Origin of the sequence: Propionispira arboris, from assembly GCF_900109225.1 — a bacterium.
In the GTDB taxonomy this organism is placed as follows: Bacteria; Bacillota; Negativicutes; order Selenomonadales; family Selenomonadaceae; genus Propionispira; species Propionispira arboris.
The window spans coordinates 1-89,242 of sequence record NZ_FNZK01000021.1 but is presented as its reverse complement, the minus strand read 5'-3'; the positions used below and the strand labels follow the sequence as shown (position 1 = coordinate 89,242).

General features: G+C 37.1%; 77 protein-coding genes and 1 rRNA gene. 75 read left to right on the top strand and 3 right to left on the bottom strand.

The features are described from left to right. Positions 1-92: ribosomal RNA gene (rrf, locus tag BMY14_RS17420) — 5S ribosomal RNA — on the top strand; the annotation flags it as partial. A 106-nt stretch (positions 93-198) separates the two neighbouring features. Here the strand turns inward: rrf and BMY14_RS17415 are convergent. Beyond that, positions 199-1,344 carry an HD-GYP domain-containing protein gene (locus BMY14_RS17415; RefSeq protein ID WP_177177652.1) on the bottom strand — a complete coding sequence of 382 codons (1,146 nt, stop codon included), beginning with the start codon at positions 1,342-1,344 and terminating at the stop codon, positions 199-201. A gap of 214 nt (positions 1,345-1,558) precedes the next feature. On the opposite strand from BMY14_RS17415, the gene BMY14_RS17410 reads away from it, so the two are divergent. The 51 genes from BMY14_RS17410 to BMY14_RS17160 all read left to right on the top strand — a co-directional run bounded on the left by BMY14_RS17410 (position 1,559) and on the right by BMY14_RS17160 (position 59,694). Continuing rightward, a complete protein-coding gene (locus BMY14_RS17410; protein WP_091834660.1) occupies positions 1,559-2,926 on the top strand; it encodes an LCP family protein in 1,368 nt (455 codons plus the stop codon). A gap of 140 nt (positions 2,927-3,066) precedes the next feature. Next, positions 3,067-5,034 (top strand): ABC-F family ATP-binding cassette domain-containing protein, encoded by a 1,968-nt coding sequence (locus BMY14_RS17405; RefSeq protein WP_091834658.1) that lies wholly within the window; start codon positions 3,067-3,069, stop codon positions 5,032-5,034. Between the two features lie 248 nt (positions 5,035-5,282). Continuing rightward, complete coding sequence (recD2, locus tag BMY14_RS17400) at positions 5,283-7,445, top strand: SF1B family DNA helicase RecD2 (RefSeq protein WP_091834675.1); 2,163 nt, start codon at positions 5,283-5,285, stop codon at positions 7,443-7,445. 23 nt (positions 7,446-7,468) lie between these two features. Beyond that, a complete protein-coding gene (locus tag BMY14_RS17395; protein WP_091834655.1) occupies positions 7,469-8,125 on the top strand; it encodes a ComF family protein in 657 nt (218 codons plus the stop codon). Positions 8,126-8,252: 127 nt separating this feature from the next. After that, positions 8,253-8,660, top strand: coding sequence for a hypothetical protein (locus BMY14_RS17390; RefSeq protein ID WP_019555459.1), 408 nt, complete (start codon positions 8,253-8,255; stop codon positions 8,658-8,660). Between the two features lie 190 nt (positions 8,661-8,850). Further along, a complete protein-coding gene (gene flgM / locus BMY14_RS17385; RefSeq protein ID WP_245741465.1) occupies positions 8,851-9,135 on the top strand; it encodes a flagellar biosynthesis anti-sigma factor FlgM in 285 nt (94 codons plus the stop codon). A 27-nt stretch (positions 9,136-9,162) separates the two neighbouring features. Then, on the top strand, positions 9,163-9,645 hold the full coding sequence (locus BMY14_RS17380) for a flagellar protein FlgN (protein ID WP_091834649.1): 483 nt from the start codon (positions 9,163-9,165) through the stop codon (positions 9,643-9,645). Between the two features lie 17 nt (positions 9,646-9,662). Next, positions 9,663-10,118, top strand: coding sequence for a flagellar export chaperone FlgN (gene flgN, locus BMY14_RS17375; RefSeq protein WP_091834645.1), 456 nt, complete (start codon positions 9,663-9,665; stop codon positions 10,116-10,118). Between the two features lie 21 nt (positions 10,119-10,139). Next, entirely contained in the window at positions 10,140-11,654 is a 1,515-nt protein-coding gene (gene flgK / locus BMY14_RS17370) for a flagellar hook-associated protein FlgK (protein ID WP_091834642.1), read from the top strand. 9 nt (positions 11,655-11,663) lie between these two features. After that, positions 11,664-12,938, top strand: coding sequence for a flagellar hook-associated protein FlgL (flgL, locus tag BMY14_RS17365; protein ID WP_091834639.1), 1,275 nt, complete (start codon positions 11,664-11,666; stop codon positions 12,936-12,938). Positions 12,939-12,997: 59 nt separating this feature from the next. Continuing rightward, the gene (locus BMY14_RS17360) at positions 12,998-13,561 is read left to right on the top strand and encodes a DUF6470 family protein (protein WP_091834636.1); all 564 of its coding nucleotides are present in this window, start codon (positions 12,998-13,000) and stop codon (positions 13,559-13,561) included. 97 nt (positions 13,562-13,658) lie between these two features. Beyond that, complete coding sequence (gene fliW, locus BMY14_RS17355) at positions 13,659-14,111, top strand: flagellar assembly protein FliW (RefSeq protein WP_342741775.1); 453 nt, start codon at positions 13,659-13,661, stop codon at positions 14,109-14,111. A gap of 2 nt (positions 14,112-14,113) precedes the next feature. Then, entirely contained in the window at positions 14,114-14,341 is a 228-nt protein-coding gene (gene csrA, locus BMY14_RS17350; RefSeq protein ID WP_091834630.1) for a carbon storage regulator CsrA, read from the top strand. Positions 14,342-14,421: 80 nt separating this feature from the next. Beyond that, positions 14,422-14,898 (top strand): flagellar protein FlaG, encoded by a 477-nt coding sequence (locus BMY14_RS17345; protein ID WP_177177650.1) that lies wholly within the window; start codon positions 14,422-14,424, stop codon positions 14,896-14,898. Positions 14,899-14,910: 12 nt separating this feature from the next. Then, positions 14,911-16,557, top strand: a complete 1,647-nt coding sequence (gene fliD, locus BMY14_RS17340; protein WP_091834625.1) for a flagellar filament capping protein FliD — start codon at positions 14,911-14,913, stop codon at positions 16,555-16,557. Between the two features lie 24 nt (positions 16,558-16,581). Continuing rightward, positions 16,582-16,998 (top strand): flagellar export chaperone FliS, encoded by a 417-nt coding sequence (gene fliS, locus BMY14_RS17335; RefSeq protein ID WP_091834622.1) that lies wholly within the window; start codon positions 16,582-16,584, stop codon positions 16,996-16,998. Beyond that, the gene (locus tag BMY14_RS17330; protein WP_019555471.1) at positions 16,985-17,332 is read left to right on the top strand and encodes a hypothetical protein; all 348 of its coding nucleotides are present in this window, start codon (positions 16,985-16,987) and stop codon (positions 17,330-17,332) included. The genes fliS and BMY14_RS17330 overlap by 14 nt, the downstream gene beginning before the upstream one ends. Before the next feature lie 178 nt (positions 17,333-17,510). Continuing rightward, on the top strand, positions 17,511-18,854 hold the full coding sequence (locus BMY14_RS17325) for a flagellin N-terminal helical domain-containing protein (protein ID WP_091834619.1): 1,344 nt from the start codon (positions 17,511-17,513) through the stop codon (positions 18,852-18,854). Between the two features lie 149 nt (positions 18,855-19,003). After that, positions 19,004-20,854, top strand: a complete 1,851-nt coding sequence (locus tag BMY14_RS17320) for a glycosyltransferase (RefSeq protein ID WP_091834616.1) — start codon at positions 19,004-19,006, stop codon at positions 20,852-20,854. After that, a complete protein-coding gene (locus BMY14_RS17315) occupies positions 20,851-22,683 on the top strand; it encodes a glycosyltransferase (protein WP_091834613.1) in 1,833 nt (610 codons plus the stop codon). Before BMY14_RS17320 ends, BMY14_RS17315 begins: the two co-directional genes overlap by 4 nt. 276 nt (positions 22,684-22,959) lie before the next feature. Continuing rightward, the gene (locus tag BMY14_RS17310) at positions 22,960-25,407 is read left to right on the top strand and encodes a CDP-glycerol glycerophosphotransferase family protein (protein ID WP_091834611.1); all 2,448 of its coding nucleotides are present in this window, start codon (positions 22,960-22,962) and stop codon (positions 25,405-25,407) included. A 23-nt stretch (positions 25,408-25,430) separates the two neighbouring features. Continuing rightward, positions 25,431-26,417, top strand: a complete 987-nt coding sequence (pseB, locus tag BMY14_RS17305) for a UDP-N-acetylglucosamine 4,6-dehydratase (inverting) (RefSeq protein WP_091834608.1) — start codon at positions 25,431-25,433, stop codon at positions 26,415-26,417. Then, positions 26,417-27,571: a UDP-4-amino-4,6-dideoxy-N-acetyl-beta-L-altrosamine transaminase gene (gene pseC, locus BMY14_RS17300; RefSeq protein ID WP_091834605.1), complete on the top strand. Its 1,155-nt coding sequence runs from the start codon at positions 26,417-26,419 to the stop codon at positions 27,569-27,571. Before pseB ends, pseC begins: the two co-directional genes overlap by 1 nt. Continuing rightward, positions 27,564-28,460, top strand: a complete 897-nt coding sequence (locus tag BMY14_RS17295; RefSeq protein WP_091834602.1) for an aldo/keto reductase — start codon at positions 27,564-27,566, stop codon at positions 28,458-28,460. The genes pseC and BMY14_RS17295 overlap by 8 nt, the downstream gene beginning before the upstream one ends. Before the next feature lie 59 nt (positions 28,461-28,519). Then, entirely contained in the window at positions 28,520-29,323 is an 804-nt protein-coding gene (locus BMY14_RS17290; RefSeq protein WP_091834599.1) for a cytidylyltransferase domain-containing protein, read from the top strand. Next, on the top strand, positions 29,292-30,587 hold the full coding sequence (locus tag BMY14_RS17285; protein ID WP_091834596.1) for an aminotransferase class III-fold pyridoxal phosphate-dependent enzyme: 1,296 nt from the start codon (positions 29,292-29,294) through the stop codon (positions 30,585-30,587). Before BMY14_RS17290 ends, BMY14_RS17285 begins: the two co-directional genes overlap by 32 nt. Positions 30,588-30,591: 4 nt before the next feature. Then, positions 30,592-31,656, top strand: coding sequence for a UDP-2,4-diacetamido-2,4,6-trideoxy-beta-L-altropyranose hydrolase (pseG, locus tag BMY14_RS17280; RefSeq protein ID WP_091834593.1), 1,065 nt, complete (start codon positions 30,592-30,594; stop codon positions 31,654-31,656). Between the two features lie 40 nt (positions 31,657-31,696). Beyond that, a complete protein-coding gene (locus BMY14_RS17275; protein ID WP_177177649.1) occupies positions 31,697-32,347 on the top strand; it encodes a formyltransferase family protein in 651 nt (216 codons plus the stop codon). Positions 32,348-32,359: 12 nt separating this feature from the next. Continuing rightward, entirely contained in the window at positions 32,360-33,046 is a 687-nt protein-coding gene (locus BMY14_RS17270; RefSeq protein WP_091834590.1) for a formyl transferase, read from the top strand. Then, positions 33,039-33,728: a PIG-L deacetylase family protein gene (locus tag BMY14_RS17265; protein WP_091834588.1), complete on the top strand. Its 690-nt coding sequence runs from the start codon at positions 33,039-33,041 to the stop codon at positions 33,726-33,728. Before BMY14_RS17270 ends, BMY14_RS17265 begins: the two co-directional genes overlap by 8 nt. A gap of 11 nt (positions 33,729-33,739) precedes the next feature. Next, positions 33,740-34,768 carry a pseudaminic acid synthase gene (gene pseI / locus BMY14_RS17260; RefSeq protein WP_091834585.1) on the top strand — a complete coding sequence of 343 codons (1,029 nt, stop codon included), beginning with the start codon at positions 33,740-33,742 and terminating at the stop codon, positions 34,766-34,768. A gap of 27 nt (positions 34,769-34,795) precedes the next feature. Continuing rightward, on the top strand, positions 34,796-36,187 hold the full coding sequence (locus tag BMY14_RS17255) for a B12-binding domain-containing radical SAM protein (RefSeq protein ID WP_091834582.1): 1,392 nt from the start codon (positions 34,796-34,798) through the stop codon (positions 36,185-36,187). A 1-nt stretch (position 36,188) separates the two neighbouring features. Further along, positions 36,189-38,084, top strand: coding sequence for an LIC12162 family transferase (locus BMY14_RS17250; protein ID WP_091834579.1), 1,896 nt, complete (start codon positions 36,189-36,191; stop codon positions 38,082-38,084). Positions 38,085-38,192: 108 nt separating this feature from the next. After that, a complete protein-coding gene (locus BMY14_RS17245; protein WP_091834576.1) occupies positions 38,193-39,062 on the top strand; it encodes a class I SAM-dependent methyltransferase in 870 nt (289 codons plus the stop codon). Between the two features lie 215 nt (positions 39,063-39,277). After that, positions 39,278-40,516 carry an FkbM family methyltransferase gene (locus BMY14_RS17240; RefSeq protein WP_091834573.1) on the top strand — a complete coding sequence of 413 codons (1,239 nt, stop codon included), beginning with the start codon at positions 39,278-39,280 and terminating at the stop codon, positions 40,514-40,516. 37 nt (positions 40,517-40,553) lie between these two features. Next, positions 40,554-41,489 carry an NAD-dependent epimerase/dehydratase family protein gene (locus BMY14_RS17235; protein ID WP_091834570.1) on the top strand — a complete coding sequence of 312 codons (936 nt, stop codon included), beginning with the start codon at positions 40,554-40,556 and terminating at the stop codon, positions 41,487-41,489. A 38-nt stretch (positions 41,490-41,527) separates the two neighbouring features. After that, a complete protein-coding gene (locus tag BMY14_RS17230; RefSeq protein ID WP_091834567.1) occupies positions 41,528-42,787 on the top strand; it encodes a glycosyltransferase family 8 protein in 1,260 nt (419 codons plus the stop codon). Beyond that, positions 42,772-44,418 carry a glycosyltransferase family 2 protein gene (locus BMY14_RS17225; protein WP_091834564.1) on the top strand — a complete coding sequence of 549 codons (1,647 nt, stop codon included), beginning with the start codon at positions 42,772-42,774 and terminating at the stop codon, positions 44,416-44,418. The genes BMY14_RS17230 and BMY14_RS17225 overlap by 16 nt, the downstream gene beginning before the upstream one ends. Positions 44,419-44,454: 36 nt before the next feature. Then, on the top strand, positions 44,455-45,225 hold the full coding sequence (gene rfbF / locus BMY14_RS17220; protein WP_091834561.1) for a glucose-1-phosphate cytidylyltransferase: 771 nt from the start codon (positions 44,455-44,457) through the stop codon (positions 45,223-45,225). Positions 45,226-45,231: 6 nt separating this feature from the next. Continuing rightward, positions 45,232-46,311 (top strand): CDP-glucose 4,6-dehydratase, encoded by a 1,080-nt coding sequence (gene rfbG / locus BMY14_RS17215; protein ID WP_091834558.1) that lies wholly within the window; start codon positions 45,232-45,234, stop codon positions 46,309-46,311. Beyond that, positions 46,286-46,897, top strand: a complete 612-nt coding sequence (gene rfbC / locus BMY14_RS17210; protein WP_218144928.1) for a dTDP-4-dehydrorhamnose 3,5-epimerase — start codon at positions 46,286-46,288, stop codon at positions 46,895-46,897. Before rfbG ends, rfbC begins: the two co-directional genes overlap by 26 nt. Positions 46,898-46,940: 43 nt before the next feature. Continuing rightward, positions 46,941-47,852, top strand: a complete 912-nt coding sequence (locus tag BMY14_RS17205) for an NAD-dependent epimerase/dehydratase family protein (protein WP_177177648.1) — start codon at positions 46,941-46,943, stop codon at positions 47,850-47,852. Between the two features lie 208 nt (positions 47,853-48,060). Then, positions 48,061-49,239: a glycosyltransferase family 2 protein gene (locus BMY14_RS17200; protein ID WP_177177647.1), complete on the top strand. Its 1,179-nt coding sequence runs from the start codon at positions 48,061-48,063 to the stop codon at positions 49,237-49,239. Between the two features lie 21 nt (positions 49,240-49,260). Next, a complete protein-coding gene (locus tag BMY14_RS17195; protein ID WP_091834549.1) occupies positions 49,261-50,334 on the top strand; it encodes a hypothetical protein in 1,074 nt (357 codons plus the stop codon). Between the two features lie 5 nt (positions 50,335-50,339). Further along, on the top strand, positions 50,340-52,379 hold the full coding sequence (locus tag BMY14_RS17190) for a rhamnan synthesis F family protein (protein ID WP_091834546.1): 2,040 nt from the start codon (positions 50,340-50,342) through the stop codon (positions 52,377-52,379). A gap of 12 nt (positions 52,380-52,391) precedes the next feature. Next, on the top strand, positions 52,392-54,503 hold the full coding sequence (locus BMY14_RS17185; RefSeq protein ID WP_091834542.1) for a hypothetical protein: 2,112 nt from the start codon (positions 52,392-52,394) through the stop codon (positions 54,501-54,503). Positions 54,504-54,598: 95 nt separating this feature from the next. Beyond that, on the top strand, positions 54,599-55,303 hold the full coding sequence (locus tag BMY14_RS17180; RefSeq protein ID WP_177177645.1) for an IspD/TarI family cytidylyltransferase: 705 nt from the start codon (positions 54,599-54,601) through the stop codon (positions 55,301-55,303). Continuing rightward, positions 55,300-56,334: a galactitol-1-phosphate 5-dehydrogenase gene (locus BMY14_RS17175; protein WP_091834536.1), complete on the top strand. Its 1,035-nt coding sequence runs from the start codon at positions 55,300-55,302 to the stop codon at positions 56,332-56,334. The genes BMY14_RS17180 and BMY14_RS17175 overlap by 4 nt, the downstream gene beginning before the upstream one ends. Before the next feature lie 22 nt (positions 56,335-56,356). Further along, positions 56,357-57,010, top strand: coding sequence for a ribulose-phosphate 3-epimerase (locus BMY14_RS17170; protein ID WP_091834533.1), 654 nt, complete (start codon positions 56,357-56,359; stop codon positions 57,008-57,010). A 108-nt stretch (positions 57,011-57,118) separates the two neighbouring features. After that, positions 57,119-57,991: a tetratricopeptide repeat protein gene (locus tag BMY14_RS17165; protein WP_091834531.1), complete on the top strand. Its 873-nt coding sequence runs from the start codon at positions 57,119-57,121 to the stop codon at positions 57,989-57,991. A gap of 26 nt (positions 57,992-58,017) precedes the next feature. Continuing rightward, on the top strand, positions 58,018-59,694 hold the full coding sequence (locus BMY14_RS17160; RefSeq protein WP_091834528.1) for an O-linked N-acetylglucosamine transferase, SPINDLY family protein: 1,677 nt from the start codon (positions 58,018-58,020) through the stop codon (positions 59,692-59,694). Between the two features lie 70 nt (positions 59,695-59,764). Here the strand turns inward: BMY14_RS17160 and BMY14_RS17155 are convergent, their stop codons facing one another. Continuing rightward, positions 59,765-60,175: a hypothetical protein gene (locus BMY14_RS17155; protein WP_091834525.1), complete on the bottom strand. Its 411-nt coding sequence runs from the start codon at positions 60,173-60,175 to the stop codon at positions 59,765-59,767. Between the two features lie 150 nt (positions 60,176-60,325). Here BMY14_RS17155 and BMY14_RS17150 point away from each other — a divergent pair, with 150 nt between their 5' ends. The 19 genes from BMY14_RS17150 to uvrA all read left to right on the top strand — a co-directional run bounded on the left by BMY14_RS17150 (position 60,326) and on the right by uvrA (position 82,976). Next, positions 60,326-61,417 (top strand): O-linked N-acetylglucosamine transferase, SPINDLY family protein, encoded by a 1,092-nt coding sequence (locus BMY14_RS17150; RefSeq protein ID WP_177177644.1) that lies wholly within the window; start codon positions 60,326-60,328, stop codon positions 61,415-61,417. Between the two features lie 21 nt (positions 61,418-61,438). After that, the gene (locus tag BMY14_RS17145; protein WP_091834521.1) at positions 61,439-61,639 is read left to right on the top strand and encodes a YjfB family protein; all 201 of its coding nucleotides are present in this window, start codon (positions 61,439-61,441) and stop codon (positions 61,637-61,639) included. A 318-nt stretch (positions 61,640-61,957) separates the two neighbouring features. Beyond that, positions 61,958-62,248 (top strand): zinc-ribbon domain containing protein, encoded by a 291-nt coding sequence (locus tag BMY14_RS17140; RefSeq protein WP_091834518.1) that lies wholly within the window; start codon positions 61,958-61,960, stop codon positions 62,246-62,248. An 89-nt stretch (positions 62,249-62,337) separates the two neighbouring features. After that, positions 62,338-63,114 carry a basic amino acid ABC transporter substrate-binding protein gene (locus BMY14_RS17135; RefSeq protein ID WP_091834515.1) on the top strand — a complete coding sequence of 259 codons (777 nt, stop codon included), beginning with the start codon at positions 62,338-62,340 and terminating at the stop codon, positions 63,112-63,114. Between the two features lie 153 nt (positions 63,115-63,267). Continuing rightward, positions 63,268-63,933, top strand: a complete 666-nt coding sequence (locus BMY14_RS17130; protein ID WP_019552538.1) for an amino acid ABC transporter permease — start codon at positions 63,268-63,270, stop codon at positions 63,931-63,933. Continuing rightward, entirely contained in the window at positions 63,920-64,639 is a 720-nt protein-coding gene (locus BMY14_RS17125) for an amino acid ABC transporter ATP-binding protein (protein ID WP_091834512.1), read from the top strand. Before BMY14_RS17130 ends, BMY14_RS17125 begins: the two co-directional genes overlap by 14 nt. Positions 64,640-64,820: 181 nt before the next feature. Beyond that, positions 64,821-65,021, top strand: a complete 201-nt coding sequence (locus tag BMY14_RS17120; protein ID WP_019552536.1) for a cold shock domain-containing protein — start codon at positions 64,821-64,823, stop codon at positions 65,019-65,021. 260 nt (positions 65,022-65,281) lie between these two features. Next, a complete protein-coding gene (gene hpf, locus BMY14_RS17115; RefSeq protein WP_019552535.1) occupies positions 65,282-65,824 on the top strand; it encodes a ribosome hibernation-promoting factor, HPF/YfiA family in 543 nt (180 codons plus the stop codon). Between the two features lie 225 nt (positions 65,825-66,049). Beyond that, complete coding sequence (gene secA / locus BMY14_RS17110; protein ID WP_091834509.1) at positions 66,050-68,575, top strand: preprotein translocase subunit SecA; 2,526 nt, start codon at positions 66,050-66,052, stop codon at positions 68,573-68,575. 74 nt (positions 68,576-68,649) lie between these two features. Continuing rightward, a protein-coding gene (prfB, locus tag BMY14_RS17105; RefSeq protein WP_177177653.1) for a peptide chain release factor 2 occupies positions 68,650-69,724 on the top strand; the annotation gives its coding sequence in 2 pieces (ribosomal slippage) (positions 68,650-68,685 and positions 68,687-69,724; 1,074 coding nt in all). A 92-nt stretch (positions 69,725-69,816) separates the two neighbouring features. Continuing rightward, positions 69,817-70,527, top strand: coding sequence for an LmeA family phospholipid-binding protein (locus BMY14_RS17100; RefSeq protein ID WP_177177643.1), 711 nt, complete (start codon positions 69,817-69,819; stop codon positions 70,525-70,527). Positions 70,528-70,587: 60 nt separating this feature from the next. Then, entirely contained in the window at positions 70,588-72,642 is a 2,055-nt protein-coding gene (locus BMY14_RS17095; RefSeq protein WP_091834503.1) for a DUF5693 family protein, read from the top strand. Beyond that, entirely contained in the window at positions 72,635-73,765 is a 1,131-nt protein-coding gene (csaB, locus tag BMY14_RS17090) for a polysaccharide pyruvyl transferase CsaB (protein ID WP_091834500.1), read from the top strand. Before BMY14_RS17095 ends, csaB begins: the two co-directional genes overlap by 8 nt. A gap of 178 nt (positions 73,766-73,943) precedes the next feature. After that, positions 73,944-74,630: a cell division ATP-binding protein FtsE gene (gene ftsE / locus BMY14_RS17085; RefSeq protein WP_091834498.1), complete on the top strand. Its 687-nt coding sequence runs from the start codon at positions 73,944-73,946 to the stop codon at positions 74,628-74,630. Next, positions 74,620-75,507: a permease-like cell division protein FtsX gene (ftsX, locus tag BMY14_RS17080; RefSeq protein WP_091834496.1), complete on the top strand. Its 888-nt coding sequence runs from the start codon at positions 74,620-74,622 to the stop codon at positions 75,505-75,507. The genes ftsE and ftsX overlap by 11 nt, the downstream gene beginning before the upstream one ends. A gap of 12 nt (positions 75,508-75,519) precedes the next feature. Then, positions 75,520-76,644, top strand: coding sequence for a murein hydrolase activator EnvC family protein (locus tag BMY14_RS17075; RefSeq protein ID WP_177177642.1), 1,125 nt, complete (start codon positions 75,520-75,522; stop codon positions 76,642-76,644). Positions 76,645-76,680: 36 nt separating this feature from the next. Continuing rightward, positions 76,681-77,826 (top strand): S41 family peptidase, encoded by a 1,146-nt coding sequence (locus BMY14_RS17070; protein ID WP_091834493.1) that lies wholly within the window; start codon positions 76,681-76,683, stop codon positions 77,824-77,826. A 237-nt stretch (positions 77,827-78,063) separates the two neighbouring features. Next, on the top strand, positions 78,064-80,130 hold the full coding sequence (uvrB, locus tag BMY14_RS17065; RefSeq protein ID WP_091834490.1) for an excinuclease ABC subunit UvrB: 2,067 nt from the start codon (positions 78,064-78,066) through the stop codon (positions 80,128-80,130). Between the two features lie 14 nt (positions 80,131-80,144). Continuing rightward, on the top strand, positions 80,145-82,976 hold the full coding sequence (uvrA, locus tag BMY14_RS17060; RefSeq protein ID WP_091834487.1) for an excinuclease ABC subunit UvrA: 2,832 nt from the start codon (positions 80,145-80,147) through the stop codon (positions 82,974-82,976). Positions 82,977-83,019: 43 nt separating this feature from the next. On the opposite strand, the gene BMY14_RS17055 is transcribed toward uvrA, so the two are convergent. Next, positions 83,020-84,426, bottom strand: a complete 1,407-nt coding sequence (locus tag BMY14_RS17055) for an acetyl-CoA carboxylase biotin carboxylase subunit (RefSeq protein WP_091834486.1) — start codon at positions 84,424-84,426, stop codon at positions 83,020-83,022. Between the two features lie 358 nt (positions 84,427-84,784). Here BMY14_RS17055 and uvrC point away from each other — a divergent pair, with 358 nt between their 5' ends. The 4 genes from uvrC (at position 84,785) to mdh (ending at position 89,092) form a co-directional block, all read left to right on the top strand. Beyond that, the gene (uvrC, locus tag BMY14_RS17050; RefSeq protein WP_091834483.1) at positions 84,785-86,593 is read left to right on the top strand and encodes an excinuclease ABC subunit UvrC; all 1,809 of its coding nucleotides are present in this window, start codon (positions 84,785-84,787) and stop codon (positions 86,591-86,593) included. Positions 86,594-86,633: 40 nt separating this feature from the next. Next, a complete protein-coding gene (locus tag BMY14_RS17045; protein ID WP_091834481.1) occupies positions 86,634-87,500 on the top strand; it encodes a PHP domain-containing protein in 867 nt (288 codons plus the stop codon). Between the two features lie 147 nt (positions 87,501-87,647). After that, a complete protein-coding gene (gene rd / locus BMY14_RS17040; RefSeq protein ID WP_019552520.1) occupies positions 87,648-87,809 on the top strand; it encodes a rubredoxin in 162 nt (53 codons plus the stop codon). 347 nt (positions 87,810-88,156) lie between these two features. Beyond that, the gene (gene mdh / locus BMY14_RS17035; protein WP_019552519.1) at positions 88,157-89,092 is read left to right on the top strand and encodes a malate dehydrogenase; all 936 of its coding nucleotides are present in this window, start codon (positions 88,157-88,159) and stop codon (positions 89,090-89,092) included. The last annotated feature ends 150 nt before the right edge of the window (positions 89,093-89,242 follow it).

Sequence of the window (89,242 nt, the reverse complement as noted above, 5' to 3'; positions counted from 1 at the left end):
CACCTGTTCCCATACCGAACACAGTAGTTAAGCACTTGAACGTCGAAAGTACTTGGGTGGAAACGCCCTGGGAGGATAGAAAACTGCCAGTTAAACAAAAAGCACTCATGTATATGGGTGCTTTTTTCGTATGGAAAAAACGTTTTCCCTTGAAATGTAAAAAAACCCCCTTTTTAATAAGGGAGGTTTCTAAAAAGGTTAGCTTTGCTTTTTGCCATACTTCGACAGGTACGACTCAGGATCAATTCCTGTAAGTTCAATAATTGCAGCTAGTTGAGCTGCATCAAGTACTGACTCAATCATGTTTTCAGGAAAATCTTTAAGGTCAATTGTTTTAGGGTTAGCAAAACCAACGCGTTCATCATTCGCAAAAATATCAATGCGTGGTTTCCTGGTCCAGCCAGATTCAACTTTTTTTACAATTGCATAACCAAATTTGGTCTTTAATACGGTTCCAACCGGATAGATTGCAACATTATTAAAAAATGTAGTCAATAAAGTTAAGTCAAACTGACCATTCGAACATTTTGTCATAATTTGATAAGCGACATCCGGGCGATAGGCCTTTTTATAAGGCCTATTGCTGGTAAGCGCATCGTATACATCGGCAATAGCTGTAATACGGGCAAATTTATGTATTTTTTCTTGTCCTATTTTATGTGGATAACCAGAGCCATCATATCGTTCATGATGCTGTGCGGCAATGTACATTGGAATTGTTGAATAATGTTTTGCTTTGCGTAAAATAGCAGCGCCATCACTTGGATGCTGGCGAATAATATTATATTCATCATCGGTAAGCGGCAACGGGTCGTTTAAAATTTCCAGCGGCGTTTTTGTTTTTCCAATATCATGTAATAAAGCACCTAAAGTCAATTCAACCAGTTCTTGTTTGGTTATTTTACAAAGTGCACCAAGCATAGATGCCAATACTGCAACATTTACCGAATGTGAAAATGTATAATCATCATGGATTCGGATGTCATTGATTTGTGCAAGGTTGGAATGTTTGGCAATAATATCAAAAATAATGGATTCAGTGGTGAGTTTTAAAGAAGATACATTTAGATTATCTGTCAATTTACATTGTTTAAAGACATCAAAAACATTGCGAATCGCTTTAATTCGTGTTTTTTCCTGAATGATGTCTTCAGGGGGGAATATATTTAAAAGTGGATTCAAAGCGGTGACAATTACAGATTGAACATCCAGATCTTGTAATTTTTGAATATAGGCAGCCGTGAGACGTGTACCGCGTGTTAAAAGGAAACTACCATTCCCATGATATATACCCTGACCCGTAATCATACCAGGACGTAAATTTTTTGTTAACAATTTTATCATATACAACACCATAAACATTTTAATATAATTTCATTATAATGAATTTTTATTAAAAAGAAAAGATATTTTTCATAGAAATTCATTATAATGAAATATCAATCAATATACCTATATTGAAAAGTATGATGATTTTTGTTATACTATTGAATAGTCCCTGTGAATGTAGGGACTTTGTTTTTGTCAAAATATGAATTTATTAAAGGGGGACGTTTACTTGCAGGAAACGCGTAAGAAGCGTAGGACGAGACGCAGCAGTAAGCGTGTACTTGCTATATTACTTGTTTTGCTTTTAGCAGCCGGTATTGTAGGAGCATCGTATTATTGGTTTGATTCGAATATTCTTAAAAACAAAGCACAAACAGCAGAAGGCATGATGGTTGCCGAAGATAAGGTTACAATTATGATCATGGGAGTAGACCGCCGTGCTGATGATGTGGGCAGGTCGGATACGCTCATGGTGGCTACGGTTGATCCAAATAAAAAGAAAGCAGCAATTTTATCGATTCCTCGTGATACCCGGGTAAAAATCGAGGGAAACGGGTATGATAAAATCAATCATGCCTACGCGTTTGGTGGACATAAGCTCACGCAAAAAACAGTTGAAAATTTTCTCGGAGTGCCAATGGACTACTATATAGTCATTGATATTCAGGCTTTTGAACGAGTAATCGACGCGATTGGCGGGATTGATATTGATGTTGAGAAACGGATGTATTATGAAGATCCCTGGGATGATGATGGCGGACTGGTCATTGATCTGAAGCCGGGACAGCAGCATATGGATGGTAAGACCGCGATTCAATATGTAAGATATCGTGATTCAGAAGGGGATATTGGACGTATTACTCGTCAACAGCATTTTATGAAAGCTGTTTTGGATAAAATCATCTCACCGTCGATTATTACAAAATTGCCAGCTATTATTAAGGAAGTAAGTTCAGCCTTGGAAACGGATATGTCGGCGAGCAAGATGATTAGTCTGGTGAATATATTAAAAGATGCCCGCGATAATGGACTGAATACAGAAATGGTTCCTGGCAAACCAGCTTATATTCAGGATATAAGTTATTGGATTCCAGATATTCAAAAACTTCGGCAAACCTTAGCGGAACTGCTGGATGTGAAAATGGATGCCAAAGTGGAAAAATCTATGAACACAACAGTGCAGGAATATGAAGCTTCGATTCCGAAGAATATGAAAGTCGTTGACGATGCTGAGGCTGTTAAAAAAGCACGTGAAGCTGAGCTGAAAATAGAAAAAGCAGCGACTGACAAAGCAGATGCTGCTAAAAAGAAAAAAGAAGAAGTTCCTGAACCGAAAAAGACAGCGAAACTCAGTGTCAGGGTCATTAATTCAAGCGGCATTAACGGTGCTGGCGCAGAAGTAGCCGGTATTTTACGGCGTCAGGGACTGGATGTCACGGATGTATCGACCGGTAGTTCGTCGTCACAAAAGAATACAACGATTACAGCTGGCGCGGGCGACGTAGATAAATTTTCCGGGCTGCCATTCGTTTATACCATCAATTCTGGTGGCGATACGGGTCAGGCTACAGTCGTAATCGGTAAAGATTACAAATAATTATAATAAAAATAGTTTAAAAGCTGAGCTGAGATTTAAAAGCTCAGCTTTTTTATGCTGTGTGCTCTAGATGGATGACGGTGCGGTGTTTTTTGTGATAAAATAAAGAAGCTTATGGTAATATAGTTTGGAGTGATCGTATGGGGATTTTAAAGGTTAATGATTTAAGCAAATCATTTGGTATAGAAGAGTTATTTCATGGCGTTAGCTTCGAGGTGACACGTGGTGACAAAGTTGGCTTTGTCGGAGCAAATGGTGCCGGAAAAAGTACATTGATGCGCTGCCTGATGGGACTTGATGAATATGATGGAGGTCACATCCAGTTTGATACAGCCGATACGGTCGGTTATTTAGAACAGGAAACATCTTTTGGTGACTGGCCTCTTTATGAAGAACTGCGGCAATCTTTCAGCGACATACTGCATTTGGCAGAAGAAAAGGCAAAACTGGAATCTAAAATTGAGCAGGCCGCAGATGATGCAGTCATGGAATCGCTCATGGAAGAGTATAGCAAAATCGTTGATCAGTTTGAACGTCTGGACGGATATGATTATGAAAGCCGTATCCGTCGGATAGCCTATGGACTGGGTTTTACCGACGAAGATTTTAAAAAAAATGTTGGACATTTTTCTGGTGGGCAAAAAACCCGTATTTGCTTAGCCAAAGCGCTGCTTAGAGAGCCGGACTTCTTATTTTTGGACGAACCGACAAATCATCTGGATATTGAAATGATTGAGTGGCTCGAAGATTTTCTGAAGTCGTATAAGGGCGGTGTTTTGCTTATATCGCATGATCGTTTTTTTTTGGATCGGGTAGCAACACGCATTATTGAACTTGAAAATAAAACGGTGATTGATTATACGGGGAATTACACACGTTTTACGCGGGTTAAGGAAGACCGCCGTGCCGCATTGGAATCGGCGTATGAAAAGCAACAAGTCCATATAAAAAATACAGAAGAGTACATCCGTAAATATAAAGCAGGTATCAAATCGAAACAGGCACGCGGCCGGGAAAAACAATTAAATCGGTTAGAGCGAATTTTGCTTCCGCCTAACAGTATCGGCTTTAATTATTTTTCATTTAATCCACCGGCGGAATGTGCGCAGCGGGTTGCGGAACTTGAAGAAGTATCAATGACTTTTGGTCAACAAGACATCTTTAAGAAATTGTCCTTATTAATTAGAAATGGTGATGGTGTGGCGCTGGTGGGACCCAATGGTGCTGGAAAGACAACATTGCTGCGTCTTTTGATTGGTGAGCTGGAATCGCCTACAGGCCGGGTTAAAATTGGCAGCCGGGTTAAAATTGGTTATTATTCACAGCAGCATGAAGGGCTCAATGAGGCCAATCGCTTGATTGATGAGCTCCTTTTTGAATATGGAATTACGGAAGAACAAGCCCGTCGTTATTTGGGGTCGTTTCTCTTTTATGGAGATGATGTATATAAGATCATCGGATCTCTCAGCGGTGGTGAGAAATCCAGACTGGCCTTTTTGAAACTCATGCTGACGGGGGCCAATTTTCTTATTTTAGATGAACCAACCAATCATTTGGACATTCCGGCGAAAGAGGCCGTTGAAGAAGCTCTCATGGCGTTTCCAGGAACTTTTATTACGGTATCGCATGATCGATATTTTCTGGATAAAGTAACAAACTGCACCTGCGAATTGTCAGCTGGCATTTTGACGGAATATAATGGAAATTATAGTTATTATCATGAAAAGAAACTATTTGCGGCAAAAGAAGCGAGTGAAATTGCAGCTGAACTCGCAGCAGAAAATGCGGCACGTCAAGCCCGGGCGAAAAAAACAATGAAAGCTGAGGAAGTCAGCTCAAGTGCAGCTTTTGCAAAAAATAATAAAGCGGCCAAAAATAATCGACCGCAGGTTATGAGTACGGATAAACGCAATGACCTTATACAACGTTGCGAGGCAGAAATTGCGATGCTTGAAATGGAACTAAAAGGGCTTGATTATCAAATGAATGATGCAGCTGTACAAGCAGATCCGTTAAAAAGTCAGGAAATAGCCAATGCATATACAAAAAAAGAAGCAGAACTAACCATGAAGTATGATGTATGGTCTGGACTTACGAGCGAAGAATAAATGCAGTAAAGAAATTACATTAGCCTGTTAGTCTGCCAGAAATGGGATATAGGGCATCATTTGCTTCCTTCGTAACGCCACGGAGCCCTATACCCTATTCCTGACGATTGCCCTATAGAATCAAGTTATATATAATTTGCGATTTTTGCAGGAATTTTCTTTTTTTCGCGGAATATAAAACAAAATAGAACACAGGTACGAATAGAGTCAAGGTATGAGCGGAGGACGTTTTGGTGGAAGAAAAGGTTTTGGAAGAAATTGAGGGCATTGTAGAAAACATTATATTTGCCAGTAGTGATGGCAATTTTACTGTGTTTAAGCTGCGCCCTGGTAAGGATCGGGGACTTATTAACGTTACAGCGAATGCTCCGGCACCTCTGGTTGGTGAACAGCTGGCGATGAAAGGCATGTGGATTATTCACCCCAAATTTGGGGATCAGTTTAAAGTACAGGCCATGTCACATGTTGCACCGACCAGTCTGGCCGGGATTGAACGTTTTCTTGGCTCCGGGGTAATCAAAGGAGTTGGTCCAGCCATGGCTAAACTTCTTGTAGCTGAATTTGGTTTGGATACGCTGGAAATTATCGAATACCATTCAAAAAGATTATTGGAAATAAATGGAATTGGGAAAAAGAAAGCCGCGCAAATCCATGATTCATATAGTGAGCAATCGGAGCTGCGTGAACTTATGTTGTTTTTAGAAACACATGGAGTGTCCGGTGCCTATGCAGCTAAGATATTTGCCAAATACGGATCGTTTTCCATTGAAACGATTGAAAACGATCCATATCGGCTGGCTCGTGAGGTTGATGGTATAGGTTTTCGTACAGCGGATCAAATTGCCGCCACCGTAGGTATCGAAAAATCATCTACAGATCGTATTGCCGCAGGTATTGATTTTGCGCTGTTGCAAATTGCAAACTCAGGGCATTGCTGCGTGCCGGAAGAGATTATCATTGCCCAGACAGCAAAACTTATTTTGGTTACACATGAAGAAGTAGCCGATACCTTAAAACAGCTTTTAGCGATGAATCGATTGTCAACGGAGACGATGATGGGGACAACGCTCATCTATCCTCATTATCTTTATTGTGCGGAGAAAAAAGTAGCAGAACGTCTTTTGTATTTACAAGAAAAAACCGAAACGTTTGCTGCCGTTGATGCACTACAGGAAGTTGCAGACTGGGAAGCGGAAGCGGATATTCGGCTCGCGCAAAAGCAAAGACAAGCTATTGAATCCGTGCTTGAACATGGCATCCTTGTCTTAACGGGTGGGCCTGGTACAGGGAAAACAACTGTTGTTCGTGGTATGATTGGGGTTTTAGAAAAACAGGGAATGCTTATTGCGTTGGGCGCACCGACAGGTCGCGCCGCAAAACGCCTCAGTGAGGCAACCGGGCGCAAGGCTGTAACCGTTCATCGACTGCTTGAATCAACCGGCAGCCGCGAAGCAGGTATGCCAGCGTTTGCTCGCGACAGTGATGATCCGCTGGAAGCGGATGTTATTATTTTGGATGAAGTATCAATGATGGACATTACATTGATGCAGTATTTTCTAGAAGCAGTTCCTGATGGCTGTCGCGTGATTTTGGTGGGAGATGTCGATCAACTGCCTGCTGTTGGACCGGGAGCGGTACTAAAAGATATATTGCGGTCGGCAGTTATACCGACTGTCCGATTGACTGAAGTGTTTCGGCAGGCGGGCGAGAGCATGATTGTATTGAATGCACATTCGATCAATGGCGGTTTTTTACCTGACTGTAAATCAAGTGAAGATTTTCAGTTTAGAGAAATTTTGGATAGTGCTCAGGTTGCGGCAGCTATTGTTGATCTTTGCCTTAATGAACTTCCCCGGCAGGGATTTCATGTCCGTGAAGATGTACAAGTACTTTCACCGATGCATCGCCTTGATTGTGGAGTGGAAAATCTCAATAAACTCTTGCAAAAAGCTTTGAATCCGGCGGATGAATTCAAAGCGGAAGTGATTCATAACCATCAGATCTTTCGTCAGGGTGATAAAATAATGCAAACGCGTAATAATTACACGAAAAATGTCTTTAATGGTGATATTGGTTTTATTGAAGACATTCATGAAGGAAAAGTTACGGTACGTTACCCTGAGCTCAGCGTTGTCTATGAGAAAAATGAATTACTTGAACTTCAGCTTGCCTATGCCATGAGTGTGCATAAAAGTCAGGGCAGCGAATATCCAGTTGTTATTATGCCCTTGATTCCGGGCCATCATATTATGCTGCAGCGCAATCTCCTGTATACAGCCGTTACAAGAGCGAAGAAACGAGTTATCCTGCTGGGGACAAAACCAGCACTGCATACGGCAGTGCTCAGTGATCGTACCAAAAAACGGTATACATTGTTAGCTGAACGGCTGCGCGGGGAAATGCAGTGCTAACATAAAGGAGGCAGAGGGAAAGCATGCTCAACACGATCTATACGACGATCGTCGATTTTCTATTTCCACCACACTGCCCTTTGTGTGGTGCTTATGTGGATACAGTAGGAGCTTGGTGCCCGGCATGTTTGGATCAAACGATCCAAGTGCATAAATTACCTCTGTCAATTTTGATGCAAAACGATATAAGCATGGTCCGCGCCGTAGGCCGCTATCGAGGTGGTATGAAAAAATTCATTCAAGCCTTAAAATACCAAAAGAAACTGGCAATGCTTCCCGCAATCCATACACTGTTGGACGTTGCATTGCCAAAGACAGAATTTGCGGGAGTTGACTATGTTATACCTGTGCCGCTTCATCGTAAAAAATTACAAGCACGCGGCTTCAATCAGGCTGAAAAAATATTCCATCCATGGGCGGATGGTTGTCAGCTGACTTGGCTGGAGGCTTTAATTCGCTGCAGGGATACAAATCCGCAGTATAAAATGACAGTTATGGAGCGTAGAATTAATATGCGGGCAGCTTTTTCGCTGCGTAAAGGCCTGAATGTAAGAGGAAAAAAAATTTTACTCGTAGATGATATTTTTACGACTGGCATTACCATACAAGAATGTGCAATAGTCTTAAAACAAGCGGGAGCAACGAGAATTAGTGGTTTAACTTTGGCGAGTGATGCCTGATAGAAAGCTCTTTGCCATAAATATACGGAATTTTTTGTTATTTTTCAATAAAAGAAAAATCAATTTGCGTAAAGTATAAAAAGTCTATATAATAAGAGAAAAAGATAGAAAAGAGGGGGCATGTTTTATGAATAATGTAGGAAATTGTCCAGAATGTGGGAAACTTTGTATTAAAACGGCAGCGGGCATGTGCCCGGATTGTTATAGATTGGAACAGGAAAATGAAGAGGTCGTTGCAAGTTATGTGAGGGACAATCCTAAATCATCGGTAGAAGAAATTCATGAAGCAACCGGGGTTAAGGAAAAAACAATTTTTCGGATGATCAAAAATGGCCGTTTTATGGATGAATTTCAGGTCACCTATCCTTGTGAAAAATGCGGGACGGATATTGTACGAGGTCGTTTGTGTGAGGAATGCAATCACCGTATTTTAAAAGACATTCAGGATAGTCAGGCTAAGCGTGAAGCAATACAGGTGAAAGAAAAGAAAGATGTGGCAGGAAAAGGAATGTATACAAAAAATATGACCCGATAAGCCCAGAAAAAGAGACTTTCCTGACAAAAAGATATAAAGCCAAGATAATTGACGTTAAAGCGAGATAATGGAAGATAAGTAAATAAAACAAACTAAAAGCGAGAATTAATATTCTCGCTTTTTTGTACGATAAAACAGTATAGTTATAAACCCGTGGATGGGTAACCCAAAGAGGGCGAGTGTGAACATCATGATTATTAACAACAATATTCAAGCTGTGGCCGGTGCATATGCAGCCAACAGCAAAAAAATCAAGACTGCGGTGAAAGAGGAATCTTCTGACACTGGCATAAGTAAAGACGAAGTAGTATTGTCTACACAGGCACAATCTTTCAGTCAAATACTGCAAAAAGCGCAATCCATGCCAGAAGTCAGACAGGATAAAGTGGATACGTATTCGGCACAGATTGGTGCAGGACTGTATCAGATTGATCCAAAAGGTCTGGCGGACAAGATACTAAATATGAGATTCTAATGGTAGAAAAGTGAGGTTGAAATCTTTATGTGGCAGGAATTCATTGATGTAATGAGTAAATTACTGGAAACTTATAAAGCCATGCTGCGTGTAAGCAAAGATAAACGAAAGGTTCTTGTTCAAGTCGATATGACAGCATTGGAAGATTTGCTAACAAAAGAGCAGTCTTTAATTACAGCGGTAGGAAAGCTTGAAAAAGAGCGTGAAATTGTTTTACAAAAAATAGCAGCTGCTGAACATATAATTGAGCCAATGGCTAAAATGACAGATTTGTTTTCCTTATGCAGTAATAAAGAAGCAGCTGTTTTAAAAAATATACATGAAGAATTAAATACGATAGTGGCTCAGGTTACAGAAAACAGTGCAACCAATGAGCTGCTTATTTCAGGTGCTTTATCAGCAGTAAACTACAATTTAAATAGATTATCGGATGCCAGTGTCGGCAATACGTATGCTGCGGAAGGCACAGAAACTGTTTTGAAACCGAAGAAATTCGATTTTAAAGCATAAGAAAAGGGGAATCGCTGGTGACAGAACTGATCATAATGCTTAAGGCGCAAATAACCTTAGGGCAGCAGCTGCTTTCCTTTGGCGATTTGCAAAAGCAATACCTTCTGGCAGGAGATGCAAAAAATTCAGCAGACGTGACAATGAAAACGGAGCAGATCATCAATAAATTTTCGCTGTTAGAACGAAAAAAACAAAAGCTATTGCAAGATCATTCAGAAAACACTATAAATGTAAACCAAAATTCAATGATGTCTGAAGATACGGTTAGTCAGCTCGAACAACGATTGAGGATGATCGTTCTCGAATTAAAAGAAAAAAATGCGAAAAATAGCAGTTTGCTTCATAAAACTATCGAGTTTATTAATTTTAATATTAATATTATAAGTCAAACTGTTGCGGATACAACCTATGCACCAAAAGGTACCAGTGGTGCAGCTGTGTGTAAAAAAAAGATGTTCGATCAGATAATTTAGGGAAAGAAATGGGTGAAGTTTATGAGATCAACTTTTGCTGGATTAAATACTATGTTCAGCGGACTAAATGCTAATCAAGTATCGCTTGACACAGTAGGGCATAATATTACCAACGCAAGTGTCGACGGATATTCTCGTCAAAATGTCAATTTAGCGGCAACAAAATCCCAAACCGTACCAACGATGTACGGTTCCGCGGAGATGGGAACGGGTGTTAATACGATTTCAGTTACACGGGCTCGTGATGCTTTTGCCGATAAAGCTTATCGGAAAGATAGTTCTGATTTGAACTATGCAGATACACGGCAGACGAATTATGATAAACTAGAAGCGATCTACAATGATTCAACAGATACTGGGGTTCAAAAATCCATTAATAGTTTTTGGAGTGCTTGGAAAGCGTTAGCTTCCGATGCCGGGCAAAGTACAACAACCACGACTCGTCAAACCGTCGTCTCTGCAGGAGATAAGCTGGCACAAAACCTGCAATCGTCCACTGCGAAAACCCAGACACTGATTAGTGATGAAAATACGCAATTGGAATTGCAGGTAAAGACCGTGAATGGCCTGACCAGCGATATTTTGGACTTAAATAAGCAAATCACGCAAGCAGAGTCAACGGGAGCCATGGCCAATGATTTAAGAGACAGCCGGGATATGAAAGTGGATGCGCTTTCAAAATTAGTGAAAGTCAGTGTTGATCAAAAATCAGATGGCAGTTATTCAATTGTCAGCAATGGAAATACGTTGGTTGATGCCCATACCCGTTTGACGCTCAAGGTGACATCAACTCCTAATTTAGATTATGGTGTCAACGATGACGTGATTACGATTGCAGAAACTGGCGGAGCCTATGATGCAGGAAATGGAGAAATCAAAGGCCTGCAGGACTCTATTGCGGAAAACAAAGGTTATATTGACAATATGGCAGCAATGGGCAGTTATTTGCTGACAACGTTTAATGATCAGCATAAAGCAGGCTATGATTTAAATAATAATAAAGGTGTTAATTTTTATGGAGAAACAAGTGATACGTATAAATATGGATCAGGAACGACAACGAAGACAGACTCGCTGGGCACGACGACGACTTTAAAACCAATTGATATTATCAATTCACTTACTGTCAATACGGCTATTCTGGCAACGAATGGAACGAGTTTGATTGCTGCCAGAGCTAGTGGCGAGGGTTCAGCCGGGGCAGCAAATGCTACGCTTTTGGGGGGACTTCTTCATGATACGGCCGATTCGGCAAGTGGTTCTTTGGGCAATACAACGTTTGCCGCTTATTATACAGGTGTTACGAACAAGCTGGGCAGTGACGCCCAAGCCACGGATAATACCGTAACCAATCAGGAAGACCTTCTTACCGTATCGACAAACTGGCGCTCCAGTACATCAGGTGTCAATTGGGATGAAGAACTAACAAACATGATTAAATTTCAAAAAGGCTATAGCTCTTGTGCCCGTTGTCTTACAACGATGGATGAAATGCTTGATAAATTGATTAATAGTACTGGTACAGTAGGAAGGTAAGTGATTTAAATGCGCGTTAGTAGTAATATGATGACAGCCAATTATTTGCAACAGTTAAACCGCTCTTATGCCAAGCAGGCGAATCTTATGGAACAATCCGATGGGAATTCCATGCACCGCCCTTCTGATAATCCGGTGAATTATACAAAGACTATGACTTTTAAAAATACGCTGGCCGAGAATACACAGTATACAGATAATTTGAAATCGGCGACGTCCTGGATGACTACGGCCGATGGAGCTATGACCAATATAACGGATATCATGAAGAGTGTAATTGAGAAGACAACAGCCGCTGCCAATGGCACAAATCAAACGGTCGATCTTCAAGCGGCCGCAACAGATGTTAATGGTATGATTCAGCAAATTGTAACGGATGCGAATTCACAAGTGGGAACGCGTTATGTTTTTTCTGGTCAGAGTGATACGACGATGCCGTTTAGTATTTCATCTGGGAAAATTGATCGTGGCTTAACGAAAACACTTGATGAGAAACAAGCAAGTTTTTTTAGCGGAACTCAGGTAGGTGGTCTGAATCAAATGCTCGCCATGACCGGATCGGATAACAAAGAATATTATTTGGATATGACAAGCAAGAATATCTACACGAAAGATTTTGTCGATAACGGTTATAAAGACGCTATGGCTAAAGGGCAAACGGCGGTTGCAGCAACGGATGCTGTAGGAACGGCTCCCGCCACCTCTACAGTCGGAACTTATTTTACAACAACAGGGGCTTTGGTAACTCCGGCTCCGGCGGCTCTTACAACAACAGCTGGGACGACACTATCTTTTCAAACTGTTTCTCAATATGTTGTTACGTATCATGGGGATGATAAGAAGATTTCTATGCCGGTGCAAAATGGACCATCTGATCCGGTTCGTGATAGTGTAAATGTGACAGGCAGTGATCTTTTTGGCTCAACGGATATTTTTGGCGGATCGGCAGGCAGTTCCGTATTAAATGATTTATATACAATGCAGGCCAAAATGACAGCAGGTGACAGCTCCTGGGTTTCCAGTGATGGGTTAACTTTGGCTAATAATGCCAGGGATAGTGTTTTGAATGCACAGTCGAGTGTAGCTTCCCGAGCAGGTGTTTATAAGGATCTTCAGGCAACCATGGAAAATCAGGCAACCACCATTACGGGCGATATTACCAATGCCAGTGCTACCGATGTAGCTTCCCTTGTTGTTCAGCTTAAAACGGCAGAAACCTTATATAATATGTCGTTATCTGTGGGCAGTAAAATCCTGCCAAAATCACTGGCAGATTATTTATAAAATCAAAAACCCCTTGCTAAAGGGAATTAGCATAAACAAAACAAAAGGATTTGACGGATATGTTATATCTTAATACACGAACTACACAACCCCAAATCGGTATGTCAGTACAGCCCGGAACGCTGGAAATGCATTCGACACCGCCGAAATTAGATATGAAATCGAAACCAGCGCAAGCGAATGTATGGCCGAGTGCTGTGACGGTGGATATTGATACTACAGCATGCCGGGCAGCATATGGTTTAAAATCGACAGCTGTTCTAGTTGCTGAAGCAGCAAAAAAAGGTTTCCAGTTAGCAGAAGAAGGTACGGCGAAGCGTGCCCGAATTGGTACACAGCTTGTTAAGAGTGCGACAAAAATGAATGTTTTTGCGGCGAATGAAAGAGCTAAACTCAGCCAGCTGCCAGAGGCTCTAATCGGATTAGCGGCAGTACCCGATGCGAAAATCACCGTTCAGCCAAGTGTAATGAAAGGGAAAAATGAGGATGGTTCGGTGCAGGTATCTCCTCAACCTGGTTCACTTGATATACAATATACACCAGCAGCGGTCAAAACATATTTGGACCGTGAAAGCAGCGTTAAATTGTGGACGACTGAAGGCAAATATGATGTTTATGCTTAAACAGACTGTTTCTTATTTGTAGATCGTTTATTGGATATAACGTATAGCATCCATAAATTGAAGAATATTTCGTGATAAATAATGGAGGTGCCAAATTTTGAAAGTAAAAACCACGCGGTTTGGTGAAATTGAACTAGCACAAGCGGATATTATAACCTTTGAGGAAGGTCTTCCCGGGTTTCCGGATGAACATGAATTTGTTATTCTTCCCTATAGTGATGACAGTCCTTTTTTATATTTGCAGTCAGCAAAACAAGATTATCTTGCCTTTATTATGGCAAATCCATTTTTGTTTTTTACCGACTATGAATTTGAATTAGATGACATGCAGCTTGAAGAACTTGCAATTCGGAGTATGGAGGAAGTTGCCTCGTATGTGATGATTACAGTTCCCCCTCGTGATGTAAAAACAATGACGGCGAATTTAGTCGCTCCTGTAGTGATCAATATACATACTCATCAAGGCAAACAGATTGTTTTGGAAAAAAGCAAGTATCAAACAAAACATCTCCTGTTTTCGGAAACTGCTTCTCCTAAAGGAGGCAATTAAGTATGTTGGCTCTTACGCGTAAACCTGGACAACAGATTATGATTGGCGATAATATCATCATCCATGTTGTCGATGTTCAGGGTGATAATGTCCGTCTGGGCATCGAGGCACCAAAAGCAATTAAAATATATCGGAGCGAATTATATCAGGCAATCGTCGAAGAAAATAAAAAAGCAGTTGCTTCTTCCCATGAAAATGTGGATTTAGCCAATGTCTTAAAAAATAAATAAATATTGCAGGATGCAGTAAAATGGTGCTTTTTTTATTATTTACAATGGAATGAAATTAACTTTCTATGGAGGGATATGAGATGATAAACAGTGTGAGCGGGGTAAGTACTGCAGCAACAAATAATGCAGATCTTACTTTGAAGCCGGTACCAACTCGTCAGGAAGCAAATGAAGCTGGGAACGAAAGTAAGGATACGATTGTTCCAGCTAAGGACAAGATACAAATGTCGGATGCGACAGACATTCAAATTACATCACAAACGGCCGATAAAACGGCTCAAGCGAAATTGACAGCAAGTGAAGAGTTAGAAAAAAAGAAAAAAAATGAACTTTCCAAAGAAGAAGCTGCCAAAATGACAGATGCTTTAAATCAAATGATGGAAAAAATGCAGTTTGATGTAAAATTTCATTATTATGACAAAATAGATCAGATGGCAGTACAACTTGTCGATCAAAAAACAAATAAAGTATTAAAAGAATTTCCACCCAAAGATATGATTAAAATGTTAACAAATATTCATAACTGGATTGGAATTATTCTGGATAAAAAGGCATAGGAGGAGAAGAACATGTCACAAACAAAAGGGGTATCTGTTAGTAACACGGGGATGGATATGGATGCACTAGTCAAAGCATCGGTAACTACGTATCAAAGTAAATACGATGCGGCTTACAAAAAAGAAACGGTTGCTGAATGGACGAAGTCCGCCTATGCTGATTTGTATACAGAACTTGCAAAATTCAAAGCGACAGCATCGGATTATAAATTGCAAAGTAAAACGACTGCGCACACAACGACATCAGGTGACAGCAGTGTGGTGACGGCGACAGCAAATGGGGATGCACTTAATCTTTCTCATGATGTAACGGTAAATACAGTGGCTAGAAATGCCAGCCTGCAATCAAAATCGGCGATTACACGGGCGACGGGTACAAGTACCAGCAAGCTGTTATCTGATGTTGCAGGTATTACGTTAACGGATGATAATAAAGATTCGCTGGCTGTGGCGATTAGTTTTGATGTACAAGATTCAGCAACTTCAACGGAAAAACGTACTGTTTCCTATACGTACAAGGATTTGCAGACAAAAACTTTAACCGATATGGCGTCTGATATAAAGAATCTTACGACAAAAACAACGGATGATAAAACAATCAATACAAATATTACCGCATCTTATGATGCAACCAATGATACGATGAATATTTATAATAAAAAAGCCGGTGCTGACAATATTATTAAAATTTCAGCGAATACGTCTTCGATTAGCGGTGATCCGTTAGAAAACCAGACTAAGACATTGCTAACCAATTTGCACTTAGCAACCTATGATGGAGCAACGCTATCCAGTCCGTTAGATGCGACGGCATTAAATGTTAATACGATTACAGGTGTAAGTTCTTCTATTACGGTTGACGGGCAAACGTATACAGGTGATACGAATGCGATTACGGTAGCTGGTGTTACGTATACAGCAAATAAAAAAAGCAGCAGTGGGTCGACAACAGTATCTATCGGGACTGATACGGATACTCTGGTGAAATCCGTACAGACCTTTGTTGATAGTTACAATACGCTTCTTGACAAAATGACCGCGCAGCTGCATGCAACAAAAAGCAGTACGTATGGTGCCTTAACGTCAGATCAGAAATCAGCAATGACCGCTGATGAGATTACAGCTTGGGAAACGAAAGCAAAAACAGGTATCTTACGTAATGACTCCATACTGTCGCAGACGGTTGATGATATGCGTAATGCAATGACGATGACTGTTTCTGGTGGTGGACTTTATAAAACCGCTGGCAGCATTGGACTTACTGTTGGCGATTGGAAAACTTATGGACATATTACACTCGATACAGATAAGCTGAAGGCCGCGATTGCCGATGACCCGTCAATTGTTGATAAAATTCTTGCCGGTGATAATAAAAGCACAAGTACAACTGACATGGATAGTCAGGGCGTGGCAACGCGATTATCTAACTTATTAACGGTGGATTTAAAGAATTTTTCTGATAAGGCCGGTACTTCAGCCAGTACGAGTGATACTAGTGTTTTAGGCACACAAATTACGGATATGAATACGAATCTCACAGCATTACTCAAAGCACTACAAGATAAACAGGATTATTATTATACAAAATATAATGCTATGGAAAGTGCTGTGGGGCAATTAACCAGCTCACTGACATCGGTTACAAGTTTTCTTGGTTAGTTAAGGAAAAAGGGGAAATAAATAATGTATAATAATGCAGCACGTACTGCAGAGACCTATCGCACGCAACAGGTAATGACGGCAACGCCGGCAGAACTTACGCTTATGTTATATAATGGTGCAATTAAATTTACAAGTGAATCTATTAAATATTTGCAGGTGAAAAATTATGAGCAGATGAATACAAGCTGCTTGAAAGCGCAAAAAATAATTACAGAGTTTATGGTTACGTTGAAAATGGACTATGATTTTTCACAGGATTGGCTCGCAATTTATGATTATATCCGGCGCTGCTTAATTGAAGGAAATCTGAAAAACGATACGATAAAACTGGAAGAGGCCAAAAATTTAATCACGGAGCTTAGAAATACCTGGCATGAGATTATCAAAATAGATAAAGCCAATAAATCTGGTGGTGATATGGATCATGTGCAAGCCTGAACAAGAAGAGCAAGCAAAAGAAGATTGGCAGCAATTTGCAACAATTAGCAAGGAAATGGATAAATTTCTCGATAAAAATGATACGGATGTTTTTTTGGACTTACTTCGGCAGCGAACGTTTTTTGAAGAGAAAATTAAAACGAATCCAGAGCAAAGTTTTATTAAATCCCCGCAAGGTCAGATTCTTTTAAAGGAAATTATTCGTGTGAACAAGGTTCTGTTGCAGAAAACACATATCTGGCTCAATAAAACAAAAACCAATCGAGATGTCAGTCAGGCCTACGAATCATTGGGATATACGAATCAAAGCTTTCGCTGGGATCAAAAATTTTAAAAAAAATAAAAAAAAGATAAAAAAACACTTAAGGTATCCTTATTCTTTACGATATATATAGTAAGAAAGTCAAACAGCAGAAGTAACTGGACGATCGACAGAGAAACTGCTGTAATACTTTACAAGTTTAGGTAGGATGCCTAAATTATAAGTTTTTAAAATCAAGGAGGAAAATAAAATGTCATTAGTAGTTAAAAATAATTTATCGGCTTTAAGCACATTAAACATTATGAATACCAATAGTACAGCCCTTAATAAAAGCTTGAAAAAAGTTTCTTCAGGTATGAAAATCAACAGTGCAGCTGACGATGCTTCTGGTTACCAAATTTCTGAAAGAATGAGAGTTCAGATTAAATCTTTGGATCAGGCAAATCAAAATGCACAAAATGGTTCGTCATTATTGAAAACTGCTGAAGGTGCTGTAAGCTCCACAGTAGAAATCATCAAAACTTTAAAGCAGAAAGTTTTAAATGCAGCCAATGGTACAAATACAGATAGTGATTTAGCAGCAATTCAGTCTGAAATGAATCAATCTATTGACCAGATCAATGATAATGCCAATGTAACATTTAATGGTAAATATCTTGTTGATGGTTCAGCTTCCAGTGCAACTTCAGCTACAAAATCAGCTTTTACAAATCAATCTTTAGGTACAGCAACAACAGGCAACAGTACTCTTGCTAGTTTGACAAACCGTGATGGAAAAAGTTTAGGTATTGTTAGTGGCGATAAGATTTCTATTTCGTATGTTGTAAATGGGAAAACTGTTACAACATCCATCAGAATTACAGACGGTGCTTCTGGTACTAAAATAAGTGATATTATCGGTCAAGCAACTGGGTTGTCTGTTAATACAACGGCTACTAGCGTTGTTGGTACTGGTGCGACTCCAGCTACAAATAATAAAGATGGTCAGGGCTATACGGTTCACTCAACAGATGGCAAAAATGTTCTTACCATTGCGACTACAACGGCTGGTGTTTCTAATGCACTCGCAGGTTTTACAATGAATGTTACCGATAAAGATGGTAATGCTAAAAAAGATGTAAATAAAGTATTGGATAATTTCACAGAAGCTATTACGGCACATGATTTATCTAAAGATCACAGTATTCAATTGCAAGTTGGCACGAAAGCGAATCAGACTATTAGTGTTGGTTTGAGTGATATGGGTGCAAAAGCACTTGGCCTCCAAGGACAGTCTTCAACTACCACGTTCAATCTTGATGTTACAACACAAGAACGTGCAACAGCAGCTATTGATGTCCTTGATAAAGCTTTGCAAAAAGCTTTGACACAACAAACAAAAATCGGTTCCGCTGAAAGCCGCTTAGATTACACTTCACAGAACTTAACAACTTCCAGCGAAAATGTAACAAATGCTGAATCTACAATTCGTGATGCGGATATGGCTAAAGAAATGACTGAGTACACGAAAAATAATGTATTAAAACAAGCTTCACAAGCAATGCTTGCTCAGGCAAATCAATCAGGTTCAGGCGTACTCAGCTTATTACAATAATTTCTAGTAATGCAGGCGTTGGACAAAAGAAACAGGAGAATGGGTGTGCAGCCATTCTCCTGTTTTATTATATTAAGTCAATAGTTGAAGATATTTTAGAAAAATAAAGTTTGTTCAAGTATTGATTTATATAAAGGAGACTTAAAATTATGCAGATTTCAGCTTGTGTAATTGTAAAAAATGAAGCCAAAAATATTAGCACTTGTCTTGAAAGCGTACAAAAAATTGTACAGCAGATTATAGTTGTTGATACCGGTTCAACGGATGATACTGTGGATTTGGTAAAAAAATATGGTGCGGAAGTTTATCATTATGAATGGAACAATGATTTTTCGGCGGTAAAAAATTTTGCATTAGGGAAGGCAAAAGGCGACTGGGTCATTTTTCTTGATGCAGATGAATATATTTCTGCAGAAACGGCTGGAAACGTACCCAATATTATCAAACAATACGGTAAGGGGTGTGATGGATTTATCACCCATATGAGCAATATTGATATTGATGATGATAATAGATTGATTGATGAGTTTTTTATAACGAGAATTTTTCGCCGCGATCCAAATCTTTGTTTTGCGGGTACAGTTCATGAATATTTAATGCATAAAAATCGGAAAAATCGCTGGTACAAAATAGAACGTTCTGAATTAGAATTATTGCATACCGGCTATTCGAGTGGCCGGGTACGAAGTAAATGTGAACGCAATTTGAAAATATTACACAAACAGTTGACAAATGACCCCAATAATGTTGATCTATATCGCTATTTAGCAGATGCATATTATGGTATAGAGGATTATGACCAGGCGATCAAGTATGCACGTCAGGATTTAGCGACGGGCCGCAAGGAAATTTCTTATGCTAGCAGATCTTATCGTGTTTTACTGAATTCTCTGCAGCGCCAAGGAGCTGATTTTGCCAGTCAGGAAGAGGTTATTCAGGAATCCATTAAAGCCTTTCCGCTTTTACCGGATTTTTATGCGGAATATGGTGTACTATTTTTTAATCAGGGACAATATGATAAGGCGGAAGAAGCTTTTGGTCGTGCTTTTGCTTTGGATGCGGTTTATGATGATATGGAAACCAGCCTTTTTCACAGTAAAGTCGGGCTCACGTATTTGGTTTTAGGGAAGCTTTATGAATATAAAAATGATTATGCAAAAGCAATTGAAGTTTATCAGAAAATACTGGCAGATGATAAATATTTAATCAATGCTTTTTCGCCGCTCTATCAATTGATTTGTGAGGAAGATCCTGTTTATTGTATTGCTTTTTTAAACTCACTTTATGATAAAACCAAGAAAATGGATTTGGAATTTTTAATTGCCAATATCCAGCCATTGCAGCGAGGAAAAATTTTAGCTTATTATATGCAAGCTTACAAAAAACTTGTAAAAGAAAAAAACATTGATGTTTTAGCTTTAATAGCTGCTGGAAATTATTCAAAAATACAAGTATTATCTGCTGGGCAGCTGCAAGCGGACCAAGAGTTTGCAGTGCTTTCAGCTATGCTTATAAAGGACTACAAACAAATAGAAAATCTATTACCATATTTCTTGAGCGATTATCAAAAGATCATAGTACGTTTCTATCAAGCAGAAGCACCGATGCTGTCTTCAAAAGAATTTGCTGCTTATCAAGAAATTTTACTGCAGTTATTTCAGGTCAAGGAGCCGCTTGTCTTACAGCAATATGTTAAATTAGCCATGGATTTTTCTTTAATTGAAAGGTTGGCTATTGCAAAAACATTAAAAAATAACGGATATTATTTTGTGGCTGTTGAGCTTTATAAGAATATTTTATCATTTGAGTTAGTCAATGGGAAAATGGAAGTTCTTTATGAACTAGGCTATTGTTATTATAGATTACAAGATTATAATTTAGCACTTCAGTTTTTTGAAGAAGCGAAACAGCTAGGTATGAACAATAATGAAATAGATGGATTTATTATTTGGAGTAATGAAGCTTTAGGCAATAAAGTAGAGCAGGTGGTGGAAGTATGAAGATTTCTGCTTGTATAATAACTAAAAATGAAGAAAAAAATATGGAATCCTATTTTGCAAAAATTCAAGGGCTTGTTCAGGAAATAATCTTGGTAGATACAGGATCTACCGATCGAACGGTTGAAATTGCCCGCAGTCATGGAGCAAAAATATATCAGTATGAATGGAAACAAGATTTTGCTGCTGCCAAAAATTATGCTTTGCAGCAGGCAACTGGCGATTGGATTGTTTTCCTTGATGCTGATGAGTACTTTACGAGTGAATCAATTGAAAATCTAAAAAAATATCTAAAAACAGTACATAACAATAAAAAATGTGATGCTATTGGTGTTCGCATTGTTAATATTGATATTGATAAAGATGATCAGGAAATTTCATCTTTTGTTAATATACGTATTTTCCGCAATCGCCCAAATTTGCGCTACAAAAATGCGATACATGAAGAGGTTTATAACACCAAAGGGACTGTTCATATTTTTATGCTGGAAAATGACATTAAGGTCTATCATACAGGTTATTCAAGCAGTATTGCCAGAGAAAAAATGCAACGCAATTTAGCAATTTTGTTAAAAGAAATTGCCGAAGAAGGGGAAAAGCCTATCCACTATCGTTATTTATGCGATTGTTATCATGGATTGGATGATTATACAAATGCGATTAAATACGGACGGCTTCATATTGAGGCAAAATTATCATCTTTAGGGGCGGAGCAGACAGTTTACGATAAGGTAATTGATGCATTGATCAACAGTGAAGCAGATTCTAATGAAATCAGAGCAGAAATTAAGCGTGCTATTCAAAAATTCCCCAATGCTCCTGATTTTTATTGTGCCTATGGAAGATTTGCCTGGCTGCAGAAAAACTATGAAATGGCGCTTCAATATTTCTTAAAAGCAATTTCACTAAGTGAGCAGGAAAGCAAGGGCTCTTACCAAGCAAATTCGTTTGATGGACACTTGACAGCAGTTTATTTTTTTATGGGAGAAATTTATTTTTTTAAAAATCAGAATGAACAAGCTTTAACGTACTATTGCAAATCATTGTTGCGCTATAAATATAATGCAGAAGTATTTCAACGTGTGTATCGGTTGTTGATGAATGCAGACCCGATTGAGATTATTTCTCTTTTTAATGGTATATACGAACGTACACAAAAAGATATATCATTCATTATAGAAAATTTGTCGAACTGCCCAAAGAATAAAATATTTGTTTATTATAGTAATATTTTGACGCGTGATTTCTCTGTTGAAGTGGATTCTTTATGGCAATATCAAATGCTGGGCTTAGGAAATTATCAGAAACTTTATGTGACAAGTATGGAATCAATGATGCAAAATAGCCATATGCTGGCGTCAGCATGTATTGCACAAAACAATAAGCAATTAATGAATGAACAACAATATATAAAGGCTTTAAATGAAGCTTTTAAAACGGTTGTGTTGCGCTTTTATGACGAGACTTTAAAGTTAAACGAGGAATTATTTCCTGTTTATGCAACGATACTGAAGGAACTTTTATTGATTCATTCATCGTCACTAGATCATTACTTAGAACTGGCAGAGGACTTTTCAAACGAAAATATTTTAAAAATAACAAAAATATTGGAAGAAAAGAAAAAGTATAGTAAGGCATTAAATGTATATAGACAAGTTTATTTAAGACTTTCGCTGAGCAATCCTTCAGAGTATTATGAAGGTATAGGGTATTGTTCGTATAAATTAGGTCTCTACGCAGAGGCTGCAAGATATTTTGATAAAGTATTGGAAAAAAATCCAGAGAATCTAAAAATTTTACAGTTTAAAACTTGGAGCGAGGCGCGTTGCTAAGCTCCATGAGGCGGCCACTCTTATTATATATTTTATATTGGTAAATATTAAAGCGAATGCGATAGTGAACGGCACATCGTATTCGCTTTGATTTTGTAAATTTATAAAATTGATTTGAGAGAGAAAATAATTTAAGTTTTTCGTGGATTTTTACGATATAATATAAGTATATTTAAAATTTAAACTGAAATTTATAGTGAAAAAATCATCTTTGTATAGTAGATAGACTATAATTTATATTTTATGGAAGATACAAACATATGAGGCGGTTAAAATATGAGGAAAATTGTACAAAAACAGATTATGGATATGATTCCCGCTATATGGGATGGCGTGCAATATATTCAAACAGCAAAGCCAAATGGTGCGGTGCAAGTATTGGATGATTGCTTGCTTGCAATGGAAACTTTGCAGGAATCGTTTCGTTCGGGGCTATCGCCACAACGATTTCTGTATTATAAACAATATTATGATCAAGTTGTTTTGGCAATGAAGCAGCTAAAAGATAAAGGAGACACTGAAAATCAGATTATTGGTATTTATAATGGACTAGATAAAATGCTCAGCGATATCACCCATGAAGCAGAAGTAAAAGTCGAAATTCTGTTTTTACCTTATAAGGCATCGATGTGGGACAGTTTAGAAAGTATCTGGCTGGCAGCAAAAGATGATTCAAAGTGTGATGCGTATGTTATGCCAATTCCTTATTGTGATCGAAATCCAGATGGATCACCAGCAGAATGGTATTGCGAAGCAGATCTTTTCCCAGAATATGTGCCAGTTACTGATTTTAATCAATATGATATTGCCAAGCGCAAACCAGATGTAATTTATATACATAATCCCTATGACGAATATAATCGGGTAACGTCGGTAGATCCTAAATATTATTCAAGTGAGTTAAAGAAAAATACTGATATGCTCGTGTATGTGCCGTATTTTGTTGTTGGTGATTTTTTAGGTGAACATTTTTGCCAAACTCCAGGGGTTGTTAATGCAGATCGTGTTATTTTAGAATCGGAAGCGGTTAAGAGACTATATGAGCTGTATTATCCAGGTGGTAAAGCACCTGAAAATAAGTTCTTAGCTTTGGGGTCACCTAAATTCGATAAAGTTCTAAATTCTACTAGAGCGGATTTTAAATTACCTGCAAAATGGCAAGTTTTGATGCAAGGGAAAAAAGTCATTCTTTATAATACAAGTTTAGCTGCAATGTTACAAAAGCCGAGTGAAACGAATGAGAAGTTAAAATATGTTCTATCTATATTTAAAAACAGAAAAGATGTCGTTCTTTGGTGGAGACCACATCCTTTGATTAAAGCGACAATGCAGTCGATGCATCCGGAAATCTTTCATGAGTATGAGAGTATTGAACGCGAATATAAGGCGGTAGCTTGGGGAATATATGATAATTCTGCAGACTTGAATAGGGCTATAGCTTGGTCTGATGCTTACTATGGAGATCGGAGCTCTGTTGTATCACTTTATAAAGTAACAGGCAAACCAGTGCTGATAGAGGACATGAGTATTTTAAGCGAGCCGAAATCATATATGTTATCATTTTCAGATATAGAAAGTGATGGAGAAAAAACATGGTTTATTCCATCATTATTGAATGGTCTATTTGAATTGGATTTAGTCACAGGAAAACTGAACTTTTTAGCTCTATTTCCCAATGAAATTTTGAATGATCGATATAAGCATATTCTTATAAAGAAAATTAAAAATAGATTATTAATAGCACCTTGGTATAGTAGTGTACTCATGGAATATGACTTAATAGAAAATACTTTTAGGGAAATAACGCTTCAAATTACAAAAAATCTTTATCCTGCATTTGGTGAAGTTTTTAGGATAATAGGAATGGTACAATACAAAAATTATGTTTTTTTATTTGGCTTGCAACAAGCTATTGTTCGTTATAATTTAAACACACGCAAATGTGAATATTATACAAAATGGTTTAAACTAATTGAGGCTGAATTTACTAAAGAAAAAGTATTTTGTTTGCTGAATTCTTTTTTTAGTCATGATTCAAAAATATTTTTTTTCCTACAACAAACGAATGGTATTTTAGAATTTGATATGAAAACAACAAAAGCAAGATTGCATAGGGTGGGAAATATTGAAAATTCTTATAATGGAATGGTTTTTGATGGTAGATTTTATTGGTTAATAGATGATAGAAAAGGGAAAATCATAAAATGGAATTATAAGGACGGTTTAATAGAAGAAAATCAAGAAATTTTACGACCTTTTATTCAGCAGAATATGACTTTGAAAAAAACATTGTTTCGCGATGAGGCTCTGATACTATTTATGGATAGTGATATAAATAATGATGGAATTATTTTAGCGGTGCGACTTTCGAATAATAAAATTATATCTTGGGAAAAATTAGGAGATATAGGGTGCAGTTTCGTCAAAGAAACAAGTGATGGAAGTGTTTTGGTATTAGAAACCTTGAATGGAATTTTGAGGAAATTTGATGAAAATATAAATATATCTAAAAATTTTAGAATGAATATATCATCATGTTTATTGAACCAGTTAAAGGACAAGGAGTTTATATCTATTTCGTCTAATAATACCTTTTATGAAGATTGTTCTATACAGAAATTAATCGGTTTTATAGAGCATACTATTCGTCTAAATAACAAAGAAAATAAACAATGTAGCATTTTAAAAACTGATGCGGGTAGAAAATATATATTTTTAAAATGAACTATGATGAGAAGAGGGTAACAGTGTTTAATAATAGATCTATATTAATTACGGGTGGGACAGGATCTTTTGGCAAAAAATTCATAAAAATATTACTGGAAAAATATCAACCTAAAAAAGTAATAGTTTATTCGAGAGATGAATTGAAACAGTTTGAAATGCAGCAGATATTTAATCAACCATGTATGCGCTATTTTATTGGTGATGTACGAGATGAATATAGGCTGGAACAGGCATTTTATGGAGTAGACTATGTGGTTCATGCTGCGGCGTTAAAACAGGTACCAGCAGCAGAATATAATCCCATGGAATGTATCAAAACGAATGTAAATGGTGCTCAGAATGTTATTAATGCAGCGATAGCATGTGGTGTGCAGAAAGTAATAGCACTTTCTACGGACAAAGCGGCAAATCCAATTAATCTTTATGGAGCAACTAAACTTTGTTCAGATAAACTTTTTGTTGCGGGAAATAATCTTGTTGGTGATAGACCAACAAGATTTTCAGTTGTAAGATATGGTAATGTTGTTGGGTCTCGTGGTTCGGTCGTACCATTTTTTAAAAACCTTATAAAAAATGGTACATTAGAACTGCCCATTACTGATGAACGCATGACTAGGTTTTGGCTTAGATTGGAAGATGGCGTAGATTTTGTTTTGAAAAATTTTTCGCGGATGCAAGGTGGAGAAACATTTATTCCAAAGATTCCTTCTATGCGGATTATGGATTTGGTAAAAGCTATTGATCCAAGGGTACAAACGAAAATTGTAGGTATACGTCCCGGTGAAAAACTGCATGAAATTATGTGTCCGGCGGATACCTGCTATGAAACGCTAGAGTTTGCTGATCATTATGTGATTAAACCAAGTATCAGTTTCACTCAAGCCGTTGACTATACAAGAAATGCAATAGGAGAAACAGGTAATCCTGTTGATGACGGATTTGAATATAATTCTGGAACAAATCCATTTTTTTTGACAGTAGAAGAATTAAGAGAGATGAATAAATAATGATATATTATGGTAAACAAAGCATAAACCAAAAAGAGATTGATGCTGTAGTTAATGTTTTGAAATCTGATTTTTTGACGCAAGGACCCGCTATTGAAAAATTTGAACAAAAAGTAGCAGCGTATTGTGGGGTGAAGTATGCTGTAGCTGTAACGAATGCGACATCTGCATTACATATAGCTTGTTTGGCAGCTGGGCTTGCGAAAGATGATGTGTTATGGACCACACCGAATACTTTTGTAGCCTCGGCCAATTGTGCACGGTATTGTGGTGCTGCGGTTGATTTTGTGGATATAGATACTGATACTTACAATATGAGTGTTGATCAATTGGAAACTAAGCTGAGAAATACAAATAAAAAACCGAAAATTGTTGTACCAGTCCATTTTTCAGGACAATCTTGTAATATGAAACGAATTTATGAATTAGCACAGGAATATAATTTTACGGTGTTAGAAGATGCCTCACACTGTATCGGTGGGGAATATAAGAATACAAAAATCGGGTCGTGTAGGTATTCTGATATGACCGTATTCAGTTTTCATCCAGTTAAGATTATTACTACTGGAGAAGGTGGGATGGTACTGACAAATGATGATATTTTATACAAAAATTTGCAACTTTTTCGTAATCATGGTATTACACGTGATGAATCGTTCTTAAAGGGCAAAGCAGATGGTCCATGGTATTATCAGCAAATTAATTTAGGATTTAACTATCGAATGACGGACATGCAAGCAGCTTTGGGGTATAGTCAAATGGACCGGTTAGATGAATTCATTATTCGCCGTAGATACTTGGCTGACAGATATAATGAGCTGTTAAAAGATTTACCGTTAACATTACCTTATCAGCACCCAGATACAAATTCATCATGGCATATTTATGTCGTACGATTGGATTTATCAAAAGTTAAATTAAACAAGAAAGATATATTTTATAAAATGAAGACAAAAGGAATTATATTGAATGTGCATTATATTCCAGTGCATACTCAGCCGTATTATCAGCAATTAGGGTTTAATATGGGGGATTTTCCTAATAGTGAAAACTATTATGCAGAAGCTTTTACATTACCGCTATACTATAGCTTAACAGATGAACAACAAACTAATGTGGTAGATGTGTTGAAAGAAGTTTTGGAAAATGCTTGATAAGTTGTGTTTAGGAACGGTTCAGCTTGGGTTAAAATATGGAATTAAAAATGAAATTGGGCGTCAACCGACCCATGAAGAAAGTTTTTCTGTGTTACAGGCGGCTATTGAAAATGGTATAACGTATTTTGATACGGCAAGTGTTTATGGAAATGCTGAGGCGATTTTGCGAGAATTTGGAATTGGGCATTATGATGTGAACATTATTTCAAAGCTGAAACCAAATATAGACAACAATGGTGCTGGAGATACAGCGAAGGTGGTACAGCAAGAAATTGTAAAATCTTTGTTGAATTTGGGTGTGGATTTTTTAGACGGCTATTTATTGCATGAAGCAAAGGACTTTTATCATACAGAAATCATAAAGGGCTTACAGGTTTGCAAGCATAAGGGATTGGTGAAAAATATTGGCATTTCTGTTTATGAACCGGAAGATGCTTTAAATGCTGTTAATAGTGGAAAAATTGATTATATTCAAATCCCTTATAATGTATTTGATCAGAGACTTGATCAAACTGATTTTTTTGAAATAGCAAAAAAAAATCATGTAACAGTTTTTGCGCGTAGTGCTTTTTTGCAAGGACTTTTATTGATGCGTATTGAAGACGTGCCTAGATACTTGATAGAGGCGATACCGTATTTGGAAAAATTTGATGATACTGTACTGAAATTTGGCTATTCGCGGCGTGAAGCGGCATTTTTATTTAATTATTGCCATAATGGAATAGATAAGATTGTTTTTGGGGTAGACAATGAAAGTCAACTGATGGATAACTTGAAAATAATAGAAAAGGCCAATGGATTTATAGAATGTTATAATGCATTATGTGGAACTTTTCGCAATATAGAAGATGAAATTATTATGCCAAGTCGGTGGATAAATACTTGAAATTTTTTGAGGTTGATGTATACAAAATTAAGAAGATGCATTTGTAGAGGTGTAATGAGATGATTCTAGCGATAGTTCAGGCAAGAAGTTCGTCAAGTAGATTACCAGGGAAAGTTCTAAAACATATATTAAAAAAACCTATGATAATTCATGAAATAGAACGAATTCAAAGAAGTTTGTTTATTGGAAAAGTTGTTTTAGCAACTAGTAATGCGTGTAACGATGATGAACTATCAATGATTTGTAGACAGTATGGTATTGAAGTTTTTCGTGGAAATCTCAATGATGTTTTGGATCGCTATTATCAATGTGCCAAACAATATCAACCCGAGCATGTAGTTCGTTTGACAGGAGATTGTCCGCTGATTGATTGGAAAATTATTGATGCGGTAATTATGAAGCATATTGAAGAAAACAATGATTACACTAGCAATACATTAGAAGTTACTTATCCAGATGGGCTGGACGTAGAAATTATGAAGTTTTCAATACTAAAAAACGCTTGGGAAAATGCGCAACTGCCTTCTGAACGTGAACACGTAACGCCATATATTCATCAGAAGCCGCAGTCGTTTCGATTGGGGTGCCTGAAAAATAATATTGATTTATCAAAAATGCGTTGGACTGTTGATGAACTTGATGATTTTGCGGCTGTTACAAAAGTCTATGAATATTTATACCCAAGTAATAAGGTATTTTTAATGCAGGATATTGTTGAATTATTAAAAAGATACCCAGAAATCGAAAAGATGAATAATAGTTATCAGCGTAATGAGGGAATGAATAAATCGTTGAAAGACGATAAAATTTTTTTGGAGGAAGGCAAAGTATATGGTCGAAATATTAAAGAGACATTTAGATAAATCAAACCAAATATGGAGTGAGGCTTCGAATATCATATTATCAGGATGCCAGCTTTATAGTAAAGGTCCGGAAACACATATCCAAGGTGTTTCACCAATTTATATTGAAAAAGGTAAAGCAGCACATGTGTGGGATCCAGATGGCAATGAATATATTGATTATGATATGGGCCTTGGACCAATACTTCTAGGGTATCAATATCAGGCTGTAGATGATGCAGTTATTGCTCAACTAAAGAGAGGTATGGGGTTTTCTCTTGTTGCACCTATTGAGGTGGAATATGCAAAACTTTGTGTAGAAAATATACCTTGTGCAGAAAAAGTTCGTTTTTTAAAAACTGGTTCTTCAGCAACGGAAGGTGCTGTTCGTATTGCCCGAGCGTATACTGGGAAAAAGCATATTATTCGGGGCGAATACCATGGTTGGCATGAATGGACAACTGCAGCAGAAAGTGTTAGGCAAGGCGGAATTATTGATGATGTTCGCCAATATGTACATATCTTTGATTATAATGATTTTGATGAATTGGAAAAATTATTTAAGACCTATGCACGCGAAGTGGCGGCGGTTATTATTGAACCAGTCATTCTCGATGAACCAGAAAAAGATTTTTTGAATAAAGTTCAAGAATTATGCCATATTAATGGTGCATTGTTGATATTTGATGAAGTTGTTGATGGTTTTCGTTTCAGTATCGGTGGTGCCCAAAAATATTTTGAAGTGACTCCTGATTTGGCGACGTTTGGCAAGGCGGCAGCAAATGGAATGCCATTGTCTATCATTGCCGGTAAGCGTGAGATTATGGATACAGTAGATAAACAGATCTTCATTTCTACGACATTTGGTGGGGAATGTTTATCTTTAGCAGCTGGAGTTGCTGTTATGAATGAACTTAAAAACAAAGATGTTACAGAACGTATTTGGAATTTAGGTAGAAAGATTAAATCAGAAACGAATAAAATCGCACAGCATATTGGTGTTAATATTGAATTAAAGGGATATCCTTGTCGAATGGGCTTTGAATACAAGGATTCAAATGGGAAAAAAGATTGGTTATATAATTCTATTTTCATGCAGGAATGTGTAAAGCGCGGAGTATTGCTTGGCTGGAGTATATTTCCTTGTTATAGTCATACCGACAAGGATATTGATTTTACTTTGAATGTATTTGAAGATGCTATGAAAGTTTATAAAAAGGCATTACAATCAGGTAATCCGGCTTCCTTTATGGAAGGTGAACCATTAAAAATCGTATTGGGATGATAGAATGAATATAGTTTTTCGTGTAGATTCATCAACACAAATAGGTAGTGGACATGTAATGCGCTGTATCACTTTGGCAGGGAAATTGAGAAAAGAAAATAATGCTGAGATTATGTTTATTTCACGAGATTTGCCAGGTAATTTAAATGATGTTATTCAAAAGAAAGGGTATTCTTTAATTGTTTTGCCACAATGCGAACCACAAAATGAGATAAAAGGTTATGAAAAATGGCTGACCGTGACGCAACAACAGGATGCAAATGCATGTATTAATGTATTACAAAAACAATGCAAACCTGATTATTTGATTGTTGATAGCTATGCGATTAATGAAGAATGGGAAAAGAAACTCAGACCATTTGTGCATAAAATTATGGTGATTGATGATTTAGCAAATCGTAGACATGACTGCGATGTTTTATTGGATCAGAATTTCTATTTAAATAAGAATTTTCGTTATAAGGGATTAGTGCCATCACACTGTCAGCTGTTATTAGGTCCGAAATATGTTCTTTTGCGTGAGGAATTTTATGAGGCACAAAAAAAAATGCGCAAGCGTGATGGGAAAATATACAATATCTTAATTTTTTATGGTGGCAGCGATTTGACCAATGAAACAATGAAGGCGTTAAGGGCATTAGCAATGCTTTCGTTACCGAAAGTTTTGGTCAATGTCATTGTAGGAGAAGGCAATCCATATAAGGATGAAGTTGCGGAGTTTTGCCAGCAGCATGAATTTATGAAATATTATTGCCAAGTGGATAATATGGCAGAATTTATGAATCAAGCAGATTTAACATTAGGTGCTGGTGGTACAACTACATGGGAACGTTGCTTTTTGGGCTTGCCAGCAGTTGTAACGTCAATTGCTGATAATCAAATACAAATATGCAAAGATTGTGCAGAAGCAAGGTACGTTCTATATTTAGGAAGCGAAGATTTCGTTACGGAAGAAATTATTTGCAAATTTATTGAGAAAATATTTTTCCAGAGTGAAATGCTTTTAACATTAAAAATACGATCATTTGAACTAGGCAAAGGAGATGAGTTTGTTTTTTTATTCGATTAAATTATTTAATAGTGATCGTGTGGAAGGTGGAAAACAAATTATGGTGTCTTATAATATAGCAATTGTATATGATCAAGATTCTTGGATCACAAGCTATGTAGATATTTTAGAAGAAAAATTAGTCATATTAGGACATCAAGTTAAAAAATTGTATCATTTTGATAAAAAAAATCGATATGACTTTGTTTTCTTATTAAGTTATTCAGAGATTGTAAAAAAAGAATTTTTACAATTAAATAAACATAATTTGGTGGTTCATGAAAGTGATTTACCAAAAGGGAAAGGATGGTCTCCACTTACATGGCAAATTTTAGAAGGCAAAACACAAATTCCTATCACGTTATTTGAGGCAACTGAAAAAGTTGATAATGGTGAAATTTATTTGCAAAAAAATTTGATGTTTGATGGATTTGAATTAATTGGCGAATTAAGAGAGGTACAGGGGAATATTACTATAGAGCTGTGCTTAGATTTTGTGTGTGATTATGAGAAAATTGTAAAGAAAAGACGTAAACAGATCGGAAAGGGGACTTATTACTCTAAAAGATTACCTTCGGACAGTAATCTAGATATAAATAAGACAATAAAAGAACAATTTAATTTATTGCGTGTTGTAGATAATAAAAAATATCCTGCCTATTTTGAGATGGAAAATCATAAATATATTTTGGAAATCCGCAAAGAATATTGAAGGTGAATTTAGATGAATAATATTGTTGTTTCTAGTAAAAGTTGGCATAGAAACTATATTAGAGAAATTGAACAACGCACAAACAGTAATATTGTTTATATAGAAAAGCAAGAGTTATTGCTAAAAAATTTTTTGGAAGAATATCAACCTCGATATGTTTTTTTCCCGCATTGGTCATATATTATAACCCCAGAAATTTATGAGAATTTTGAGTGTGTGATTTTTCATATGACAGATTTGCCTTTTGGTCGTGGGGGAAGCCCCTTGCAAAATCTTATAGTACGTGAAATTTATGAAACGAAGTTATCGGCTTTACGTTGTAATCAAGAATTAGATGCTGGTGATATTTATATGAAAAAAAAGCTTTCATTGTGGGGAAGTGCTGAAGAAATTTATTTGCGAGCAGCTGAACTTACGAAAGAGATGATAATTGAACTTATACAAAAGGATATTAAACCTGAACCACAACGAGGTGCCCAAGCTATTTTTAAACGGCGTACCCCCTTGGAAAGTGATATCAGTAAATTAAATGATTTAGGAAGAATATTTGATTATATACGAATGTTGGATGCAGATCAATATCCAAATGCGTTTCTAAATACAGAACAGCTTCATATGGAATTTACAAGAGCCTCATTAAAAAATGGATATATTCAAGCAGATGTTAAGATAAAGCTGAGGACAGATAAAGATGAATAAAAAAGTTTTGGTGGTTGCAGCACATCCAGATGATGAAATTTTAGGATGTGGTGGAACCATATTAAAGCATATTTCCAATGGTGATGATGTCCGCATTATCATTATGGCTGAAGGATTGACTAGTCGGAATGATATGAGAGATATAGAGAAATATCAACATGAATTAAATGTATTATATAAAAATACCTGTCAAGTTGCAGCTTTTATGGGAGCCAAAAAGGTGAAACAGTGTAATTTTCCAGACAATAGAATGGATAGTATTGCATTGTTAGATGTGATTAAACCAATAGAAGAGTATATGGGTAATTTTCAACCAGATACGGTATATACTCATCATGCTGGAGATGTAAATATTGATCACATGATAACTCATAATGCAGTAATTACAGCGTGTAGACCTTTACCAGGACAAAGTGTACACACTCTTTTATTTTTTGAAACTTTATCAAGTACTGAATGGCAAATGCAGACGAGTGATAAGGTTTTTTTACCAAATTGGTACGTAGATATTAGTAACTTCTTTGAAAAGAAGATTAAAGCATTGAGATTCTACGAATCGGAAATGCGAGAATATCCCCATCCTCGTTCTTATAAAGGGGTTGAAATATTAGCTAAGTCTAGGGGCCTTATAATTGGAACGGAGTTTGCAGAAGCATTTTCAATTGGAAGGATAATTCGATAGGAGATGAAAAGATGTTTATAGAAGAAGGGAAAGAACCCTTTATTATAGCTGAGATGTCAGGAAATCATAATCAGTCATTAGAACGTGCTTTGAAAATAGTTGAATCAGCAGCTAAAGCTGGTGTAGATGCAATAAAACTCCAGACATATACAGCAGATACAATGACATTGGATATTAATGAACGAGAGTTTTTTATAAATGATAAAGATAGTTTATGGCAAGGCACTTCTTTGTATAAACTTTATCAAAAAGCCTATACTCCATGGGAATGGCATAAAGCAATTTTTCAACGTTGTAAAGAGTTGGGGGTTTTAGGGTTTAGTACACCTTTCGATGCAACCTCTGTAGATTTTTTGGAAAGTCTGAATGTGCCATGTTATAAAATTGCATCTTTTGAAAATATAGATTTACCTTTGATTAAAAAAGTAGCACAAACGGGGAAACCAATTATTGTTTCGACTGGAATGACAACTGTAGCTGAATTGGATGATTTGGTTCGAACGGTACGTGAAAATGGATGTACGGATTTGACTCTTTTAAAATGTACGAGTAGTTATCCTTCTACTCCAGAAGAAACAAATCTTTTGACTATACCACATATGAAGCGGTTATTTAAGTGTAAAGTTGGTTTATCGGATCATACGTTGGGAATAGGTGTTGCTGTGGCTAGTGTAGCTTTAGGCGCAATTGTTATTGAAAAACATTTCACATTAGCACGGGCAGATGGTGGGGTAGATGCGGCATTTTCCTTGGAACCAGGAGAAATGGCACAACTGGTGCAGGAGTGCAGGAGTGCTTGGCGGGCATTAGGACATATCAGTTATGAAATTCAAGAAGAGGAAAAGAAGTCACTTCAATTTCGGCGTAGTTTATATATTGTAGAGAATATCAAAACGGGGGATGTTGTTACAGAAAAAAATATGCGAAGCATTCGTCCAGGTAGTGGATTAAGCCCTAAGTACTACAATATATTATTAGGAAAAAGGGTTAATCACGATATAATAAAAGGTACAGCAGTATCTTGGGATATGTTTTTATAATTGAATGTAAATAATGGGGGCTTGTTTATGAATATATTATTGATTAATATAGCATTAAGACCTGAATCAAAAGTGAAATTATTTCCAATTGGGATAGGATACATAGCTACTGCTATGAAAAATGCGGGATTTGAATTTGATTTTATTGATTTGGATGCAAATAGATATAGTGATAAAGAAGTTGAAAGGCTCATACAGAAAAAAACATATGACGTTGCTTGTATGGGTTGTATCGTAACAGGCTATTCAAAAGTTAAAAATCTAGCTGAAATGGTGCGGAAATATCATAAAAATGCATATATTATAGTTGGAAATTCAGTTGCAACATCAATATACAATATTTTGTTATCAAAGACAGAAGCTGATATTGCAGTAATGGGGGAAGGTGACATTACTATTGTTGACTTATTGAAAACAATAGACTGTGGTGGCGATTTGAAAACTGTAAAAGGTATATGTTATACAAAAAAAAATAATATTTATTGTAATCCATGTAGAGAACCGATTGAAAACATATCTAGTTTACCACATATAGATTTTTCGCCATTTAATATTGAAGAATACATTGCTAACGCAAAAGAGCAAATCAGTGAAGATGGTATCAATATAAATCGCAATGAATTGAGGGCTTTACCAGTGAACACAGCACGTGGATGCGTGGCAAATTGTACTTTTTGTTATCATAATTTTAGAGGATATAACTATCGCTATCGTAGTATGGAATCGATATTAACTGAAATTCGGGAAATGATTACAAAATATAATTTAAATTATATTTTATTTGGCGATGAGTTAACACTTTTTTCCAGAAAACGTGCAGAAGACTTTGCAGATGCTATTCTGGAGAGTGGTTTGAAATTTTTTTGGAATGTAACTTGTAGAGCGGATTGTTTTATTAAAGATTCTGATTTAAATATATTGAAGAAAATGAAGGCAGCTGGTTGTGTTAGTGCAAGCTTTTCTTTAGAATCATCAAATGCTGAGATATTGAAAGCGATGAATAAACATATTTTAGTAGAAGACTTTTCTAGAACGGCAGAGCTTTTTCATAAAGCGGGAATTACACCATCAACGAGTTTAGTAATAGGATATCCACAAGAAACTTTATTAACAATACGTGATACATTTAAATGTTGTGCAGAAAATAGAATATATCCTTCGGCAGGCTATTTACTACCACAGCCAGGGTCTGTTATGTATGAGTATGCTAAAGAAAAAAATTTTATAGTTGATGAGGAAGATTACTTATTAGCAATGGGGGATCGACAAGATTTAAGATTAAATATGACAAATTTGTCTGATCAAGAGATGGAAGAAGAAGTTTTAGCAGGTTTAAAATATTGCAATGAGTTATTAGATATAGGATTAGATCAAGATCATTTGATAAAAACACAATATTATAGAAAGGCTAAAAAATAATATGAAAGAAAAATTTTTAGTATTAACTAAAAAAAAAAGTTTAAGCAATTGTGGAAATGAAATTTTTTTAAGTAAATTTTATTGTGGATATGATTATGATTTTTCTAAAAATAATGATGTTTTAATCGAAGAAAATTTAGATGCAGATTTTTTTATAAAAGAGTTACCAGAGCAAGTTGAGCAATTTGCAAAAAAAATGACAGAAGCATTACAAATTGAATTTAATAAACTACATAATCTTAATTATTCAAAAGAATTTTGGCAAAGAATTTTAAGTCAATGGTTACAAAAAATAACTTTTAATATTTTTTGTAAATATTATCGTTTGGAATATTTGATTAAAGAATATTCATCAGTGTTGCAAATAAAAACAACACTTTTATCGGTAAAAGATCGAATTACAACGTATGATATTACAGATTATTGGTTGAATGAACAATGTGAAAAGTATGATTTTCAATTGTGGTCAAAAATAATAGAATCATTTTTTGCGAAAGATTTTGTGGGGATTTGTTATGAACATTATTTAGAAGAAGCTGAAGATGATAGGCTTAATAAATCTTTACGAATGGGGTTACTAAATAGGAGAAAAACTTTTCGGCGGAGAATTACTGAACGAATTAAAACCATAAAAAAAATGGTGCTAGTTGAAAAAGAATATAGAAGTGCGGAATTGTTTTGTTTAAGGTTATTTTATGAAGAAATTTATAATAGTAAAGAAGCAAAATGTTATTTATACTATCCAGGCTTTCAAGCGAAACTGTTTGACAAAATTGTAGTGGACAATAAAAAATATATTTGTGCATTGCCAAGGGCAATAACAGATGGTCAATATAATAAACAAGTAAATCTCAATAAAATAATGCGTAGTGAACTTCAAACAAGGTTAGAAAGTTATTTTTCAAGTATTATGGATATAAAAATAATGAGGCTTATGATAGACGAAATACCGTTATGTTTTTTGGAAAATTTTAATGCAATAAGAGGGCAATATGCAAGATTTTTAGATAGCAATATACGCTATATCCTATCACAACATGGCTATTTAACTAGTACTAGTTTTTTATTTTATGCCGAAGAAATGCATGAAACTAAACACGTAGAAATATTAGGAATGCAGCATGGTGGAAACTATGAATTAGTAAAGCTTAATTGGAATGATATCCAATTAACAGACCGTTTTTATACCTGGGGGAATAAATCTATCATTGATACAGCAGAAGCTATTTCGGCAGCACCATACAAATTAGAAACCTATACTAATTCGCCCAATAAGAATGACTTGAATATTGAAAAGAAAAACAATTATTTATTATTTGTAGGAACAGCATTTCCGCCATACTTAATATGTTTGGAACGACAAAATTTGGATACTGTGCAAAAAATAGATAGACAAATAGAATTTTTTTCTAAAGTATCTTTAGCTGTGAAAGAAAATTTACTGGTACGGGAATTTAACTACGAATATGGTTGGAACATTAAAGAAATTTTAAAGCGAAGATTTGATGATTTATGTTTTGATGAAAAAACTACAAGTTTAAATTCTTTTTTTTCCATATTAGAAAATTCATCAATTTGTATTTGCGATCATTTAGGCACCACATGGTTAGAAGCATTGGCGATTAACAAACCATTTATTTTAACTTTTGAAAAAGATGCATATGTTTTTTTTAATGACGAAAAGTATTATTTGGATTTGATGGAACGTGTAGGAATTTTGCATTATGAAATAGAAACAGCTGCAACTTTAATTAATGAAATTTTTAAGGATGTTGAATTTTGGTGGAATGACCCTATAAGAAAACAAGCTGTAAGTGAATTGAAAAAACGTTATTGGAATGAGTTTGGGGATCCAGAGAAATGGTGGCTAAAGGAACTTGGAGATTTGGTGAAATAAAAATTATTTTTATAGGACGGATGATATTATGGGATTAACTTTGATAGATGGCATAAATGATTTTTTTTAGAGGCAGCACATGTAGATTTATTTAAAAAGAAATTATTGATGTTAGGCAATCAGACTATTTTTATGGATCCAGTGCGGATGTATTTAATAGCTAGAAGAATGGGAATAAAACTTAAAGATGATATTATATTAAAAGAGATGTTAGCGGGGCATGTAGATTCAAAAGATTTTTTTAGAAGATTAAGATTTTCTGTTGTACATATTATGGATATTTCTGACTATGAAGATGCGGATATTATATATGATCTAAATGTTGAAAAAATATCTTCGAAATTAGAAGCTGCTTTTGATTATATTATTGACGGGGGAACATTAGAACATGTGTTTAATATAGCAAATGCATTAAAAAATATTTTTTATATGTTAAATGAAAATGGTGGTAATATTTATCATTATTTGCCTGTTAGTGGATATATTAATCATGGATTTTATTCCATTTTACCATGTTTACTAAATGAATTTTATTCAAGTAATGGTGGAAGTATTGAAAACTGTAATATTGTTTTGTGGAATGATGAATATGAAGCAAATATGAGGCAGAATATTTTACCGACTTTCTTGGAAGATTTTTTATTGACTGGTATTGACTATAGAATACTTGACTTAAGAGATACGAGCTTTGATATTTTACACGGCTATAAGGGGATTTTGCGCTGTGTGGCAAGACAATTAAATAAAGAATTTAATGGTAAGCAACAGCAGAATTATTGGCATGATAACCATATTAAACAGGATGCTTTAATAAGCGGGTTGAGTTTATTAAAGTATGGTGTTGGTCAAATTGGTATTTATGGAATGGGAGATACTACTAAGCAGTTTATGCGAGTTATTGAAAAATGTGAGATGTTTTCAAAAGATAGTATTAGAGGTTTTTTGCAAGTGGATCTGAAGAAAAAGGCGAATTTTTAGGCTATCCTGTGTTAAATGTGGACTTTCTTTCAAAGTATAAAATAAAAGGTCTTATAATTGTCGCAAATGATTATGAGGATGAGCTTTATTAGAGTGTAAAGAAATACCAGGGTAAGGAAATCAAAATTATTGGGTTAAAGAAATACAAAGAATACTATACATCAGCTCCATGGGAGAGTCAGGAGCGAGATTGATCATTTTGATGAGGGGGAACTATGGAAAATAAATTGTTAGATTTTGTAAAAGAAATGTCTTCTGTTGTTTGTTATGGTGCGGGTGAATATGCCTTTTTTATAACTCTTTTTTTAGAAGCGCATCGTATTGGTATAGATTATTACGTTGTTTCTGATGGACAGCATATAGGAGAAGAGTATCTTAATAAAAAAATATATTCTTTTTCTGAGGCTATTCAAGAGAATATGATTAATAAAAATGTTGTTGTCGCTATTGGGGGCGAGGCACAATTGAATATTCAGACTGCGTTAGAAGAAAAGAGGATCAAAGGATATTTTCTGACGAAAGAAGATATTGATAATATATTTATTTTTCTTTTTAATATACCCCAAGAAAAGTTGAAGATCATTTTAAATCAATATTTATTAAATAAAAATGATATCATGAGTTCTGTTTTAAAAAAAAGCAGCCGATCAATGAAATTCTTATATGACTTGATTCAACCAACATCTGACTATGAGCATGAGTATTTATTATTATCAGAAGAATATAAAATGATTCCTCGATATTTTGAAAAAAGGATACCATTTCAGAATACGGAAATAAGGGTTCCGGATGTAGCATCTTTTCTCTGTGCATATGAATCTATTCTTGTGCAAAAAATATACAATTTTATACCACAGAAGAAAGATGATATTGTAATATTAGATTTTGGATCTAATATTGGGTTGAGTTTATTCTTTTTTTCGAAGAAATACCCTAAGGCAACTATCCTTGGTTTTGAGCCAGACAATAGAATCTTTGATGTTTTGAAATATAATCTCAAAGCTCTTCAATGTCAGAATGTGCATGTCTTTAAACAGGCGGTGTGGTATAAGGATGAGATATTGAGTTTTTACTCTGAAGGAGCAGACGCTGGAAGAATAGAAGCGGCTGGAGATAACGCGGCAGATTTTATTCAAATACAGGCGATTGATTCTTTAGTGGTGATGAATGAATATGCTCATATTGATTTTTTGAAAATAGATATTGAAGGAGCAGAAACTGTCGTCTTGCGTCACATTGCAAAAAAACTAAAAGATGTTGATAATATATTTGTTGAATACCATTCGGCAGCAGATGAAAAACAGTCTTTACCAGAGATTCTGAAAATTTTATCGGATGCTGGTTTTAGAATATATTTTGGTGAAGAGGGCTTAATTCAAAAAAAACCATATGTAAAAATTAATACTTATGCTGGTTTTGATGCACTGGTCAATATTTATGGTGTGCGAAAATAGTTTTATTTGGATTTTGATATGAAATGGGACGTGAAGCATGAAGGTATTGATATTTGGAGCTACAGGTTTTTTGGGGTCGCATTTATGTGAAGAATTATTGAAAAAACAATATGAGGTTGGAATATATTTCCGGGAAAATTCAACTAATATGAGAAATATCAAGCCTTTTTTTGATGATCTATATAAATGTGAGGGGGTATTTGCAGAAGAATTGAATTTTGATCATATTGTAAAAGGGTATGATATTGTGTATCAACTTATCAGTACAACTGTACCGAGCAAAAATGATCCATTAGAAGATATTGAACTTACCATAAAGCCTATGGTGCGTTTAATCGCAGCATGTAAAAGAAACAATGTGAAAAAAATTATATTTTTTTCTTCCGGAGGAACGGTGTACGGAATTCCTCATTCAATTCCCATAAAGGAAACTCATCCAACCGATCCAATTTCTGCATATGGAATTCAAAAATTAGTTTTAGAGAAGTACTTAGAGTATTATTATCGAATGTTTGGTATGGATTATATGATTTTACGTATATCTAATCCATACGGAGAGCGGCAACGTCCTTTTTCTGCCCAAGGATTAATAGCAAATATATTAGGACATTACTTTATTCAGCATCCTATAAAAATTTGGGGTGATGGCAGTGTTATCAGGGATTATATTTATGTACAAGATGTAGTAGAAGTTGCTGAACGTGTAATATATTATAATGGGTGTGAAAAAATTTTTAATATAGGTTCAGGGCAAGGTCATTCTGTTAATGAAATTATTAATATTATTGACTCTGTTATTGGAGATAAAGTGGCTGTTCAAAAAATAGAAGCTCGAAGACAGGATGTACCCAGTAACGTTTTAGATATTGGTTTAGTAAAGCAAGAGCTAGGGTGGAGTCCTACAGTTAATTTAGAGATGGGCATCACAAAAATGTATAAAGCATGGAACCCTTTAGAGAAATTATTTATTTAGATTGAAATATGAGTAATATTTTATAAGGAGACAATAGAATGATACATGTTTGTTTTCCGATACATGATAAAAATGGTACGTATGCAAAATATTTAGGGACAGCAATATATTCTTTATTAAAAAATACAAAAGAAAAAGTTATGATACATTTGTTGCATGACGATACTTTCCGTTTAGAAGATAAAAAAAAATTAGTGGACATGGTAAAAGCATTTTCACAAGATATAAAATTTTATTGTATATCAATAGATGATGTTATTCAGCGGTTGGATGGTACAGCAAGATGGTATTATACGGTTGGAACTTTTTTTCGGTTATATATTTTAAAAACAGTACCTTCAGTTATAGAAAAAATTATTTATTTGGATGCAGATGTAGTGGTTCATTTAGATATCAAGCAATTATGGGATATACCTTTCCAAGATGCTGCAATAATTGCTGCTCACGATGTACATATACAAAGTTTTAAGAGCTACCCCTTGTTTGATAATGCTTGTTTAAGTGCAGATAAATATTTTAACGCGGGGGTTTTAGTCTTAAATTGTAATCTGATTCGGGAAAAATTTAATTTATTAAATAATAGTATAAATTTTTTTGTTGAGCATTATGAAGAGATACTTTCTGCAGATCAAGATGCTTTAAATTATGTGTTTAAAACATCTTGTCGTTTTGTGGATAATATATATAATTTATCAGTGAAGCATGAACGAGAACTGGGAAAAATAAAAATTAAGCCCGCAATTTATCATTATATTAATCGTTCTTACGGAAGCGAGCAGGTAGATGAATATGATCAGCTTTATTATCAATATTTATTAGAGTCTCCGTGGGGAGACGTTGAATTTGGTATGAATTGTTTGTTGAATATGCATTCTGATTTATACGCTTTGCAAAAGCAATTGCGAAAACAAAAATGCATGTTTGTTCGTAGTAAAAAAGTTATATATTTTGGTGCATCAGGCGTGTTGCTACAAGCAATATTGAAGGAAATACCCAGACAGCTGAGTGACTATTTTGTAGATAATGATTCTGATAAATGGGGGGAGATTGTTGCAGAGATGCCTGTATGCGATCCTCAAAAAATATGCACTGAACAGAGAAATTCGATAGTGATAATTATAGTAAGTTTACAATATACTACAATAAAAAGGCAATTGGAGTTTTATGGATATCAAGAGAATCGAGATTTTTTCTATGGAGAGGATTTACTTTCTGCTGAAAATGGTGGGAAAAAATATAATATGTTTCTAAGTTTTGATAAAAAAACGAAAGGTGGAAATATATGGAGATATCGGTGATTGTTCCTATATATAATGCTGAAAAATATTTGAAGCAATGTTTAGATAGCCTTCTTCAGCAAACTTTTGAGGATATAGAAATTATTTGTATAAATGATGGTTCTACTGATGGAACAGATCATATTTTAAAGTTATATAAGGAGAAGGATGCCAGAATAAGGGTATATAAACATGTAGATTGTGGAGCAGGAGCATCAAGAAATTGGGGTATAACATTAGCGAGAGGCAAGTATTTGGCGATTTTAGATGCTGATGATTTTTTTGAAAATGATTTTTTAGAAAAGATGTATGTGACAGCAGAAAATACACAGGCTGATATTGTGATATGCAATTTTACATGGTATGACGATGTTTTAGGAAAAGATAAAGAAAATTTGTTGTATGTAGATCAATCTATTTTAATAAATCAACCTTTTTCAGGTGAGGATATTTTTGATAAAGTATACGACTATCAGATTTTTTGTGGGGCGGCTTGGAATAAACTTTATAGAAAGGAATTTATTCAACAATTAGGAATATATTTTTTGGAGTCTCGTAAATGTGAAAGCTGTGAAGACATGTTTTTTACCAGCATGGCTTCAATTTTAGCAAAAAATTTAATCATTGTTAAAGATTGCCTAGTGCACTATCGTGTAAATTTAGAAGGTGCTGTATCTGCTAAGCGATACGATAAATTTAAAGAATCACCATACTATGCAGTATTGGCTGTTTATCATGAATTGTTAAAACGAGATCTTTATGATCGTTTGATAAATGTATTTAGTAGTTTTGTAGTAAAACATTTGTCTTATTATTTTGGTGAAATGCGCGGTGAAAATAGAGCATGGTTTTACGATTGTATGAGGGAACAATGGCTGAAAAATTGCGGAATTAATGAAAATCATGAATGTTATCTATATGATAATGCTATTGTATATGGTAAATATTTAGAGACTAAGATTTTTTCTTATGATGAGTATAAACATGTAAATAAATTTAAAAAAGAAAAAATTTTTGATTTTGTTATGAAAATTTTAATGAATAGGGGAGAACGGGAATTAGTTATTTGGGGTAAAGGCGAGGAAGGGATTTTTTGGCGAAATACTCTTATTGATGGAGGCTTTGTTAAAGCGTGTAAGTTTGTTGATATAAATAGTAGTGATTCATCAGAAAAAATAGATGCTCTTTTACACAACCAGAAAAAATATTATGTGTTGGTTAGTCCATTAAAATATTATGGCAGTATAGAAAAGTTCCTTGTGGAATGTGAATATGAGAATATTATGGACTATATTTATGTTCATAAAAAAATAGAGGCAAATACAGATTTATATACAGATTTATTAGGTAATCAAATAGTTGGACAGGGCAATTTGGAGATTCATTTTTATGGTGCTAATAATTTGATAGAATTTGAAAAGGGTTTTGAGATTGAAAATGGCATTCTCGAAGTTTATGGAGATAATAACAAAATTAAGTTTGGGACAGATGTTAAGATTAAAACTGGTTTTAGAATGCTTATTTTCGGAGAGGCAACGGCAGTTTTTCATTCTAATATAGTTGTAAACAATTTTGTCACAGTATATATGTTAACAAATCGAAGTTTTGACGCTTTTACAGATATAGCAGAGCAAAAGAAAATTGTTATATGATGCAATAAAGTATAGTACGTTATGGGGGGATTTACCGTGAAAGTTGTTTTATTGGCAGGTGGATTTGGAACAAGAATTAGTGAAGAATCTCAGTTTAAGCCAAAACCAATGCTAGAAATAGGTGGAAAGCCTATTTTATGGCATATTATGAAAGAATATGCGCATTATGGTTATACGGATTTTATTATTTGTGCCGGATATAAACAACATATCATAAAAGAATATTTTTCAAATTACTATATTTATAATAGTGATATAACTTTTGATTTCCGTGGGGATAATCGTATCGAGATTCATAATAATTTTTCGGAGCCGTGGCGAGTAACTATTATTGATACTGGACTTAATACGATGACAGGGGGAAGACTTAAACGTATTCAATCGTACATAAATGATGAAGCTTTTATGATGACTTATGGTGATGGCGTATGTGATGTGCCCATTGATGAGTTGGTTAAATTTCATAAGGCCCAGAAGAAAATTTGTACTTTAACCGCAGTAAAGCCAGATGGCCGTTTTGGAATATTAGATTTGGATGGAGATCGCATTAAATCTTTTCGAGAAAAGAATAAAGATGATGTGGGTTATATTAATGGCGGATACATGGTTTTGGAACCTCAGATTTTTAATTACATTGACGGAGATGATACTATTCTTGAGTGTGAGCCATTTGAGAGCTTGGCGGCAGATAGTAAATTTGCTGCGTTTAGACACAATGGCTTTTGGCATTGCATGGACACTTTGCGTGATAAAAAGAAGTTAGAAAAATTATGGAATCAAGGCAAAGCCCCGTGGAAGGTATGGTGATAAAGATTGAATAAAACATTTTGGCAAGGAAAAAAAGTATTTGTAACAGGACACACAGGGTTTAAAGGGGCCTGGCTTTGTCTGTTATTGAAATATTTAGGCGCGGAAATTACAGGCTATTCTTTAAAACCACCAACGGTACCTAGCTTGTTTGAAATTTCTCACATTAGGACATCGCTACATTCTATTGAAGGGGATATTCGCGATTTACCATCTTTGCAACGAGCACTCTTACTAACAAAGCCGGAAATAGTTATTCATATGGCAGCACAGTCGTTGGTTAGAGTGTCTTATAAAACACCTGTAGAAACATATGCGACTAATGTGATGGGCACCGTAAATTTATTAGAGGCTGTACGCCATACAGATGGGGTAAGAGCTGTTCTAAATGTAACAACGGATAAATGTTATGAAAATAAAGAGTGGTTGTGGGGATATCGTGAAGATGATTCTATGGGCGGCTATGATCCTTATTCTAATAGCAAAGCTTGTTCAGAATTAGTGACAGCAGCGTACCGAAATTCTTTTTTTTCTTCTAGTGATTATAAAAAAAGTGGTATTGCTATTGCAACTGCAAGAGCTGGAAATGTGATTGGTGGTGGTGACTGGGCAAAAGACCGCTTAATACCAGATTGTTTGCATAATTTATTAGAAAAAAGATGTATTGTTTTACGTAATCCTAACGCTGTTCGTCCGTGGCAGCATGTTCTTGAACCTTTAAATGGATATTTAAGCTTGGCAGAAAAATTATATACAGAAGGCATAGACTATGCGGAGGGCTGGAACTTTGGGCCGAATGAAGTAGATATACGCAATGTAGAATGGATTGTAAAAAAATTATGTGAATTATGGGGCGGTGCGGCAGATTATCAATTAGAAGATGAAAAACAACCCCATGAGGCTGCTTTTTTGAAATTGGATTGTTCTAAGGCATATGCAAGATTAAATTGGCGGTCAAGATGGCATATAGAAGATGGGTTAGAAAAAATTGTAGATTGGGTAAAAGCGTATAAAAATGGTGAAAATATGGAGCGGGTATGTATAAAGCAGATTATGGAGTATGAATCTGCAAAAAAATGGGAGTGAGGGCGGCGCCATGGTTCAACAATTTTCCTTTAAAGAGACTCAAATACAAGGGCTTTTTGCAATTATGTCATTTCATGCAGAGGATCTTAGGGGCTCTTTTACAAAAGATTATTCTAAGGAAGCATTTAAACAAAATGGAATACAGCATGATTTACAAGAGGTATTCTATACAACATCATCTAAAGGCGTTGTTAGGGCACTTCATTTTCAGCGTGTGAAGCAACAGCCTAAGTTAGTTCGCTGTATTTCTGGGCATGTATATGATGTAGTAGTAGATTTACGAAAAGAAAGTCCTACATTCAAGAAGTGGATAGGATTTGACCTTAAGGGCAATAAATATGATGAGATATTAGTACCAGCAGGCTGTGCACATGGATATTTAGTTTTAGAAAAGTCTGTTGTGTCATATAAATGTGCAGAAAATTTTTATGGAGAATTTGATGATGGCATTTTATGGGATGATAAAGATTTGCAGATAGAATGGCCAGTGGGAAAAATTGGCGGTATTGATAATGTGATTTTGTCAGATAAGGATAAAAGGTTACAGAGCTTTGGCAATTTCATGAAAAAATATGGTGGTTTATGATGGGGTTTGTTATTACTTTTTTAGGAATATAAGGAGCTGTGCCATGAAGAAAGTTTTAGTTACAGGCGGTAAAGGATATATTGGTCAATATATCGTGGATTATTTACAGCAAAATTCTTGGGATGTGTATGTTACTTCTAGAAAAAAGAATTTAGATAAACGTTGCTTTTATATGGAATTGTTGGATGAAAAGAGTATAAGTGGTATTTGTAAAGGAATGGATGCAGTAATCCACTTGGCAAATTTTGACGAGCGACTAGTGAAAGATCGAGCAAAAGACGCCCTGCTATGTAATAGTTTTGCAACAAGGGAACTTTATCGTGATGCAGTAAAACAAGGGGTAAAGAAGTTTATTTACTTTTCGACTTTTCATGTTTATGGTCAAAGTTCGGGTCATATTAGTGAGGATGATATACCATATCCTAAGAATGATTATGGGATGACACACTATTTTGCGGAAAAATATTTAGAGCAATTATCACTGGGGCAAGGAACCTGTGTGGATATTATCCGATTAACGAATGGCATTGGTGTACCAAAAAATGTAGATAGATGGTATTTGGTACTTAACGATTTTTGCCGAACCGTTTATGAAACTGGAAAGATTATTTTGCAATCTAATGGATTGCAAATGCGGGATTTTGTAGCTATGCAAGATGTTGGATCAGCAGTAAATATTTTATTGCAGTATGAAGAATCTTACGGAGTTCATCTATATAATGTAAGTGGGGAAAAGGCATATAGTATCAGAGAGCTTGCAGTAAAAGTAGGGGAAATATATGAACAACGATACAATAAAGAAGCAAAAGTTCAAATTCCAAATTTGAAAAAAGATTATATGAAGAATGAGGTTGCTTTGTCTGTAAGTTCAAAAAATATAAGAGATATTGGATGGACTCCGACTTATTCCATAGATGATGTGATTGTGGATATTTTTAGCTCTTTCGATAAATGATTTTGGGGAGGTTATAATAAATTAAATAGATTTAAAGTTGCAGTATAGCGAATTTTTATCTATGACATGATATTTTTTCTTTCTATCATTTAAAGAATTTTAATCAAAGTAGCTCGAATTTTTGTAAGCGTAGACTATGAATTAGCTTACTTATATAGTAGCATTTGCAGCCGCGCTTACTTAAGTGAATATTGACATTAATGATGAGGTGGTAAAAGTGAAAAAAGTTAGTATTGTGACACCTTGCTATAATGGCGAAAAATTTATTGATAGATATATGAAAATGATTTTGGAGCAAACCTATTCTCATTTGGAACTTGTCTTTATTAATGATGGGTCAACGGATCAAACTGAAAAAATTGTTAAGTCATATGAAGTGCGCCTAAAAGAAAAAAATATTGATTTTGTATATTGTTATCAAAAAAATGCAGGGCAGGCTGCTGCTATTAATAAAGGATTACAAATGTTTACAGGAGACTATTTTGTATATCCTGATGCAGATGATATTTTATTGCCAGATAGTATACAAAAGCGCGCAGAATTTTTAGATAATCATACTGAATATGGATTTGTGGGGAGTAAAGGCTGGGATGCCTATGAGGATGATTTGGACCATTATGTATTGGTTGCACCTAGGCAGAATGGAGTAGTTGAAAATTTATTTATGGAAACTATAAAAAATGAATGGACAACCTTTACTTGTACATATATGTTTCGGAGAGATGCTTTTTTTAAATCATTACCATCGCGGAAAATCTATATGAATTCTGATTTTACGTTGCAAGATGTACAAATGTTGTTACCCATAGCTTATCATTATAAATGTGGTTTTTTAGAAGATTATTTATATGTACGGGTAATTAGAAGCGATAGTCATAGTCAGCGACGTGAACCATATAGTAAATTATTAATACGCAACGATGCTATCGAAGATGTATATATGCAGACAATAAAAGAAATTTCTATGCCCATAAAAGAACGTGATGTATATATTGAGCTAGTTAAATGTTGGTTTTTACGTTTGCGAAAATACATTTTACTTAATTATGCGCTGGAAAAAGAAGTGTGTTCATTATATTCTTTGTTAAAAAACAAATGCAATGGTCGAGATTTAGTTGTTTTTGGGACAGGTGAAGATGCAATGAAATTGATGACTATATTACCGCAACAGGAATATCCTTGTTATTTTATTGACAACAATGTAGATCAACAAGGAAAGCTTTTTTGGGGATTAACCGTTAAATCTTTAAATTTGATGAAACAGGAAAAAAGCAAATTTTTTATTTTGGTTGTAACTAGCCAATATGGAATACAAATCAAAAAACAATTATTGCAAGAGGGGTTTACTTATTGTAAAGATTTTGTGCTTTTTGAAGATATTTTATAATTTTTTAGTGGAGGAGAGAAAATGAATATAACAGATAAAATAAATTTAGTATGGAATCAGTTTTCTGTATATCTTGATAAAAAAAAATTGGAACTTTATCAGCAGGAACCAGTTGCTATTTGGGGAGCAGGAAAACTTGGACAAAGTTTAAGTGGGTTATTAAAAAAGTTGAATATTCATGTGATTTGTTTTTTAGATAAAGATATTAACAAGCAGGGACACCGGCAGGATGGAGTTGATATTAAAGCCCCGACTGAATTTTTTAAAGAGAATAAAGATGTAATTTTAATTGTGGCGAATGGGTCACAAGCAGCAGGAATTCGAGAAGTAGAAAAGTTAAAAGGATATTCTAAAATATATACTTTTACAGAATATTTGATATCTTTATTAGATAATAAAGCTTTGTCGATATTAGAAATCGGACCATTAAATAATCCAGTCTTTGTAGGTGGAACTACAAAGTATTTTGATGTATTATCAGCAATTGAATTGAGAAAAAAAGCTGTTTCTTGGGGATTTGAAGCTGCTGGGGTACCTGCTACAATAGATTATATATCCCCAAATGGTGATTTAGATATAATTAGTGACAAGTTTTCACATGTCTTTAGTTCACATGTTGTTGAGCATCAGCCTGATTTTATTTTGCACTTGAAGAAAGTAGAAAATCTTTTAAGAAATAATGGTAAGTATATTATGGCAATACCGGATAGAAGATATTGTTTCGATTATTATAATAAAAATTCTACTATTATGGATATAGTGCTGGCATATTATGAAAAGAATAAAGTACATACATTACATACATTGTTGTGTAATTTATATAGGACACATAGTAATTCTGTTTTACATTGGCAAGGAGAACACGGGAATTATCCTAAAATAACAAAACAGCAGATTGAAGATCAAATTGAAAGATATAAAGTATCCAATAGTCAATATATAGATTCGCACGCATGGTACTATACACCGCAAAGTATGTATCATATTTTAAAATATCTGATAGAGATGAAATTTATTCATTTTGATATAGAACAAATATCTGATACAGCAAAAAATGAGCTTGAATTTTTTGTTGTGTTAAGAAAAAAGGTTTGAGTGATATGATACCACCGATGAAACAAACCAATCGTATAGGTGTTTTTGTGTTATCTGATGAAACAGGAACGGTAGATGATTCGGATATATACTTATTAGATATGGTGAAAGAAAATCTATCTTGTTTGTATATTGGTTGTAGAACAAAGCGGTTTTCTTTACTGCAGGAGACTTTGCAACATTACACAACAGATATTTATCAGTTGGCGAATAATTTGACAGAGGTAGAATGCTATAAGTTTTTATTAGAGAAAATTGATCAAAAACACTTATATATATATGACGAATTATTTTTCTTTGATAATAGTTTTTTTGGACCATTTTATGGCTTACAAGAGATTTTTTTTAAAATGCAAGAAAAAAATTGTGATTTTTGGGGATTGCTTTGTCAGGATAAAATGGTGGATGAAAATTGGAATGATATTGATCAGCATTTATGTGGGGGCTTTTTAGCTGTACGCTCTAGTCTTTTTAAAACTTTAGATTTTATCAAATTCTTTAATTCGAGTTGTTATTCTATGAAATCATTTTTAAATTATTTTTGTGAATTAGGATATCAGTTTGAAACTTATGTTGATATAAAGCAATACAGTTCAGCATTGTTACAAAATAATTTAGATTATGAGCGGTATTTGAGTTACGAATTGATACATGATTTAAAATATCCTATTCTTAAAAAAAGCTGTTTAAAGATCAATGATAAGGATTTTTCTTATGGAACTGGTGAAAGTATAACGAATGCTATGAAGTATATTGATGAGTATTTGCCTTATAATATAGATTTGATTTGGGAAAGCATTTTGCGGAAAGAAAATATTGTGGATTTGCGGAACCTATTACATATTAACTACATTTTACCTTCTAGAATACGATATGCTAGAGAAGATAAAAACCCAATATGCAAAAAAGCAGTCGTGCTCATTCATTTATACTATATGGATTTATTGGATGAGGTTTTTTTGTACATAGATCAGATACCAAAAGATATAGATATTATTATTACGTCGTTAGAAAAAAATCATGAGATGATTTGGAACAAGGCCAAATCTATTGGAAGAGAAAATTTACGGGTATTGCCTTCTGGAAATAGAGGTCGTGATATTGCAGCTTTACTGGTTACTGCGAAACCTTATTTGCTGCAATACGAATATCTGTGTTTTTTGCATGATAAAAAGACGAGTGGTGATTCTGGTGCAGTTACTGTGGGAAAGTCTTTTCGTTATATGATATGGGAAAATCTTTTGAAGAGTGAAGCTTATATTGGAAATATACTAGATACATTTGATCGAAATCCTCGCTTAGGTTTTTTATCGCCTCCAGAACCCTATCATGCAGATCATTTTCATGTGATGGGAAATGAATGGACGACGAATTATAAGATAACGAAAGGTTTACTTGATATGTTAGGTGTTCGTGTGAAGTTACATAAAGATAAAGGACCTTTTGCGTTGTCTTCTAGTTTTTGGTGTAGAACGAAGGCTTTGAAAAAGCTTTTTCAACATTCTTTTGCATATGAAGATTTTCCGACAGAACCATTGCCTCTGGATGGTACGATTAGCCACGCTATTGAACGATGTTTTATTTTTATTGCGCAATATGAAGGATATTTTTCGGGGATAGTAGAAAATGAAGAATATACAGCAATGCACATAACGGATATGCAGCGAATGCTGTCAAAGGTCATTTGTTTAGAAAGCCATGAAAAATATTTTTCTAGCTTTTATGGGTTGTGTAGTATGTTTGTAAATGATGGTCTAAGTAGTTTTTGTGAAAAATATAAGAATATCTATATCTATGGTGCAGGGGCTTTTGGACATAGGTTATTAAATGTATTAAAAAAAAGAGGAATTGACGTACGGGGTTTTATTATTTCAGATGGACAAAAGATGAAAGAAAATATCGATTTACGTTGTTATTATTTATCGCAGGTTTTAGTAACGGAAAACACTGGAATTGTTATTGCTGCTACAAAGAAATATCAAAATGAGATTTTACAAGAACTTCGTGCAAAAGGTCATACAAATTTGTTTTATAAATATATATAAGGATAAGGTAATATGACTGAATGTGAATATATAATTCAAACTTTTAAAGAGAATTTTGGAAAAATGGAACATAAGAAAATTATTCTTTATGGAATAGGTGTAAATACAAAGACGATTTTAGAGATATTTCCACAGTATAATTTTTTAGGATTGCTGGATGGTTTTAAGGATAGCGGAGAACTTTATGGAAAACCAATTTTTCCAATAGATCAAGTGCAATTTTTGCGGCCGGATTGTATTATCATTGTGGCAAGAGCGAATTCTTCGAAGATTATTTGCACACGAATTGGTGATTTTTGTAAAAAAAATGCTATTGAACTTTATGATATTCATGGCGTAAAGTTATTGCAAGAGGCGAAACAAACGTTGGTGGATCACCCGTATTTTGCGATCAATGAGGAGCAACTTAAGACAGAAATTTTGCAGCATGATATTATTAGTTTCGATATTTTTGACACACTACTTATACGACGGGTGATGTATCCAGAAGATGTTTTTGCATTGGTAGAGAAAACGACAGAGATAAAAGGATTTTGTAATATTCGAATTGAATCAGAAAAGGAACTTTACCGTCAAGGGCGGAATCCGACACATGAAGAAATATATCGTGTATTAGCAGAAAAATTGACGATTACATGGGAGCAAGCAGAGTCATTAATGGAGCGGGAGATACAAACAGAGCGAGCGCTGTTATTTTCTCGTGAGGATATGTTACGTATGTTGCAATTTGCGGTAGCGCAAGGAAAACGGGTGTTTTTGATTTCGGATATGTATTTATCCCGGAAACTTATTGAATCAATCTTAATAGATTGTGGCTTTAGTGGTTATGAGGATATTTTTGTATCTGTAGAATATCAAACATTAAAGACACAGAATTTATATGAGGTGTTCAAAAAACGAGTGCAGGGAAAATCATATCTACATATTGGTGATAATGCGGATGCAGATATTGTTTATGCACAGATGCATGGATTGGATAGCTTCAGAATTTACAATGCGATCGATATGGCAGAAATTTCTTCTTATGCATTCATACTAGAAAAAGCTGAATCTTTGTCGGAAAGGATCCTTGTAGGATTCTTTTTATCCAAGGTTTTTAATAGTCCGTTTGCTTTAGAAAAATCAGGTGGAAAGGCAAAGATTGGTGATGGTTATACTATGGGGTATTTGTTTATTGGACCATTACTAACGGCTTTTATGGCATGGCTTTTATATGAGACCGCAAAAGATTATAGTCGTATATTGTTTTCGGCAAGGGATGGATATATTTTTTCTGAAATGTATCAGCTATTAAGAAAGAAATATCCAAAACGAAAAATTCCTAAAGCTGATTATTTTTACACTTCACGAATGGCTGCAATATCCGCAACTTTGTTTACTGAAGAGGATATCTGCTATGCTTTGCGGATTGCTTTTGATGGTACGCCAGCAGATATGTTAAGGCAAAGATTTTTTTTACTTGATGAAGAAATTTTACCAATACGAAGACATGAAACATTAAATGAGTATGTCATGAGACATAAAAATAAAATTTTTCAGCGCTCATCGGTACTTCGGGGGCGTTACTGGCAATATATAGATTCTTTAAAGCTAGAGCCGGATGAAAGATTAGCATTTTTTGATTTTGTTTCTTCTGGGACTTGCCAAATGTGTTTATTAGATTTGTTGGATTATCCAATGAATGGATTTTATTTCATTCAATTTGCTGAGGATTATGGAAAAAAACAAGCCCTGAATATGAAAGCTTTTGTCGAAGACGGGTTTTTATATGATTTGCAAAGCTACTTATCGCATAATTATTTACTGATTGAGAGTATTATTGTGTCGTTAATGCCAACATTAAAATCTTTTACAGAAGATGGTCGACCAATCTATATAAATGAGAAACGCAGTCATGGTGAATTGCTTTACGTGAAAGATGTACAGGCAGGCATACTTTCTTATTTTAAAGAATATTTGACTATAGGGGATATTTTTTCATTTGATATTCGACCACAGTTTGTAGATGTGATATATAGTTTGATTCAAAAAAAATATTCTCGAGTGGATAATTGTGTTTTTGAAAATAGTTTGTCTAGAGATGAATTTTGCAATCGGGAATATGTTATGGATAATAGAATTTAGTGGTATTTTGGGGAAGCTGATGGTAATGTCTATCATAGTTTCTTTACATGAATAAAAAAAGATATATGAACAAAAACTATGTCGGGAGTGAAACTATGAATAAGGCATTGATTTTAGCTGGTGGAGTAGGTGGTCGTATGGGGCAGGATATACCTAAGCAGTTTATCCATATCAATAATCGACCGGTTATTATTTATACTTTGCTAGCATTTCAACAACATTCGGAAATTGATCAAATTCAAGTTGTTTGTGTTGAGGGCTGGCAACCTATTTTAGAAGGGTATGCACTGCAATTTAACATTACCAAGTTGACTGGGATTGTTTCGGGTGGACTTACTCGATATGAATCTACTTATCGAGGGATGTGCTCATTTACTGATATTTGGGATGATGATGTTATTATTGTCCATGATGCTGTGCGTCCTTTGGTTACAAGTGCGGCTATTTCTGATACGATTCGTGTATGCAGTGAGCAAGGCAATTCAATGTCTGTATTAGATTGCATGGATACGATGTACTTAAAGACAGAATCTACCTTTACCAAAGAGAATATGGACCGAAGTCTTTTAGTGCGTGGGCAAACTCCGGAAGCTGTTTCGGGAAAGCGGATGCGGGAACTTTATCCGGCAGCTGAAAAACAAGGACTGAAAATAGACTCTATATCCGCTTTGCAAGTCGCACTTGGCTGGGACATACATTTTGCTCGGGGCGATGAAAAAAATATTAAGCTTACGACAACGGAAGATATTGATTTATTTAAAGCTTTACTCGAGATAAAAAGGGATGCGTGGTTAAAATGAGAGTATTGAATCTTTATGGTGTAAATGATCTTCGCTATGATGAAATAGGCATGCCTGAGAGAAAAAATACAGAAGTCCTTTTGCAAGTAAAAGCAGTCGGAATTTGCGGCAGTGACATACCGCGTGTTTTTGATAAAGGAACCTATCATTTTCCTACCGTTATTGGGCATGAGTTTGCCGGGACAGTTGTTGAGGCAGACAATACAGATTTGATCGGGCGTAATGTAGCAGTTTTCCCTTTAATTCCATGTGGTGAATGCAGTGCCTGCCAATGCGGTCGTTATGCACAATGTAAACAATATAATTATTATGGTTCACGTTGTAATGGTGGAATGAGTGAATACATTGCTGTCAAAAAAGAAAATTTAGTTTTTATACCGGAAGGTGTATCATGTAAAGAAGCAGCAATGTGTGAACCAGTGGCAGTCGCGCTGCATGCTTTTAGAAAAGCATGTGTCGGGATTGGAAATACCATTGTGATTTTTGGTATTGGTCCGATTGGGTTGATACTTGCTCAGTGGGCAAAAATAGCAGGTCTTAAAAATATTGTACTTGTTGCTCGGAATCGGGATAAAGTAGAATTTGCGCAACGTTTAGGTTTTTTACAGACGATTAATTCTAGTGAGATAAGTGTGCGGGATTATGTTTTATCGTTAACCAATGGTGTTGGCGCAGATGCCTGCATTGAGGGAACGGGACAATCTGCAACATTAGAAGAATGTTTGTTAGCAGTGCGGAATTTCGGGAAAGTCGTTACCATGGGAAACCCTGTGGAGGCTATTACTTTGTCACAAAATGCTTATTGGAATATTTTAAGAAAAGAAATCTGTTTAGTTGGAACGTGGAATAGTAGTTTTACTGAAATGGAAAATGATTGGAAGGATGCCTTAGCGGCAATGCAGTGCAAACAACTAGACGTTTTACCACTTATTACACATGAATTTACATTGGAGCAATATAAAGAGGCTTTTTCTATTATGCGTGAAAAAAAAGAACTTTATTGTAAAATTATGTTTGTAATAGAGGAATAATTATAGAGTTGGAGTTGAGTTTATGGCTGGAGTCGAATATAGTGCATCGATGATGTGTGCAAATTATGGTCACTTAGAACATGAGGTGAAAATATTAGAAGATGCGGGCATAGATAGCTTTCATATTGATATTATGGATGGACAGTTTGTTCCTAATTTTGCTATGGGCCTGCAAGACTTGGAATTTATAAGGAAAGCTACGAAAAAAGAAGTAGAAGTTCATCTTATGATTAAAAAGCCAGGCAGCTATTTGGATTTGTTTATAAATCGTGGTGTTGATACAATTTATATTCATCCGGAAGCAGATTATCATCCATCAACAACATTACAAAAAATCATTGAAGCGGGAATTAAACCAGGAATTGCGATTAATCCAGGTACTTCAATCGAAAGTATTTTAGAACTTTTATATATTGTTGATAAAGTGTTAATCATGAGTGTCAATCCTGGACATGCTGGACAAATTTATTTGCCATATGTTGGACAAAAGGTAGACAAGTTATTGGCGATGAAGGATGAGTACAATATTGATGTTTACTGGGATGGTGCCTGCGGAATGGATAAGATTGAAACATTCGCCCCAAAAGGAATGAAAGGGTTTGTTTTAGGAACAACAGTTTTATTTGGTAAAAATAGATCATATGGAGATATTCTTGCTGATTTACGAAAAATTTAAGAACATCTTGGCTTATTAAAGCAATTAATTTTAAATAAATTGATCATTCTTAAGTCGTTTTATTGATAGTAAATTATGTCTTAATTGATAAGGAACGGTGGGCGTATAATGGGAAAAGCAAGTAAGAAATTAGCCAAGAATCAAAAGAAAAACAAGTTGGTTGAATTAAAAGCCAAAATCACAGAATATAAAGAAACAGGCAATGTAAAAGAAGCATTAGATATAGTTATTGAATTATTCAATTTAAAGTGTTATGACGTGGAGGTTCTTTTTGACGCGGCGGAACTTTATTTCTTAGATGGTGATTATGATAGGGCAACAGTTTGGGCTAATAAAACCATGGAATTTGAAGGTGCACATATAGGTGCTCGTATTTTACTCAGCCGAATTTGTTTTCTCAAGGATCGCCCCAAGGATGGTTTAGCAGTCTTGGAATTCATTTTAAATACGACACAGCACTTAACGGATCAGCAAGCGGGAGCAATTCAAGAAATCCTTGAATCTCTAGAAAGTCCAACACGTGAACTGTTTATAGAATATCCTCATATTATAGAATTTATGAATCCTGTTGAAAATCTTAAAAAAGCGGAAGTCTTGCCTGGTCTGAATCAGTCTGAAGAGCGTGTTGATCGGAAGAAAAACCTTGTAGTTAAGGTGGATCAAGAGGCTGCGGAAATTAACGACATAGTGCAATCGGTGCAAACTTTAAAAATGGAAATTGCGAATCAAAAAGTTTCCTTGCAGGAAAAGATTACATTGTATAATAAAGCGGCTGGTCAGGCCTATTATGAGGACCAATTGGGTGATGCGGAAATTTTATTACTGGCAGCATTGGAACTGGATGAATACAATGGAGAAAGCTTACGGAATATGGTTTTGCTGGCGGTTGCTGCGCATGATACGATTGGAGCATTACAGTATGCGGCAAAATTACCCACCACTGATTTTGCTTTGCTGAAATTAATCAAAGATCATGTTTAAATAAATTTTTCATGATGGAGTGACCAATGAAAATAGAGAGTTGTCAAACAAATACGGATGCAGTGCTTGAGAAAATGATTCAGCAGCTTCAACTGAGACTGGTGGCAGAGCCGGATAATGGAGATTTACTGTATTTTTTAGGAGTTTCCTGTTATCAATTAAAAAATAATGAAGCGGCTATTCCTGCCTTGAAAAAATCGGTGCAGTATCATACGAATTATGATGCCGAAGCTTATAGTTTGCTTAGCTATATTTACGAAGAGCTGAAAGACTATGTGCAGGCGATGGAAATGGTCGAGCTGGCGCTTGGAGTTTTACCGTTTGACAGGCGTAAACGTGATAAGGTCTTTCTGCCGAATCTTTTGCGGGGGCTGGGAAGCCTTCAGCTTCGACTGGGAAGCCCGGGGCGGGCTGCGGATTCTTATTTGAAGGCAGTGCACAGTGATAAAGACTTTGGTGAGCAGGTGCGGGCTTACAGCGGTTATTTATTATGTCTTCATTATGAAAATGGAATCAGTAATGTCGAACTTTTTGCTCAACATAAAAAGTATCAGGACTTTTTTGCGAATATCAAACCATTTAAACATGCAAAGCCAAAAAGTAAAAAAAAATTGCGAATCGGGTATCTTTCACCTGATTTTCGCAGTCATGTGATGTTTTATTTTATGTATAATTTATTAACTGCTTATGATCATACGGCATACGAAGTGCTTTGCTATTCATTGGGCGATGCGGACGGCTTTACAGAGCTGTTGCAAAGTAAAGTTGATGGCTGGCGAACGGTTCATTATTCCGATTATGCTGCGGCGGCGCAGCTGATTTATGAGGATGAAATTGATATTTTAGTGGAACTTGGCGGGCATTCCTGTAATGGCGGGCTGCCAATTTTGGCTTATAAACCAGCACCTGTTCAGGTATCCGGTTTGGGATATGTCAATACGACAGGGCTGGAAACGGTTGATTATTTCCTGACAGACCGGTATGTTGATCCACCGGGTGCTGGCGATCATGAATTTGTAGAAAAATTATATCGTTTGCCGCACAGCCAGTTTTCATATACGGGTCGCAGTGATGCTAAAGCACCGCAAGGTGCGGCTTGTATTCATAATAAATTTATTACCTTTGGCTGTTTTAATAATTTTGCGAAAATAACAAAGGAAGTTTTGCAGATTTGGCAAGCCATTATGGCAAGTATTCCTGACAGCCGGCTTTTATTGAAAACAGAAATTTTTAATGGTGCATCGGCTTGTGATTTGGCGAAAGGTCGTTTGCAGAATGCTGGTTTTGATTTGGAACGGGTTGAGCTGCAGGGGGATTCACTGGATTATTTGAATGAATATCTTTCGGTCGATATTGCACTGGATACATTTCCCTATCCGGGTGGGGGCACGACATTTGATGCACTTTATATGGGAATACCGGTTTTGACTTTAAAAGGGCAAAGACATGGTGCTCGATTTGGGTATAGCATCTTGAAAAATCTTGGGTTAGATGCGTGGATTGCAGGATCGGAAGCGGAATATATCGCCAAAGCCATAGAATTTTCCAAACAGCCTGCACTTTTGGACACGTTGCATAAAACTTTGCGGGCGGATATGCTGGAGTCACCTTTAATGGATGAGAAGCAGTACATGAAAGATATTGAGTGTATGTATCAATCCATGTGGCAGTCTTATCAAGCCGCAAATAAAAATCAAACATAAAAAAACTGCCTCTGGTTTTATCTTATGCAGCCATGGGCTGGTGATAAAATCAGAAGCAGTTCTTTTTCGTTTATTGTACACCATTCACTAAGTTACTGAGCGTGGCATTTGCAGTTGTTTGATCAGCAGTATTTTTCTGGTCTTGGGCTGTGTTTAAGGCATTTAACCCTGCATCACTTAAACTAGTTTGATAAGCAGGTCCGGATTTTTCATTGAGCGACGGGGTGGACGCTGCTTTATTCGTATTATTGGTTTGCCCTGTACTAGATGATGCATTTTGGAGCTGTTCAATTTGCTTTTCGATTTGATCGGCCTGTTTTTGTAGTGTCTTAATGGTCGTTTCATTGTCTTTTGATTTTGTCGCTTGTAACTTAGCGATTTGTGCCTCTATAGTTTTTTTTTCTAGTTTCAACTGGTTGATGTTGTTCAGCCTATCTTGGCTGGTACTGGCAGTCGTTGAGGAAATACTTGTAATTGACATGCTTGATCACTCCTTATATTAGAGAATTCTCTTAATTTCTATTATAACAAATAAAAAAACGGATGTAAGTCTAAATACGATTTTTCTCGATTAAATTTACAGAATCTTGTATAATTAAGTTAAATTTTATAAAGTTGGATGTTGATGCAGATGCGTAAAGAGGTTTTGGCAAAACGTAAAATAAAAATAGGCTATCTGGTACCGTCCTGGCAGGATGCGGACGTTATTTTTTTCCGCAGACAGCTTTTGATCGATTATACGAGACTTGATTTTCAGGTGTATTGTTATGTTGATGGACTGGTAGCTTCTTATCAGGAGTTTCAGGATGGGGTAAGCCGCTGGCGGGATGTATCTAATTTTAGCATTGAAAAAGCGGTGCAGCTGATTCATCATGACAGGTTAGATATTTTGGTGGATTTATCTGGATATCATCATAACCGTTTTTGGGCAATTCTTGGTTTTAAACCGGCGTCGGTACAAATTTGTTTTGTAGGGTCTTATAATACGACGAAACTCACAACGGTAGATTATATTTTTACGGATAAATATTGTGACCCTATGGGGCGCAAAGAAGATTATTTTACCGAGAAGCTTTATCGTTTATCTCAAACACATTTTTGTTATACAGTACCGCAGTCAATCACCCCAAATGAGCTGCCGTTTGAGGAAAATGGTTATATTACCTTTGGCAGTTTGCATCATTTTACCAGAGTTACGGATGGTTTTTTACAGATTTGGGCGGAAATATTGAAGCAGCTTCCTACTGCCCGGCTGCTACTGAAAAGCAGGGTGTTCGGCAGCGGCGCTTCTTGCCAGGAGGTCCGTTATCGATTGGATCGTTTGGGATTTCCGGTGGAGCGGGTGGAACTACTGTCCGTCCAATATACGGATAAAGAACTATATCCATATATTGATATAATTCTAGATACATTTCCTTATACCGGTGGGGAGACGACTTGTGAAGCTATTTATCGTGGCATACCGGTCTTGACGCTGGCGGGAAGCCAGCATAAAGGTCGTTTGGGGTATAGTATTTTAAAAAATATTTCATTGGAAGAATGTATTGCTCAAAGTGAGCAGGAGTATATCAAAAAAGCATTGCTTTTGGCGGGAAACTCCTATAAATTAAAGTATTTACATAAAAATTTGCCAGAGCGTATTTTAAAATCGCCGCTGATGGATTCACCGCGATTTGTGTCACGCGTAGAACGGGCGTATAATGAAATTATTAAATTATTATAATAGAAGAGAGGGGTTTATGTAATGGATATGGATATGAGTATAGCTTCTTTATCGGTAGGGCTCAGCCAATATAAGACAGATCAAAAACTTGGTGTATCTCTTTTGAAAATGTCTATGAACGATATGAGTAATGATGTAGGCGCACTGTTGCCGTCGACATCCGACACGGGGAACATGGCAGTTGATCCATCGGTTGGATCTGTACTTGACGTTAAGGCATAAAGTTTGCACTTGCAGATGAAAGAATGGATTTTATATTATTTGTGTATAAAAATGTATCTTATACTAAAAATATTCTACTTAAACCATGAAGTATCTTTAAATATCAACGCGGGAAAATAAGTATTTATGAATATTAATGAAAAAATTGAATTTTAAGAAATATCCAGATTTTTTGAAATATTTCTCTTGATTTTTTCTTGTGAGAAACTTATACTTAATCTTAGAGAACATAATGCTTGGGTCCGTGTTTGCATCTTGGCATGAGTGATGGGGAAACCTGAGTGGCTCTTAAAACTCAAAAGGTGAGGGGATTTTTTAATGGCTTTCGAAGACAAGACTTTGGTATGTAAAGACTGTGGTAAGGATTTTGTTTTTAGCGTAGGAGAACAAGAATTCTATGCAGAAAAAGGTTTCGAAAACGAACCAGTTCGCTGCCGCGATTGTCGTGATGCAAGACGTCATAGCCGTGATGGTGGAGAAGCAAGAGAAGCACGCCGCATGTATACAGTAATTTGTGCTGAATGCGGTAAAGAAACGCAAGTACCTTTCGAACCTAAAAATGATCGTCCAATTTATTGCCGCGATTGTTTTAATGCTAAAAGAAGCTAAATTAAAAACGCAATATATTTATTTTAATTAGTATCTGGCAATGGAGCTCGGAGAAATCCGGGCTTTTTTTATTTAAAGGAGGAAATTTTATGTCAAAAAAGTTTTTGCTATTATGTATGATGAGTCTTTTTATTTTAACTGCTGTAGTTGCAGGTTGTGGTGATCAGAAAAAAGATGCGGCAAGCAGTGAGAAAGTATTGCGCGTTGGCTGTAATGCCGATTTTGCACCGTTTGAATTCCAAAGTGAAGACAGTAAGGAATATACTGGTTTTGATATGGATTTAATTCGGGCTGTTGGTAAGGAAATGGGCTATAAGGTCGATATTCAAAATATTAATTTTGATGGGTTGATTCCTTCCATGGAAGCCGGAAATATTGATGTTATTATTTCTGGTATGACGATTAATGATGAACGTAAAAATAAAGTTCTTTTTTCAAAACCATACTATCAATCTGGTTTAACGATTGTAGTTAAAGGTGATAATGATGCAATCAAAGAATTTAAGGATCTGGATGGTAAAAAGATTGCTGTTCAAATTGGTACAACGGGTGCTACCGAAGCAAAGACAATCCCGAATGCAGTCGTAAAAGAATTTAATAGTTCGGCTGATACTTTTATGGAACTAAAAGCTGGCGGTGTGGATGCTGTAGTCAATGATCGTCCGGTAAATGATTATTATCTGGCAAAAAGCGGCGAAAAAAATGTGAAACGTTTGTCTGAAGTTTTGACGGCGGAAGATTATGGGATTGCTATGAGCAAGAAAAATCCTGAACTGGCAAAACAGATTGATGAAGCCTTGGATAAATTAAAAGCCAATGGTGAATATGATAAGATTTATGAAACATGGTTCGGTAAAAAACAATAGTCCAATGAAATATAAAAGCGGGTGCTGCGGCATCCGCTTTTATATTTCATTGGACTGCTCGGCGGTTGACAGTCTCTTAGGAGTGAAATATAATTAAATCAGCATATTTATACATGATTTTGTCAATAAAAATTAATAGTTAGGATGAAGAGGATGGATTTTGATTTTGCACTGGTCGTAAGTTCGCTTCCACTGTTGTTGGAAGGTGCGTTCGTCACGATACAGATCACAGCTATCAGCGTGAGTCTGGGGATTTGCATTGGTTTGTTTGCGGGAATCGCAAGAATTTCACATTTTTGGGCATTGCGTGCCTTAGCGGCGGTTTATGTTGATTTTATTCGAGGAACACCGCTTTTAGTACAAATATTTTTAATGTATTTTGCTTTACCGGTTATTACCGGGTTGAGAATTGATCCGTTTGTGGCGGCGATTACAGCTTGCAGCGTAAATAGCGGTGCCTATGTTGCGGAGATTTTTCGGGCGGGCATCCAATCGATTGATGAAGGGCAGATGGAAGCGGGCCGCTCACTTGGCATGAGCTGGTCACAGACCATGCGTTATGTTATCGTACCACAGGCGTTTAAACGCGTTATACCACCACTGGGGAACGAGTTTATTGCATTGCTCAAAGATTCATCTTTGGTTTCAGTGATTGGTTTTGAAGAGCTGACAAGACGTGGTCAGCTCATTATTGCGAGGACGTATGGATCGCTTGAAATCTGGTTCAGTGTAGCCGTTTTGTATCTGATAATGACACTTACGATTTCTCGTTTTGTGGCTTATTTGGAACGGAGGTATAAAACAGATGATAGACATTAAAAATCTTTATAAGGCATTTGGCGAGATTAAAGTCCTCAAGGGGATTGATGTATCGATTGCTGAAAAAGAAGTTGTTGTTATTATAGGACCAAGCGGATCAGGGAAAAGTACGCTGCTGCGCTGCATTAATTATCTTGAAGAACCAACTGCAGGTGAAATTGTGGTGGATAAAATTCCGCTCAATAATGAGTCCAATATTAATAAAGTTCGTGAAGAAGTGGGAATGGTTTTTCAAAGGTTTAATTTGTTTCCTCATATGACGGTTTTGGAAAACATTCTTTTAGCACCTATGAAAGTTCGTAAATTATCAAAAGATGCTGCCAGAGCGGATGCGCTTGCTCTATTGGAAAAAGTAGGACTTTCCGACAAAGCGCAGGCCTATCCGGCGCAGCTATCGGGTGGTCAGCAGCAACGTGTCGCAATTGCCAGAGCTTTGGCCATGAAACCGAAAATCATGCTCTTTGATGAACCAACGTCAGCTCTTGATCCGGAAATGGTCAATGAAGTGCTGGAGGTAATGAAGAAGCTTGCAAAAGAGGGCATGACGATGGTTGTTGTAACCCATGAAATGGGATTCGCCCGTGAAGTTGGTGACCGGGTTTTATTTGTTGATGATGGGAAAATTGTTGAACAGGCTGCACCGGCCGTTATCTTTGAACACCCGCATGAAGAGAGAACAAAATTGTTTTTGTCGAAAGTTTTATGATATAAATTGACACTAAATTACGTAGTAATGATTCTGTATTGATAGATCATGAAAGCGCTTTAAATAATAATGTATACTCTAACGAAGCAGGGGAGAAAGTCGTTGACATATGCAAGTAAGAGCTTTATAATATAAAGCGTGGCCACTGATAGGCCCAGTTTATTTGTAGGAGGAGTTTCTAATGGTTGGTAAAGTAAAATGGTTTAGCGCAGAAAAAGGTTATGGTTTTATTGAAAGAGAAGATGGTGGCGATGTATTCGTACATTTCTCCGCAATTCAGGATGAAGGTTTTAAAACCTTAACTGAAGGACAAGGCGTTGAATTCGAAATTGTTGAAGGCGCTAGAGGCCCACAGGCATCGAATGTAACAAAAACTGCGTAATTTGGTCTAATTTAATTTATGCGGACCCGGATTAGGATAAACCTAATCCGGGTTTTTTATTGTGCCGAAAAATAAGCACGGGGATTCATTCTACATTATAGACTGCAAAATTATAGGAAAATTGTAACATATGGACATAATTATAAAAATTATGGAAAATAATTGTAAAGTTTCTGAAACTTTTCGCATCTTTAGGTAGGAGTTTTTTTATAGGTGGAGAATATATATAATATAGGATACAGGAAAGGGGATGGATGCATATGGCAACATTCACTATTAGAGGTAAAAACATTGAGATTACTCCAGCTTTAAGAGACTATGTAGAAAAGAGAGTGGGTAAAGTCACTAAGTATTTTGACAAAGTGGGCGAAATCACTGTACTCCTTACCGTAACGAAAGGCCGGCATATTGTAGAGGTAACTGTACCCGTTCAGGGCGTGTTATTACGTGGCGAAGAATCAACGATGGATATGTACACCTCGATTGACCTTGTTATTGAAAAACTCGAAAGACAAATCCATAAACATAAAACGAAATTAGAAAAAAGATTCCGTGCTGGCAGTTTTAAGACAGAAGCAATGGTGCCACCGGTTATTTCAAATACAGAAGATGACAATGATGAATATTCTGTTGTAAAGACCAAACGTTTTGCGGTCAAACCAATGGATGTTCAAGAAGCAATCATGCAAATGAATCTTGTGAATCATGATTTTTTTGTATTTCGGGATTCTGAAAGCAATGAAACGAATGTAGTATATCGTCGTAAAGATGGTAATTATGGTTTGATTGAATCAGGTCTATAAAGGTTTGTAAATTAAAATGATCAAAAGGTCTTGCCGTGTGACATGTCTCTTTTAAATGAGAAAGGTCATCATGGCAGGACTTTTTTGATTTTTATATAAATGAAAATCGTTATTTTATGCGTAAACTTGTATATATTTTTTGACTTATACCAGATAGTTTGATAAAATCGTATGATAGGCTTAATAGTGGCACTAGTATGTGCAAATTTCGAGGAGTGATTCTGATTGTTCGGGTTTTTAAAAAAGTTTTTAGGCGATAATAATGAAGCAGAAATAAAACGTATGCAGGAAATTGTAGATAAAATAAATACACTGGAGAGTGACTTACAGGGACTGAGTGATGGATCTTTATGTGCCAAAACAGCTCAGTTTAAAAATCGTTTGGAAAATGGTGAAACGTTAGATGATATTTTGCCGGAAGCTTTTGCAGTTGTAAGAGAAGCTTCACACCGTGTACTTGGCATGCGGCATTTTGATGTGCAGATGCTGGGTGGTATTTGCCTGCATGAAGGGCATATTGCTGAAATGCGTACAGGTGAAGGTAAAACTCTTGTTGGGACATTACCTACCTACTTAAATGCACTCACAGGCAAAGGTGTACATCTGATAACAGTCAATGATTATTTGGCAAAACGTGACAGCGAATGGATGGGACGCTTATACCAGTTTTTAGGGTTGACGGTTGGATTAATAGTCCATGATATGGATTTCCCGGAACGGAAACATGCGTATGACTGCGATGTTACGTTTGGTACGAATAATGAGTATGGGTTTGATTATCTGCGTGATAATATGGTTATTTATAAAGATCAAATGGTACAGCGTCCGCTTAATTATGCAATTGTCGATGAAGTAGATAGTATTTTGGTCGATGAAGCAAGAACGCCGCTTATTATTTCCGGTCCTGGTGATAAGTCAACGGATATGTATCGTATTATGGCACTGGCAGTTGCACCGCTCGTGGAAGGTACAGATTACACATTAAATGAAAAAGAAAAAGCTGTGCTGCCAAATGAAACAGCCATTGCTAAAGTCGAAAAATCATTAAATGTAAAAAATCTTTATGATAGTGCAAATATTGAAATGTCACATTGTTTTACGCAGGCATTAAGAGCCAAAGCTTTGATGAAGCGTGATCGCGATTACGTGGTTCGTGAAGATGAAGTCGTGATTGTGGATGAATTTACGGGGCGTTTAATGTTTGGCCGCCGTTATTCTGATGGTCTGCATCAGGCTATTGAAGCCAAGGAACAGGTAACAATCCAGCGTGAATCACAAACACTGGCAACCATTACATTCCAGAATTATTTCAGGATGTATAAGAAACTGAGCGGGATGACAGGGACAGCTAAAACAGAAGAAGATGAATTCTTAAAAATATACAAATTGCCGGTAATTGTTATTCCAACCAATCAGGCGATTGCGCGTGTAGATTTTCCAGATACGATTTATAAGACGAAACGGGCTAAGTATAACGCGGTTGTCAATGCTATAACGGAATCACATCGCAAGGGGCAGCCGGTTCTTGTGGGTACGACTTCTATTGTGCAGTCGGAAGAACTTAGTCAGGTGTTGAAAAAAAAGGGTGTGCCGCATAACGTATTGAATGCGAAATATCATGAAATGGAAGCACAGATCATTTCCGGTGCCGGACAAAAAGGTGCCGTTACCATCGCAACCAATATGGCTGGGCGTGGTACGGATATTGTTTTGGGCGAGGGCGTTGTGGAACTGGGCGGTCTGCATATTATTGGTACAGAACGTCATGAGTCACGTCGTATTGATAACCAGCTGCGTGGTCGTGCTGGTCGTCAAGGCGATCCAGGTTCTTCCAGATTTTATTTGTCACTGGAAGACGATCTGATGCGTTTGTTTGGTTCGGATAATATTGCGGCCATTATGGATAAACTGGGTATGGAAGAAGATGAACCAATCGAACATAAACTGATTAGTCGTTCGATTGAGCAGGCTCAGAAGAAAGTCGAAGCACGTAATTTCGATATTCGTAAACATGTGCTTGAGTACGATGATGTTATGAATCAGCAGCGTGAAGTGATTTATGGTCAGCGCCGTCAAATTTTGCTGGGAGAAAATTTACGTGATAATATCATGGGAATGCTTCAGCAGATCATTGATGCTGCCATGGATAATTTTGCGAATGAGAAATTGTATCCGGAAGAATGGGATCTGGATGGTCTGATTAAAGAGGCCAATGACATTTTTGCCCCAGAGGGTAAATTGGTTAAAGCAGAACTTGAAGTGATGAGCCGTGATGAACTTGGTGATTATTTGCGTGCCGTGGCAGAAACAGCATATCATGAACGCGAAATTTTATTTGGTGAAGAAAATATGCGCGAACTTGAAAAAGTTGTTATGCTGAAAGTAGTCGATGGAAAATGGATGGAACATCTTGATCATATGGATATGCTGCGTGAAGGTATTAATTTGCGTGCCTATGGTCAAAGAAATCCGTTGATTGAATATAAAATTGAAGCGTATGATGTTTTTCAGGAAATGATTGATACGATTCAACAAGATATTGCTAAACTTATGTTTAGAGTCAATATTGTTGCGCAGCAGCCTCAGCCAGAGGATCATTTGAAAAATGCCAAAGAATCTCGTGGGGAAGAAGAACCGGAAGCTGAAATGAAACAAAAACCAGTTGTCAATAAAGAACATGTAGGGCGCAATGATTTGTGTCCATGTGGCAGCGGGAAAAAATACAAGAATTGCTGCGGTCGCGATAAATAAGCAGACCGCCCTTAAATATATTTTTGGAGTTGATAAACGTGCTTTTAGAAGATTTAAAGATAACCATTGTCGATATGGGAAAAAAGCTTGAACAAATGGGGACTTCACTTTGACGTCGCTCATAAAGAAGAAAAAATAGCAGAACTTGAATATAAGATGGGCGAACCGAGTTTCTGGGATGATTCTGATTATGCACAAAAGATCACCATGGAACTGAATGGCGTTAAAGATAGTGTAGAAAAATATAAAGCTCTTCAGGCAAAGTATGAAGATATGCAGCTCCTTTGGGAAATGGGCATGGAGGATAAGGATGAAAGTGTGTATGGTGAAATTACCAGCACGATTAAATCCATTCAACAGGCCATTGATCAACTGGAACTTGATGTTATGCTGTCAGAAGAATATGATGTCAATAATGCCATTTTGACATTACATGCCGGTGCTGGTGGAACAGAAGCGCAGGACTGGACACAGATGCTGCTGCGAATGTATGGGCGCTGGGCTGAACGCAATGGCTTTTCGGTGGAAACCATTGATTTTCTGCCAGGCGATGAAGCGGGCGTCAAGTCGGCTACAATCATGATCAATGGGCATAATGCCTATGGTTATTTAAAAGGCGAAAAAGGGGTTCATCGTCTGGTTCGTATATCACCTTTTGATGCGAATGCACGCCGTCATACATCGTTTTCCGCGTGTGATGTAATGCCGGAAATCGATGAAACGGTGGAAGTAGATATTAATATGGCTGATATCCGGGTTGATACGTATCGCGCCAGCGGCGCAGGCGGACAGCATATCAATAAAACAGACTCGGCTGTTCGTATGACACATCTGCCAACGGGAACGGTGGCTCAATGTCAAACGCAGCGTTCACAGCTGCAAAATAGGGTTCAGTGTATGAAACTGCTTAGAGCCAGATTGTTTGAACTGGAACAGCAGAAAAAAGCGGATCAGCTGGCCGAAATTGATGGTGAACATCAAAAAATCGAGTGGGGCAGTCAGATTCGATCGTATGTATTCCAACCGTATAATATGGTCAAAGATCATCGGACCAATGCGGAAACCGGTAATACGCAAGCTGTTATGGATGGCGATCTTGCTATGTTTATTGAAGCGTATTTGAAGGCGAAAGCGAACAATGAATTATAAAGAGCAAGAGGGACTGCTGCTTTTCAAGGCAGTTAGTCCCTTTCTTTGCTGAAATTAAGGGTAAATACATTCCTTTGATCTATAAAATTAAATTGAATTCAGGTGAAGCTATGTTCAAAGGGTTGACTATTTTAGGGATATTTATCATATTATTAATCGGGATCGGTCAAATATTTTTGCCAGCCTTATTTGCCAATCGGCTTACTGCAGCGATGCAAACCCGGCTGCAAACGGAGCAGGTTGTATCGAAGGTGGAACAGTCTCCGGCTTTTATGATGTTGCTGGGGCGATTTGACACAATTGATATCAAGGCAGAAAATGCAGCTTTGAATAAAGTGCAGTTTGATGAACTTGACTTACATGTTAATAAAGCACAGCTGGATTTGCAGCAGATTTTGTTTGCTCAGCGCTTCAGCATACAAAACGCAGAGGAAATATCATTGAAAGGTGTTCTGTCAGAGCAGCAACTGGCAGCGGCACTTTCGCAAAAAGAGAATAAACTACAAGATGTTAAGGTTCAGGTTACGCCGGATCGAATCCATATTCAGGGGGGGATTCCGCTTTTAGGAAAATCAATTTCCGTTACAGTGGAAGGCCGCTTGATTATGGATCAGAATCATATTTTGTTCCGTATGGAAAAAGTAGATATCAAAAATGCATTGCTTGGTAAAATGGGATCAAATTTATTTAATGATTTAGTGCTGGTTGATTTGAATAAATTGCCATTTGACGTTAGGCTGACTAAGGTTGAGCAGGAAGATGGGAAAGTTATCATTACTGCCGATAATCATAAAAATGAATAGTATTTGCAGTTCAATCAGTAAGTACTATATCTGAATTTTGCTCGTAAGGTGGAGAAGACATTGAAGATTTTCAAGTATAGTCGATGGCTGATAGCTTTTATTATTGTGGGTTTAGTGGCAGCGATGATTGTTAATATACAGCGCTATCAAGTTGAGAAAAATAACATGTCCGTTGAAATGGCGATTGATTATGAAGGTTTAGTGCAATTGGCTCAGATGGAAGGTATACCAATTGACACGATGCTGCAAAAAGCGAAAGATGCAGGAATTACATCTTTGGCGGTATATGAAACGACTTTTAAAAAGTTTAATGAAAACGGCAAAGCCAGTGCGACGGCCGGTAGTGAGATTTTGCAAAAATATCACAATGGTTCCTTAATTGATCCGAACTGGCGTCAGTTGGTTGATGCAGGGGTGATCCAAGGGGCGGATGTCTATGTGACTGGCAATGATAAACAAACTTTTGTTGAGCTGAAAGAAGATTTACTGCGTCGTCTTGGCCATGATCGTGTACAATCTTTGCAGGTTGGCAAGGAAGAAGTTTTGGCATTAAAAGTAAATTATGAGCAGTTTTTAAAAATGAATCTTGGTATGCCGACGGATGAGATGAAACTTGTTAATGCAGCAGGCTTTTATGTTATTGCCCGGCCAAGTAATTATTCGGATGTTAGCAAAGACGATGTAGATGCTGTTTTCAAGCGTCTTGACGGCATCAATATATCCGATATCATCTTTTCTGGTGATCAGACTTTGGGAAGTCCGACTCAGCTTGATGCGACAGTAGACTATTTTAAGACTCGTGGTATCACGCTGGGCATGATTGAGCATACGACGCAGCTGCAATTTTATAAACAGGATGGGTTGATGGAACTGGCACAGGCGCTTGATTATAAAGCGGCAAGGGTGTATTCGATTCCCAAAGATGAACAACCGAAACTCAAAATTGCTACAGCGGTAGAACGCTGGGCCAATACGGATGAGGAACGGAATATCCGTATTGATCTTATGCGGATTTATGAAAAACCAGAAGGCAATATGTCTCTTTTGGCAACAAATTTAAAATATTTTAGTGATACGCGCGATCTTTTACAAAGAAGTGGTTTTACACTTGGTAAAGCCGGAACTTTTGAAAATTATAATGCGAGCAATATTTTACGAATGATTATGATGCTGGGTGTTGCGGCAGCAATTGTGCTTTATTTAAGACTCATTCTGCCAGCTTTTAAAGAAAAACAGCAGTATTTGCTTTTTGCTGTGCTTTCTATTTGCTTCATTGTTCCGTTAGCCATGGGCCATGGTGCATCGGTTCGTACTTTGACAGCGCTTGCCAGTGCAAATTTATTTCCAGCCTTAGCTGTAATTTGGCTGCTGGATCAGATCCGCGGTATTCGTTTAGCTGAAAACAGTTCGATGCTTAAAATTATTGGTACGGGTGTAGCCGCTTTGTTTGTGACAGGGATACTTTCTTTTGTTGGAGCGGCTTATGTGTCGGGGATTTTAGCTGATGTGCAGTATTTACTGGAAGTAAATATTTTCCGGGGCATAAAATTGACATTTATTTTGCCAATTATTCTTGTTTCGATTGCATTTTTGCGTCGGTATAATATCTTTGATGGCAGTACAGATTCTACGGAAAGCATTATGGCACAAGTTAAAAAAATTCTTAACACACCAGTTTATATAAAATCTTTAATGGCTTTTTTCTTTGCGGTGATTGTCATTATTGTTTTTATTGGCCGTTCGGGTCATACCGAAGGTATGCCAGTACCAGGAATTGAACTCAAGTTTAGAGCATTCTTGGAACAATTATTATATGCCAGACCACGTTCAAAGGAACTCTTAATTGGGCATCCGGCTTTTATGCTGGCAGTACTCGCTTTTTATCGCAAATGGCCGACGATTATCTTTTTTGTCTTAGTGGTGTTTGCGACGATTGGTCAAGGTTCGCTTGTCGAAACTTTCGCCCATATGCGTACACCATTTATGATGTCATTTGATCGCGGTGTTGGTGGAATTGTTTTGGGAGCTGGTCTGGGCATCATTGCGATGCTTGTAGTTCATGGCTGGCAGAGGTTGTTTTCCTCTAAAAGGAGGAATATATCTGAGCATGAGTAATATTGTAATTTCTGGGTATTATGGTTCGAAAAATGCCGGAGATGAGGCTATGCTTGCGGCCATGATTGAAGTTTTATCGGATATTGATCCAAAGATACGAATTACTGTTATTTCGGCCAATCCATCTGATACACAAAAACGTCATGGTGTTGCATCGGTTTCCTGGCTAAATCTGTTTGATATTGCGAAAGCTATGATGCGGGCAGATTTGCTCCTTAGTGGTGGGGGCAGTTTGTTGCAAAATGTGACAAGCGGCCGCAGTTTGTATTATTATATGGGTATTTTGTTTTTGGCAAAATGCCTTGGCACACCAGTTATGCTTTATGCACAGGGCATTGGCCCCATTTATGGAGCTTTTGCGCGCCGAATGATGCAATTTGTTGGTAATATGGCAAATTTGATTACGGTACGTGATTCCGGCTCCTTAGGGGAGCTGGAACGGCTGCATATTCATAAACCGCCAATCCATGTGACGGCTGACCCGGTTCTGGCAATCCATCCCGTAGATAAAGAAATGGGACGCGCCGTGCTTAAATCTTATGGCGCATCCGGGGCCAAACCTCTCGTGGGAATATCGGTGCGTGAATGGCGCTGCTGGACTCATTATAAAGATATTATTGCACAGGCAGCGGATCAAATTGTCGAAGAATTTGATGCAAGGGTTGTTTTTCTGCCAATGCAGTATCCGGAGGATGTTGCTGCAGCGGAAACGATTGCATTGAGAACCAAAGAAAAGTCAATTGTGCTCAATGATGAATATACGACGAGTGAACTCTTATCTATTGTTGGTAATTTGGACTTGTTGATTGGCATTCGACTCCATGCCTTGATCTTTGCTGGTGTTATGGGTGTTCCAATGATTGGAATGTCATATGATCCGAAAATTGATCGTTTTTTGCAATCAATTGGCGAAGATGTGGTCGGGGATTTGGAAAATGTGACGGTTGATACATTGATGATACGGGTTCGAAAAAAATGGAATGATAAAGCGATTTTTCGTAAAATGAATGCACAGCTTCTGAGCGGGCTTCGTGATGCGGCTTCAAAAAATGCGGAACTAGCTATGGAACTTATTGGCAATAATAAAGCGGTGAAGCGTTTTCGTGAGATGAAGAATGAATAGGGTTTATCTAGAGAAACGATTTCTATGTTTGTAATGGCATAGAGGTCGTTTTTTTATAGGAAAAAGACTTTTTTTATGTTACAATGAGAGATAGTTTTTAGAGAAAAAGTAATTTTGTGAGATGGAAAAGTGACAAATTCGATTTGATTTGTTTTGTTTTAGGAGGAATATAGTTTATATGATTCATATGCATAATGTATCGAAGATTTATGAAAATGGTGCAGTAGCCTTACAAAATGTAGATATCGATATTGAAAAAGGGGAGTTTGTTTTTATTGTTGGAGCAAGTGGGGCTGGTAAATCAACTTTTGTGAAAATGCTTTTGCGTGAAGTTTTACCAACACAGGGTTCGCTTGTTGTCAATGGACGCAATGTACTGGAAATGGCAGCTACAGAAGTTCCTTATCTACGGCGCGGGCTGGGAGTTATTTTTCAGGATTATCGTCTATTAACTGAGAAAACAGTCTATGAAAATATCGCTTTTGCGATGCAGGTCATCGAGGCGCCAAGACGTGAGATGCAAAAGTGTGTTAATAATGTTTTGGATGTTGTTGGACTCAAGGATAAATATAAATGTTTTCCTTCACAGCTTTCCGGTGGTGAACAGCAGCGGGTAGCGATTGCCAGAGCAATTGTTAATCATCCGCAAATCGTGATTGCGGATGAACCAACTGGTAATTTGGACCCGGATACGTCCTGGGGGATTATGGATATTTTTACGCGTATCAATAAGGCTGGAACAACGATTGTAATGGCTACACATGATAAGACGATTGTCGATACGATGCATAAACGTGTTGTAGCAATTGAAGATGGACGTATTGCCCGCGATGAAATGGAAGGGGCATACGGTTATGAAGATTAGAACAGTGGAGCATTTTATTCGGGAGGTTTTCGTTTCTTTGAAACGAAATAACTGGATGTCTTTCGCTTCCATTGGAACAGTGGCGGTATCACTGCTCATTCTTGGCATGTTTTTGATTGTGGTATTGAACCTTAACAAGATGGCAGCCTCACTGGAATCACAGGTGCAGATCAGTGTGTACTTGCAGGATGATTTGAAGCAAAAAGATATTGATCGCATTGAGGGTAAAATCAAAGATTTCCAGGGAATCGAAACCATCACGTATATCGATAAAGACAAAGCGTTGGAACGCTTTAAAGACCGTTTGGGGGATCAGAAATTTTTACTTACAGCTTTAGGAGATACGAATCCTTTACCAAATGCTTTTGAAGTTACGGTGCAGCGACCTGATTTTGTTAAGACGCTATCGGAATCCATCAGTCAGATCGAGGGGGTCGAGTCGGCTAAATTCGGGCAGGATGTTGTAGAACATTTATTTGATTTAACGCGGATGGTTCGTTTATTTGGTCTTGGGATTATGCTGGTTTTAGCAGGTGCGACGGTGTTTATTATATCCAATACAATCCGGCTGACTGTTTTTGCCCGGCGTAAGGAAATTGCTATCATGAAATATGTTGGGGCAACGGACTGGTTTATTCGCTGGCCATTTTTACTCGAAGGCATGGTCTTAGGCTTTTTTGGTGGTGCGATTGCAACGATTATTTTGCGCAGTTCCTATAGTGCAGTTACAGCGCGGGTTTATGATACGTTGACATTTTTACCACTAATTCCCGAATATCCATTTTTGAATTATATCAGTCTGGCGATACTGGTTAGTGGTACTTTTATTGGTGCACTGGGCAGTACGATTTCATTAAAACGGTTCTTAAAGGTGTAAGGAGAGTTGAGCGTGAGAGAAATAAAGCATTATTGGCTGGTTTTAACAGCAATTGTCGTGCTGAGTTCTTTTTCGGCAACTGTGTTGGCCGAGTCACTTCAAGACAAGCTGGATACTTTGCAAAAACAGGCAACCGATCAGAAAAATAAAGCCGATTCAGCAGGGGCTGAAGTCAATACGATATCAGGGCAAATGAGATCTCTGCAGGCAGATGTCGATGCGGCTGCGGCTGAATATAAAGAAGTGAAGAAAAAACTCAATGATACGGAAGCGAAAATGGATCAGAATAAAATATTGCTGGAAAAAACAGAAGTTGATTTGAAGAAAAAGACAACGATTCTCGATAAACGAATTCGTGATATTTATATTAATGGACAGATCAGCTATCTTGATGTATTATTTGGAGCGAAAGACTTTTCTGATTTTATGACAAGAATGGATCTGCTAAAGCGAATCATGAAGTATGATTATGATCTGATTACGAAAGTCCAGGAAGAGAAAGCTCTGATCTTAGATAAAAAAGCAGAGCTGGAAAAAGATCATATTGTCATGGAAGAACTGGAAAAGGCAGCAAAAGAAAAAGAACAATTGGTCAAGGAAAGCAAAGCCAAGAAACAAAAACTTCTTGATAAAGTAATGTATGATCGTGATACAGCAGAACGTGCCTATCAGGAAACGATTGCTGCATCAAGTGAAGTCGAAAAGCTGATTCGTCAAAGTAAATATCGTGGTACGGGTGCATCGCATACATCCGGCGGTCGTATGATTTGGCCGCTATCCGGACCAATTACCTCAGAATTTGGCTGGCGTACACATCCTATTTTTGGCAGGCAGATTTTTCATAGCGGGCTTGATATTGCTGGTGATTACGGTGATCCAATTCTTGCAGCTGATGGCGGGGTTGTCATTAATGCAGGCTGGATTAGTGGTTACGGGAATACTGTCATCATTGACCATGGAAATGGGCTTAATACGCTGTATGGACATTGTCAATCACTCAACGTAAGTGAAGGCCAGACGGTTTCGCAAGGCCAGGTTATCGCTTATGTTGGATCGACTGGAAATTCTACAGGGCCGCATTGTCATTTTGAGGTCGATGTAAATGGTAAAGCAGTGAGTCCATATGATTACTTGTAAACTTTGTAATCCCTGGAAGCTTGAGGGGAGAAATATATGAATAATAAAAAGAAAATCATTCTTGGTGCTTTTGGAATCGCTATTTTGGCGTCGGGGCTAACACTTGGCGGTGCTTATTATTTTCTGGGAATGAATCAGTATAAACTGGCCGATACGATGCGGTTTTTTCATGCAATGCGATTTATTGAAACGCAGTTTGTGAATGAAGTGGATGATACAAAATTGATTGATGGGGCTATTTCTGGTATGATGCAGTCGCTGAATGATCCACATTCTGTTTATATGGACCAAACTATGTATAAAGATCTGGTAAGTCATACTGAAGGTTCTTTTGGCGGCATTGGTGTGGTCATGGGCGTGAAAGACAATATTATAACGGTTATTTCAGCTGTTGAGGGCACGCCGGGGGAAGCCGCTGGCATTCAGACTGGTGATCAAATCATTAAAATTAATGACGAAGAAACCAAAGATATGCCAATCGATCAGGTTGCTAATAAAATTCGTGGTGATGTGGGGACGAAGGTAGTTTTGACGATTCGTCGTCAAGGCGTAGAGGATAAAGAGTATGAACTCACTCGTTCCAATATTGAAACGAAAAGTGTTGGTCATGAAATGATGGACAATGGCATCGGATATATTCGTATCGCTTCATTTGGCGAACGTACCGGGCAGGAGTTTAAGACAGCTTATGCCGATCTTGAAGCCAAAGGAATGAAAGGTATGGTTCTTGATTTACGTAATAACCCGGGAGGCCTATTGACAGCCAGTGTGGATATTGCCAATATGCTGGTGCCAAAAGGTAAAATTGTTTCCATTGACAAACGGGATGGTTCAGAAGAAGTTCATGAATCGACTCTTGAACAAGTTAAATATCCGTTGGTTGTTTTAATTAATGGCGGTAGTGCCAGCGCTGCTGAAATCGTTGCTGGTGCTATTCAGGATACGCAGGCCGGTACGCTGGTTGGCACAAAATCCTATGGAAAAGGTTCAGTGCAGGTTGTTATGCCAATGTATGGCGGGACTGCATTAAAGCTTACGATTGCTAAATATTATACACCAAGCGGTCGAAGTATCGATGGGATCGGTATTGATCCGGATGTTCCGGTAGAACTTGATTTGAATGGCGGAGTTGATAATCAACTCGCGAAGGCCTTGACTGTCTTACAAGAAAAAATGCAATAAAGATTTTATATAAGTTGCATTAAAGAAATTGCATCTAACTTATTAGGTTGCCAGGAATGGGGTACAGGGCATCTAAAATATTTAATGTAATTATATATTCAATAAAAGAGGTGCTGCGATTGCAGTGCCTCTTTTTTCGTTATATAATAGTACATACGTTCACTAGTAAATAAAATGAATCTAAATTATAATTAAATATAACAAATAATTATTATTGATAATATGGAGTGTAAAAATATGGCTACAGTTCCTAAATTAAATACACTGCACTTGGAAAGTGAAGTTCCTTTTAAGGTTTTTGCTCCTTTTGAACCAACAGGGGATCAGCCGCAAGCGATTGAAGATCTGGCTGCCGGACTTGAAAATGGGCAGACCGCTCAAGTTTTGCTTGGGGCAACGGGGACAGGGAAAACATTTACAATTGCAAAAACGATTGAAAAGGTTCAAAAACCAACCTTGGTTATTGCCCATAATAAAACGCTTGCAGCGCAGCTGGCAAGTGAGTTTAAAGAGTTTTTCCCCAATAATGCTGTGGAATATTTTGTAAGTTATTATGACTATTATCAGCCGGAAGCGTATATTGCTCAGACTGATACATACATCGAGAAGGATGCTTCGATTAATGATGAAATTGATAAATTACGGCATTCCGCAACCTGTTCTTTGTTTGAGCGCCGTGATGTTATTATTGTGGCAAGTGTGTCTTGTATTTATGGACTCGGTTCACCCGAAGATTATAAAGAACTGGTGCTGTCAATTCGTGAAGGACAGACGTATGATCGTGATTCGATTTTACGCAAGTTGGTGAGTATCCAATATGAGCGCAATGACATTAATTTTGTCAGGGGAAAGTTTCGGGTTCGTGGTGATGTGGTTGAGATATTTCCTGCCGGATACAACGAGCGTGCGATTCGCCTGGAATTATTTGGTGATGAAATCGAACGGATTTTAGAAGTGGATGTGCTCACGGGTGAAATTTATGGTGAGCGCAAGCATGTCATGATTTATCCGGCCTCACATTATGTCACATCGAAAGAACATTTGCAGACGGCTATGGAAACCATTGAGACAGAGCTGGATGAACGTCTGGCGTTATTGCGGTCGGAAAATAAACTTGTTGAGGCCCAACGGTTAGAACAGCGGACTCATTATGATTTGGAAATGATGCAGGAAATGGGCTATTGTTCCGGTATTGAAAATTATTCACGTCATTTGACCCAGCGTCATGCTGGAGATCCGCCGTTTACCTTGCTCGATTATTTCCCCGAAGATTTTTTGATTGTGGTCGATGAATCGCATGTGACGATTCCCCAGATCAGGGCGATGTATGCTGGAGATCGGTCACGTAAAGAATCTCTGGTGGGAAATGGATTTCGTCTGCCATCTGCTTTTGATAATCGGCCGATGCAGTTTCCTGAATTTGTGGCACATATTAATCAGATCATTTATGTATCAGCCACACCGTCTAAATACGAATTAGGTGAAGCTAATCAAGTTGTTCAGCAAATTATCAGGCCAACAGGACTTCTGGACCCACAGATCGAGGTGCGTCCGCTTACGGGGCAAATGGATAATTTGTTTTCGGAGATCAAAGTGCGAATTACAAAAAATGAACGGGTATTGGTTACGACTTTAACGAAAAAAATGGCTGAAAATCTGACGGATTATCTTAAAGAACTGGGTATCAAGGTCCGCTACCTGCATTCGGATATCGTGACGATGGAACGCGCGGAAATATTGCGTGATCTTCGAGCCGGCGTATTTGATGTGCTGGTGGGGATCAATTTGCTGCGAGAAGGGCTTGATTTGCCGGAAGTATCGCTGGTGGCAATCTTAGATGCAGATAAGGAAGGCTTTTTGCGTTCCGATACGGCGCTTATCCAAACAATTGGGCGGGCGGCACGTAATTCAGAGGGTCTGGTTATCATGTATGCAGATCGTATTACGGATTCGATGAAGCGGGCGATTGATGAGACCGATCGCCGCCGTGAAGTGCAGGCTCTTTATAATATCGAACATCATATTACACCACAGACAATCCATAAGAAAATTAAGAACTTGATTGAAACGACGATGGTTGCAGAAGGTCAGGGTGAATATATAACGCAGCCAAAATCAAGGTTGAAAATGTCAGCTACTGAAAAAGAAGAATTAATTACGACGCTGACGAAAGAAATGCGGCTGGCATCGCGCAATATGGAATTTGAAAAAGCAGCGAATCTGCGTGATATGATTGTAGAACTCAAGGGCAGCCTGCCAGCCAAGGCTGTGAAAAGACGAAATCGAGACGATCGAAACAATTAGTTTGGGGTGTTAATGTGAAGGATAATGTAATCAAAGTTAAGGGTGCCAGAGAGCATAATTTAAAAAATATCGATATTGAAATACCACGTGACAAGCTTGTCGTGATTACGGGCCTGAGTGGTTCCGGCAAATCATCACTGGCTTTTGATACAATTTATGCAGAAGGACAAAGACGTTATGTAGAATCTTTGTCAGCGTATGCCAGACAGTTTTTGGGGCAGATGGATAAACCGGATGTTGATTATATAGAAGGTCTTTCACCGGCGATTTCCATCGATCAAAAAACAACGAGCCGTAATCCTCGCTCAACAGTCGGAACGGTTACGGAAATCTATGATTACCTGCGGTTGATGTTTGCTCGTGCAGGGCGTCCTCATTGCCCAAAATGCGGTAAATTAATTACACAGCAGACGGTTGATCAGATGATTGATCAAATTTTGACGCAGCCGGAAAAAACAAAGCTTTTGATTATGGCGCAAATTATTCGTGGTAAAAAAGGCGAACATCGCAAGGTTTTGGAGCAGATTCGTAAGGATGGCTATGTAAGGGTCCGTATTGATGGTGAAATACAAGATATTAATGAGGAAATCAATCTGGAAAAAAACAAGAAACATACGATTGAAGTTGTTATTGATCGACTGGTGATTCGCGATGGACTGGAACAGCGTTTGGCCGATTCGTTAGAAACAGCTCTCGAACTTGGTCAGGGTGTTGTTTATATTCAAATTGTTGATGGCGAGACGTTGATGTTTAGTCAGAACTTTGCTTGTGTGGATTGCGGCATCAGTCTGCCGGAAATTGCCCCGCGTATGTTTTCTTTTAACAGTCCATATGGAGCTTGTCCGGCATGCAGCGGACTTGGCAATAACATGGAATTTGATTTAGAACTTGTGATGCCAAATCCTGAATTGACTTTTGCCGAGGGTTTATTTGCCCCGTTGTCGCGCAATCTGAATTCCTATGCGATGTGCCAGTTAGATGCTGTGCTGAAACAGTATAAATATACAGTGGACAGTAAGTGGACCGATCTTAATGAAACGGTACAAAATCTTATTTTGTATGGTTCATGTGATGAAAAGTTCACGTATTTCTATGAAAATATGTTTGGCGAATACAAGGAGTATCATTCGGTATTTGAAGGTGTAATGCCACTTTTAAACCGTCGTTACAGCGAAACAAATTCGGATACGATGCGTGAGGAATATGAATCGTATATGAGCAGTAAAGCTTGTCCAGTCTGTCATGGAGCGCGCCTTAAGCCGGAAACACTTGCCATAAAAGTGGGCGAGAAAAATATTCATGAGGTTACAAGTTTAACGATTGCTGAGTGCGATGTGTTTTTTAAGCAGCTTACGTTAAGTGAACGAGAACAGTTTATTGCTGCACAAATTTTAAAAGAAATTCATGCCCGTTTGGGATTCTTGCTGGATGTTGGCTTGGATTATCTGACGCTCAGCCGGGCCGCCGGTACCTTGTCGGGTGGTGAAGCACAGCGGATTCGTTTAGCAACACAGATTGGATCGGGACTGGTGGGAGTTCTTTATATACTCGATGAACCGAGTATTGGACTGCATCAACGGGATAATAACCGTCTTTTGGCTACATTGAAGCATTTGCGTGATCTGGGTAATACTCTGCTGGTCGTTGAGCATGATGAAGATACAATGTATGCGGCCGATTATATTATTGATGTTGGACCGACGGCTGGTGAAGCTGGAGGCTATATTGTTGCTAAGGGAAGTGTTGAAGATATCAAGGCGGCGAAAGGCTCGATTACAGGTCAATATCTGAGCCGCAAGAAATACATTCCCGTACCGCAAAATCGAAAGCAAGTAAATGGAAAATGGATTGAAATCATTGGTGCGAAAGAAAATAATCTAAAAAATATCTCCGTGAAGTTTCCGCTCGGCTTATTTACGGTCGTTACGGGTGTATCCGGTTCAGGGAAAAGTACGTTAGTGAATGAAATACTTTTTAAAGGGCTGGCGGCTAAACTTTACAGTGGCAAAGGTAAACCGGGAGCGCATAAAGCAATTCGTGGTTTGGAGCTTATTGATAAGATCATTGATATCGATCAGTCGCCGATTGGGCGGACACCTCGTTCGAATCCGGCGACTTATACGGGACTTTTCGATACAATTCGTGAGGTCTTCAGCCAGACGAATGAAGCAAAAGTTCGTGGTTATAAGCCAGGACGATTCAGTTTTAATGTAAAAGGCGGTCGCTGTGAGGCTTGTCATGGTGATGGAATCATTAAAATTGAAATGCATTTTTTGCCGGATGTTTATGTGCCGTGTGAAGTTTGCAAAGGAGCCCGCTATAATCGAGAAACGCTGGAAGTGAAATATAAAGGCAAAACGATTTCGGATGTTTTGAATATGGTGGTCGATGAAGCCATAGAGTTTTTCCAAAACATTCCAAAACTGCAGCGAAAACTGCAAGTGATTCAAGATGTTGGTCTTGGCTATATCAAGCTTGGCCAGTCAGCAACGACTCTTTCAGGGGGAGAAGCGCAGCGCGTGAAGCTGTCAACTGAGCTGGCTCGCCGCAGCACCGGGAAAACGTTGTATATCCTGGATGAGCCGACTACGGGACTTCATACGGCCGATATCCATAAATTACTGGAAGTATTGACGCGGCTGGTTGATGGCGGGGATACGGTTGTTGTAATCGAGCATAATCTCGATGTGATAAAGACGGCGGATTATGTAATTGATCTCGGGCCGGAAGGCGGTGACCGTGGCGGCACTATCGTAGCTACCGGTACACCGGAAGAGATCGCAAATGTTAAAAAATCATATACTGGTCAGTTTTTGAAACCATTACTCATCGAACACTTAAACTAAAAAAAGGGATTGCCATTTTATTGTGGCAATCCCTTTTATGTAGTTATGCGTAATACATGCTGCTATTAATTAAAGCAGCAAGATCCATTTTGTCTTTTAATTTTCGTTTTGGTGGAGTCTGTTCATAGGCTGGCAGACGTTTTTTGATGAATTGGGTATCAATGTCGCCGGTACAGAAAGACGTATCTTCAAGAATTCGTTTATGCAGTGAAATTGTTGTTTTTACACCTTCCACTTTGAATTCATTGAGGGCTCGCTGCATGATCTTGATTGCATCGCCGCGCGTGCGTCCATGAACCACAACTTTCGCCATAAGGGAATCGTAGTCAGGTTCAATGGAAAGACCGGCTGAAATACCGCTGTCTACACGGATTCTTGGACCACCTGGTTCATGATAGAATTCAATTTTTCCGGGTGATGGCAGAAAATTATTGTCAGGGTCTTCGGCATTGATACGGCATTCGATGGCATGCCCATGAAATTCAATGTCTTTTTGACTGAGCGTTAAAGGCTCACCAAAGGCAATATGGATTTGGGTTCTGACAAGATCAACCCCCGTAACTTCTTCCGTAATGGCATGCTCCACTTGAATGCGAGGATTGATTTCCATGAAATAAAACTGATTATTGCTGAGATCAAATAAAAATTCGACGGTTCCAATATTGGTATAGTGGATACTTTTGGCGGCTTTAATGGCGAGCGCACCAATCTCTTCACGCATCTCGGGCGAAAGACCAATGGATGGTGATTCTTCGAGCAGTTTCTGGTTGCGGCGCTGCAAGGAGCATTCGCGTTCGCCAAGGTGAATTACCGTACCATAATTGTCTGCGACAATTTGTACTTCAATATGACGGGAGTGCTCAATATAATGTTCAAAATAAAATTTTATACTTTGTAAATTGACGATTTGCAGGATGTTTTTTAAATCTTCTTCCGAATAAGCAACAAACATCCCTTTGCCACCGCCACCGGCTACTGGTTTTAAGATGACAGGATAACCGACTTCTTTGGCCGCTTCGATGGCGTGACTTTCACTGGTAAGTGGATCACTACCCTTGGCCATGGGAATTCCTGATGGCAGCATAGCGGCACGGGCTATATCTTTATCACCAACCTGACGGATTGTTTCAGCCAGCGGTCCAATCCAGGTTAAGCCGGCATTGGTTACTTTTTCGGCAAATTCGGAGCTTTCCGATAGAAATCCATATCCGGGATGAACAGCTTCAGCTTTTGTTGCTTTCGCAGCTTCAAGCAGGGCATCCATATTTAAATAGCTTTGGGAAGCATCAGCAGGTCCGATATTATAAGTCAGGTCAGCTAGCTGAACATGCATGGCATTTTTGTCTGCATCCGAATAAACAGCCACTGTTTCAATACCCATTTCCTGACAGGCACGAATAACACGTACGGCAATTTCGCCGCGGTTCGCAATGAGAATTCTTTTGAACATAAAATTAACCCCCTTGAATTATACGTGTCCATGAATAAAAGAGAACACATATTTTGCAACAGTTGTATCCTATCTGGTCTGACAAAACTCATTTGAAAAATATTGTGAAATAATACACTTTCGTCTCACGTGCTTATTAAAGCATTTATTTTATTTATAGTCAATAGAAAATACATAAAAAAAACAATAGAGAATTTTCTGTAAGGACATACAATAATAAACAATTACAATTTTAACACATAACTATACCTAAAAGCAATGATACTTTCAGGCTATTACTACGATTACTTTATTGAATCGTTATAAATAAAAAAAATTATTGCTTTCGTGTATAATATAGAGAGAGAGTTGGTGAGATATGACAGAGAATGTAATTGAAAAATTACAGCTTTTGCCGAATCAGCCTGGTGTTTATATTATGAAAGACAACCATGGCAAGATTATTTATGTCGGTAAAGCTGTGGTTTTAAAAAATAGAGTGCGCCAATATTTTCAAACGAACAAAAATCATTCCGCTAAAGTTAAATCGATGGTGGCAAAAATTGATGATTTTGAAACAATTATTACTGGCTCGGAAATAGAAGCACTTATACTGGAATGTAATTTAATTAAGAAACATCGGCCTAAGTACAATATCAGTCTTAAAGATGATAAGACGTATCCTTATGTAAAGGTGACGCTAAATGAACCCTATCCCCGTGTGCTCACAACTCGGCGAGTTGTGAAAGATGGTGCCAGATATTTTGGACCTTATACAAATGCGGGAGCTGTTCATGAAAGCATTAAACTATTGCGGCGTCTGTTTCCGCTGCGCAGCTGCAAGAACATGGATGTGGATCGTCCTTGTCTGGAGTATCATATTAAACGTTGTCTGGCACCTTGTACGGGTAATGTGGATGTGAGCGAATATAATGACATGATCAAGGCGGTGTGCTTGTTTTTAGAAGGACGCAGCGATGCGGTGGAGAAAAATCTTACGGAACGTATGGCTGCTGCTGCCGATAATTTTAAGTTTGAATTGGCGGCGAAATTGCGTGATCAATTAATAGCGGTTCGAAAGATTAGCGAAAAACAAAATATTGTCACGGGCGCAGGTGATCAAGATGCTGTGGGGATGGCTCGTTCGGAATTTGGTGTATGTATGCAGGTGTTTTTTATTCGCAGCGGGAAGATGGTCGGACGCGATCATTTTCTAGTGACGGGCAGCGAAGAGGAATCGGATGAGACCGTTCTGGAGGCATTTTTGAAACAATATTATAATCAGGCGACCTTTATTCCTCGTGAAGTGCTTTTGCCGTTTGAATTAAGTGAACAGAGTTTGCTGGAAGCATGGCTCAGCAAACAAAAGGCGGCACGGGTTGAGCTGGAATCACCAAAACGCGGGACTAAAAAAGATATTGTGCAAATGGCAACAGGTAATGCAGAAAAGTTTTTGGCGGATGAAGCCACAAAATTAAAACAAGCCAATGCGCAGACGCTGGGGGCCGTAGCTGAGCTTCAGCGGCATCTTCAGCTAAGTAAGGCACCAAACCGTATGGAGTGTTTTGATATATCACATATTCAAGGCTCAGAGACAGTCGCTTCGATGGTTGTTTTTGAAGGAGGCGTGCCCAATAAGGCGGCTTACAGGCGTTTTAAGATCCGCTCGGCAGAGGGCAAACCGGATGATTTTTTATCGATGCGTGAAGTGACGATGCGCCGTTATGGTGATTCAGTTGTTGAAGATATGCCAGATCTTATCATTATTGATGGTGGTAAAGGGCAGCTGAGTTCAGCACTGGAAATCATTCGTGGTGCGGGACATCTTTTAGTGCCGGTTGTAGGGTTGGCTAAACAGTTTGAATATATTTTTACGGAAGGTGAATCAGAGCCGGTAATTTTGCCTCGCCATTCGCAGGCATTGTACTTGGTACAGCGAATTCGTGATGAAGCCCATCGATTTGCTGTTACGTATCATCGTAAACTGCGTAGTAAACGAAATCTGGTGTCGGTGCTGGACCATATTGTTGGTATCGGTCCGAAACGACGTAAACTTTTACTAGATTATTTTGGCAGTGTGGATAAAATAAAAACAGCGAATGTTGAGGCGATGGCAGGAATTACCGGCATGAATCTGCCTGCTGCGCAGGCTGTTTATAATTTTTTTGCGAGTCGAAATGAAATATAAGATAGATGGTACAGGAAAGGAAATGCAAGGTGATATTTAAATGAAATTTGTTGATTTACATGTACATTCAAATATATCAGATGGAAGCTATACCCCTGTAGAGCTTATAAAACTGGCTCATAAAACAGGTCTTAGTGCGATTACACTCAGTGATCATGAAACAATTGCCGGAAATGCTGAAGCAAAGGTAGAAGCCGATAAATTGGGCATTGAATTTATTTCTGGGATGGAGATAACCGTTGATTATAAGAATCGACATCTGCATCTCGTGGCGTTAGGGTTTGATGTAAAACAGCCGGCTTTTCAAAATTTATATAAAAAAATAAGGGATCTTAAAGAAGCGAAGATGGAAGAACTCATTTGGGGCATCAAAGAAAAAGGTGTGCCAATATCGATGGAACTTATCCAGCCGTTTACATTACTCAACAAAATTGATCGGTATGCTATTATGCGTTATTTGGTTTCTCTGCATTTATTTGATCATGTCCAGCCAATTTGGGATCAGTATCTTAATCCTGTGATTCGTCAGTTGAAGCTCAATCATAATGTTTCAGTAGAAGAAACGACACAGGCAATAAAGGCAGCTGGCGGCATGACATCACTCGCTCATTTTCACAAACGTCTGGGCCTTGCCGGGCTGAATCGTCAAGAACAGGAAGCCGCTATTGCTGAACTGTGTGCAATGGGACTGGATGGCATGGAACAGTATTATCCAAACTATACAGCAGCAGATCAGGCCTTTGCTGAAAGTATGCTGACAAAATATAAAATGATTCCCACGGGCGGGTCAGATTTTCATGGCTTGAATCGTCCAGAGGTGGCACTTGGTACGGGGATAAAAAATAATATTGTCGTGCCCTATACCTTATATGAGAATGTTTTGCAGTATTGTCAGCGGACGGTTTGAAAGATTCATTTTCCTTATAAAAAAATCTTGTAGTTCAATGAAAATATGGTAATATAAGTATAGAATCAAAAAGAGAATATACGAAAGCAAGATCACAGTGCTGGTTTCGTATATTTCATTTTGAAAAAAAGATAAGGGGGTATTATTATGAAGAAGTATGTATGTACTGTTTGTGGCTGGATTTATGATGAAGAACTTGGTGATCCGGACAATGATCTTGAAGCAGGCGTAGCTTTTGAAGATTTACCGGATGATTTTGTCTGCCCGCTTTGTGGCGTTGGCAAAGATGAGTTTGAAGTAAGTGAATAAGCGTTAATATTTTGAGCCGTATCTGTAGATAAAGAAAAACAGTTACGGCTTTTTCCTGTTGAATTTTTTGATATTGTAAAGGGTCATAGAGCGAATATAATCAGAAAATGATTATTTGAACTTTCTGGTTATTTAATACTAGGTATAAAGTTTGATAAATAAAATTAATGTTAATATAAAAATGTACACAATATTCATTGCTTTTTAAGGGCGATTTTGTTATAATTTGTTACGTAAAGGACTTCATCCCACATAGATGGCTTGTAGTTGTCAAGAGTGTGCATTTCCCCCTTTTTAGTTAAGGGGCATGGATGTGCATCCTAAATAATAAGGAGGTCTATTTTATTATGAAAGTTACAGTTGTTGGAGCAGGTAATGTTGGAGCTACAGTGGCAAATGTCATTGCGTTGAAAAATTTTGCCAGCGAATTGGTTTTGTTAGACATTAAAGAAGGTGTTTCCGAAGGTAAAGCGATGGATATGATGCAGACTGCACATATGCTTAACATCGATACCACGATTGTTGGCTGTACAAGTGATTATAGCAAAACAGCGAATTCAAAAGTAGTTGTTGTTACATCGGGTATTCCTCGTAAACCAGGTATGACTCGTGAACAATTGATTGGCACAAATGCTAAAATTGTAAAAAGCGTCATTGATGAAGCTTTAAAATATTCTCCAGATGCAGTGTTTGTTATTATTTCCAATCCAATGGATACAATGACCTATTTAACACTTAAAGATTCCGGATTACCTAAAAATCGTATTATTGGTCAGGGCGGGATGCTCGATAGCAGCCGTTTCAGATATTATTTGAGTCAGGCTCTTGGCTGTACACCTACTGATATTGATGGTATGGTAATTGGTGGTCATGGTGATACAACAATGATTCCGTTGACTCGTTTTGCTACATATAGAGGTGTTCCTGTAACGGATTTATTGGATAAAGAAACATTAGATAAAGTAGTAGCTGACACAATGGTTGGCGGTGCTACTTTGACGGGCCTTTTAGGTACTTCTGCCTGGTATGCTCCTGGTGCTGCCGGTGCTGCTTTGGCTGAAGCTATTGTAACAGATTCGAAAAAAATGATTCCTTGCTGTGTATACCTTGATGGTGAATATGGCGAAAAAGATATTTGCATTGGTGTTCCAGTTGTTCTTGGAGCAAATGGTATTGAAAAAATCGTTGATGTTAAATTGAATGCTGAAGAAAAAGCTTTGTTTGATAAGAGCGTTGCTGCAGTTCGTAAAACGAATGGTTTATTGGGCGATTCGTTGAAATAAGTTCTTGCAATAAAAAGGCAGTCCATACGGGCTGTCTTTTTTGTTGCATTTTTTTGGTTCTTTGTCAAGTGTTGGGGTAAAAACATAAAGTGAATTTTTAGCGAGGGGATTTCTCCTCGCTATTTTCTATTTTTATGCAGCCATATAAAG

Excerpts from the sequence above, each read along its gene's own strand:
- rfbC (WP_218144928.1), top strand. The coding sequence starts at position 46,286 with ATGAATCTGCAAAAAAATGGGAGTGAGGGCGGCGCCATGGTTCAACAA.
- BMY14_RS17255 (WP_091834582.1), top strand. The coding sequence starts at position 34,796 with ATGAATATATTATTGATTAATATAGCATTAAGACCTGAATCAAAAGTG.
- pseI (WP_091834585.1), top strand. The coding sequence starts at position 33,740 with ATGTTTATAGAAGAAGGGAAAGAACCCTTTATTATAGCTGAGATGTCA.
- BMY14_RS17150 (WP_177177644.1), top strand. The coding sequence starts at position 60,326 with ATGCGTAAAGAGGTTTTGGCAAAACGTAAAATAAAAATAGGCTATCTG.
- BMY14_RS17145 (WP_091834521.1), top strand. The coding sequence starts at position 61,439 with ATGGATATGGATATGAGTATAGCTTCTTTATCGGTAGGGCTCAGCCAA.
- mdh (WP_019552519.1), top strand. The coding sequence starts at position 88,157 with ATGAAAGTTACAGTTGTTGGAGCAGGTAATGTTGGAGCTACAGTGGCA.
- BMY14_RS17320 (WP_091834616.1), top strand. The coding sequence starts at position 19,004 with ATGCAGATTTCAGCTTGTGTAATTGTAAAAAATGAAGCCAAAAATATT.
- BMY14_RS17175 (WP_091834536.1), top strand. The coding sequence starts at position 55,300 with ATGAGAGTATTGAATCTTTATGGTGTAAATGATCTTCGCTATGATGAA.
- BMY14_RS17315 (WP_091834613.1), top strand. The coding sequence starts at position 20,851 with ATGAAGATTTCTGCTTGTATAATAACTAAAAATGAAGAAAAAAATATG.
- uvrC (WP_091834483.1), top strand. The coding sequence starts at position 84,785 with ATGACAGAGAATGTAATTGAAAAATTACAGCTTTTGCCGAATCAGCCT.
- fliD (WP_091834625.1), top strand. The coding sequence starts at position 14,911 with ATGTCACAAACAAAAGGGGTATCTGTTAGTAACACGGGGATGGATATG.
- BMY14_RS17235 (WP_091834570.1), top strand. The coding sequence starts at position 40,554 with ATGAAGGTATTGATATTTGGAGCTACAGGTTTTTTGGGGTCGCATTTA.
- BMY14_RS17270 (WP_091834590.1), top strand. The coding sequence starts at position 32,360 with ATGAATAATATTGTTGTTTCTAGTAAAAGTTGGCATAGAAACTATATT.
- pseG (WP_091834593.1), top strand. The coding sequence starts at position 30,592 with ATGAATATAGTTTTTCGTGTAGATTCATCAACACAAATAGGTAGTGGA.
- BMY14_RS17285 (WP_091834596.1), top strand. The coding sequence starts at position 29,292 with ATGGTCGAAATATTAAAGAGACATTTAGATAAATCAAACCAAATATGG.
- BMY14_RS17405 (WP_091834658.1), top strand. The coding sequence starts at position 3,067 with ATGGGGATTTTAAAGGTTAATGATTTAAGCAAATCATTTGGTATAGAA.
- ftsX (WP_091834496.1), top strand. The coding sequence starts at position 74,620 with ATGAAGATTAGAACAGTGGAGCATTTTATTCGGGAGGTTTTCGTTTCT.
- BMY14_RS17330 (WP_019555471.1), top strand. The coding sequence starts at position 16,985 with ATGTGCAAGCCTGAACAAGAAGAGCAAGCAAAAGAAGATTGGCAGCAA.
- BMY14_RS17250 (WP_091834579.1), top strand. The coding sequence starts at position 36,189 with ATGAAAGAAAAATTTTTAGTATTAACTAAAAAAAAAAGTTTAAGCAAT.
- BMY14_RS17295 (WP_091834602.1), top strand. The coding sequence starts at position 27,564 with ATGCTTGATAAGTTGTGTTTAGGAACGGTTCAGCTTGGGTTAAAATAT.
- BMY14_RS17165 (WP_091834531.1), top strand. The coding sequence starts at position 57,119 with ATGGGAAAAGCAAGTAAGAAATTAGCCAAGAATCAAAAGAAAAACAAG.
- BMY14_RS17125 (WP_091834512.1), top strand. The coding sequence starts at position 63,920 with ATGATAGACATTAAAAATCTTTATAAGGCATTTGGCGAGATTAAAGTC.
- BMY14_RS17185 (WP_091834542.1), top strand. The coding sequence starts at position 52,392 with ATGACTGAATGTGAATATATAATTCAAACTTTTAAAGAGAATTTTGGA.
- BMY14_RS17055 (WP_091834486.1), bottom strand. The coding sequence starts at position 84,426 with ATGTTCAAAAGAATTCTCATTGCGAACCGCGGCGAAATTGCCGTACGT.
- BMY14_RS17360 (WP_091834636.1), top strand. The coding sequence starts at position 12,998 with ATGTTATATCTTAATACACGAACTACACAACCCCAAATCGGTATGTCA.
- BMY14_RS17135 (WP_091834515.1), top strand. The coding sequence starts at position 62,338 with ATGTCAAAAAAGTTTTTGCTATTATGTATGATGAGTCTTTTTATTTTA.
- BMY14_RS17395 (WP_091834655.1), top strand. The coding sequence starts at position 7,469 with ATGCTCAACACGATCTATACGACGATCGTCGATTTTCTATTTCCACCA.
- fliS (WP_091834622.1), top strand. The coding sequence starts at position 16,582 with ATGTATAATAATGCAGCACGTACTGCAGAGACCTATCGCACGCAACAG.
- uvrB (WP_091834490.1), top strand. The coding sequence starts at position 78,064 with ATGGCTACAGTTCCTAAATTAAATACACTGCACTTGGAAAGTGAAGTT.
- BMY14_RS17130 (WP_019552538.1), top strand. The coding sequence starts at position 63,268 with ATGGATTTTGATTTTGCACTGGTCGTAAGTTCGCTTCCACTGTTGTTG.
- hpf (WP_019552535.1), top strand. The coding sequence starts at position 65,282 with ATGGCAACATTCACTATTAGAGGTAAAAACATTGAGATTACTCCAGCT.
- csaB (WP_091834500.1), top strand. The coding sequence starts at position 72,635 with ATGAGTAATATTGTAATTTCTGGGTATTATGGTTCGAAAAATGCCGGA.
- BMY14_RS17120 (WP_019552536.1), top strand. The coding sequence starts at position 64,821 with ATGGTTGGTAAAGTAAAATGGTTTAGCGCAGAAAAAGGTTATGGTTTT.
- pseC (WP_091834605.1), top strand. The coding sequence starts at position 26,417 with ATGATATATTATGGTAAACAAAGCATAAACCAAAAAGAGATTGATGCT.
- csrA (WP_091834630.1), top strand. The coding sequence starts at position 14,114 with ATGTTGGCTCTTACGCGTAAACCTGGACAACAGATTATGATTGGCGAT.
- BMY14_RS17045 (WP_091834481.1), top strand. The coding sequence starts at position 86,634 with ATGAAATTTGTTGATTTACATGTACATTCAAATATATCAGATGGAAGC.
- BMY14_RS17160 (WP_091834528.1), top strand. The coding sequence starts at position 58,018 with ATGAAAATAGAGAGTTGTCAAACAAATACGGATGCAGTGCTTGAGAAA.
- BMY14_RS17310 (WP_091834611.1), top strand. The coding sequence starts at position 22,960 with ATGAGGAAAATTGTACAAAAACAGATTATGGATATGATTCCCGCTATA.
- BMY14_RS17345 (WP_177177650.1), top strand. The coding sequence starts at position 14,422 with ATGATAAACAGTGTGAGCGGGGTAAGTACTGCAGCAACAAATAATGCA.
- BMY14_RS17195 (WP_091834549.1), top strand. The coding sequence starts at position 49,261 with ATGAATATAACAGATAAAATAAATTTAGTATGGAATCAGTTTTCTGTA.
- BMY14_RS17240 (WP_091834573.1), top strand. The coding sequence starts at position 39,278 with ATGGAAAATAAATTGTTAGATTTTGTAAAAGAAATGTCTTCTGTTGTT.
- BMY14_RS17205 (WP_177177648.1), top strand. The coding sequence starts at position 46,941 with ATGAAGAAAGTTTTAGTTACAGGCGGTAAAGGATATATTGGTCAATAT.
- BMY14_RS17325 (WP_091834619.1), top strand. The coding sequence starts at position 17,511 with ATGTCATTAGTAGTTAAAAATAATTTATCGGCTTTAAGCACATTAAAC.
- BMY14_RS17290 (WP_091834599.1), top strand. The coding sequence starts at position 28,520 with ATGATTCTAGCGATAGTTCAGGCAAGAAGTTCGTCAAGTAGATTACCA.
- BMY14_RS17245 (WP_091834576.1), top strand. The coding sequence starts at position 38,193 with ATGTTAGGCAATCAGACTATTTTTATGGATCCAGTGCGGATGTATTTA.
- rd (WP_019552520.1), top strand. The coding sequence starts at position 87,648 with ATGAAGAAGTATGTATGTACTGTTTGTGGCTGGATTTATGATGAAGAA.
- BMY14_RS17180 (WP_177177645.1), top strand. The coding sequence starts at position 54,599 with ATGAATAAGGCATTGATTTTAGCTGGTGGAGTAGGTGGTCGTATGGGG.
- BMY14_RS17155 (WP_091834525.1), bottom strand. The coding sequence starts at position 60,175 with ATGTCAATTACAAGTATTTCCTCAACGACTGCCAGTACCAGCCAAGAT.
- BMY14_RS17070 (WP_091834493.1), top strand. The coding sequence starts at position 76,681 with ATGAATAATAAAAAGAAAATCATTCTTGGTGCTTTTGGAATCGCTATT.
- BMY14_RS17170 (WP_091834533.1), top strand. The coding sequence starts at position 56,357 with ATGGCTGGAGTCGAATATAGTGCATCGATGATGTGTGCAAATTATGGT.
- flgM (WP_245741465.1), top strand. The coding sequence starts at position 8,851 with ATGATTATTAACAACAATATTCAAGCTGTGGCCGGTGCATATGCAGCC.
- BMY14_RS17190 (WP_091834546.1), top strand. The coding sequence starts at position 50,340 with ATGATACCACCGATGAAACAAACCAATCGTATAGGTGTTTTTGTGTTA.
- BMY14_RS17140 (WP_091834518.1), top strand. The coding sequence starts at position 61,958 with ATGGCTTTCGAAGACAAGACTTTGGTATGTAAAGACTGTGGTAAGGAT.
- BMY14_RS17275 (WP_177177649.1), top strand. The coding sequence starts at position 31,697 with ATGGTGTCTTATAATATAGCAATTGTATATGATCAAGATTCTTGGATC.
- BMY14_RS17390 (WP_019555459.1), top strand. The coding sequence starts at position 8,253 with ATGAATAATGTAGGAAATTGTCCAGAATGTGGGAAACTTTGTATTAAA.
- BMY14_RS17225 (WP_091834564.1), top strand. The coding sequence starts at position 42,772 with ATGGAGATATCGGTGATTGTTCCTATATATAATGCTGAAAAATATTTG.
- BMY14_RS17380 (WP_091834649.1), top strand. The coding sequence starts at position 9,163 with ATGTGGCAGGAATTCATTGATGTAATGAGTAAATTACTGGAAACTTAT.
- flgL (WP_091834639.1), top strand. The coding sequence starts at position 11,664 with ATGCGCGTTAGTAGTAATATGATGACAGCCAATTATTTGCAACAGTTA.
- BMY14_RS17265 (WP_091834588.1), top strand. The coding sequence starts at position 33,039 with ATGAATAAAAAAGTTTTGGTGGTTGCAGCACATCCAGATGATGAAATT.
- BMY14_RS17415 (WP_177177652.1), bottom strand. The coding sequence starts at position 1,344 with ATGATAAAATTGTTAACAAAAAATTTACGTCCTGGTATGATTACGGGT.
- BMY14_RS17230 (WP_091834567.1), top strand. The coding sequence starts at position 41,528 with ATGATACATGTTTGTTTTCCGATACATGATAAAAATGGTACGTATGCA.
- ftsE (WP_091834498.1), top strand. The coding sequence starts at position 73,944 with ATGATTCATATGCATAATGTATCGAAGATTTATGAAAATGGTGCAGTA.
- flgK (WP_091834642.1), top strand. The coding sequence starts at position 10,140 with ATGAGATCAACTTTTGCTGGATTAAATACTATGTTCAGCGGACTAAAT.